Origin of the sequence: Sphingobium sp. B11D3D (assembly GCF_025961755.1) — a bacterium.
In the GTDB taxonomy this organism is placed as follows: domain Bacteria; phylum Pseudomonadota; class Alphaproteobacteria; order Sphingomonadales; family Sphingomonadaceae; genus Sphingobium.
On sequence record NZ_JAOQOG010000001.1, the window covers coordinates 223,566 to 337,066 of the forward strand.

Sequence of the window (113,501 nt, forward strand, 5' to 3'; positions counted from 1 at the left end):
GCAGCTGGGATTTCGACCAGGAAGAAGGCATGCTCGATGCCGCGCGACTGGCGCGCGTTGTCGTCAATCCCGCGCACTCGCTCTCCTACAAGATGGAGCGGGACACCGATTTCCGCGATACGGTGGTGACGCTGCTGATCGACAATAGCGGCTCTATGCGGGGGCGCCCCATCGGCATCGCAGCGATCAGCGCGGATATCATGGCGCGCACGCTGGAGCGCTGCGGCGTGAAGACCGAAGTGCTGGGCTTCACCACCCGGGCGTGGAAAGGCGGGCAGAGTCGCGAACAATGGCTCGCCGCCGGGCGCCCGCCCCGGCCCGGTCGTCTTAATGATCTGCGCCACATCATCTATAAGAAGGCGGATGAGCCCTGGCGCCGTGCCAAGGCCAGCCTCGGCCTGATGATGCGCGAGGGGCTGCTCAAGGAGAATATCGACGGCGAGGCGCTGCTCTGGGCGCACAACCGCCTGCTCGCCCGGTCCGAGGAGCGGCGCATCCTCATGGTGATTTCCGATGGCGCGCCGGTGGACGATTCGACGCTGTCGGTGAACAACGGCACCTATCTGGAGCGGCACCTGCGGCAAGTGATCGGCTGGATCGAAGGGCGCTCACCGGTCGAGCTGATCGCCATCGGCATCGGCCATGACGTCACCCGCTATTACAAGCGCGCCGTGACGATCATGGATGCCGAGCAACTGGGCGGTGCGATGGTTGAGCAGCTCGCGGCGCTGTTCGACAAGGACTAGGCAACATCGGCGAAGCTCGATCCGGGAGCGGGCGTCTTCGAAACCCTCTCCCCTTGAGGGAGAGGGATGCGCAGACTTGGCAGCTTGCTGCCTAGCCGAAGCTGGGAGAGGGGTGTCGATCCGGAGGATCGAGCAGATCAGAGATCCGCACCCCTCATCCAACTGCGCCTAGCCGCCTGATGGCGGCGAGGCTGCGTATCCTTCTCCCTCAAGGGGAGAAGGACGGCTGTCATGTCCTCGTGCTTGGTCAGGCCGCTCATGGTACGAGAACCGTAAGAGCACCCATCGCAACTTCACGTAGCGTAGGTTTCGAGATTGAGGACGGGCGACCGGTCCGGCGCTTGAACACGCAGACCGGCCTTCCGAATCTTACTTCAGCGCGGCGCAGGCTTCCTGGATGCGCGTGCAGGCCTTGCGCAGGATTTCTTCCGAGGTCGCGTAGCTCACGCGGAAGGCCGGGGCGAGGCCGAAGGCGCCGCCGTGGACGGCTGCGACGCCCTTGCTCTCGAGGAAATAGGTGATGAGGTCCTCGTCCGTGGCAATGGTCTTGCCCTCGGGCGTGGTCTTGCCGATGCAGCCGGCGGCGTCGGGATAGACGTAGAAGGCGCCTTCGGGCGTCGGGCAATTGAGGCCCGGCGCGTCGTTCAGCATCGCCACCACCAGATCGCGCCGCTTGCGGAAGGCCTCGTTGCGCTCGATGAGGAAGCTCTGATCGCCATTCAGCGCGGCCGTCGCTGCGGCCTGGCTGATCGAGCAGGGGTTGGAGGTCGACTGCGACTGCAGCTTGGCCATCGCCTTGATGATCCACTGCGGGCCACCGGCATAGCCGATGCGCCAGCCGGTCATCGAATAGGCCTTGGACACGCCGTTCACGGTCAGCGTGCGCTCGTAGAGATCCGGGCAGACCTGTGCGATCGTCTTGAACGGCGTCGGCGCGTACCAGACATGCTCGTACATGTCGTCCGTGAGGATCAGCACATGCGGGTGCTTGCGCAGCACTTCGCCCAGCGTGAGCAGTTCCTCGCCGGAATAGGCGGCGCCCGTCGGGTTGGAGGGCGAGTTGAGCAGCACCCAGCGTGTCTTGGGCGTGATCGCCGCGTCGAGCTGGGCAGGCGTGATCTTATAGAGCTGGTCGGCACCGGCCGCGATGATCACCGGCGTGCCGCCGGCAAAGTTCACGATGTCGGGGTAGCTCACCCAGTAAGGCGCGGGGATGATGACCTCGTCCCCGGCTTCTACCGTCGCGATCAGCGCGTTGAACAGGGTGTGCTTGCCGCCCGAGTTCACGCTGATCTCGCTCGTCTTGTAGGACAGCTCGTTATCGCGCTTGAACTTCGCGGCGATAGCTTCCTTCAGCTCGGCGGTACCGTCGACGTTCGTATACTTCGTCTGGCCGCCGCGAATCGCGGCGATGGCGGCATCCTTGACGAAATCGGGCGTGTCGAAGTCTGGCTCACCGGCGGAAAGGCCGATGATGTCCTTGCCTTCCCGCTTGAGGGCAATGACCTTGTCGGTCATCGCAAGCGTGGCGCTGGGCTGAATACGGCCGAGGGCGGCGGAAGTCCGGGACATGGAAAGCTCCTGACAGTCAGGGATGATGCGCGTGGCGCCCGGGACGTTCCCGGACGGCGCGGTGCATAGTCGCCTCAGCCGTGCGGCGCAACCAGCCTCGCAGCCATCAGCCCACGCGCGGCGTTGCCGATGAGGAAGCCGTCTGCCAGATCCTCGGCCCGCAGGTCGGCCTCTGTGGCCTTGCTCTGGTCGATCAGGCTCTGGCGCAGCACGCCGGGCAGCAGGCCGCGCGCAAGGGGCGGCGTCAGCAGGGTATCGCCCCGCTGGACGAAGAGGTTGGTGAAGCACCCTTCGGTCAGATAGCCCGCTTCGTCGGTCAGCAGCACTTCGAACGTGCCCGATTGCCGCAGGGGCGCCTCATAATGGCGCCGGTCCGTGGTCTTGTGCCGCACGCGGAGGTCGTCTCCGGGGAGCAGGCGCGGCGCGATGCTCACCTCCACCGGGCCGACGGAGGTTGGCGGCATGTCACGCACTTCGATACTCAGCGTGCCGATGCGGCCGAGCAGAATGCGCACGCGCATCGGTTCGACGAAGCCAAAAGTCGCCGCCTGCAACTCATTGCGCAGCTCATGCCGGTCGAGAATGAAGCCGAGTTTGCGGGCGCTGCGTTCGAGTCGCTTTATGTGGAGATCGAGCAGTGGAAGGCCGATCTCGGGATCGAAGGCCATGGTTTCGATGAGGTCGAAATGATGGGCCTTTGCGATCACAGCACCTGTTCTCCCAAGTTCAGGAAACGCCCCTTGTCGAGGCACTCCTGCCATTCCGCCTCTGGCTGGCTGTCCGCAACGATGCCGGATCCTAGCCCGACGATGCCCGCCTGAGCATCTTTTTCCAGCACCAGGGTGCGGATGGCGACATTGAAGCGCGCGGTGCCGTCCGGCGCAAGATGGCCGATGCTGCCCGTGTAGAGTCCGCGCCCGAAGCGCTCGACCTCTCGGATAATCTCCATCGCGCGCAGCTTGGGCGCCCCGGTGATCGATCCGCAGGGGAAGAGCGCACGCAGCACGTCCGCAGGGCCCAGCTGCGATTGTAACCGGCCCTCGACGACGGAAATCATCTGATGGACCGTCGGATAATGTTCCACGTGGAAGAGTGCCGGCACCGCGACCGTCCCGGCTTGCGTGACGCGGGAAATGTCGTTGCGCAGCAGGTCAACGATCATCAGGTTTTCGGCGCGCTGCTTGGGATCGCTGGCGAGATCGCGCGCGGCGGCGGCATCGCGAGCCGGATCGGCATCGCGCCGGGCGGTGCCTTTCATCGGCCGGGTCGTCACCATGCCATCGGCCAGCGTGAAGAAGCTCTCGGGTGAGAAAGACAGGACATGTCGCCCATCATGGCGCAGCAAGGCACCGTGGCCGGCAGCGGCGCGGGGCCGGAGGGCGCGATAGGCAGCGAGAGGGTCGCCATCGATGGTGACGCGCGCGGGGAAGGTCAGGTTCGCCTGATAAATGTCGCCGGCGCGGATATAGTCGAGCACCGTCCCGATCGCGCGACCATAGTCAGCGCGCGAGATCATCGGCTCGATCGGGCCGATTGTAACAGGGGTTTCCGGCAGCAGCGCGTCCACTGCGCTTTCGGCCAAAGGCTGGGGGGCGTCGAACAAGCCGAACCAGAGCAACGGTCCGGCGTCGCCCTCACGCGGGGCATAGCTGTTCAGCCGTGCCTCGAAGGCGTGGCCGGCCGTGTAGGAGAGGTAGCCGGCGGCGTGCAGCCCGGTTTTGACCGCCGCCTCGACCCGCGCCAGCGCCGGCAGCACATCGGCCAGCCGGTCAGCGCGGATGATCTCGACCGGGTCGCGGAACAGCATTGCCGTGCCGGACCCGTCTGCCCGCGCATCATCGAGCAGTACGAAAGGTGCGTCGGACGATATGGGCAGGGCGGGGCGAGTCATGGCGCCCTATTGGCAGCGTGATGGCATCAAGGCCAGCGTTTCAGCACCGTCAGACTCGGTGTAGAAGCTGGACAGGCGGCAGCGTCGAGGAGGCACGTCTCATGCAGGCTTTGATACATCTGGCTTTGGCGATGGGGAGCTTCGTCGGCACGCACCTTCTCCTGTCCCATCCCCTTCGTGCGCCTCTGGTGGCGCGGCTGGGCGAGCGGGGCTTTCTTGGCCTCTATACCCTCACCGCCTTTGCCACGCTGGGCTGGACGATCCTCGCTTTCCGGGCCGCGCCCGCCGCGCCGCTGCTGTGGATGGCGCCCATCGGCCTGTGGCACCTTGGCGGGCTGGTGATGGCGCTCGCTGGCGTCATGCTGGTTGGCTCGCTCATCGGTAATCCGGCGATGGTCGATCCCACCGGGCAGATGACCGCGCCCGAGCGCGCCCGGGGTGTCTATGCCGTGACGCGCCACCCGATGATGTGGAGCTTCATTCTCTGGGCGCTGGTTCACGCCACGCTCTGGCCATCCGGACGGACGCTGATCCTGAGTGGCGGCATCGCCTTGCTCGCCTGTGTGGGTGCGCTGGGGCAGGACCGGAAGAAGGCTCGGCTCCTGGGTGCGCCATGGCGCCAGTGGCAGGCGCGCACGAGCTTTGTGCCATTCGCCGCGCTCCTGTCCGGGAAGGCGGAGTGGCACGCGCTGTGGCCGGGCGTCGTTCCGGTGCTCGGCGGCGTCATCCTCTGGCTCGGTGCCACCTGGGCGCATCCCTTGCTGGGCGGACCGTTCGTGCCGCCTTGGCTGTGGATTGGATGACACAGTCTCTCCCAAAATCGACGCGCCACCCCGGTTTGGGCCGGCCGGCATCGTCAATGTCGTGGATTGTCAGCCGCTGTTCGGCGCATGGGCGAATCCGTGTCATCGGCTATCGCGGGAGCGGAAGGCGTATCATGTTCGGGTTTGGCAGGATCGCAGGCGCAATAGTGGCTCTGCTCGCGGCGCTGGGCCTTGCGCTGTTGCTGCGTTCCGCGCCCGAGGCGGCGCGCTGGTCGCTGATGATCTGCGTGATGGGCTTTGTCGGCGCCACCATGCGTCTGCGCCGACTCGACGCCGGTTTCTGATCTGCGGCCGGAGTCAGCTGCCCCGGCGCCCGATCAGTCGAACAGCGAACTGACCGAGCTTTCGTCCGCGATGCGGCGGATCGCTTCACCGAGCAGCGGCGCAATCGGCAGTTGCCGGATCTTGGTCGAGGCCGCGACGGAGGGCGTGGCGAGAATCGAGTCGGTGATGACCAGCTCGCGCAGGGCCGAGCCTTCCACCCGCGCGACTGCGCCGCCCGAGAGCACGCCATGCGTCACATAAGCCACGACGTCGGTCGCGCCGGCATTCTTCAGCGCGGCGGCTGCGTTGCAGAGCGTGCCCGCCGAATCGACGATGTCGTCGATCAGGATGCAGAAGCGGCCCTTCACGTCGCCGATGATGTTCATCACTTCCGATTCGCCGGCGCGCTCGCGGCGCTTGTCGACGATGGCGAGCGGGGCATTGTCGAGCCGCTTGGCCAGCGCGCGAGCACGGACCACGCCGCCGACGTCCGGCGAGACGACCATCAGATTCTCATTCGGGAAACGGGCCTGAATGTCTGCGGACATCACCGGCGCGCCGAACAGATTGTCGGTCGGGATATCGAAGAAGCCCTGGATCTGTCCGGCATGGAGGTCGACCGAAAGGACGCGATTGGCGCCGGCGGTGGTGATGAGGTTCGCCACCAGCTTGGCCGAGATCGGCGTGCGCGGGCCGGGCTTGCGGTCCTGCCGGGCATAGCCGAAATAGGGAACCACCGCCGTGATGCGCCGCGCCGAGGCGCGCTTGAGCGCATCGATCATGATCAGCAGTTCCATGAGATTGTCGTTCGCCGGATAGCTGGTCGACTGGACGACGAACACATCCTCGCCGCGCACATTCTCGTGGATCTCGACGAAGATTTCCTCGTCCGCAAAACGCCGCACGCTCGCATCGGTGAGCGGGAGCTCCACATAATCGGCAATCGCCTGGGCGAGCGGCATGTTGCCGTTGCCAGAGATGATCTTCATGTCGGGGTCCCCATGGCTGCGGTTGTCGCGGCCCCTCTAGCGAGCAGGTGCGCCGCTGAAAAGGCGCTTGTGACGGTTCGGGGACAAGGGATTGCGGTCAATGGCGCGGCGCGCCCGCATATCCGGCTCGGCGACGCCCTTGCTCCCGCCCCCGCCCGCCCATAAAGCGGCGCTATGACAGCCTCTCTCCGGATCGCCATGGCCCAGCTCAATCAGAGCATGGGCGATATCACGGGTAATGCGGAGGCCATGCTGGCCTGGCGGGACAAGGCGCGCGAGCAGGGCGCAGATCTGATCGTCTATCCCGAATTGCAGCTCATCGGCTATCCGCCCGAGGATCTGGTGCTCAAGCCCGCGCTGGCCGCACGCGCCGAGACCGCGCTGCATCGGCTTGCCGAGGCGACGGCGGATGGCGGCCCGGCGATGCTTGTCGGCACGGTCATCGCCAACAAAGGCCTGCTGTTCAATTGCGCGGCGCTTCTCGATGGCGGCAAGGTTGTCGCGATCCGCCAGAAGCGCGAGCTGCCCAATTACGGCACCTTTGACGAGAAGCGCCTGTTCGCTCCTGGCCCGCTGCCCGACCCAGTCGAGTTTCGCGGCGTGAAGCTGGGTCTGCCGATCTGCGAGGACATCTGGTTCCCCTTCGTCACCGGGCATCTGGCGGAAAAGGGCGCGGAGCTGCTCATCTCGATCAACGGCAGCCCCTATGAGGTGGCCAAGGATGATTTCCGCGTCCGGGGCGTGTGCATGGAGCGCGTCAACGAGACAGGCTTGCCGCTCCTGTATCTCAACCGCGTCGGCGGGCAGGACGAGCTGGTATTTGACGGCGCTTCCTTCGTGCTGAATGCGGATGGCGACATCGCGCATATGCTGCCGGACTGGGAGGAAGCGCTGGTCATCACCCAGTGGGATCGGGGCGACGATGGCCGGTGGTTCTGCAAGCCGGGCGAGGTGCACGCGCTCGATGCGCACCCGGCGGATATTTATCACGCGATGGTCGTGGGGCTACGCGACTATGTGAACCGCAACCGCTTTCCCGGCGTCGTGCTGGGCCTTTCCGGCGGGATCGACAGCGCGCTTTCGGCGGCCGTGGCGGTGGATGCGCTGGGGGCGGATCGCGTCTGGTGCGTGATGATGCCGTCGCGTTTCACCGGCCAGGAAAGCCTGGACGATGCGGCGGAGTGCGCGCGTCTGCTCGGCTGCCGGCTCGATACCATCCCGATTTCCCCCGCTGTCGGCGCGTTCGATGCCATGTTGGCAGAGGCGTTCACCGGGCGGACCGCGGATTTGACCGAGGAAAACATCCAGTCGCGCATTCGCGGCGTGACGCTGATGGCGCTCTCCAACAAGTTCGGCCACATGCTGCTCACCACCGGCAACAAGAGCGAGATGAGCGTGGGCTATGCCACCATTTATGGCGACATGGCGGGCGGCTATTCGGTGCTCAAGGATGCCTATAAGACGACCGTGTTCGATCTCTCGCGGTGGCGCAATGCGGAGAAGCCGGCGCTTGGGCTAGGGCCGGACGGGCCGGTGATGCCGGAACGCGTCATCACCAAGCCGCCCACCGCCGAATTGCGCGAGGACCAGAAGGATTCGGACAGCCTGCCGCCTTATGAGGTGTTGGACCCCATCCTTTACGGCCTGGTCGAGCAGGAAAAGTCGGTCGATCAGCTTGCTGCCATGGGCTTCGATCGCGCGACCGTCGCCCGCGTCGAGCGGCTGCTCTATGTGGCGGAGTACAAGCGTCGCCAGGCGCCGCCGGGGGTGAAGCTGGGCGGCCGCAATTTCGGTCGCGACCGGCGTTATCCCATCACCAATGCTTTCCGGACCGCTTGAACCATGACCGTCATCACCCGTTTCGCGCCGTCGCCGACCGGCCATCTGCATGTCGGCAACATCCGCGCGGCGCTCCACAACTGGCTGTGGGCGCGCAAGATGGGCGGGCAGTGCCTGCTGCGGATTGATGATACCGATACCGCGCGCAGCGAGGAGCGCTTTGTCGAGGGCATCCGGGCCGATCTCGCCTGGCTGGGCCTCGCCATGGACGGCGAAGTGCGCCAGTCCGCGCGGTTCGACCTCTATGAGGAGAAGTTTGCGGCGCTGCGGGCCGCCGGGCGGGTCTATCCCTGCTTTGAGTCGGCGCAGGAGCTGGACTTGCGGCGCAAGATCCTGCTCGGGCGCGGTCTGCCCCCGGTCTATGACCGTGCGGCGCTGGCGCTGAGCGCGGACGAGCTTGCGGCGAAGCAGGCGGCCGGCGAGCAGCCGCACTGGCGGTTCAAGCTGGATCATGATGCGCCGATCGAATGGACCGACCTGATCCGGGGTGACCAGCACTTCGATCCTCGACTGCTCTCCGACCCGGTGATTCGCCGGGCGGACGGCAGCTGGCTCTACATGCTGCCCTCGGTGATCGACGATATCGACATGGGCGTCACCCATGTGCTGCGCGGCGAGGATCATGTCTCCAACACGGCCACGCAGTTGCAGATGTTTGCGGCGCTGGGTGCGCCGCTGCCGCAGTTTGCCCATATGGCCCTGCTCACCGGCGCGGAAGGCAAGCTCTCCAAGCGACTCGGCGCGGTCGGCGTTGGCGATCTGCGGGAAGCGGGGGTCGAGGCGATCACTATCAGCGCGCTGCTTGCGCGGCTCGGCACCAGCGATCCGGTGGAGCCTGTGATCGACATGGCCCCGCTGGTCGAGCGCTTCGATTTCGCGCATTTCGGGCGAGCGCCCGCCCGCTTCTCGGATGAAGAGCTGTTCGGCCTCAACGCCAAGATCGTCCACATGCTGCCCTATGAGGCGGTCGCCGATCGCCTCCCGGCGCACATCGATGCTGCCGCATGGCCGGTCGTGCAGCCCAATCTCGAGACGGTGGCGGGGGCAGCGGATTGGGTTGCGGTGCTCAGCGGCGAGATCGCGCGGCCCGATCTTGATGCCGAAGACCGCGCATTCCTCGCCCAGGCTGCCGAGGTGGCAGCGGATATCGACTTCGCCGCCGATCCCTGGCGGGCGCTGACCAGTGCCCTCAAGCAGGGCAGCGGGCGCAAGGGCAAGGCATTATTCCTGCCGCTGCGTCTCGCCCTCACCGGCGTGGATCACGGCCCGGACATGGCCGCGCTGCTACCGCTGATCGGGCGGGATCGCGCGCTCGCCCGGCTGCGTGCTGCCGCCACCAGCTGAGCGATACTCGGCGCCGGTAACGCCCACCGGCGGCCGACCCATACGCACTCTGACACCCTATAAAAACCGCTTCGCCTGATCTCTATTTAGTGATAGTATAACATCACAAATAAAATCAGGAGAGGTGTCATGTCCCTTGTGTCGTCTCAATCATCCTATGCCCCCCAGAGCGGCTATGCGGCCCGGCGGTCACCGGGCGCGCTGGCAGCGGCCATTGCGTTTAATGGCGGGCTGATCGGGCTGCTGATCGCCTTGCCGGCCACCCATTATTTGAGGCCCTCACCGACCCCTCCCATTGATGTGCGGTTCGTCCCGACCGCTCCGTTGCCGCCGCCCGTCACACCGGAGCCGGAGGCGAAAGTGGAGACTCAGCCGACTCGCCCGCTCGATACGCCACGCGACCCGGTGAGGGTCGATCCGCAGATCAACCTCGGCACCATGACCGATTTGACGACGAAGCCCTACCCCCCTTTGCCTGACCCGGATGCCGGCAAGACCATCGTCACGCCGCCCGCTGCGCCAGTCATCGTGCCCGCTCAGCCGGATGCGCGGTTTGCTGACCGGTTTCGCCCGCCTTATCCGCCCGCCATGCAGCGCGAAGGGCGCGAGGGCAGCGTCACGGTGCGGGTCAGCATCGACGAGCGTGGACGGGTGACCGCGGTCGAGCAGGTCCGCGCGAGCGGTCCGGCCTTCTTCGAGGCGGCCCAGCGCCACGCGCTGCGGGCTTGGCGTTTCCGCCCGGCCACGCGGGATGGCGTACCGGTCGCGTCCGAGCAGGTGCTCACCTTGCGCTTCGAACTGGAGCGTTAAGCGGGGCGTCACGATGACGCGCTGCTTTTCAAGGCCATGGTGCCTCCCTATGTAGGCGCCATGGCCATTTTTCCCCGCCCGGTTTCTCCACGGAGTGCTGCGTCCGATCTGCGCGAGATGTTCGCGCCCGATCGCCCGCACCGCTGGAGCATTCTTGCGCTCTCGGTGACGCTGACTGGCGTTCTGCTCTGGGGGTTCGCGATCGACTCGCGCAAGCCGGGGCAGGAACGGCAGATCATCTACATCGAGAATTGGGAGGCCAACCGGCCGGACAGTGCGATCATCCAGCGCCAGATTGAGGATTTCGCGCGGTATCGGGTGGCGCTTGAGAGCAAGCAGGGCGAGTTTCAGCGCCTCGCCGATAGTCTCGGTATCGACTGGCGCGAAGATGCCGCGCGCACCAAGCGCGAGCGCGAAGAACTGTTCGATGCGAAGGAAAAGGAGTTGCAGCAGAAGCTTGCTGCGGCTCTGGCCAAGGAAGGCGGCGTAGCGGGCAATACCGCGACGGCAACGCCCTGACTCTTCCGGGCGACAGCGCCTGGCTGATGGCAGCCATCGCCTTGTCCCACCGCTCGCGCGGTCGCACCGCGCCCAATCCCAATGTCGGATGCATAATGCTCGATGCCGCAGGCCGCGTCGTCGGGCGGGGCTGGACTCAGCCTGGCGGCCGCCCTCATGCCGAGGCGATGGCGCTGGCCATGGCCGGGGCATCGGCGCGGGGCAGCACGGCCTATGCCAGCCTGGAGCCCTGCGCGCACCAATCCGCGCGCGGCCCTTGCTGTTCGGATCTGCTGGTGGAGGCCGGCGTGCGTCGCGTCGTCGTGGCGGCGGGCGATCCCGATCCACGGACCAACGGTCGCGGCATCGCGCGCTTGCGGGACGCGGGGTTGACCGTTGAGGCACTGCCAGAACTAGCGTCCAGAGCGCGCGAAGCGATGGCTGGCTTCTTCACGCGCCAGCGGGCCGCGCGTCCTCACGTTACACTCAAGCTCGCCACCTCGCTCGACGGCTGCATTGCGCAGGCAGACGGGACGAGCCAGTGGATCACCGGCCCAGCGGCGCGGGCGCACACGCATCTGGAGCGGGCGCGGCATGAGCTGATCCTGGTTGGGCGCGGCACGCTCACGCAGGATCAGCCCCGGCTGGACGTGCGCCTGCCCGGGCTGGAGGCGCGCTCGCCCGTCCGGGTGCTCCTAAGTCACAGCGGTGCGGCGCCAGATGGTTGGCTTGCGATCCAAACTCCGGCTCAAATCGCAGGCCTTCCCGGCGATCATCTGATGGTCGAGGGCGGCGCGCAAACGGCTGGCGCCTTTCTCGCGGCCGATCTGGTGGATCGCCTTCTGCTCTACCGCGCGCCGATCCTCATCGGGCGCGGCAAGGCGGCGCTGGGCGACATTGGGCTCAATCGTCTGGCCGATGCCCACGGCCGCTGGCGGCTGGTCGACGCGCGCAATTTGGCGCCAGACCGGCTGGAGGTTTACGAACGCGTGCGGCCCGCATAGAGCAGCAGGCATGTTTACCGGCATCATCACCGACATCGGCACCATCCAGAGCGCGCAGCAGCGCGGCGACCTGCGTCTGGTCATCGGCTGCCATTATGACATGGAGGGCGTGGATATCGGCGCCTCCATTGCCTGTTCCGGCGTGTGCCTTACAGTGGTGGACAAGGGCGCCAACTGGTTCGCGGTCGACCTGTCCGCCGAGACCGTCTCGCGCACCGCGCAGGGCGCCTGGGCAGAAGGGCGGTTGCTCAATCTGGAGCGCGCGCTCAAGCTCGGGGATGAGCTGGGCGGGCACATCGTCACCGGGCATGTCGATGGCATCGGCGAAGTCGCAGACGTCACAGCCGAAGGTGATTCGCACCGGGTGACCGTGCGGCTTCCGGCCGATCTTGCCCCCTATGTCGCGGCCAAGGGGTCGATCACGGTCGATGGCGTATCGCTGACCGTGAATTCCGTGGAAGACGGTCCGGAGGGGTCGACCTTCGGCCTCAACATCATTCCGCACACTTGGTCGGTGACGACCTTCGGCCAGCTCGCACCGGGCCAGCCGGTCAATCTGGAAATCGACGTGCTGGCCCGATATCTGGCGCGCATGAAGGATCATCAGGCCCGCAACTAAGGCGCAGCTGCCGGGAAACGTTGGCAATCACATTACAATGTGATATCTGCCCGTCATGAGCAGCGAATTGATCGAAAACGTCCGTAAGCTGGTGCGGGATGGCATTCTGTCCCGCTCCGGTCTCGCCCGTGCCGCCGGGCTCCACGCCAACAGCCTGCGCCGGCTGGATGAAGCCGACTGGAATCCCACCGCCGACACACTGGGCAAGCTGGAAAGCTATCTGCTTGCCCGCGCCCATGGCACGGCTTTGGCCAGCGCCGAGGAGATCATCAACGAGGCGCGCAATGGCCGGATGTTCATTCTGGTCGATGACGAGGATCGCGAGAATGAGGGCGATCTGGTCATCCCCGCGCAGATGGCCACCCCGGATGCGATCAACTTCATGGCCACGCACGGCCGCGGCCTCATCTGTCTGGCGCTGACCCGTCAGCGCGTCGAAACGCTGGGCCTCAACCTGATGAGCGCCAGCAACGGCACCCGGCATGAGACGGCTTTCACGGTGTCAATCGAGGCCCGCGAAGGCGTGACCACCGGAATCTCCGCAGCCGACCGCGCACGGACCGTCGCCGTGGCTATCGATGCCTCCAAGGGGCGCGAGGCCATCGTGACCCCGGGCCATGTCTTCCCGCTGATCGCACGCGATGGCGGGGTGCTCGTGCGCACCGGCCATACTGAGGCGGCGGTGGACGTCGCGCGGCTGGCGGGTCTCAATCCCTCCGGCGTGATCTGCGAGATTATGAAGGACGACGGGACCATGGCCCGCCTCGATGATCTCATCCCCTTCGCGCAGAAGCATCGCCTCAAAATCGGCACCATTCGCGATCTCATCGCCTATCGCCGCCGCAACGATCACATGCTGGAGCGGCGCGCAGAAGCCACGTTCACCAGCCGCTGGGGCGGCGAGTGGCGCGCGGTGACCTTCTTCAATCGGGCGACCGAGTCCGAACAGGTTGCGCTCATCAAGGGGCATGTCACGCCCGAGCAGCCGACACTTGTGCGCATGCATCAGGTGTCTGTCTTCACCGATATTTTCGGGGAAGAAGGGCCGCGCGCCAGCCTGCTCTCCCGCGCGATGGAAATGATCGCGGAGGCAGGGGCCGGCGTCATCGTCGTCATCAATCGCCCGAGCGAAGACCGGTTCAGCCGGCAGATGAAAATCCGTACCGGTGAGGCGAGCCCAGCCGGCATGGACGAGCTGCGCGATTATGGCGTCGGCGCGCAAATCCTGGCCGATCTCGGCGTGCATGACATGATCCTGCTCACCAACAGCCACCACAATCTGATCGCGCTGGATGGCTATGATCTGGCGGTTGTCGAGGAGCGGGCGATCACGGGCGTCTGACCATGATCGAAGGGAGCGCTGCGGCGGTCCTAACCGGCCTCCTGCTCGCATTGTTTTCGGCGCTCGCCTCGGCGGCAGCGCATGCGCTGCTCAAATCGGGCGAGAACAAGCTGGCGGTGCTGGCTTGGATTCGCTGCGTCGAATTCGTGCTCGCCCTGCCATTCGTGCTGTGGATCGGCCTGCCGCCGGCAGTGCTCTGGCCCTGGCTGCTCGCGGCCGTCGTGGTTCATGCCATCTATCAATTGGTCCTTTCCTGGTCCTATTCGGTCAGCGATTTCAATGCGGCCTATCCCATCGCTCGCGGCTTCGTGCCGGTGTTCACCGCCTTGCTCGGTATGGCGTTGCTGGGCGACCGGCTGGATGGTTTCGTCCTGACCGGCATCGCGGTCGTGAGCGCCGGCATATTGGTGCTGGCGAGCGGCCGCTCCATTTCGCCGGCCGGCTTTGCCGCCGCCGCCATCGCCGGGCTGCTCACCACCTGTTACACGCTGGTCGATGCCAAGGGCGTGCGCGCCGCGCCGGATTCGCTGACCTTCATCGCCTGGTTCTTCCTGCTCGGGTCATTCCCCATGCCGGCCGCTCTGGTGGTGCGCCACGGTCGCAACGCCTTGTCCCTCATGATCCGCGACCGGGTCGCCGGGCTTCGGGCGGGGGTGATGGCCGTGGTTGCGTTTGCCCCGGCGCTGTTCGCGCTTGGTCTGGCGCCAGTCGGCGCGGTGGCGGCGGTGCGCGAATCGAGCATCGTCTTCGGGCTTGTGCTCGGCGCGTGGATGCTCAAGGAGAGGCTCGGCTGGCGCCGCCTGACGGGCGGTCTGCTGGTGATGGCGGGCACGCTCGCGGTGATTGCCGGCACGGCGTTCAGATAAGCTCACGAACATATGTCTTGAAAGGAACCGACATGGCCAAGTTTCTGATCGTCGAAGCGCGCTTCTATGACCACCTCAACGATATGCTGATCGCCGGCGCGCGGGCGGCGCTGGAGGCGGCAGGTCATCTGGTCGACGTGCTCACCGTGCCCGGCGCGCTGGAGATTCCGGCTGCCGTGTCGCTGGCCGCAGAGAGCGGGCGCTACGAGGGCTTCGTCGCCATCGGCGTCGTGATCCGTGGCGAAACCTATCATTTCGAGATCGTCTCCAACGAAAGCGCGCGTGGACTGATGGCGCTCACCATGGATGGCATCCCGATCGGCAATGGCATTCTGACCGTGGAAAACGAGGCGCAGGCGCTCGAACGTGCCGATCCGGCCCGCAAGAACAAGGGTGGCGAGGCCGCCGTTGCTGCGATCCGCATGCTGGAGATCGCCGAAGAGTATCGCTGAGACGGCCATGGCGATGGCGGCAGCGATTTCCTCGCGCGTGAAAATGCCGTAGAGCAGGGGCCATGACCCTCGCGCCCCCCACCGCCGCGCCGCAGACTGCCGGTCTGCTGGCTGATGAGACACTGGACGACCTGCGACTGCGGCTCGCGCCGTTGATCGCGGCCAATGCCGCCTTCGATGGCTGGTCCGATGCGGCTCTCGCGGTCGCAGCCGACACAGCTGGTGTGGATCGGGACGTGGCGGCGCTGGCTTTCTCCGGCGGCGCTCTGACTATGATCGATGCGTGGTTCGCCAGCGTCGATCAGGCCATGCTCGATGCCCTGCCGGCGGAGCGTCTGGCTGCGATGAAAATTCGCGAGCGGATCACGGCACTGGTCGAAGCCCGGCTTGCCGTGCTGGCGCCCAATCGCGAGGCGCTGCGCCGCGCTCAGGCCGTGCTGGCGATGCCGCTCAACCTGCCGCGCGCGACCCGGCTGGGCTGGCGCGCCGCCGATGCGATGTGGCGCGCCGCCGGGGACCGCGCGGTGGATTATAATCATTATTCCAAGCGTACCACCCTGGCGGGAGTCTATGCCGCGACCCTGCTCGTCTTCGTCAATGACGAGAGCGCGGATTATGCTGACACCCGCGCCTTTCTGGCGCGGCGGATCGAAGGGATCATGCGGTTCGAGAAAGCCAAGGGCCGGCTGACTGGGCAGACCGACCAGCATTTCAGCATGGCGCGTTTCCTGGGCCGGCTGCGCTACCGGGGGCGCTAAACGTCTGGCGTCCTGCCGATAAGCCACGGCCGCGCCAGCATCGCCTTGCTTCTCTCGGGCGATATTGATAGTCGTTCGCAAAACCACCAGAGATCGATATTGCGTTGCGCCTGACCTCCCTAGAACCCAATCGCCCCGCCTATGTCGACAGTGTCGACTGGAACGCCATATCCGAGATGGACGGTCGCCGCTTGCGTGAGCTCGGCCTGCATGAGGGCGCCAGCGTTGAACTGCTCCATCGCGCCGGATTTACCGGTCGCGGCGCGCATGCCTGCCGCATCGGGCGCATGATCGTCGCCATGAGGGCAGCGCATGCCGATGCCATCCATGTCCGTACTGCGGCTGATGCAGGTGGGGCAGCGGCGTGATGGATGATCGCTTCACCATCGCGCTGGTCGGCAACCCCAATGCCGGCAAGAGCGCGCTCTTCAATGCGCTGACCGGCGCGCATCAGAAGGTCGGCAATTATCCGGGCGTCACCGTCGAGCGCAAGCTCGGCAGGCTGGTGCTGCCGGATGGAAGGATGGCCGATCTTGTCGATCTTCCCGGTACCTACAGTCTCGATGCAAAGAGCCCGGACGAGCAGGTGACCCGCAATGTCGTGTTCGGCCATCAGGAAGGTGAACGGCGGCCGGACCTCCTCGTCATCGTCGTCGATGCCGCCAATCTCGACAATCACCTGCGCTTCGCGCTGGAATTGATCGCACTCGGCTCGCCCTGCATTCTGGCGCTGAACATGGTCGACCTGGCGACCCGCGACGGACTGGAACTGGACGCGACACAGCTTGCGACCGACTTGGGCGTGCCGGTCATCCCGACCGTCGCCGTGCGCCGGCGCGGGCTGGATGATCTGAAGGCGGCCATGGTGGCGGCAGTGCCGGCCCATGCTCCCGCGCCCGCCGTCCTCGCAACGCACGCAGCGCGGGATGCCGATGATCTGCGTCGCGAAGCGCGCCGAATCGCCCAGCGTGCCATCGTCGCCGAAACGCCCACCCGCCGGATCACCGCACAGATCGACCGGATCGTGCTCCATCCACTCCTGGGACCGCTCATCCTGCTGGCGCTGCTGTTCGTCATCTTCCAGGCCGTTTTCGCCTGGTCCGAGGCGCCGATCGCCATGATCGAGGCAGCATTCGCCTCTCTTCAGGCGGCGATGGAAGCGATCCTGCCCGAAGGCTTCGTGCGCGATCTCATCGTACAGGGCGTCATCAACGGCGTGGGGTCGGTGGTCGTCTTCCTGCCGCAGATCCTCATTCTCTTCTTCTTCATCCTCATGCTGGAGGCGACGGGCTACATGACCCGCGCCGCCTTCCTGATGGATGGTCTGATGGCGCGGGTGGGCCTGTCCGGTCGCGCATTCATTCCGCTGCTTTCCAGCTTCGCCTGCGCCATTCCCGGCATCATGGCGACGCGGACCATCTCGGACCCCAAGGATCGCCTCACGACCATCCTCATCGCGCCGCTGATGACCTGCTCGGCGCGCCTGCCGGTCTATACGCTGATCATCGCCGCCTTCATTCCCTCGACCACGGTCTGGGGCGGGGTTGGCCTGCAGGGTCTGGTGCTGTTTGCGCTCTATGTCTCCGGCATCATCGGTGCGGTCATCGTTGCGATGCTGCTGCGCATGGGCGTCATCAAGGGGCCGGGCGGCAGCTTCCTGATGGAATTGCCGAAATATCAGATGCCGATGCTGCGCGACGTCATCATCGGCCTGTGGCAGCGTGCTTGGATTTTCCTGCGCCGCGCCGGCACGATCATCTTCGGCACCACCATTGTCCTGTGGCTGCTGCTCTCCTTCCCCAAGCCGCCGGCGGGCAGTTCGGCCAGCCTGGTCGAGTATAGTGCGGCTGGGCGCATCGCGAGTGTGATCGAGCCAGTGCTGCGGCCAGTGGGGTTCAACCATGAAATCGCACTGGCGCTGATCCCGGCCATGGCAGCGCGTGAGGTCGCCGTGTCGGCGCTCGCGACGGCAAATGCCATCGAGGCCAGTGAGGATGAGGATGAGACCGCCCGCACGCTCGGCGAACGCCTGCAGGGGCGCTGGTCGCTGCCGACGGCGCTGGCCTTCCTCGCTTGGTTCGTGTTCGCTCCGCAATGCCTGTCGACCATCGCGGTTGCCCGGCGGGAGACCAATGGCTGGCGCTGGCCGCTCTTCATGACGGCCTATCTGTTCGGGCTGGCCTGGCTGGCCGCGGGCGCGACCTATTGGACGGCGGTCGCCTTCGGCCTTTAATCGACGCAAGGCGGATGCTGAGCGGTATTGCGATCTGGACGAGACGCCGTTCAGCTTTATAAGCAGCCGTTCGATTTCCTATCCTCGTCGCGTTTTTCGGAGAGCTCCATGGCAGGCAGCGTCAACAAGGTCATTCTGGTCGGCAATCTCGGTGCCGATCCTGAAGTGAAGAGCTTCAGCAATGGCGGACGCATCTGCAATCTGCGCATCGCGACGTCGGAAAACTGGACCGATCGCGCCTCCGGCGAGCGCCGTGAGCGGACCGAATGGCACAGCGTCGTGATCCGCTCGGATGGCCTGATCGGCATTGCCGAAAAATATCTGCGCAAGGGCAAGAAGGTCTACCTCGAAGGCTCGCTGCAGACCCGCAAATGGCAGGACCAGAACGGGCAGGACCGCTATTCCACCGAGATCGTGCTCTCCGGCCCCGGCGCTGTGATGACGATGCTCGACGGCGGCCAGGGCGGCGGCGGTGGCGGCGGTCAGGGCGGTGGTGGCGGCAGCCGCAACGATAGCTGGGGCGGCGGCAACGACGACTTCAGCGGTGGCCGCTCCTCGTCTGGCGGCAGTGGCGCGCGCTCGAGCAGCAGCGCGTTCGACGACGGGCTGGATGACGACGAAATTCCGTTCTGACGGTCGCCCGGCGCACAAGGCGCGCGGGTTCCTTGCAGCGATAAAGCTAGCGCCGGCAGTCTGAATGGACGTGCGGAGCGCTTCTGCGCGTGGGTCTGTCCGCGCCTGCGGCGTAAGCAGTTGGCCGCCAGGGGAGCGACCGCGCCGCCGATCACAGTGAGCATGTCAAAATCCCAGGGTCCGCGTCAGTTAAATAGAGTTTAACTATAGTCTTCAGCGCAATACCGCAGAGCAATTGCGACGCGCGATTAGCGATGCCGCGATGCGATAAGACAAATTCCGCTCCTTATCTTGGCGACTGCCCGGATTATTCCGGAATCCACGAAATTTTCACGCGAACGTGGGTCAGCGTGAAATTTCTATTAATCCTTCATCTTTGCAATCGGCTCTCATTAACCTTGACGGGCTCGATTAACTATGCCCATTAACAGACCGATGAGATCGCCTTGATCTCGAAAGGGCAAACCGTCGGTAACGGCGGGACGCAAAGCCTCCGGTCCTGAGCCTTCAGGATAGCGGGGTTGCCGAAAGGTCGAACATGACACCGCGTGATCTTCCGGGCTCCCCCAGGAGCCTTCGAAAGCCGCCATGCTCCGTAGCGGAGATATGCGGGTTTTCCTTCGAATATCTTGAAAAAAGGCGCGTTTTCGCGCGCCGAATGTGGCGCGCGCGATGGCGTAGCCTTGAGCCGCTGACATCGCTGCCACCGCAGAATGAGCGGGCCGGCACGGTGAGGTGGCCCTGCGGAGCCCTGCGATCACGGGCTTTGCAGCAAGAGCAAAAGGCTTGTCGGGCTTCAGCTGGGCCGGGACTTGGCCGCCAGCCTGTCACGGTTACCGGCCGCCGCGCGACAACCGCTCTCGTTAAAGATTTCAGAGCCGCCTGACGGCGCTCGCACACCGCGATGCAGGGGGGCTGCATCGTGGCGCTCAATCACTTTCCGATGGGGAACAAGGGGATCGGAATGACCATGACGACTCGTAGCTTATTGCTGGCCGCCATCGCGCTGGCGGGCACATCCGCGCATGCGCAGCAGACTGTCGATCCCGGAAGGGTCGACGAGCGTCTGCGCGGGCAGCCGGCCATGCCCTCGGTCTCGCCGGTGGAACTCCCGCAGGCGCCCACATCGGAGGCTGCGCCGGAGAGCACGGCGCCGCTCCGCCTCCCCCTCATCCGGTTCGAGGGAGCGACCGCGGTGCCGCTCGACGTTCTGAACGCTCTGGCCCAACCCTATCTCAACCGCGACATCACCTTGGCCGACCTTTTCCGGCTCGCGGAAGCGGTGACGACGGAATATCGGCGCCGGGGTTTCGTGCTGTCCCGCGCGGTGGTCGCGCCGCAGCGTATCGAAAACGGCGTTGCGACGATCAACATCGTCGAGGGCTTCATCGGTGACGTGCGCGTCGAGGGCGATCCCGGCGGCTATCGCCCGCTCCTCGAAGGCTATTTCGCGCCGGTGCGGGCCGAGCGGCCGACCTCGGGCGATGATCTCGCACGTGCGCTGCTGCTCGCGCGCGACCTCAAAGGCGCCAGCGTGCGGGCTGTGCTGACCCCGTCGAGCGACGAAGGTGCCGCCGACCTCTCTCTCCTCGTCGCGCGCCAACCGATCGAGGCCTTTGTCGCGGTGGATAATCGCGGATCGCGCTGGCTCGGGCCGGTGCAACTCTTCGGAGGGCTGGTCTTCAACGATCTCGCGCAGCTGGGCGGACGCCTCGCCCTCACCGCGGTGGCCGCGCCCGACGAAAGCGGTGAACTGGCCTTCGTGTCTGGTGCCTATGATCAGCCGCTCGGCGGTTCCGGGCTGCGGATGAGCGGCTTTGCCAGCTTTGCGCGCACCAAGCCGGGCGACGAGCTGCGAGTGCTGGCCGTGAAGGGCAAGAGCTTCAGCTGGGGCCTTGCTCTCCAATACCCCTTGGTGCGCAGCCGGCAGACCAACGTTCTCGGGCGGTTCTCCTGGCAATCGCGGGAGAGCAGTTCACGCAATCGCCTGATCGATCCGGTTTTCGATGACCGCATTCGGACCGTCACCGCCGAATTGCTGGGCAATCATGCCGACCGGATGGGCGGCCAGACGACGCTGCGCGCCTCCGTGACGCAGGGGCTCGACGTTTTCGATGCGACAAGGCTGGGTGACCCCGCGAAATCACGGGGTACCGCATCGGCGATGTTCACCCGTCTCAATGGCGAAGTGACGCGGGTGCAGCCTCTCTATCGCGGACTGCATCTTCTGCTCGGCGCCACAGGTCAGTGGTCGGCCGAAAGCCTGCTGGCCTCCGAGGAGTTCGGCTTGGGCGGCGCCCAATACGGCCGTGCCTATGATCCCTCCGAAATCACCGGGGACAAGGGCATCGCCGGCAAGGTGGAGCTTTTCTACACCATCGCCGCGCGCGGCATGGGGACGGTCGAACCCTATGTCTATTATGAAGGCGGCCGTGTCTGGCAGAATGATCTGCTGCCGGGCGAGCGCCCGCGCGCCGGATTGCGATCCTATGGCGTCGGCTTGCGGGCCGGCATTGCCGACCGTTTCAGCCTCTCGATGGAATACGCCAAGCCTGTCCGCCGCGCCGTGAGCGCAGAGGGCAACCGGGATGGCCGCATCTTCGTGTCCCTGAGCGCCGCTTACTGAGCCGGCGCGATCCTCGTCGCGCCGATCGTTCCGATTTCGTGGAGACCTGATATGAGCACGTCCACTCTCGCAGCCCAGCCCGCCCTCTCACCCCTTCGGGGCCGCCGTACCGCGCTGCTGCTCTCGGCAGCCATTCTCGCGCTGGCCAGCGCACGCCCCGCTCTCGCGCAGGACGCCAATGCCCTGCCGACCGGCGGCGTGGTGGTCGGCGGCAGCGCCACCATCGGTGCGCCCGTTTCCTCCACCCTGGCCATCACGCAGACCAGCGACCGCGCGCTGATCGAGTGGAACAGCTTCGACATCGGCTCGAATGCGCAGGTCACCATTTCGCAGCCGGGCGCCAGCGCCGTCGCGCTCAACCGTGTCGTTGGAGGCGATGCGCCGTCGCAGATCGCCGGGTCTCTCAATGCCAACGGCATCGTGGCGGTCATCAACAGCAATGGCGTGATGTTTGCCGGCACGGCCGACGTGAATGTCGGCGGCCTGATCGCCAGCAGCGCCAATGTGGTGGATGCCGATTTCATGAACGGCGGTCCGCTGGCCTTCACCGGCATGCAAGGCTCGACGGCCGAGATCGTGGTCAGCGCTGGCGCCAATATCAGCATTGCCGATCAGGGCCTTGCCGCGTTCTTCGCGCCGACCGTGCGCAATCAGGGCGTGATCTCGGCCCGGCTTGGCCGCGTCGTGCTCGCCTCGGGCAGCAGCGCCACACTGGATCTGGACGGCACGGGCTTTCTGGAGATCGGCCTTGGCGCAGACAATGCGCTGGTCGAGAACAGCGGCACGATTGCCGCGCGGGGCGGCCAGATCCTGCTCACCGCCCGGACAGCCGGTGCCCTGATTGATCAGGTGGTCAATAGCGGCACGCTCACGGCATCCGGCATGACCTCCGAACCCGACGGGACGGTCGTGCTGTTCGCCCAGAGTGGCGATCTTGCGATGAGCGGAACCATGGATGCCGGTGCGGACGGTCTGGTCGGCGCCAGAGCGGCGGGCGGGATCGACGTCACCTCGGCCCTGTCCGTGTCTGGCGATATGCTCGTGGAGGGCGCCCGCATCGGCGGGGCCGGGCAGATCAATGTAGGCGACGGGGCGCTGGAAATGTCCCTCAACATCGGCGGTGCCGATGTGAGCGGCAATGGCGATGTGATCGGGGATGCGCTCGGTGTGATCGGCACCGCCGCCGGTGGCACGCTGCTGAACCTGGGTGAGGGCATCTACGCCGCCGGTGCGACCATTTCACGCGACAATGTGACCATCAATGGTGGCGGTCTGGCGACCATCCGGCTTCCGCTGACGGGCGGCGCAATCAACGGGCTGACCGTCAATGCCGATGACGTGACGATTACCGGCATGCGGTTCACTGGCATGCTGCCCGAAGGCGCGACCGCATCGGGTTTTGATTGGGGGAACTCAGTTACGCGTGGCATCGCGCTGCTCAATGGCGCAGATAATGCAACGATCGCCGGCAACAGCATCATTGGCGTGCGCAACGGTATTCTCGTCGATGGACGCAATGTCACCGATCTGCGGATCACCGGCAACCTGATCGACAACACGAAGAGCGGCATTTCCCTCCAGTATGTCGATGGTTCCGCCCCCGGGTTCGTGATCAGCGGCAACAGCGCGGGTGCTTTCGGCAACGAGTGGGGCATGAACCTGCATCTGAACGGGGTGTGGAACGGCACCACGACCACGTCCGGAAACGGCCTGCTCGGTGCCAATATCTCTCTGGAGGAGCAGGCGCGACTGCTAGCGCTGAGCGGTGCCAATGGCGGCATGTCCGTGTTCAACCAGGCCTATACCGCCTCGAACCGGACGCATGTCACGGTCGCAACGAACGGTTCCGGAAGTGCTCAGGGATCAGCGGCGACACCTCTGTTGTCGGTGCAGGATGGCGTGAACGCCGTCGTGTCCGGCGGCATGGTGGAGGTGCGGGACGGCACCTACGATCTTGGCAGTTCGCAACTCGTCATCCGCAAGGCGCTGACCCTGACCGGCCAGTCTGAGAGCGGCGTGATCCTCGATGGGCGCGCGGTCAGCGGCAACGGGCTGGGGACGATCTCGGTCCTTGCCGATAATGTGTCTCTGTCGAATTTCACGCTATATGGCAGCACGCTCGCCGGCGGTAATTACGGCATCAAGGTCCAGCCCAATCCGGCAGGGCATGTCAGCACGCCGGGCGGAACGAGCGAGCGGGTCCATGACTTTGCGATCAGTAATGTGACGGTGCGCGGCTCGCGGCGAGCCGAGCTGGACCTTAATGGTGTGGTCGGCGCCCGCATCACCAACTTCACCGCCGATGGCCGCAGCGTCGCCGACGACGCAATTCTCACGGAAGGGGCCGGTGTGCAGATCACCGATAGTGCCAATGTGGTGCTGGAGGGCGTGCATACCTTTGGCAATGATTGGGGCGGCGTCGCGCTGTATCAGAGCAACAAGAGCAGCGGCTATAATGGGCAGACGACGAACATCACCATCGATGCTGCTCTCAACAGCTTCGAAGAACAGCTGGGTCTGTTCAGCCAGCTTGAATCGACCACGCAGCAGTTCGGCCAGCTCAACCTCACCGGCTTCGATTATGCGGTGCGCAACAGCGATCATCGCAGCGATGATCTCGACGGGCAGTTCATTTTCTATCGCACCGACCTGGCGGATGCGCTCAGTTTCGCGCGGGACGTGGGCAATGCTGCGGCCAGTTCGATCGAGGGATACGGCCCGGGTGGCCTGACCAACATCTTCACCGTGGCCGAAGGTCTGTCGATCAACACCGCGATCGGCGATGCGCGGTCCGGCGCGACCGTGAATGTCGCCGCCGGCACCTATGAAGAGACCGCGGCCGTCACCAAGGCGCTGACCCTGAGTGGCGCGGGCATGAACGAGACGGTCATCACCGGCGGCATGACGATCAGCGGCAGCCCGAGCGGACTGACCCTGCGGAACTTTGCGGTGCGGGGCTCGGCCGGCTCCGCCGTAATCAGCAACAGCGGGACGATCACCGGACTGACCCTGAGCGGCGTGCGGATCGACGGCGAAAATGTCGCGGGTCGCCACGGCTTCATCGGCGGGCAGATCGGTGGCGATATCGCGATCACCGGCTCGGAATTCCTCAATATCCGTGGCTGGGCAGCATTCGATACGCGCAGCGGCGCCGGCGGCGCTAATGACGGCGCACAGATTGGTAGTGTCGTGTTCAGCGGCAATCTGCTCGACCACACGGCAGGGCACATCGCCTTCCGGCAGCAGAGCGGCGACTTCGATTATCCGGATGTGACGATTGCTCAGAATATCGTGCGCAATGGCGGCGATTCGGATCTCTCGTTCGGCGCGATCTTCAAGGCGTTCCGCGCCGGAACCGTCAATTTCGTCGGCAACAGCGTCAGCGATGTCGGCGTGAGCAGTTGGACCCCCAGCGGCGAAGCCACCTACGGCGCCGTGCTGATCATGCGCGGCGTGGAGGCGCTAAACCTTACCGACAACATTTTCACCAACAACAATCAGGTTCTGGCTGTCGAGCCCGGCTTTGGCTTGCCGACGGCGACGACCATCACCGGCAACAGCTTCATCAACAATCGCTATGATTTTTACCTGCCGACCAATGTCGCCGGCGCGGGGACACTCAGCTTCGGCAGCGGCAACAATTTCGTCGCGGGTGACGCCACCGTGCAGCATATTGTGTGGCGCAGCGCGAATGATCTCGATCTGACCGGAGTCAGCTTCAACGGCGTGCTGGCAAGCGCACTGACGCTGGACCAGCTCTTCGCTGTCGAAGATCGGATTACCCATGGCGTCGACGTGGCTGGCGCGGGTCTCGCCCATGTGGTGGCCGGCCAGCTCTTCGTCACCACCGCGTCCGGCCCGGATGCCGTGCGGCGGGCCCTGGGGCTGGGCCAAGATGGCGACAGGCTGAACCTGTCGGCAGGCACCCACAGTCTCGCCGACACGCTGTTTATTACCAAGGATATCGATGTGGTTGGCCAGGGCTCCGGGCTGACCGTGATCGATGCCAGCGGGCACGGCCATTACGGCATAAGGGTGAATGCCGACGATGTCGCCTTGAGCGGCTTTGCGTTGCTCGGCTCACAAGCGAACACCAGCTCCACCTATGGGATCAAGGTTGAAAAGCGCGGCGATGCCGACTCCCGCAACACGGGCTTTGCGATTACTGATGTGGCGATCAGCGGATCGCACAAGACCGGTCTCGATCTGAACGCCGTCGTCGGCGCGACCATCGATGGGGTTTCAGTCAGCGGCGTCGTGGCCGGCAACGGCATTTCGATCACCGACAGCGCCAATGTCGTTGTGCGCAACAGCCAGACGGCCGGCAATGCCTGGGGTGGGCTGGCGCTCTATCAGGCCAACAACATCGACGGTGGTGGCAGCACCCAGCAACTCACCAATATCACGATCGAGGCGAGCAACAGCTTCGGTGAATCGAACGGCCTCTACCTGCAGAATTCTTCCACGATGACGGCGCCCGGTGCGATCAATATCCTGGGCTATGACTATATCGTCCGGAATGCGGAGCACCGGCAGGACGGCGCGCAGTTCACCTTCTTCCAGAAGAGCCGGCAGGACGCCTTCGACTATGCCGTCAACCTTGCAGCGGCGAACGCGAGCCTTGTTCAGGGCTGGTCTGGCACGGCGAGCAGCGGCACCTATTATGTCGGCGAGGGGCAGCTCGATGGCGGGGGGACGGCGATGCTCTCGCTCCAGTCGGCGCTCGACGGCTCCAGCATGGGTGATGCGATCTTCGTCGGTGCCGGCCGCTATAGCGAAGCGGCCAGCCTGTCCGGCTTGCGCGCGCTCATCTTCGAGGGCGCGACTTTGGACGGGATGACACTTGGCGGCGGCGCGGCTGGCAGCAGTGTCAGGGGCTCGGTGACGGTGGGACAGGGCGGCTTCACCGCCGCCGGTCTCCTCACCCTCTCCGGGGATATGGTGATTGGAGCGCCGGCGGGCACGATCAGCCTTGCCTCGGTCGACGGAAACCATGGGCTGAGCCTGAGCGGCAACACTGCCGCCATCGGAAGCGCGGCAATCGGTCGTCTGGACGCCACGGGCACGATGCTCTCGGCCTCCAACATCGCAACGACCGCCACCCAGACCTACACCGGCGCGACCATCCTCTCCGGCACGTTCAGCACAGGCGGAGGCGCCTTCCGCGTGGATGGCGCGACCATGCTCGGTGGCGCAACCACGCTGGTGACGAACGGTGGGGCTGTCCGTCTGGGTGTCGTCAGCGGACCCCAGACGCTGGCCGTGGACGCCGGGCAAGGCGCGATCGAGCTGGGGTCGGTGAACGTCGGCAGCATTACGGCGACCGGGCGTCAGATCATGACCGCGGGCACTGTCACGACGGGAGCGCAGAGCTACACCGGCGCGACGACGCTGGCCGGCACGTACAGCGCAACCAGCTTCTCCGTGAACGGCGCCACGACGCTGGCCGGCGCCACCACGGTCGATGCGCTGGCGGTGGCTAGTTTCCTCGGCATCAACGGGGGTGCAGGCGGTGGCCAGACGTTCACGCTCAATGCGAGCACGGTCGCTCTGGGCAATATCGGCCAGATCACCCGGCTCGGCGCAACGCGTGTAATCGGCAATCAGGTCGTGCTGAACGGCAGCAGCTACACGGCGAGCGGGCTGACGTTCAGCGGAACGGCGACCGGATCAGCGCTGCGCCTGACACAGGCGCTCACCCAATTCGATGCGCGTCCCGGCGGGTCGATCGCGATCAGCCCCAATCTGATCGGTACCGCCAATGCCGCGCAAAGCGTGGCGTTCCTCACCGGCACCGGTCTTGCGGGTGCCACCGGGGATGGTGACGTCAGCCTCGGCAATCTCGGCAGCGAAAGCATAAGGCTGGGCAGTCTGTCCGTCACGGGCGGGAACTTCTCCGCCGCAACCGTCAAGCTGGCGGGCGACTTCACCTCGCAATTGAGTGGCAACCAGCTGTTCAGCGCGAACACGCTGGATACGCTCGGCAATGTCAGCGCGTCGGTGACTGGCAGCGAAAGCGGCCCCATCGTGGCGGGCGGCTCCGTGGCGGTGAGCGCGGGCGGTTCGGGCACGGGCTCGATCATAGCGGGCGGCCCGGTGCAGCTTGCCTATACCAGCAATGTCTCGCGCGACGTCAGTTCGCAAAGCAGCGTCTCGCTCACCTCGAACGGCAGCGTGGGTGGCTCCATCCAGGCGGCCGGGCCGGTGGCGCTGAGCGCGACGGGGCCGGTCAGCTCGTCCGTCACCTCCGGGGGCTCGGCGTCCATCGCCTCGCAATCGGGCATATCGAGCACGGTCAATGCCGGCGGCGGCGTCAGCGTCTCGGCGGGGTCCGGCAATGTCAGCGGATCGATCAAGGCGACCGGGCCGGTCACCGTGCTGGCCAGTGCCGGGTCGATCAGTTCGCAGATCGTCACGGCGGGCAGCGCCTCGGTCACCTCGGGCACGGGCAGTATCTCCAGCGTGATCAACGCCGGTGGCGCCGTGTCGGTGGCGGCGCCGGGTGCGGTGACCAGCACGATCAGCTCGGGCGGCACGATCTCGCTGCAGTCGAACACGCCGCTCAACGTGCAGGTCAATGGCGGCGCGCTCGTCGTCGATGCGCCCGGCGGCACCATCGAGGGTGTGTTCAAGGAGATCAGCAGCAATGGCGACGGGTCGTTCGTGGTCAACGATCAGCCCGTGGTGGCTGGCGGCAAGATCAACCCGAACCAGATTATCACCGACACGTTCATCACGCCCGTCGGTGGCCAGGTGACCGGCACCGGCGAGATCATCCTGCCCGCCAATCTCACGCTGGGCGTAATCGCGCCCGCCACCGCTGCGGTTGGGCCGGCGCGGCCTCCGATCGTCGTCAACACGGTCCAGCGGCTGGGCGAGCTGCTGCGGCAGGGCTACAGGGCGATCATCATCCAGATCGACGAGGGCCAGCAGGAGGTGGAGCGGGAGCTGGAACTAGCCATCGCGCGCTAAGGATCAGCCTCGCCCCCGCTCGCCTAGATTTCCGCGATCTGCGCGCAGATCCGGTCGAGCGAGGCGGCTTCCCGCTCGACTTCCCGCAGGCCGATTTCGAGCGGGCAGTTCTTGATATCCCGGCAGTTCAGGATCTTGCCGGATGCGCCCTGTGCGCCGTCGATGATCAGCTGGCGGAACTGGGCGGTGCGCTGGAGGCTGCCATCGATGGTGGCGATTACCGCCAGCGCATCCTGATCGTGGCGATCGCGCATGGCGACCAGCGCGCGCAGTTCGGCGAGCAGCTTTTGCAGCGTGGGGCGGGTTCGGCCACCCACGGAGCGCACATCGCCGAACGACTCGCGCATGGTGGAAACCTTATCGGCGGTTGTGCGCTCAAGCTGGCCCCAGGCGAGAATCAGGCGACCGACCGCCTGCAGCAGCGCGGCATCGCCATCGGCAGGCGTAGTCGCAGGTCGTGCGCCGGGGAAAAGATCGGGCTGGTCTTCTGAAAGTGGTTCGCCGGTCGGCGTGGGAGAACCGACCGGCGTTCCTTGCTCGACACCGGCATTGTTACCGGGCGAAGCAGAAGTTCGGTGGGAATCGGACATGTTGCTCATCCGTCAGGCAACAGCGCGCATCGGCATGATGGTGGGATCATCACAGCAGACACAATGGCATCTCGCCCCAAGACCAGCGAACCGACTCTTCGTCCCACTCTCTTTGTGGAGTGTTAAGTGTACTATATGACTGATAGCGGCCGATAGTGCATCCGAAAATTGCGTTGAACCAAGGCGAACGCCAAAAAAATGCAACATTGCGTGCAGGGGTCGGCGCTCAGAAATCAACGGCGATGCCCTTGCGCTCCCAATCGCCGAAGCGCGTCGGGTCCAGCCCTTCGTCAGCGGGGCGCGGCTGCGCCCGGGCTTCCTCCGGCTGGGGCACCGGCGGGCTTTTCGAAAGGTAGCTCGGCGGCTTGAGATGATCGGGGCGTTTTCCCACGCTTTAATGCTCCGTTTTCGTGCCGTGGCACGCGGTCCGTGACCTGATGATGCCTTAAGCGGCATTTCCCGGCCACGTATCGACTTTAGCTGTTATAGGGCCAAGCCATGTCCCGCCCAACCGTCAAATCGCAGCACATCCCTCAAAATGCCCAGCCTGCCGGGCTGCCGGCGCGGCGGGCGGCGCTCAGCCTGCTCGATGCCGTGATCCGGCGGGGGCAACCGCTCGAACAGGCGCTGGGGGCGGCGGCCCGCAACATCAGTCATCCGCCCGACCGCGCGCTGGCGCATGGCATCGCGGCTGGCGTGCTGCGTTACATGACGGAGCTGGATGCGCTGATCGACAGCGCAACGCCGCGCCCGCTGCCCGTGGACGCGAAAGCGCGCATGGTGCTGCGGCTGGCGCTGGCGCAGGCGCTGATCCTTGAAACGCCGCCTCACGCCGTGATCGCCACATCCCTGCCGCTGGTCGATGGCGGGCCACGCAAGCTCGTTCATGGCGTTCTGGGCACCTTGTTCCGGCGCCAGCTGGCCCTCCCCGAGGCGCCTCGCCTGCCGGACGAAGTTGAGGCGCGCTGGGGCGAGGCGTGGGGCGAAGAGGTCGTCGGCGCGGCGCGGCAGCTGATCGCGCACCGCCCCCCGCTCGATCTCACATTGCGCGATGCCGGAACGACTGATGAATGGACGGAGCGGCTTGGCGGCGTGTCACTTATGCCCGGTCACGTCCGTTTGCCGGCGGATAGCGAGGTAACAGCCCTGCCCGGCTATGCCGAGGGGCAGTGGTGGGTGCAGGACCTCGCCGCCTCGCTTCCGGCCCGGCTGCTCGGGGCGGGGGGAGGCCGTTCCGTGCTCGATCTGTGCGCGGCGCCTGGCGGCAAGACCATGCAGCTTGCGGCTGCGGGCTGGACTGTCACCGCTGTGGACCAGTCCCAGCGCCGGCTGGAGCGGATGCAGGCCAATCTTGCGCGCACCGGGCTTGAGGCAGCTGTGCTGCGCGCCGACCTCACCAACTGGGCGCCGGACGCGCCGGTGGACGCGATCCTGCTCGATGCGCCCTGTAGCGCGACCGGCATTTTCCGGCGCCACCCGGACGTGCTGCACCGCGTTGGCCCGCGACAGATTGCCGAGATGGCCGAAATCCAGGCGGCGCTTGTTGCGCGTGTGTGCGGCTGGCTGAAGCCCGGTGGCGTGCTGGTCTACGCCACCTGTTCGCTGGAGCCCGAGGAGGGCGAGGCGCAGATGGACACCCTGCGCGCGAACCATCCCGAGATGCTGCCACGGCCGATCGACACGGCCTTGCTGCCCGAGGGGCTCGTGGCAGAAGGGCATGTGCTGCGTCTTCTCCCCGGCGCGTTGATGCCGGCGGGCGGGCTTGACGGCTTCTTCATCGCCAGCCTGTCCCGCTCTGACTCGCTTTAGGGCGCGCGGGCCCCAATCCATCCACAACTTTCGGCCTGTGGCAGTTGCACTGTCCGAATCGCAGGGTTAAGCGAAATTCATGATGCCATCCGTGCGTATTTCCCCGTCGATCCTCTCCGCTGACTTCGCGCGCCTGGGCGAGGAGGTTCGCGCCGTTGATGAGGCAGGTGCCGACTGGATCCATGTCGACGTGATGGACGGGCATTTCGTGCCCAACATCACCATCGGCCCGATGGTCGTGAAGGCGCTGCGGCCGCACACTCAAAAGCCGCTCGACGTGCACCTGATGATCTCGCCGGTGGACAGCTTCCTGGATGCGTTTGCGGAGGCCGGCGCGGATATCCTGACCGTGCATCCCGAGGCCGGGCCGCACATTCACCGCACGGTTCAGCGGATCAAGGCGCTGGGCAAGAAGGCGGGCGTTTCGCTCAATCCCGGCACGCCGGCCAAGATGCTGGACTATCTGCTCGAGGATATCGATCTGGTCCTCATCATGAGCGTGAACCCCGGCTTTGGCGGCCAGAGCTTCATCGACAGCCAGCTTCGCAAGATTGAGGCTGTGCGCAAGGCCATCGACAAGACCGGCAAGGACATCGCGCTGGAAGTCGACGGCGGCGTGGATGCCGTTACCGCGCCGCGCGTCATTGCGGCGGGGGCCGATGTGCTGGTGGCGGGCACCGCGACCTTCCGGGGCGGACCAGCATCCTATGCCGACAACATCCGGATGCTGAGGGGCGGATGAGCGCCCGGCCGCTCCCCACGCCTACGCCGCCCCCGGAACCGCCGGTGGAAGACGGTATTGAGCGGGGCAAGCGGCTGATTCGCGTCTCGGATGATCGCGGTGTGTCGCTGACCGAGCGACTCGCCAATCATTTCTATCGCCTGAGCTGGGCGACGCCATTCCACAATATGCGGCTCAAGGGCAAATATCCGCTCAAGCTGCTCGCCGTGCCGGATGACGGCATTCCGGGCGACGCGCGGGCGGGCAAGGCGCTGCGGGCGGGCTATTTCCTGTTTCGCGGCCTCAAGCAGCCCGTGGCCACGCTGGACTGGCGCCGCATCGAGCAGCCGGCGGAGTTCGTGGATTATCTCCACAGTTTCCGCTGGATGCGCGATCTGGCGGCCGCCACCACGCGGGACAATGCGGTGCCCGTCGCCGAGGCGCAGATGCGGGCCTGGCTGACCGCCCATGCCGAAAAGCCGACGGACCCTGCCTGGCGTGCCGATAATGCCGGCTGGCGCATCCTGTATTGGACGGCCTATTCGCCGCTGATCCTCTCCAGCAACGATCTCGTTTACCGCAGCCTGGTGCTCAACAGCATCGCGCGCACGGCGCGTCATCTCGATCGCGGTGCCGACAAGGCGCCGCTGGGCCTGCCGCGCGTGATCGCCTGGACCGGCATCGTTGCGGCTGGCCTGTTGCTGCCCGGTGGCGATCCGCGAAGGATATTTGGCGAGGCCGGGCTGCGGCGGGCGCTGGAGACGGGCTTTTCGAGCGATGGCGGCATCATTTCCCGCTCGCCGCTGGAGCAGGTCGAGGCGATCACGCTGCTGGCGATGCTGCGCGCCGTCTACGACGTGCGCCGTGCCGACCTGCCGGCCTGGCTGGCTGAAACGATGGAGCGCATCGTCGCTGCCCTGCTCGGCATATTGCATGGCGATGGCGCGCCGGGAAGCTGGCAGGGCGGGGCGCCGCTCGATCCCGCACGGATCACAGCTATCGTCGCGGCCTCCGGGATTCGCGCCCGGCCGCTGCGGCAGGCACGCGACTGGGGTTATCAGCGGCTGAGCGGCGGCACGACTGTCGTTCAGGTCGATGCGGCCCCGCCGCCGGTGGCCCGGCTGGCCTCCAATGGCTGCGCCTCGACGACAGCGCTGGAAGTGTCGGATGGGCCGGTGCGGCTCATCGTCAATTGCGGCGGCGCGGCACTGGCGGGCGCGTCTCTCCCGGCTGATCTGACCCAGGGCCTGCGCACAACGGCGGCGCATTCGACGCTGGTGCTGGACGATACCAATTCCACCGCGATCCTCCCCGATGGCGCGCTCGGCAAGGGCGTGAGCGAAGTCGAGCTGGATCGGCAGGAGCATGAGCAGGGCAGCCGGCTCGAAATTGCGCATGATGGCTATGCGCGGCGCCTTGGCCATTTGCATCGGCGCACGCTGGTTCTCACGCATGAAGGGCGGGAACTGCGCGGTGAGGACGTGCTGCTGCCCGGCAGCCGCCGCCGCAAGCCGGTCAGCTGCCCGCTCGCCATCCGCTTCCATCTTGGCCCCGATATCGAGCCGACGTTGACCGCTGACCGGCAGGGCGCGTTGCTGCGTCTGCCCAGCGGTGCCTTGTGGCAGTTCCGGGTCGGCGCCGGGGAACTCGCAGTGGAAGAAAGCCTCTGGGTGGACGGCGAAGGCAGGCCCCACCCCACGCAGCAACTCGTGGTGAGCGCCACCACGGGGCCGGGCGGAACAAGCATCGGCTGGCTGCTCAAGAAATCGGGATAAGGACAAGACAGATGCAGGATGTGACGATCCGGCGGGCACTCCTTTCGGTGTCCGACAAGACCGGGCTATTCGAGCTGGGTGCCGCGCTGGCGCGCCATGGCGTGGAGCTGGTTTCCACCGGCGGCACGGCCAAGGCGCTGCGCGAGGCGGGGCTCGAGGTGCAGGATATTTCGGACCTCACCGGTTTTCCCGAGATGATGGACGGGCGCGTCAAGACGCTGCACCCCAAGGTGCATGGCGGCCTGCTCGCGGTGCGCGACAATGCCGAACATGTCGCGGCGATGGAGGCGCATGAGATCGGTGCGATCGATCTCGTCGTGGTCAATCTCTATCCCTTCGCCGCCACCGTCGCCAAGGGCGCGGACCGCGACGAGGTGATCGAGAATATCGATATCGGCGGTCCCTCGATGGTCCGCTCTGCGGCCAAGAACCACGCCAGCGTGACGATCCTCACCGATCCGGCCGATTATGCGCGTCTGATGGACGAGATGGACGAGAAGGGCGGCGCGACCAGTTATGATTTCCGGCGCCTCTGCGCCGCCAAGGCCTATGCCGCGACGGCGGAATATGATGCCATGATTGCCAGCTGGTTCGCCACGGTGGATCAGGGCGAGCCGTTCGCGCCCCGCATGGCGGTGCCGCTGCGTCTCGGCCAGTCGCTGCGTTATGGTGAAAACCCGCACCAGCAGGCCGCGCTGTATCTGCCGGCCTTCGCGCCCGAGGGCGGCCTTGCCGATCACCGGCAGGTGCAGGGCAAGGAGCTGAGCTACAATAATCTGGCCGATGCCGATGCGGCGATGGAGCTGGTCAGCGAGTTCCGCGACGGGCCGCCCACGGTGGTCATCATCAAGCACGCCAATCCCTGCGGCGTCGCGACCGGCGAGACGCTGATCGACGCCTATCGCGCCGCCTTCCAGTGCGACACCGTGTCGGCCTTTGGCGGCATCATTGCAGTCAACCGGCCGCTCGACGGGCCGACGGCAGAAGCAATCACCGAGATTTTCACTGAAGTCGTCTGCGCGCCGGATGCCGATGATGCGGCGCGGGCCGTGTTCGCGAAGAAGAAGAATTTGCGGCTCATCCTCACCGGCCCGCTGCCCGATCCGGCGCGCGCGGGCATGACGATGAAGTCCATTGCGGGCGGCATGTTGGTGCAGACGCGCGACAATGGCCGCATCAGCCGCGATGACCTCAAGGTGGTGACCAAGCGGGCGCCGACCGATCAGGAACTGACCGACTGCCTGTTCGCCTGGACCGTCGCCAAGCATGTCCGCTCCAATGCCATCGTCTATGCTAAGAATGGTGTGACGGCGGGCATCGGTGCCGGGCAGATGAACCGGCGCGATTCCTCCCGCATCGCGGCCATCCGCGCGCGCGAGGCGGCCGAGGCTGCGGGCTGGAGCGAGCCGCGCACCGTCGGTAGCGCCGTAGCGTCCGATGCCTTCTTCCCCTTCTCCGACGGCCTGCTCGCAGCGGCCGAGGCTGGCGCACGCGCGGTGATCCAGCCGGGCGGGTCGCTGGGCGACGACGCGGTGATCGCGGCGGCGGATGAGGCCGGGCTGGCGATGGTCTTCACCGGGATGCGTCACTTCCGCCACTAAGCTGTGCCGGCAGACGTAGGCATGCAGCCGGAGCGCGCCTCGGTCCGCCCGGTTCTGCGCGCCGGCGGGTTGATGCCGGGCGCCGCGATGTGACATGGTGCGGCTTCGCCCGCCCTGCCACTGCCCGGATCGATGCTCTTGTTTCTTCAGCCTGTCCCCGTCCTGCGCCTGAACCTCATCTTCCTCGCTCTCTTCACCCTGCTGCTGGTTGCGCTGCCCGGCCCGGTGCTTGCGCAAAGCGCGACGAAGCCGACGCCGGGCTTCATCCGCGTGCGGCTGGAGACGGACATGGGCAACATCGTGCTCGCTTTGAACGCCCGCCGCGCGCCCAAGACAGTCGCCAATTTCATGATCTATGTGGATGATGGCCGGCTGGACGGGACGAGCTTCTACCGCGCCTTCCGCCGCAAGAACGATCCCAAGTCGGGCTTCGTCCAGGGCGGGATCGATACCGAGGCGCGGCGGGTCTACTTCCCCACTGTGGAGCTGGAGCCGACCGATCAGACCGGCCTCAAGCATCTCGATGGCACTATTTCCATGGCGCGCCACAAGGAGCCGAATTCGGGTACCGGCAACTTCTCCATTCAGGTCGGCGCCAACCCCACGCTCGATGCAAGGCCGGGCTATGCGGGCTATGCCGCCTTCGGCCAGGTGGTCGCGGGCATGGATGTGGTCAGGCGCATCATGGCGCGCGACACCTGCTGCGGGCGCGGCGTGATGTTCGGCCAGATGATCAAGGACCGCGTCACGATCAAGCGCGCCGTGCGGCTTGATGGCACGGCCAAGCCGAGCGGCGTGGTGAAGCCCTGGCTGGTGAGCCCGCGCGGCGCGGTTCGCTAGCGGCTGAGCAGCGTTCGGGCCTGTCCGGTCAGTTCTGCGACCATAGCGGCAGAGGGTGCCGGGGCCTGCCGGGCGCGCGCAATGAAGTCCGTGAACTTCTCCACCGCAACCTTGTTCTCCGCGAGCCAGCGATCGAGATGCTCCTCGCTCGTCTTCGCGCCGGCGCGGGCCAGGAAGCCGAGCCGCATCTGCTGCAATTCCCGCGCGCTGCCGGCGACCAGCAAGCGCTCCCACGGGTCGCTCGGCGTCATCTGGGCGGCGAGGGCCTGGAGCCAGTCGATACCGAGCAGGCTGCCCAGCCGCGTGAAGGCGGCGGCAACGCTCAGCGCGTCCTGCGGCCCATTCTGCGCGAGCAGGGCAAGGCCGATGGCGCCATCCATCTTCACCAGCATCACGGTCCGTTCGGCCAGCGCATCCGGCACGCCAAGGCTGGTGAGCATGGCTCTCATGGCTTCGGCGGCCTTGAGCGGCTCGGGCTGCAGCAGACTGTCGACCTTGGTCTTGAGCGTGTCGATGGCGCCATCGAGCATCGCTATGGCTTTGTGCGGCGCGATGCCGGTCGGCAAGGAGCGGTGCGCATCGCCGATATGGCCTGCCATCGCGTTGGCGACGCTGCGGTAGAGGGCGAGCCGCGCCTGCTCGGAGAGATCGGCGCTGTCGATATCGTCCCAGAGCTGCCGCACGCCGAACAGGCGCTCGGCGATCACGAAGGCATGGGCGATTTCATCGAGCGAGCAACTGGCTTCCTCGGTGAGGGCAAAGGGCAGGATCACGCCGAGGCGATTGACGATGCGGTTGGCGATCTTGGTGGCGATGATCTCGTCGCGCAGCTGGTGGGCGGCAATCGCATCCCCCTCGCGTTGCTGCATCAGGGGCGGGAAGGCGCCGATCAGGTCGCTTTCCAGTGCGGGATCGCGGGCGAGGTCGCTCTTCTCGATGGCGTCCTGCAGCGTCAGCTTCGCGGTTGAGAAGAGCACGGCCAGTTCCGGCCTTGTCAGCCCCAACCCTTCGCTGGCGCGGCGCATCAGCTCCTCGTCCGGGGCAAGACCTTCCACCTTGCGGTCGAGATGCCCGCCATCCTCCAGCGTGTGGATCAGGTGGACATAGGAGGCGAGGTCTGCGCTCCCCCCCTGCTCCGCAATGGAGAGGCCGAGTGCCTGCAGGCGGTTATCTTCCAGAACGATGGCGGCGACCTCATCGGTCATGGCCCGCAGCAGGTCATTGCGCGCCTCCTGCGCAAGCCGCCCTTCGGCGACCTCCTTGTTGAGCGCGATCTTGATGTTCACTTCATTATCGGAGCAATCGACGCCCGCGCTATTGTCGATGAAGTCGGTATTGATCCGGCCGCCCTTGAGCGCATAGGCGATGCGCCCGGCCTGGGTGACGCCCAGATTGGCGCCCTCGCCGATTACCTTGGCGCGCACGTCCTCGCCATCCACGCGCAGACGGTCGTTCGCGGTGTCGCCGACCTCGGCGTTGTTCTGGTTGGCGGCCTTGATGTAGGTGCCGATGCCGCCGAACCAGAGCAGATCGGTCTCCGTGCGCAGCAGCGCCGAAATCAGCGCCGCCGGCTCCATGGCCGTCTGGTCGGTGCCGACCAACGCCTGCATCTGCGGGCTGAGCGGGATGCTCTTTTCGCTGCGGGCGAACACGCCGCCGCCTTCGCTGATGAGGCTTTCCTTGTAATCCGCCCAGCTTGAGCGCGGCAGCTTGAACAGGCGCTGGCGCTCCTTCCAACTGGCGGATGCATCGGGGTCGGGATCGATGAAGATATGGCGGTGGTCGAACGCCGCGACCAGGCGGATGCTCTTGCTGAGCAGCATGCCGTTGCCGAACACGTCGCCGGACATGTCGCCCACGCCGATCACCCGCACCGGGTTCTTCTGAAGGTCGACGCCCATTTCCGCGAAATGGCGCTGGACGCTGATCCACGCTCCGCGCGCGGTGATGCCCATCGCCTTGTGGTCATAGCCGTTGGAGCCGCCGCTGGCGAACGCATCGCCTAGCCAGAAATCATGATCGATGGCGATGGCATTGGCGACGTCCGAGAAACTCGCCGTGCCCTTGTCGGCCGCCACCACGAAATAGGGGTCGGCGCCGTCGCGGATGACCATGCCCTTTGGGTGCACGGTCTTGCCCTTGACGATATTGTCGGTGACGGAGAGCAGCGCCCGGATGAACACGCGGTAGCTCTCGGTGCCTTCGGCCAGCCACGCATCGCGGTCGCTTGCCGGGTTGGGCAGCATCTTGGGGTAGAAGCCGCCCTTGGCGCCAGTCGGCACGATCACCGCATTCTTCACCCGCTGGGCTTTCATCAGCCCCAGGATTTCGGTGCGGAAGTCGTCGCGCCGGTCGGACCAGCGCAGCCCGCCGCGGGCGATGCGCCCGGTGCGCAGGTGGATGCCTTCGACGCGCGGCGAATAGACCCAGATCTCGCGCCATGGCAGCGGTTTAGGCAGGCCGGGCACCAGCGCGCTATCCAGCTTGAAGGCCAGCGCCTCCTGCGCGGCCGGGGTGAAGGCATTGGTCCGCAGCGTGGCGTTGACCACCGCACGGTAGAGCCGCAGGATGCGGTCTTCATCGAGGCCCTTGACGCCTTCGAGTGCGGTGTCGATGGCGGCATTGATCGTCGCGGCGTCGTCAGCATCCTTGCCGCGCGCGGGATCGTGCAGCGCGAAGAACAGGTCCACGATCTGGCGGGCGATATGCGCCTCGCGCCGCAGTGTTTCGACGACGGTCAAAAGGCCGTAGGCAAGGCCGGTCTGGCGCAGATAGCGGAAGATGGCGCGCAGGAAGACGATGTCGCGCGGCCCCAGCTGCGCCGTGACGATGAGTTCGGCAAAGCGATCATTCTCCGCCCGGCCCTCCAGCACGGCATCGAGCGCCTCGCTGACAATTGCCGCGCGGTCCAGTACCTCGGCGGCCGGGCCGCCATCCTGCCGCTCGAGGGTGAAGCGCTGGATATGGCCGAGCGACCCCTCCGAGCCCGCGCTGGTGCTGCGCTCCTCCAGCACCCGGAAGCCGAAATTCTCGAACGCCGGCACCGCTTCGGACAGAACGAGCGGTTCAAGCGAATAGATCTTCACGCGCAGCTGGTGGTCGCCATCCTGCGCGATGCGGTAGAAGCGCACGCTGCGATCATCGGGGCCGGTGAGCTGGTGCAGCGCCAGCACGTCCCGGGCGGCTTCGTCCGGCCCGGCGCTTTCCCGGTAGGACATCGGGAAGGTGGGCGCATAACGCTGGGCGAGCACGGCGGCGCGTGAGCTTTCGCCAAGCTCGATCAGGCCCTGTTCCACGGCGGGGGTCCAGCCGCGCAGCAGTTGCGCGATCTGCAGGTCCAGCGCCTCGGCATCGGGCACCTGTCCTTCATCACGCAGGTCGAAGGTGAAGCGCACCAGCGCCAGCCCGCTTTCCTCCAGCGCGATGGACCAGCCGAGCAGGCTGGCGTGCGCCGCCGAGGCGATCAGCGCGGAGATACCTTCGCGGCGGCTGGTCGAGAGGTCGTCGCGCATCATCCAGACGAAGGCGAAGAGATGCCGCCCCAGCACATCGCTCACCAGCTCCAGCTTGGGGCGGGGCCGGTCGGCCAGCGACATGGCGGTGAGCGTGATGCGATCACGGTCCTGCGCGCTGAACGCCAGCATCAGGTCGTGCGGCAGGGCGGTGAGGGCGTGCACCAGCGATTTGCCGGCATGACCGGAGGGATTGTAGCCGAACCGCGCCATCAATCCCGAAAGTGTGTCGCGCAGGATGGGCACATCCTCCGGCGCGGTGGCGAGCGCTGCGCTCGTCCACAGGCCGGCATGGATGGAAATGGCGGTGATCTTGCCCTCTTCCCGCACCGGCACGAGGAACAGGTCGATCAGCACATGGCGATGGACCTTGGCCATCATGTTGGATTTGAGGATCAGTGGCCCGGCATGGCCAGACTCGAACCAGGCCAGGGCGGCAGCGGCGGACTGGTCCGAAAGCACGGGGCTTTCGGCAGCCCGGCAAATGCCCTTGCGCCGGCTTGGCTGGGCATTCGGCGTCCAAAGCTCGTGCCCCAATTGGGTGAGATTGCCCTTGAGCAGCCAGCGCAGAAAGTCGCCGCCTTCGCCGGCGCCCAGGCGATTGGCATCGCCATTGAGCGCGTCGATCATCGCCCGCCAGTCGCTCACCGCCGCGCGGACGTGGCACAGGGTTTCCTCCAGCGCCCGACAAAGCTCCCGCCGACCGCGCGCGTCGATGCGGTCGGTCTCGATATAAATCAGCGATTCGCGGACGGCGCCGTCCTCATCGCCAATGGCCAGCAACCCGCCGTCCTCGTTACGCCGCACCGGGAGAATCGGGTGGGCGAGCACGTGGATCACCAGATCGGCCTGGCTCAGGCAATTGCCGATGCTGTCGACAAGAAAGGGCATGTCGGCGTTGATGATGGCGATGCGCTGCCGCCGGCTCGCGGCGCCGGCACTGCGCTCATCGGTCAGGCTGTCGATGAGGATGGCGCTCTCGCCATCCTTGCGCATTGCGGCGGCTTCCAGCACGAAGCGCGCCGCGTCGCTCCATTGGTCCGGTTGGGGCGATTGCTGCTCGCTTTCGAGCACGCCCTTGGCCAGTGCCTCCGCGATGGCTGCTGTCAGCGCGTCGTCGCGATTGGTCTTGATGGTCATGGACATCCTCTTCCACTTGTGCCGGCCCTTGTCTGCCTAACGCACATCTGTGGAAGCAGTGTCGGGCCTGTGTGGTTAAACCCCGCCGGCAGGGTCCGCAACCGGACCATTGCACGGCCTGCTTATGCTCCGCGCCTGCTCAGGATGCCGGAAGGGCCTTGGCTGCTTTCGTCAGAACCCGTTCGGCCAGCTGGTCGGCGCCGTCGAGCGCTGCGACCATGGCAAGTGAGCCATCGGCCTCTCGCCGCATGATCACCACGGCCAGCCCTTCGCCGTCCATGGCCAATTGATCGGCGGGGAGGGCAGGGGCATGCTTCAGCACCCGGCGGGAGCGCGCGACGGCCTTGTGCGGCTCTTTGGGAGCTTCGTTGCGGCGCGCCGCGCGGACCTGCGCCACCACGCCCTTGAGGCCGCCCACCGTGGCATGAAGATGCGCGATCAGGGCGCCCGGCTGCATCCGCGCGTCGAGCGCGAACTGGATGGCGCAGACGAACTCGGCCAAGCGTGTCTTGTCATAGTGTGTGCCGAAGACCAGCTTTACCAGCGCGGTCAGCGGGCTGCGGGGCTGCACGGCTATGCCGGAGTCGGCGAGCAGCGCGGCATAATCCTCCGTCCGGACGGCGGCGACCTGCGCCAGCGCATGCGCGAGCCCGACCGCCCGGTAGAGCGCGTGGCGTGTCCGCCCCTCCTGGGCATGGGCCGCCATGGCGGCATCGCGCGCCAGGGCCAGCATGTCCGCCAAGGCCGTGTCGTGGTCCGGCAGGGTGATCGTCTCGCCGGTCAGGTCCAGCGCATCGTCGGTCGGCACGTCTTCGGCGAAATCGGTCACGGACGCAGCCGCGATCGTCTGCGCGGAGGGGCCATCGGCCCAGATGGCGGTGGCGTCGGTCGTCCTCACACGCACCGGAGAGGCGGCCTCGGCCTGCGCGATGATGCTTTCGGTCAGCGCATCCGTCGCGACCTCTTTCCAGTTGATCACGCCGTAGACGAAGTCGATCGCGTCGTCGCGGGTCGAGAAGGGCATCATGATGCCGCGATACATGACCTCGGTGCCGCGCTGGTTGGTGAACTCCGCCTCGAACCCGATCGGCGCGGCGTTGGCCACGATCTGCAGATAATGGTCGGTCAGGCGGGAGAGCAATGTGCGCGCCGGCACCTGGCTGGCCCGGCGTACGGAGGTGTCGATATCGCACTGCGCGGCCAGAGCGGGGCCGATGAAGGCAATGGTCGGATCCTCGACGCCCGCCGTGAAGTCCAGCAGCACGCTGTGCGAACCGAAATCCTGAAGTTCCTCGGGATTGAGATCCTCGATGCTCGGCAGCGAACGATCGCGCAGCAGCGAAGACCAGTAATTATAGGCGCGGATGTGCATGCGCCGCTCGTCGAAGCGGACGAGCGGAGGGGCATCCATGGCTTCGTCCAGCGTGGTGACCGCGTCGGCCTGGCTGTGATGTACGTCCATTCGAGGATTCGCCTGTGGTCGCGTGCAAGGGGCGAACCCTGCGCCATGAAGGGTAAAGGCCCGGTAAAGGCACCAAATATCGCCGCCGGCCCGCGCGATACCACAGGCGAAAACGCGATCGGCGCTTGCCATGCCCGGCACACGCTGATAAGCGCCCCGCCTGCATGATCGTGTGCCGCACTGGACACGCATCATGATGATCGCCGGTTTGCCGGCGAGCCGGAGCCGCTTTAGCTCAGCCGGTAGAGCATCGCATTCGTAATGCGAGGGTCAGGTGTTCGAGTCACCTAAGCGGCACCATTTTTCCCAACGGGTGATATCCCCAGCTGATCGCCACGCATCTGGGTCTGGCGACAGTCCGCTTGACTTGCTGGAAAATGTTCCTGAAATGTTCTCATCTCAAGGTGGAGGTGGGGCGAATGATCGAGTTATCGGAGGACGGATGGCGACATGCCCTTTCGGCATGGTTGCCCAAGGGCAAAGTGCCTTCGTTGCGGGAACACGGCGATAGAGTGTAAGTTCAATCCTTGGCATGATCCGGAAGATGGCTGGTTCACTTTTGCCGGATCAGGACATTATTATGGCGGAGAACGGCCTAGGCCAGTGTCTTGTACGCCAAGCGGCTCTTGGCAAAGTTTCCGCGTTACGCCGTCTGCGCGGAACCGTCCCTCGCCCATCTCATGAGCCGCCGCAGATCGGCTGGGTTAAGGAAAACCTCGGTCGCGGAACGCTGGCGAAGCGATATAATGATGCCGCGACGGGCGCGCGGCCCGGTCAGGCGCCCACGTTGATGCGGACGATGCCGGATGGCTCGGGACGCCGGGTCAAGTTTGATGGCGTGCAGGGCGACTATGTGATCGACCGAAAGTTCAGGGTCGTGAACCGTCCCAGGGCGCGTGCCCAGTTGTTGCGACAGTCAGAAGCACTAGCGCATAATCGCGCCATTGGAACTTGGGAAGTGCCCATTGAAGCCGAGCGAATCGCTGCGCTAAAGCTGTTTAAAGAGATGAAGATCACGAACATCAAGGTGAGGGTGGTGAAGCCATGAGTGTGCTAGGGGTGGCGCGGATCATCGCTGATTTCATATTGTTTCTCGATCTCACCGATGATGAGGTTCTTGATCCTGATGCAGCTGTCCTCATGATGGAGGATATGGCAGCGAGGCTTCAAGATTTGGACAAAGCTTTCCTTCGAGAGCTGGTCGACGCATTTCCTACGATCGCCTCAGAATATAGCGGCGAGGCCCAAAAATTGGTGTTCGACATACCCTATAGCTTCTACCTTGAGGAAGCGCTTGCCGCCGGTGATCCGGTGAGGTTGGCCGAACTGGAAGCGCTCCGCGACGCGAGGGATTGAACGTCCGGTTTCAGGGCGGGTTGAGCGTCACCTATGCCGACGGCTTTGTGCTTCATCGCGTGCTGAAGGATGGTTTCCGCAGTTTAGCCTTGCCGGCGAGCGCGACCAACCACGCGAGCGATGTCAGCTTTAGGGGCAGGGTCCCCGATGTGTCGGCAAACCGGGCGATCACCAGCTATTGCGCCAGTCAGAGGCTCTAGCGCATAATCGCTCTATCGGAACCTGGGAAGTTCCAAATGCTCAGGGTATTGCTGCGCTCAAGCTGTTTAAGAAAATGAAAATAACCAACATGAAGGTGAGGGTGGTCAAGCCATGATTGTTGAACAGATCGCGAGAATGATCGCAGATTTTTTTCTGTTCTTGAATATGACTGATGAGGACTTGCTAGATCCTGATGCAGCTGTCCTCATGATGGAGGATATGGCAGCGAGGCTTCAAGATTTGGACAAAGGTTTTCTTCGAGAGCTGGTCGATGCATTTCCTGTGATCGCCTCAGAATATAGCGGCGAGGCCCGCAAATTGGTACTCGACATACCCTATAGCTTCTATCTTGAGGAAACGCTTGCCGCCGGCGATCCGGTGAGGCTGGCCGAACTGGAAGCGCTCCGCGACGCGAGGGATTGAACGTCCGATTTAGGCGGCGGTCGTGTCACCCACCTTTCGAAGCCGCCCTATGACGCGTTATCAATATAAACTTCCCCGTGAATTGAGTGCCCATCTTTGTCGTCTGTGGCACCGTTTTTCCCTAACGGCGGGTGTTGTGCCGTCGCCCCGGTCTGGCGGCTGCTCCGACTTCCTTGTCTTTTGAGCGCTTACCCTCGCCGAAGCGGTACGCCGCTCGCCTGCGCGCTTGCTAAGCGCCTGTCCGGCTGGCAGGTTCGGCACCACTCTATTCGACTGGGTGTTGGGGGAACGCGACGGACATGAGCCTGCATCAATCGCCTGCGCGCTATTCGCTTGCCGCGATTATTCTGCATTGGCTGCTGGCTGCCCTGCTGCTCTTTCAGGTGTCGCTGGGTTGGCGGCTGGAGGATCTGGCGGGCCTGCCGCAGTTCGCGGCCTATCAGCTTCACAAGACGATCGGCATCAGCATCCTGCTGCTCAGCGTGGCGCGTCTGGTGATCCGGCTGCTGGTGCCCCGGCCCCGCCCGCTCAACACGAGCCTGCTGCTTGCCGCCCTCGCCGGCGGTGTCCACGCCCTGTTCTATGTGGTGATGATCCTCGGACCGCTCACGGGCTGGATCATCGTCTCGACCTCGGCGATCAAGGTGCCGACATTGCTGTTCGGCGTCATTCCATGGCCGCATCTGCCTGTGAGCGCTGCCCTGCACGACCCGGCGGAAGCCGTGCACAGCCTGCTTGGCTGGCTCCTGGCTGGGCTGGTGATCCTGCATGTCGCGGGAGCACTGCGGCACCACTTTTTGCGCAAGGATATTCTTGGCCGCATGGTGCCTAGCGCCTTGGGCAGACGAGGCGCGCTCAATATGGTGGCGGGTCTCGCGATCGCGGGCGCGCTGACGGCCTTTGCACTGGCCTGGGTGCTGCCGTTCGGCGGCAAGGCCCCGGCGCAAGCGGATGCCGATCTTTCGGCATCAAACGTGGCGGCCGCGGATAATGCGGGTGACCCTGCTGTCAACGCCAGCAACGCAGCCGAAGACGCGGTGGCGGTCAATCAGGCAGCGGCGCCTGCCGATGAGCCCGCCAAGGCGGAGGCGCAGAAGGCCGTCGCCTGGACGGTGCAGCGCGGCGGCACGCTCAATTTCCACACGGCCTATTCCGGCTCCGACATTGAAGGCGGCTTTTCACGCTGGGATGCCGACATTTTGTTCAGCCCGGATGATCTGCCCGGCTCGCGCATCGCCGTGACGGTCGATCTGGCGTCGGTCGACAGTGCCGACAGCCAGCGCGACGACATGCTACGCGGTGACGAGTTCTTCGGCGTGGCGGCGCATCCGCGCGCGACGTTCCGGGCAACGCGCATCACGCATCGCGACGGCAATCGTTACCGCGCGACGGGCACGCTCTCGCTCAACGGGCAGCAAAAGCCGGTAACGCTCGATTTTACGCTGGATATCGACGGAACGGTTGCGCGCGCCCGCGGCACCACGCGCATCGACCGCACGGCCTTCGGCGTTGGAACCGGAGAATGGTCCGACACCAGCACGATTCCGGATGCCGTGACGATCAGCTTCAATTTTCAGGCAAAGCGGGCGGAGTAAGCGGGAGCAGGGCGCGCTCGGGTCGCGCTTGGCCCTTACTTCTTCTTGCCGAAGTCTACCGTCACCACGTTGGAGCCGTCTTCGGCCTGTGCAACCGGCGTATCGTTCTCCGCCATCTCCATGGTTTCGACGGCCTCGCCGCTCTCCATCACCTGGAATTCCAGCGAGAAGTTGACGGCCGGGTCCACGAAGAAGCGCAGCGCCGCGAACGGGATCACCAGATGCGCGGGCACCTGGTTGAAGGTGAGGCCGACCTCGAAGCTGGTATCGGTAACCTTGAGATCCCAGAATTTGTGCTGCAGCACGATAGTCATCTCGTCCGGGAAGCGCTCCGCCAGCCAGGTGGGGATACTCACCCCCGGCGCCTGCGTCTTGAACGTGATGTAGAAATGATGATTGCCCGGCAGGACGCCCGTCAGCGCAATATCCTGCAAAACGCGCCCCGGAATCGCACGCAGCGCCTCCTGCACGATTTCGTCATAGGGAATCAGGCTGTCTGCTGGCTCTTCCGTCATGGCCACAGTCCTAGCGCGGGGGGCTCGCCGGTCAAGCACAGAGCGTTACAGCCGTTAACGGTCGAGAAGCGCATTGCATGGTCCGCCGCGCGCGTTATAGGCCGCAACCATGCGTAGCGCGGAGATCAGGCGGAAAACCGGCGAGACCGATATCGAGGTGAGCGTCAATCTCGATGGGTCCGGCACTTATTCCATTTCGACCGGCATCGGGTTTCTCGACCATATGCTGGAGCAGCTCTCGCGCCATTCGCTGATCGATCTGAGCGTGAAGGCGGTCGGCGATCTGCATATCGACCAGCACCACACCACTGAGGATACCGGCATCGCGGTCGGCGAGGCGATCGCCAAGGCGCTCGGTGATAAGCGCGGCATTGCCCGTTACGGCGAAGCGCATGCGCCGATGGACGAGACGCTGACCCGCGTCGCGCTCGACATTTCCGGCCGGCCCTGGCTGGTCTGGAAGGTCGAGATCCCCATGCACCGGCTGGGCGAGTGGGACACCGAGCTGATCGAGCACTGGTTCCAGAGCTTCGCGCAGTCGGCGGGGATCACCCTGCATGTCGAGAACCTTTATGGCAGCAACAATCACCACATCGTGGAAAGCTGCTTCAAGGCGCTGGCCCGCGCGCTGCGACAGGCGGTGGAGATCGATCCGCGCAAGAGCGATGCGATTCCCTCCACCAAGGGCACGCTGGGCGGCTGACAGTCCATGACCATCGCGCTCATCGATTATGGCGCGGGGAACCTCCACTCCGTGCACAATGCGCTCCGGGCCGCCGGGGCGCATGGCGTCGTCATTACCGCCGATGCCGAGGTGGTGCGCCGGGCCGACCGCATCGTGCTGCCGGGTGTGGGCGCTTTCCGCGCCTGCATCGAGCCGTTGCGCGCGCTGCCGGGCATGATCGAGGCGATGCACGAGGCGGTGTTCGAGGTCGGGCGGCCGTTCCTCGGCATTTGCGTGGGTATGCAGTTGCTGGCCGATGCCGGCGAGGAGTTTGGGCGGCATGAGGGGCTGGGCTGGATTCCGGGCACGGTGCGGCGCATCGAGCGGGACGATCCCGCGATCAAGATCCCGCATATGGGCTGGAACGATGTTGTCGGCGCGCGCGCCCATCCGCTGGTGGAGCCGGGTGAGGCCTATTTTCTGCACAGCTATCATTTCGAGGCGGCGGAGGCGGCGCATGTCGTCGCGACCACCGACCATGGCGGACCGCTGGTGGCGGCGGTCGGCAAGGACAATATTTTGGGCGTCCAGTTCCATCCGGAAAAGAGCCAGGCCTATGGCCTCGCGACCCTCGCCCGTTTTCTGGAGTGGGCGCCATGAGTGAAATTCCGCCGTTCATCGTTTTTCCCGCCATTGATCTCAAGGGCGGGCAGGTCGTTCGCCTGGCCGAGGGCGATATGGACCGGGCGACCGTCTATGGTGACGATCCCGCCGCGCAGGCCTTGATCTGGGCCGAGCAGGGCTCGGATTTCCTGCATGTGGTGGATCTGGACGGCAGCTTTGCCGGCCATGCCGTCAATGGCGCAGCGATTGCGTCCATCGTTCAGGCCTTCCCCGGCCATGTCCAGCTTGGCGGCGGCATTCGCGATCCGCAGGCGGTGCAGGGCTGGTTCGCGCTCGGCGTGTCGCGCGTCGTCATCGGCACGGCGGCGCTCAAGAATCCGCAGTTCGTCAAGGATATGGCGGCGGACTATCCCGGCGGCATCGTCGTTGCGGTGGACGCGCGCGATGGCATGATCGCGACCGATGGCTGGGCCGAGAAGTCTGACATGCCGGTGGTCGATCTGGCCCGCCGCTTCGAGGACGCGGGCGTCGCCTCGCTGCTGTTCACGGATGTGGGCCGCGACGGCCTGCTCAAGGGCGTGAACATCGATGCGACGGTCGAGCTGGCGCGGGCCGTGGACATTCCCGTGATCGCCAGTGGCGGCGTGGCGGATATCTCGGACATTCGGGTGCTCAGCCTCCATGCTGGCGATGGCATCGAGGGCGTGGTGACCGGCCGGGCGCTTTACGATGGTCGGTTGGACCTGCGGGCCGCGATTGCTGTGGCGAATGCCGCGTGAATGTCACGCAGCTACCTCCCGTTCGTGTCGAGCGAAGTCGAGACACGCGAGGACAGTGGTGGCCGTGTCTCGACTTCGCTCGACACGAACGGATGTGAGGATTTAGTCCAGTGACCGTCCGCACCCGCATCATTCCCTGTCTCGATGTCGCCAATGGCCGCGTGGTCAAGGGCGTGAACTTCGTCGACCTGCGCGATGCCGGCGATCCGGTCGAGCAGGCCAAGGTCTATGATGCGGCCGGGGCGGATGAACTGTGCTTCCTCGACATCACCGCCAGCCATGAGGATCGCGGCACGCTGCTCGATATCGTCGCGCGCACGGCGGAAGTCTGCTTCATGCCGCTCACCGTCGGCGGTGGCGTGCGCAGCGCGGAGGATGCACGCGCGCTCCTGCTTGCCGGCGCGGACAAGGTCGCCGTGAACAGCGCCGCCGTGTCGCGTCCCGAGGTGGTGAGCGAGATTGCAGATCGGTTCGGCAGCCAGTGCATCGTGGCCTCCGTCGATGCCCGGCGGGTCGGTGAGGGCCGCTGGGAAATCTTCACCCATGGCGGCCGTCGCGCCACCGGCATCGACGCGCTTGCTCACGCGGCGCGGCTTGCGGAGCTTGGCGCGGGCGAATTGCTCGTCACCTCCATGGATGGCGATGGCACGAAGCAGGGCTATGACCTTGCGCTGACCCGCGCCATTGCCGATGCGGTCACCGTGCCGGTCATCGCCAGCGGTGGCGTCGGCACGCTCGATCATCTGGTCGAGGGCGTGACGCAGGGCCATGCCAGCGCGGTGCTCGCGGCCTCCATCTTCCATTTCGGCCAGTACAGCGTGCGTGAGGCGCGGGCAGCATTGGCCGCTGCGGGCATTCCCGTCCGCCATCTCTGAGCGCGGCGTCAGCGGGAAAAGCCATTGACGCCCGGCGGCGCAGCGGCAAGGACAAGCGCTATGGACAGCCTCTTCCGCCTCGAACAGACCATCCTCGCCCGGCGCGAGGCCGATCCCGACAGTTCCTATGTCGCCCGCCTGCGCGCCAAGGGGCTGGGCAAGATGACGCAGAAATTCGGCGAGGAAGCGGTCGAAACGGTGATCGCCGCGCTGAGTGAGGACAAGGGGGCCCTGACCGGCGAAGCGGCCGACCTCATGTTCCACCTGCTCGTCCTGCTCGCCGAGCGTGGCGTTACGCTCGGCGATGTCTGCGCCGAGCTGGACCGGCGCGAGGGCGTTTCTGGGCTGGACGAAAAGGCATCGCGCACAAAGGAGTGAGCCATGGCGATCGACCCGACCCTTCCCTATGACGAGAGCAATATCTTCGCGAAGATCCTGCGCGGAGACATCCCCTGCAACAAGGTGTTCGAGGACGATCATGTCCTCGCCTTTCACGACATCGCCCCGCAGGCGCCGACGCACATTCTCGTGATTCCCAAGGGCGCCTATGTGAGCTGGGATGATTTCTCGGCCCGTGCGAGCGAGGGCGAGATCGCGGCATTCGTGCGCGCGGTCGGCGCGATTGCCCGCGAGGCGGGGCTGGTGGAGCCGGGCTATCGCCTGCTCGCCAATGTCGGCGCGCATGGCGGGCAGGAAGTGCCTCATCTGCACGTTCATCTGTTCGGCGGACGCGCGCTGGGGCCGATGCTGGCGCGCTGAGCGCGGTTTGCCTGCCCGCGACGCCTTCCCCTGTCGCAAGCCCCTTGCGCGTCGCCGATAAGCCTATAGGCTTGGCGGTCAGTTCAGGGGGAGCGGCTGCGGCCGCGCTGTATAGAGAGACGCGCATGATCTTTGGCCGCATCAAGCCACTCGACGCCATTCTCGCCACTGCCGAAAAGAAATCACTGCACCGATCGCTCGGGGCCTTCCAACTGACCATGCTGGGTGTGGGCGCCGTGATCGGCACCGGCATTTTCGTGCTGACGGCGGAAGCGGCGCAGAAGGCGGGGCCGGGCATGATGCTCTCCTTCGTCATCGCCGGCTTCGTCTGTGCCGTGGCGGCGCTCTGCTATTCGGAAATGGCCTCGATGGTCCCGGTTTCGGGGTCGGCCTACACCTACAGCTATGCGGTGATGGGCGAACTGATCGCCTGGATGGTCGGCTGGGCCTTGATCCTCGAATATGCCGTGGCGGCGGGGGCGGTCTCGGTCGGCTGGTCCGGCTATGTCGTCGGCCTGCTCGAACATGCGCTGGGCATCGACATTCCCAACATGCTGGTGCGCGGGCCGTTCGATGGCGGCCTTGTCAATCTGCCCGCCATGGGCATCGCCCTGCTGGTCACCTGGCTGCTCGTCATCGGCACGCGTGAGAGCGCGATGGTCAATGCCGTGCTCGTGGTGATCAAGGTCGCGGCGCTCACTCTGTTCATCGTGCTGGCGCTGCCAGTGATGAACATGGACCAGTTTTCGCCGTTCGCGCCTTTGGGCTTCGGCGGCATCGGCGCGGCGGCGGCGTCGATCTTCTTTGCTTATGTGGGCTTCGATGCGGTCTCCACGGCGGCAGAGGAAACCAAGAATCCCCAGCGCAACATGCCGATCGGCCTCATTGGCTCGCTCACCATCTGCACGATTTTCTACCTGTTGGTTGCTGCCGGGGTTGTCGGCACGGTGGGCTCGCAGCCTTTGATGGGCCCGGCCGGGGAAGCGCTGGCGCCGGGCAGCAAGGCGCTGGCCGATCAGTGCGCGGCCATCGGCGATCAGGCAGTGGTCTGCTCGAAAGAAGCGTTGGCCTGGACGATGCGGGAGATCGGCTGGCCGCAGATCGGCAACCTCATCGGTTTGGCTGCTGGTCTTGCCCTGCCGTCGGTCATCCTCATGATGATGTTCGGCCAGACGCGCATCTTCTTCGTCATGAGCCGGGACGGGCTGCTGCCGGCGGTGTTCTCCAAGGTCCACCCCAAGTTCCACACGCCGCATGTCATCACGATCATCACCGGCGTTTTCGTGGCCCTGTTCGCGGCCTTCTTCCCGGTCGGCATTCTCGCCGACATTTCCAATTCCGGCACGCTGTTTGCCTTTGCCGCCGTCTCCATCGCCGTGCTCGTGCTGAGGCGGACGGACCCGACGCGCAAGCGGCCGTTCCGTACACCGGCCATCGCCATCACCGCGCCGGTCGCGATCCTCGGCTGCATCTACCTCTTCTTCAAACTCGGTATCGAGACGAAGCTGATGTTCGTGGCCTGGGCTGTAGTCGGTCTCGTCGTCTATTTCGCCTATAGCCGCTCGCGCAGCCATGTCGGGCGCGGCACCGTCGAGGTGCATGAGGCCGATCCCGACGCGCCGCCGCAGCCCGTGCCGCCCATCGACTGACGGCACCGGTCAGCCGGGCCGCATCGATCATCTCAGGATTTGTTGCGCAGCCCCAGATCGTGCGCGAGAACATCCAGATTGGCGCCGGGGTGGATGATCAGCCATCGGTCCGGCTTGCTGGTGTCGACCACGGTCACCGCGCGCTTGGGGCAGATATCTAGGCAGCCGACCTCGAGAATGCCCGCGCCGGCCTTGCGACCCTTGCCGAGTTGCAGATGCTTGCGCAGGGCCTTGCCGAGGGTCTTGTTCCCCTCCGGCCCAAAACCGCCACCCTTGATCTTCTTCTCGCATTTGCGACAGACCAGCACCGCGTTGGACCAGCGACTGCGAACCTGACGGGCGCTCATGGCGCGGGCTTCCAGCTCTTGCGCTCCTCGGCCACGCGCAGCACGTCATAAGCGGCCTGGATGGCCTGAAAGCGCGTGGCGGCGTCGGCATCGCCTGGGCGCACATCCGGGTGGCATTCCTTGGCGAGTGCGCGCCAGCTTCGCTTCACCGCCTCGAAATCGGCATCGCTCTCCAGCCCCAGCACATCGAGCGCGCGCATCTCGTCGCGCGAGCGGGTGCCATCGCCGGGGCCGGCCCATTGATTATGGGCGCTGGTCCGATAGCCGGAGGCATCGCGTTGCTCATTGTGCATGCGCTCGTTGCGCTCTTCCTCGTCCAATCCCGCGAAATAATCCCAGCCCTTGTTATATTCAGCGGCATGAGCCTGGCAGAAATACCAGCGGTCCGGGCTGTTGGGGGATTTGGGCGCGGGGCAGTTGCCGGGCTGGTCGCAGCCATGCCGGTCACACAGCCGAACGGCCTGCGCTTCCCGCGTGGAGCCATAGCTGCGCCAGCGGGGAAAGCCCCAGTCATTGTTCCGTCCGCTTCTGGCCATCCGATCTCACTTAGTGTGGGTTCGTAGTGAAATCCACCGTAGCGCGGTGAAAATGCGGGTATCGCAGCGGTCGTGCAATTGCCCTGCAGGCGATCAGCAAAATGCCAGGCGGTCTGTAAGCCGGGTTCTGTCCACCGCCGCCGTATCCCGTAAAGGGACGCGCATGCGGATGGGCGACCATTCCTCTAGGGCCATGCTCTCGCAGGGCCTCAAGCAACCAACCCGGGCGATCTCGGCCGAAACAAGCCTAGCAGGCCCGAAGACCTGCGCGCCGCCCCTATTCGGTCTTGCTCCCGGTGGGGTTTACCGTGCCGTCCGCCGTTGCCGGGGACGCGGTGCGCTCTTACCGCACCCTTTCACTGTTCACGCGGCCGAAGCCCAAGCCCGAAGGCGCACGTGACCTGCTCTCTGTTGCACTGTCCCTAACTCCCGCGAGGAGAGCCGCCGGACGTTATCCGGCACCGTTGTTTCGTGGAGCCCGGACTTTCCTCGCCGGACGCAAGCGCCCGCCGCGGCCGCCCGACCGCCTGGCGAACGGGGCTATAGGCGCAGGCGGGCGGAGAGTCACGGGCGGTGTCACGCAGATAGTGCAAGATAGTAACCAGCTCCCCCGAAAGAGGACTTGCACAAGTCAACTTCGCGTTGTTATCTTCCATCAGGTCGCTGCAAAGCGAATGGGGGGATTGCTTGAGACTATTCACTATGTGGCTCGCCTTTGCGGCGGGTCTTTCCGCATCCATTTGTAGCGCGGGCTTTGCGCAGGAGCGTTCGGCCGTGAAGCAGGGCTTCTCGCTGCCGCCAAACAGTCAGAAGAAAATCCTGCTGTTTCGTCCGGCGGTCCGCGTGGGCGCGCAGTCCACTGGCGGGATGTTCGAGCCCAATGCCGAATGGACCGAGAAGGCCAAGGCAAATATCGAGGCGGCGCTGACGCAGTATCAGAGCAGGCTGGGCAATCAGGTCGTCGTGGCGCCCGAAGCCTATGGCGAACAGGACCAGAATCTGCAGGAATATATGTCCCTGTTCTCGGCCGTTTCGCAGGCGGTGATCGAGTATCAGTTCTTCGTCGGCAACCGGCTGCCGACCAAGAAGCGGGACAATAAAGAGCAAGTCTTCGAGTGGTCCCTTGGCGACGGGGTTGCGCGCCTGCCCGGTGCGCAGGATGCCGACTACGGCCTCTTCATCTACAATCGCGATGCTTACGGCTCGACCGGGCGCAAGGTGCTGCAGATCATGGCCTTGATGGGCGGCGTCTCGGTTACGTCCGGCGAGCATATGGGGTTCGCTGGGCTTGTCGATCTCAAGACCGGCGATCTGCTCTGGCTGAACGCGGACGGCCAGATGGGCGGCGATGTGCGTGAGCCGGATGGCTCGGAAAAGCGCGTCGCCCAGCTGTTGGAGGATTTCCCGGGCAGCAGCATCGGCAAGGCTGCGAAGTAATGCGGCGCCTCGCCTGCACCGTCGCGGCGACGCTGGCGGAATTGCTTGCAGCTGGCGCGCACGCCGTGCCGCCGCTTCCGCCGCCTTATGCGGGTGCCTACCAGCCGCAGGGTGTCGATGAAATCGGCATGTGGCGGGAAATGGACGAAGAGGAACGCGTGCTGGCGACATCGCCGCTCGTGATCCGCGACGAGGCCCTGACCGGCTACATCACCAGAGTTTTGTGCAGCACGGTTGGCGACGACCGGTGCAAGGCCACGCGGATTTATGTGATCCGCGAGCCGAGCTTCAACGCCAGCATGGCCCCCAACGGCACGATGCGCGTCTACAGCGGGTTGCTGCTGCGGATGCGCAACGAAGCGGAACTGGCGGCGATACTCGGCCACGAGTTCGGCCATTTCGAGAGCCGGCATTCGCTGCAGCAATTTCGCTCGCGGCGGTCCGGCACCGACCTGCTCGCGTGGACCGCCGTGCTCGCGAGCATGGCCGCACCTTACGGGGGCATGCAGACCTATCGCGACATGCAGTTGCAGGTCTACGGCACCTTGTATCGGTTCGGACGAGATCAGGAGCGGGAGGCAGACCTGCTCGGACTCGCCTATCTGAACCGCAGTGACTACCGCCCGCAGGCTGCAGCCCAGGTGTGGGAAAATTTCATGGGCGAGATGAGTGCCTCCGCCAGCGCGAAGGGGCTGAGCAAGCCCAATTTCAAGAAAATCGCCTTCACGGCCTCGCATCCGCCGGAGGGAGAGCGCGCATCCTATCTGGCCGAGCTGGCAGCACCGGAGGGCGCCGGGCGAGACGATGGGGTGGCGCGATATCGGGCCGCACTGGCGACCTGGACGCCCCGGTTTCTCGAGGACCAGATCAAGCTGAACGATTTCGGCGGCAGCGATTACCTGATCCAGGCGCTGGCGCAGGACGGTTGGACCGCGCAACTCTGGTTCTCCAGAGGGGAGCTGTATCGCAGCCGTGGGCACCCGCGCGATCTGATCCAGGCGGCCGACTTTTACGCAAACGCCATCAAGGCCGACCCGGATTTCGCCGAGGCCTACCGAGGGCTGGGCTTGTCCAAGCTGAAGACAGGCGTGCGCGCCGAGGCGTGGGAGGGGCTGCGCAGCTACCTGCGGTTGAAGCCTGATGCGTCCGACGCAACCATGATTAAAATGATGCTTCCGAAAGAAACGGCCCACCAATGAAACGCACGCATTTCAAGCTTCCGCTCGCTGGCGCCGCAGCGCTCGCGCTGCTGATGGCCACACCGGCTCTTGCGCACAAGCTGCGTCCCGGCGGAGTGGCCGCTCAAGTAGCCGCCTCCTCGTTGACGGTGACGCCCTCCCGCGACTGGAATCAACTCGGCCGGCGGCCGGGCCAGTTTGCGGAAAGCTGGACGGTGGACGGCGCCCAGCTGAACGACGTCACCTTCTACGCCGCCGTGCCTGCGGGCCAGCCCCTGATCAAGGAGCGCAGCAAGAAGCGGGAGCCTCTGCCCAAGTTCACCAGCGAAACGCTGCTGATCGAGATTCCCGAGCTGCTGGAAAGGACGTACCGGACTGCGAAAGATCTCGCCGCCTTTGAACTCATCTCAACGGAGCCCTCGGCATTCGTCGGAGCGGAGGGTGTGCGCTTCCGGTACGCGTTCACCGACAAGGACGGGCTGACGCGACAGGGGGAAGCGCGCGCGGCGATCATCGCCGGTAAGCTGTACATGATGACCTATGATGCTCCGCGGCTGAACTATTTCAGCCGGAACGCGCCGGATTTCGAGGCTCTGGTGGCGAGCGCTCGCCTCAACTGACCTTATTGCAGTGGCCAGGTCCAGATGATGAGCGGGGTGCCGATGAGCACCACCAGTAGCGAAAGGGGTGCGCCCAGGCGGGCATAGTCGCTGAAGCGGTAGCCGCCGGGGCCGAGGACCAGCGTGTTGCACTGATGGCCGATGGGCGTGAGGAAATCGCAGCCCGCGCCGACGGCGGTGGCGATGAGGAAGGCTTCTGGCCGGTAGCCCAAGTCATGCGCGAAGACGCCGGCGATGGGGGCCATCACCAGCACCGTCGCGGCATTGTTGAGGAACGGCGTCACGGCCATGGCCGCGACCAGAATGAGCGCGACGGCGCCCCAGGGGGGCAGGGCGGCGGCGACATGAGCGAGATTGGTGGCGATGACATCAGACGCGCCGGTGCTGCGGATGCTGTCGCTGACCGGGATGAGCGCGGCGAGCATGATGAGGATGGGCCACTCGACCGCATCATAGGCTTCCCGCACCGGCAACGCGCCGCTGATGACGGTGAGCGCGGCGGCGGCGAAGAAAGCGATGGCTACCGGCACATAACCGCTCGCCGTGGCCGTCATGGCGACGGCGAGGATCAGCAGCGGCAGCCAGCCGCGATGTGACTTGCCCAGTTTGACGCCCCGCTCCGCCAGCGGCAGCGCGCCCAGATCGCGCAGCCGCGCCGGCAGCAGGCCGAGGGGCCCCTGCAGCACGATGACATCGCCCGCACGCAGGTTGATCTCGCCCAGCTTGCGCCCGAGCATCTGCCCGGCGCGCGAGACGGCGATGAGATTGACGCCATAACGCTGCTGGAGGAGCAGCCGCTCCGCGCTCTGGCCGACCAGCGGGGACTCGGCCGTCACGACTGCCTCGGTGACGCCGATCTCGTCCCCCTCGCTGCCCTCGGGCAAATCGCGCGTCTCCCCGTCCAGCTCCAGCGCGTCGCGGGCGATGACCCGCTCCAGCGCATCCGGCTCGCCGTAGAGAATCAGCACGTCGCCTTCCTGCAACCGCGCATTGCCCTGCGTCGAGAGCGGACGCCGGCCGCGCAGGCGGCTGGTGATCTGCACCTCATGATCGTGGCGCTTGAGGAAGGCGGCGATGGTCTCGCCATCGGGCGGCGTGTCCTCGCGCACCGTCGCTTCGGTGACATAACCGGAGATGTCCATGGCATCGCCCATAGTCGCCGCGCCGCGCCGATCGCGCGGGAGCAGCCGGTAGCCGAAGCGCAGGAACAGCAGGCCGACGATGAACAGGCCGAAGCCCGTCGGGAAATAATCGAACATGCCGAAGGGCTCGCCGGTCATCTCCGTGCGCACGCGGCTGACGATGATGTTCGGCGAGGTGCCGACCAGCGTCATCAGCCCGCCCAGCAGCGAGGCGAAGGCCATGGGCATGAGGAAGACCGAGGGACTGGCGTTGTTGCGCTTGGCCATCTGGAAGGCGGCGGGCATCAGCATGGCAAGCGCGCCGACATTCTTGACCAGCGCCGAGGCCGTGCCGACCGTGGCGGTAAGCAGCAGCAGTTGCGAGCGGACATGGCGCACGCGGCCCGCGACGAATTTCAGCCCCACCTCGATCGCGCCGGAGCGCTGCACAGCGGCCGAAAGCACCAGCGCCGAGCCGACGATGATGACGATATCGTCCGAGAAGCCGGAGAAGGCGTCGGCCGGATCGACAATCCCGATCAGAACCGCGAAGAGCAGAACGATGACGGCCGTGACGTCATAGCGGAAGCGCCCCCAGAGGAAGAGCACCATCATGCCGGCAAGCGTAGCGATAGAGAGCCATTGCGGCCCGGTCATCCCGTTCTCCCCCCAAGCCCGTCGCGGCGCTGCGCGACCACCCTCGCTGTCATCATCCCCGCCAAACGCCCGAAATGGATTTCAGTGTGCGGGCACTGAAAAATATTCCGGTCCGTCTTGTCCGATCGCGCTCAGTCGTCGCCGCGGGGCCTTGGCAGCAGCAGCGCGAGCAGGATGGCGCGGCATTCCCCGTCGATCACGCCGTCGATCAATTCCGGCCGGAAACGGCGCTGGAACGCCGTCACCGCGGCTTCCGGCTCCGCGATATCATAGCCGAATCGCTCGAGCGCGAGCATGAAGGCGCCGTCGCTCCAGAGTGGGTCCATGAGATTGCGGGTCGGGCGCGGCAGGGCGAGGCGCAGCCGGGCGAGCTTGCTCCAGGGGAACAGCTCGCCGGGGTCCTGCTTGCGTGCGGGCGCCACGTCGCTGTGGCCGACGACATTGCCGCGGGTGATGCGGTGGCGCTGCATGATGTCGTGGACGAGCGGGATCAGCGCATCGATCTGCGCCTGCGGGAAGGGCCGATAGCCCCATTCATGGCCGGGATTGACGATCTCGATGCCGATGCTCGCGGAATTGACGTCGGTGATGCCGCGCCACCAGGCCCGTCCGGCGTGCCAGGCCCGCTTGGTCTCGTCGACCATGCGGACCACCTTGCCCTCCTCTGTGACGACATAATGGGCAGAAACCTTGCTATCCGGATTGGCCATCCAGTTGATCGCGCTCTGGGCATCCGGCATTCCCGTATAGTGCAGGACGAGGATGGAAACCGGGAGCGTTCGGTCGTCAAAATTGGGTGACGGCGTCTCGATCATGCAGAACTGGGCCACTTTCCTTGCGCATGCCGGCATGTTGCCGGACGGTGCGGTCAGCCCTGTCCTAGCTCAATGGCGGATGCGGAGGAAGCGCCGCCTGCAGGCAGCATCATGCGCGGTTGATCGGGCCGGGCTTCACGGGCCTGATACAGGCAGCTGAGGCCCCGGCAGGCCGAAAAGCCGGACTCGGCACAGGCCATTTCGCCCGCCCCGAGCGCGAGATAGCCGCCGGGCCGAACCCGGCCCGACAGCGTTTTCCATGCCCGGCGGCGCCTCTCTTCGGAAAAGTAGAAGAGCACGTTGCGGCACAGAATGAGATCGAATGGGCCTGCGCCATGAGCGGGGTCGAGCAGATTGTCCTGCTGGAAAACGATCATCTGCTGAAGCTCGCCGGCAATCTGCCATTCGTTATCGACAGGATGGAACCAGCGCAGCAATTCGCTGATCGGCAGGCCGCGCTGCATGTCCATCTGCGAAAAGCGACCGCGCTTTGCCTTGGCGATCGCGAGGGCCGACACGTCCGTGGCGTGGATGCTGACCGTGCAATCGGCCAGCGCGGCCGAGCGGTGGACGATCATGGCCAGCGAATAGGCTTCCTGCCCGGTCGAGCACCCGCCGCACCAGATGCGCAGTCGCCGATCCGCGCGCGTCCGGGCGAGTGCGGGCAGGACGCTGTTTTCGATCGCGTGAAAGACACTGACATCCCGGAAGAACGAGCTTTCGTGATTGAGCAGGGCGTCAATCACTTCGGCCTGCAGGAGCCCGTGAGGCGCCCGATCAATCGCGTTCACGAGCTCTTCCAGCGTGCGCAGCCCGTGTGCGCGGAGCAGCGGTCGCAGCGACGTTTCGATACGCCATCGCCGTGCTTCCGAGAGCGTCTGCCCGGTCTCCCGGTGGAGCAATTCGGCGAGGCGACAGGCGGCGTTGGAAACTGGCTGCATGGTCATGCGCCTGCCTGCCATTGCTGCATGATCAGCTCGGCGATCTGAGCGGGCGGCAGAATGGCACTGGCGAGACCTCCCTTCACGACCGAACCGGGCATGCCCCATACCGCGCTCGACTGGTGGTCCTGCGCGATCACCCAGCCGTCCGCGCCGACAATGGCTTGCGCGCCGGCCAGTCCGTCGCGCCCCATGCCGGAAAGGATGACGCCGCAGGCGCCGCGTCCATAATGGCGCGCCAGGGCGGTGAACATCGGGTCGACCGCCGGGAAGCTCTCATGCAGGCAGCGCTGGGTGCTCAATCGCACCAGTATTTGCCCGCGCGCTCCTTTGCCGAGCGAAAGATGGGCAGTGCCGGGTGCCAGATGGATAGTACCCGGCTGCACCGGCATGGCCTGTTCCGCCAGAACCACGGGCAGATGTGTGGCGCGGCGGAGCTGTTCTGCCAGCAGCGGCTGGAAGCTGGCAGGCAGATGCTGGGTGATGAAGATGGGAAAGGCCGGATTGTCCTCAAGGCCCTTGATGACCGAGAGGATCGCGCTGATCCCGCCGGTCGATCCGCCGATGGCCACGGCGCGCACGAGCGTGCCGGGCGGCCGCAGGCGGGCGCTTGCCTCGTCGAACCGCTCCGGGGTGCGGCTTCGTTCGGCCGCCGGCGCCAGATGGGCCAGGCGATCGAGTAGATGTTCCACAAATTGCGGGCTGAAATGGCCAGCGCTGGGCTTGGCCACGACATCACCGGCACCCAAAGCCAACGCCTGCAAGGCGACCTCGCTGCCCTCGCTGCATGAACCGCTGAGCAGCACCACCTGCCGGCGCTGATCGGGGCCAAGCAGGTGAGGAAGCACCTGCAAGCCGTCCAGCTCGGGCATGTCGATATCGAGAAGCACCAGGTCCACCGACTTTCTGGCCACGAAAGCCAGAGCCTGCTTTCCGCTGGCGACCGTGCCAACGACGCGGAAGCGCGGATCTTCGCCGAGCACCCGGCCAAGCACGCGCCGGACGACCAGCGAATCATCGACGATCAGCACATCGATGGGCGAACCATCGGTTCCGGAGCTGGCATCGGACAGGAGGGCAGCGCACGCCATTCCCGGCGCTCCCGAGCCCTTAGAGAACCCCGACGATCTGGAGCTTGCTCTCCAGCGTGTCGCGATCGAAGGGCTTCATGACATATTCGTCGGCACCGGCATCGACGGCGGCGCGGATATGGTCCACGCCATTCTCGGTGGTGCAGAAGATCACCTTGGGCGGCTGTGCGAAATTGCGGCGGGAGAGTTCCTTGAGGAACTCCAGGCCGCTCATCACCGGCATGTTCCAGTCGAGCAGCACCACGTCCGGCACCTGCCCTTCGCACATGTCGAGCGCTTCACGTCCGTCCTGCGCTTCGTGAACGTCGAGATCGAGGGATTCGAGAATGTGGCGCGCCACCTTTCGGATCACCTTGGAGTCATCGACAATGAGGCAGTTCGGCATGAGTCGCGACCCCTGATACTTGCTTGGCTACTAACCTACGGGCAGAGCGTGTCATTTTGGTAAATTCGTTAAATATCTCAGGCGGCCAGCGCGCCAGACGGGGCGTTGGTGAAATCGGCGAGCGTGAGCAGAAGATGGCTGCGGCCATCATAATCGACGAGGCCGGAAACGAACGGCCGCCAGGCAGGATCGATGCGGCCGCGCAATGGCTGCACGCCGCCCTGCGCCTGGCAGATATCGGTCACCGCATCGATGAGGAAACCATAGCTGTGCCCGGCAATGTCCGCGACGATCGCCAGCGGTGCGGTCTGTGCATCCGCCGCCGTGCCAAAGATGCGCGATTGCAGATCGATCACGGTGAGCACCCTGCTGCGCAGCGCCGCCAGCCCACGCACATGCACAGGCGCCAATGGCACGGGTACGATATCCCCCAGCCGCACCACGGCTTCGATGGCACAGGCCCGCACGGTAATCGGGGCGCCCGCGATGGACGCGAACAGGAACAGTGAGTCGGTCATGCGGCCTTCCGTGCGAAGCTGGAGATCGCCGCCATCAGCCCGGCGCGGTCATAGCGGTAAATGGAGGGCGGCGCGTCGGGGTCGGCGGGCAGTTGCGGCTGCTCCCGCAGGGCAAGCACCGGAACGCCCATGGGCGCAGGGGCATGTCCGCTGCCGCACAGTACGACATCGGGCGGCGCGTCGCCTGCGGCGCCCAGAACGACGTCATAGCCGGCCTGAACGAGCAGCGGCGCCAGGATGTTGCGCATCCACGGGTCTTCGACATCGGCGATCATGCAGCGCACGGCCTGCGCGGCGGCGTCAGACGCCGGGCGGGCCGCGGCCTCCTCGAACAGCGTGAACGGATCGACCAGCTCCAGTTGCTGCTCGCCAACCAGCACCAGGCCGGCGATCCGTCCCCGGCCGATCGGCACGTCCAGCCGGGCGGGAATTTCGAGGATGTCCAGCACCTCTTCGATGAGGAAGATAAGCAGATCGCGCCCGTCATGCAGGCGCATGGCCTTGAGCACGCCGGTCTCATCCGGGCGGACATTGAGCGCTGGCAACAGGCGCTCCTCGATCCGCGCGAATGCGCGCCCCTCCGAGCGGCCGATCTGCGCACAGTCCAGTTCCTCGACACGCTCGACGATGGGCAGCGGCATCAGCCGTTCCACGCCATCCCGGTCGCGATAGAAGAGCACCTGCAAGGTATCGATGGCCTCGGTCGGTTCCTGGCTGTGATGATCCCGCCGCGCCTTGTCGGCATCGACCACGGGCAATTGCGCGATCTGGAACAGCCCGGTGGCGTCGAGCAGCAGCATCGGCTGGCCGTTGTCGGGGAGCGTCATGCCCGCAAATGCCCCGGCGGATGCGATCACCGGTGAGGCCGGGCGAATGACCAGCTCCTCATTGCTGTCGACGGTTTCGACACCGAGCACATAATTTTGCCCGGCCGAGGAACGAATGACCATCAAGGTCCGCGGTCCGTTCGCTTCTGCCTGACGAGCAAGGCCGAGCACGTCCTCAAGCGCCACAACCGGGTGCCGCTCGCCGCGAATGGTCGCGATGCGTCCGCCGGCGACCTCCTCGATCGAGACCATGCTGCTGTTTTCGTGGATCAGCTCGACGACATTGCCACGCGGCATGGCGAAGGTCTGGCCGCCACACCGCACGATCAGGCCGGGAATGATGGTCAGTGTCAGCGGTACGCGCATGGTGATCACGGTGCCGTCGCCGGGCGCGGTCGTGATGTCGATCACGCCGCCGATCTGCTCGATATTGGCCCGCACGACATCCATGCCGACTCCACGCCCGGAGATGGAGGTCACCTCCCGCGCCGTGCTGAGGCCGGGCAGGAAGATCAGGTTCAGCTTTTCGGCGTCGCTCATCCCGGCCGCCTCGGCAGCGGTGACAAGCCCGGCCGCGACCGCCCGATCGACCAGGGCCGCCCGGTCCATGCCGCGCCCGTCGTCGGCCACCTCGATGACGATTTGGTTGCCCGATTGACGGGCGACGATGTTCAGGCGCCCGACGTCCGGCTTGCGGGCGGCGATGCGGTCCGCCGGCAGCTCAAGACCGTGATCGAGCGCATTGCGGACGATGTGGGTGAGCGGGTCGGCGACCATCTCGATCATTTCGCGGTCCATCTCGACATCGCCGCCGTCGAGAGTCACGGTGACCTTCTTGCCCAGCTCGCGGCTGAGGTCGCGCACCATGCGCGGGATGGCCGCATACAGGCGGTCGACCCGCTGCATGCGCGTCTTGCTGATCATGTCGCGCAGGTCCGCGACATTGGTCGACATCCGCTCGAAGCTGCTCTCCACATCCGGCGCGACGCCATGGTCGCGCATCCGGCGCGCCAGATCGTTGCGGGCGAGCACCATGTCGGAGATGCCGTTCATCAGCTGATCGATGAGAGCCAGCGGCAGTCGAATCGTGCGCGGCGCTTTGTCGCGCGGTGGGGCGGTTGGTTGCTGCTGGCTGGGCGTCGGGGGAGCGGGTGTCTCTAGCGAGTCCGCGCGCTGCGCGGGCGGTTCGTGGGGCGGGGCCGGCATCGTTGCGGCACGCGCGGCGATCGGGTGAAAGAGCTCGAAGCCGCCGGATCGGAGTGACAGGGCATCCAGCAGCCCGTCATCATCGGCTTCATCCGGGACGGGCTCGCCGCCCAGACCACGCGCCAGCGCGCCGATTCGGTCCATAACCGCCAGCACAGCCGTGACGGTGGCGGGATCGGCCAGCCGTTCGCCGCGCCGGATGGCTGCCAGCACGTCCTCGGCGCCATGCGCCAGCCGCTCGAAACGGGGCAGGTTCAGGAAGCCGCAGCTTCCCTTGACGGTGTGGAAAAACCGGAAAAACGCGTCGAGGCGAGACTTGTCGGTCGGGTCCGCTTCCCACGCGACGACTTCGCCGGAGAGGACCTCCAGCGTTTCAAGAGTTTCCGCAATGAACTCCCCGATGATCTCGTCCATGCCGCCGCCTGTGGTTAACGCGGCGACACCTTTGGGGCCAAGTCGTGAAAGCCCGGTTAAGACCTGCCGGTCGGGCTCTCACACAGGCGGGATCAAGCCGGCAGGCGCGCGCCGAACAGCAGGTGGGGCTCATCAGCGCCCGAGATCATCAGCTCGCCGCCCGCTTCGGTCGCCACCGTGCGGATCATCACGGCTGCGGCCGTGCGGGTGGTCAGATCGCCATGCCCTTCCAGCCCGGCGCGAATGGCGGGGTCGAAGGTGATGCGCGTGCCTTCGCCGCGCACCGCGATCTCGGTCGATCCGCCCTGCTGTTCCGCGCCGATGGCGATCACGCCGCCGCGCGGCAGGGCTTCGCCGGTCAACAGCACCAGATTGAGCAAAAGCTTGGCGGCCGGCTTGGAAAGGCTGTCCCCGGCGATCATCCAGTCGAGCGAGATCTTGCCGCCGGGCGGAAACATGCCTTCCACGGCAGAACGGATCTCGTGCACGGGAATGGCCTCGCCATATCCGCCCCCGGCACCGAAGGCCAAGCGGAAGAATTTGAGCTTGCCCGCCGTCGTCCGGGCGCTGTCCGCCAGCAGCGTGAGGCATTGCTCGCGCATCCGCGGGTCGGTCTCATCGGCAAGCAGCTCGATGCCGTTGTTCAGCGCGCCGACGGGGCTGAGCAGATCATGGCACAGGCGAGAGCAGAGCAGGCTGGCGAAATCGATGGAGTCGGACGCGGTGGATTTGACCAAGACGGGGATATCCTCTCTTCAGGCGATGGCCGTGCCCTCATGGCGCTGCGGGCGCGCGGGTGCAAGCCGCCCATGCGGCGAACCGACCAGTTCGACGGGATCGAAAACGCCATGGATGCGGCCTGACGCAACAACTTGCCAGGCCAGAAGGTCGCCGCGCGCGTCGACGAGCAGCCAGATCTCGCCCGCCGCCCCCGCCATGGCCGCATCGATCGCCGAGGGGACGGCCTCGCCATGGGGATGCGAATGATAATGGCCGACAATGGCCGGCCCGCCCTGGCGCGCCTCGCGATGCGCGGCGATGAGTACGGCCGGATCGACCTCGAAGCGGTGCTCGGGCTGCTCCGCGACATTGGCGGCGGCGCGAAGTTCGGTGATGGCGATGGTAGTCGTTCCGCCTTCCGCGCTGGCGAGGCGCCGCCCCAGCAGCAGGCCGCAGCATTCCAGCGGGGCGGCGGCCTTCGCCTGCGCGCGGATCGCATCGCGCAGCGGTCTTGATATGTGCACGGCCATCCCCAGATATTAGGCCGTGGAAACGGGGGTTACCAGCATTACGGCGCTGATCACGCAGGCCGAGCACGGCATGAGACTGGATCGCGCGCTTGCGAGCGTGCTGCCAGCCCTGTCGCGCGAGCGCGTGAAGGCGTTGATCCTGGCAGGTCAGGTGACCGGGCCGGACGGCCGCCCGGCGGCTGATCCAGCCTACAAGGTGAAGGCCGACATGGCCTTTGCCGTAGAGATTCCGGAGGCGACGCCCGCCGAGGCGCAGCCGCAGGCGATCGATCTGGTGATCGCCCATGAGGATGCGCATCTGATCGTGGTGGACAAGCCGGCGGGCATGGTCGTGCATCCCGCCGCCGGCAACCCGGATGGCACGCTGGTCAATGCCTTGCTCCACCATTGCGCCGGGCAGCTTTCCGGCATTGGCGGGGTAGCGCGGCCCGGCATCGTCCACCGCATCGACAAGGATACCTCCGGTCTGCTCGTCGTCGCCAAGACCGATCAGGCACATGAGGGATTGGCCCGCCAGTTCAAGGATCACAGCATCGACCGGCGCTATCTCGCCATTGTGCAGGGGCGGCCCGCGCCGCCCTCTGGCACGGTCAATCAATGGATCGGCCGCTCGGATGCGGATCGCAAGAAGATGGCAGTGCAGCGCGAGGGGCGCGGCAAGCACGCCATCACTCATTATCGCACGCTCGAGCGACTGGATCGGGCGGCGCTGATCGAGTGCCGGCTGGAGACGGGACGGACCCATCAGGTGCGCGTGCATATGGCCCATCTCGGCCACCCGCTGCTGGGCGATCCGGTCTATGCCCGCGGCGGCATCCACAAGGCGATGCTGGCTGACCTTGGCTTTCGTCGTCAGGCGCTTCATGCGGCCCGGCTGGGCTTCATCCACCCGGTCACAAGCCAGCCTCTCAGCTTTGAAAGCCCGATTACGGATGACATGCAGCAACTGTTCAGCCATCTTTGCGTATAAGGATGAGCGCGATGCCCCTTCTTGTTTGCGCGCTCCAGAAGGATGAAGTTTCGTGAGTAACGGCAGTAATCTCCCTGCAACGATCCCTGCGCTTGGCGGCGATGCAAGCTTGAACCGCTATCTGTCGGAGATTCGCAAGTTCCCGCTCCTCAAGCCCGAGGAGGAGTATATGCTCGCCAAGCGCTATCAGGAGCATGGCGATCCGGAAGCGGCGGCGCGGCTGGTGACGAGCCATCTGCGACTCGTGGCGAAGATCGCCATGGGCTATCGCGGCTATGGTCTGCCCGTCTCCGAGCTGATCTCAGAGGGCAATATCGGCCTGATGCAGGGCGTGAAGAAGTTCGAGCCGGACCGGGGCTTCCGCCTCGCGACCTATGCGATGTGGTGGATTCGCGCGTCGATCCAGGAATTCATCCTGCGCTCGTGGAGCCTCGTGAAGATCGGCACCACGGCGGCGCAGAAGAAGCTGTTCTTCAACCTGCGGCGGATGAAGAACCAGATCGAAGCCTTCGAGGATGGCGATCTGCGCCCCGAGGATGTGACGAAGATCGCGACCGATCTCGGCGTCTCGGAAGATGACGTCATTTCCATGAACCGCCGCATGGCCATGGGCGGCGACACATCCCTCAACGTCTCGATGAACGATGACGGCGAAGGGCAGTGGCAGGACTGGCTGGCGGACGAGGGGCCGTTGCAGGATGAGCGGATTGCCGACGCGCAGGAAAGCGACGTGCGGCACGACATGCTGCTCGATGCAATGGACGACCTCAATGACCGCGAACGGCATATCTTGCAGGAGCGGCGCCTCGCGGAGGAGCCCAAGACGCTCGAGGAGCTGAGCCAGGTCTATGGCGTCAGCCGCGAGCGCGTGCGCCAGATCGAAGTTCGGGCGTTCGAGAAACTGCAGCGCGCCATGTTGCGGATCGCCGGTGAAAAGCGCCTGATGACGGTAGCCGGCTGACGAGTTTGCGGATTGCGCTCGTCGCCTAGGCGAAGGGGCAGTCGTAACGAATAGGGGACGCGATGCAGCGCAAGCGTGCCTCTGGCTCGTGGATGGGATTGGCAGGCCGTAGCCCGCGGCAGCAGGTCTGGCGTGTTCTGGCGATCCTCTTCGTCCTGTTCGTCCTGCCGGTGCTCATCGGCGCGGTGCTGTTCACCAGCGGGGCGCCCCTTGCCGACGCCCGCCCCACGCCAACGCCTCTGCAGGTCGGTGCCGGTCGGGCCGCAATCGAGCAGTTGCAGGCCAGCAGGCAGCGGCCCGGCGGTGTCAGCATGCTCACGCTCGCGCCCACCCATCTCGATGGCTTGAGCGCGCTCGCAACTCATGGTTTCCGCCCTGACCGGCTCGATCTCTATCTCCACGATGAGCGGCTTCATATCGCCGCGAGCCATGCCCTGCCGCTCGGGCGCTGGCTGAATGTCGGTCTGGTCGTAAGCGGCCCAAGTAACGGATTTCCCGAAGTAGAGGCGCGCATCGGCGCGGTCTCGTTGCCGGCATATCCGACCCGGCTGCTGCTGGAGGGGTTGCGTCAGCTGCTGCGTCTGCGCGGCGCCGTGATCCCGCCGCTCGACACGGTCGTGCAGCGCTTCTCCATCCGCAATGGCGCGGTGATGGCGGCGGTGCAGTTGCCGCCCAAGACCGGCCTGCTCGATCAGTTTACTGGCGGTGACGCGGTCGACGGCGCGCAGGTGCTCGATCGCTATTGCGCGCTGGTCGCGCTGCAGGCGCGCGATCCGCAAAGCGACTTTGCCATACAGGTCCGCCGTGCGTTCCCGCCGAGCCAAACCGCAACGTCGGAAACGAATCGGGCGGGCTTTGTCGCGCTTGCGATGCTAGTGGTCGATCCGCGCGCCGGGCAACTGGCCGGGCTGGCGCTGAGCGCCACGCGCCGCTGTCCGCCGCCTGCGACAGCAATCACGCTCCATGGCCGGGACGACCTCCCCAAGCATTGGGCGCTGTCCGCCGCGCTGGCTGCGCAGACCGGTGTGCAGTTCTCATCCGCAATGGGCGAATGGAAGGAACTGGCGGACAGCCTGTCTGCCGCGTCGGCGTTCCAGACCGGCACCGCCTCTGGCTTCTCCTTCGTCGATCTGGCGGCGGACCGCTCCGGCTCCCAGATCGCGCAGGCCGCTGGCGATCCGCGCCGGGCGCAGGACGTGGCGCGACGCCTGGCGACCGCGACGCAGGAACGCCTGCTGCCGCCTGCTCTGCTTCAGAACGACGAGGGGCTGAGCGATGCCGCCTTCGCCGCGCGCTACGGCAGCGTCGAAGACCCGCGCTACGCAAGGCTCGTTGCCGAGGTCGACCGGACAGTGGTGCGGGATGGATTGCTGGCACAACCTGACTGAGCAAGCCCCGGCGCGGCCTCGCAGCGAACGCCCATTTGCCTGTTGCGCAAAAGCGGCTAGGGCGTGGACCATGCTCAATACAGTTCTCGTGATGATCGGCGGCGCCATCGGCGCGGCCCTGCGCTACCAGTTGGGACGCGCGAGCCTGCGCATCATGGGGCCGGGCTACCCCTGGGGTACGCTCGCCGCCAACGTGCTGGGCGGGCTGGCCATGGGCCTTGTCGCGGGCTGGCTGGCCGCGCGCTATCAGGGCCAGCAGGGCGAGCAGATCCGGCTCCTGGTCGCCGTGGGCGTACTCGGCGGCTTCACCACCTTTTCCGCCTTCAGCCTGGAGACGATGCTGATGATCGAGCGCGGCGAAGCGCTGAATGCGCTCAGTTATGTGCTGCTCTCCGTCGCCGCCTCCATCGGCGCGCTTGCGCTGGGGCTCACCCTCATGCGGAGTGCCACGGCATGAGCAAGACCGATCTCGCTGGCGTCCGCCAGTTCACCGTGCGCGCCGAGGACGATGGCATCCGCCTCGACCGCTGGTTCAAGCGCCACATGCCGGAAGTGAGCTTCGCCATCGTCTCGCGCTGGGCGCGGACGGGGCAATTGCGGGTCGATGGTGCTCGCGCGACACCGGGCGACCGCATTGCCGAGGGGCAGACCTTGCGCGTGCCCCCGCTCGATGTCGCTGCGGCAAAGGAAGCCGGCAAGGCACCACGCCCGCGACCCATCCTGACCGAGGATCAGATCAACTTTGCCGAGGGTTTGGTCATCCACCGCGACGCGCAGGCCATCGTCATCAACAAACCGCCGGGCCTTGCCACGCAGGGCGGCACCAAAACGCACGAGCATGTCGACGGACTGCTCGATGCTTTGATGTTCGAGCGCGACGACCGGCCGCGCCTCGTCCACCGGCTGGACAAGGACACCAGCGGTGCGCTGCTGCTCGCTCGCACCTCGCGCAGCGCGGCGCATTTCGCCAAGAGCTTCTCGTCCCGCACGGCGCGCAAGGTCTATTGGGCCATCGTGATGGGCGTGCCTTCCGTCTCGGACGGCTTCATCGACCTGCCGCTCGCCAAGCAGCCGGGCACCGGTGGCGAGAAGATGCATGTCGATGAGAAGGATGGAATGCCCGCGCGCACGCGCTACCGGGTCATCGAGCGCGCCGGCAACCGCGCCGCCTGGGTGGAGCTGCAGCCGCACACCGGCCGCACCCATCAGCTGCGCGTCCATATGGCCGAAATCGGCCACCCGATCGTGGGCGACGGCAAATATGGCGGCAAGGAGGCGTTCCTCAGCGGATCGATCAGCCGCAAGATGCACCTGCACGCCCGGCGCATCCGCATCGACCATCCCGATGGCTCCCCGCTCGATGTGAAGGCCGAGCCGCCCTTCCATTTCGCCGAAACGCTGGCGAGCCTGGGCTTCGACGTGAATGAGGGCGATCTGCCGCTGGAGATCGACATCCAGCCGACCGCCTCCGACCGCAAGGCCGCCGACAAGCGTGCGTCCACCGCCCACGCCAAGGACATGCGCAAGGCTCGCCGTGGGGAACGCCGCTCCCGCAGCGCCCCGGACAAGCCCGAGCGCTTCAAGGGCCCGCCGAAGCCGCGCGGCAAGGGGGCCAAGCCGGCCGGGCCAGCCGCGCGCCCGGGTGCCAAGCGGCCCACCGGCGGCGCACGGCCGCGAAAGCCGGAGCGGGATTAAAGACAAAAGGCGCCGCGGAATGACACCGCCTGCTCCCCTCCTCTTCAGAGGAGGGGCCTGCGTATCCTTTTGAAGCGAGGTGTTCTCGTTCGATTTTGCGCTGCAGGCAGGGCCAATGCGCACGTCCGACAGCATCACCCCGCTTGATTTCGCAGGCGCACAATGACAAGGGCCTCTGCCATTGGAAAGGCGCAGGCCTTCCATTATATTCTTCATTCGACCGATCGAAAGGTCCGCCATGCGCACTCGCCTTTATCCGCTCAGCGAGCTGGAAGACATTCCCGGCACGACCGTGTTCAACGCCCGTCGCTCGCGCGAGGCTTATCACCTGCACAAATTCTGCATGTCGCTGATGGACGCGGGCAACCGCGCCGAGTTCAAGGACCATGAGCGCGCCTATCTCGACAAGTTCAAGATGAGCGAAGAGCAGAAGCGCGCCGTGCAGGATCGCGATTTCAGCAAGCTCATCGATCTGGGCGGTAACATCTACTTCCTCGTCAAGCTCTCCAATACCGACGGCTGGAGCACGCAGCGCGCGGTGAGCTCGATGACCAACATGACGCCCGACGAATATGCCGCGATGATGCGGTCCGGCGGTCGCTCGCCGACTGGCCAGCGCTCCAAGCGGGAGGGCAACTGACATGGCACGGATCACTGCCGGCATTGCCACCAGCCACGTCCCCGCCATCGGCGCCGCCTTCGACACGGGGCGCTCGACGGACGATTACTGGAAGCCGATCTTCGATGGCTATGAGTGGGTGAAGACCTTCGAGCAGGAGGAAAAGCCCGACGTCGTCATCCTGTGCTACAACGATCATGCCTCCGCGATGATGCTGGACGTGGTGCCGACCTTCGCGCTCGGCATGGCCGAGGAATTCGAGCCGGCCGACGAAGGCTGGGGCAAGCGCGAGGTTCCGGTTGTCGAGGGACATATCGAGCTGGCCGCGCACATGGCCGAACAACTCGTCATCGACGAGTTCGACATGACCCTGATGAACAATATGGATGTCGACCATGGCTGCACGGTTCCGCTCAGCCTGATGTTCGGCAAGGTCGACAAATGGCCGTGCAAGGTCATTCCGCTTGCGGTGAACGTGACGCAGTTCCCCACGCCCTCGGGCGCGCGCTGCTGGGCGCTGGGCGAGGCGATCCGCTATGCGGTGGAGACCTATCCCGAAGATCTCAACGTGCAGATCTGGGGCACTGGCGGCATGAGCCATCAGTTGCAGGGGCCGCGCGCCGGGCTGATCAATCCCGAGTTCGACAATGCCTTTCTGGACAAGCTCGTCGGCGAGACCGATGAGCTGCGTGCCATCACGCGGCTGGAATATCTGCGCGAGGCGGGCACTGAGGGCATTGAGCTCATCATGTGGCTCATCATGCGCGCCGCGCTCGGCACCGAGGTGGAGGCGTTGCATCGTTTCTATCATGTTCCGGCCTCCAACACCGCCGTCGGCCACATCGTGCTGCGGCCCAAGGAGATCGCGGAAGCGCCTGCGAAGGCGCGCGCCTGAGCGGCTTTGCCTTCTTCACAGCATCCATGAAAGCCCGGCCTTTGCGCCGGGCTTTTTCATTTGTCGGCCCATCGCGTCAGTCTATCACATAAAGCTTCCTATATATAAAGAATCCTTTATATGAGGATTCGTACGGCGTGTGTTGCGCCGGTTGGAGCTGGAGACTGCCATGACGTCCAAACCCCCTTTCCGCGCCGACCATGTCGGCAGCTTCCTGCGCCCGCAGGCGCTTATCGAGGCCCGACACGATCATGCCGCCGGCAAGATCGACGCTGCCGCTCTGCGCGCGATCGAGGACAAGGCCATTGCCGATGTCGTGGCGTTCCAGGAGAGCGTCGGCGTCAAGGCGGTGACGGACGGCGAGTTCCGCCGCAAATTCTTCCACACCGACTTCCTGCTGCAGCTCGACGGCATCGAGGAGCACGGCGGCATGGAAGTGCAGTTCCAGAATGCGATCGGCAAGGACGTGCATTTCGCGCCGCCCAAAATGGTGGTGACCGGCAAGATCGCCCACGCCAAGCCGATCCAGCGCGCGGATTATGAATATCTCGCCAGCGTGGTGAGCGAGACGCCCAAGGTGACCATTCCCTCGCCGACCATGCTGCATTTCCGCGCCGGGCGCGAAGGCATCAGCGAGGCGGTCTATCCCGACATGGCCGATTTCTTCGCGGACGTGGCCTCGGCCTATCAGGAGGAAGTCGCCGATCTCGCCGAGGCCGGCTGCCGCTATCTGCAGCTCGACGATACCAATCTCGCCTATCTGTGCGACGACAAGCAGCGCGAAAATGCCCGCAAGCGCGGCCTCGATCCCGATGATCTGCCGCGCCATTATGCCAAGATGATCAACGATGCGCTGGCCACCGCGCCGGATGACATGTTCACGGCGATGCACCTGTGCCGGGGCAACTTCCGCTCCAGCTGGGCCGCCGAGGGTGGCTATGAGCCGGTCGCCGAGATCATGTTCAACGAGGTCGATATCGACTCCTTCCTCCTCGAATATGACGATGCGCGCTCGGGCGACTTCGCGCCGCTGCGCTTCCTGCCCAAGGGTAAGATCGTCGTGCTCGGCCTGATCACCACCAAGCTGGGTGAACTGGAGACCAAGGACGAGGTGAAGCGCCGGATTGACGACGCGACGAAATATGCCTCGCTCGACCAGCTTGCCCTGTCGCCGCAATGCGGCTTCGCCTCGACCGTCCACGGCAATGACATCGCCTTCGACCAGCAGAAGGCGAAGATGGAGCTGGTCGCCGAGGTGGCCCAGGAGGTCTGGGGTTGACGAGGACTAGACGCGCTCCTTCCCACCGCGCCGCGCGGGGGGAGGGAGCGTTGCTCTTAAAGCGCCCGATCTGGCGGTAGCACCGCCGGGCCAGGCTCGCGCAGATGCGGGTCCGGGTTCATGTGCAGGCGCGGTCCTTCGTCATCCCAGATGAAGCGCAGGTTGCGCACGCGGATCAGATAACTGAGGCCAATCGCTGCGGAGAGAAAGCCGGCCGCGCCGCCAACGCCCATCGCCGCCCGCGCGCCATAGGTGTCGGCGACCCAGCCGATCAGCGGCGCACCGAGCGGCAGGCCGCCCAAGGTGATCGCGACATAGATGGCCATTACCCGCCCGCGCATCGCCCGGTCCGTCGCTAACTGGACGAAGCCGTTGGATGAGGTGAGCGAGGTCTGAGCCGCGAGGCCCACGCCGATCAGCACCAGTCCGAAGAGGATATAGCTCGGCGAGAGCGCGGCGGCGGTCATGAAACAGCCAAACAGGAAGGTGCCGATAACGGCATGATGCATCCGCGGCCGGTCGCGCCGGGCGGTCAGTAAGGCGCCGGTGACCGAGCCGATCGCCATGATGGAGGTCAGCAGGCCATATTCGCTGGCGCCCTGCTGATAGACGGTCGCCGCCATCACGCTGATGAAAATCCCGAAGTTCATGCCCAGCGTGCCGAAGAAGAACAGCATCAGGAACACGGTGCGAATGTCCGGTCGCCCGGCCACATAGCGAAAGCCGTCGAGCAGCCGGCTCACCCCGCGCGGCTGCGCCGCCGCATGGGCATGCCGTGTCACCCGCACGTTGAGCAGGCCGGTGGTGACGATCAGGTAGGACAGGCCATTGATCACGAACACCCAGCCCGTGCCGACCAGCGCGATGCACAGGCCCGCCAGTGCCGGGCCGATCATGCGGGCGGTCTGGAAGGCCGTGCTGTTCATGGCTACGGCGTTGCCGATGATCTCGTCCCCCACCAGATCGGAGACGAAGCTGTGCCGCGCGGGCGCCTCGAATGCCATGCAGCAACCGAGCGCAAAGCCGAAGATGTAGACGTGCCAGAGCTCCGCCAGCCCGGAAATGATCAGGGCGCCAAGGCTGAGCGCCAACAGGGTCTGGAAGCACTGGATCGTGATGAGCAGCTTGCGCCGGTCGACATGGTCGGCGACCGATCCGGTCACCGCCACAAGCAGCACCTGCGGCAGGAACTGCAGCGCGGTGAGAATGCCGACCGCGCCGGCGCTATGATCGGTTAGTTCGGTGAGCACCAACCATGTCTGGGCCGTGCCCTGCATCCAGGTGCCGATGTTGGAAAAGAGATTGGTGCTGACCCACAGCCGGAAGTTGCGGTTGGAGAGGGAGCGAAACATGCCATTGCCGCCTGACCTCATGCCGCCTCCTCTATCCTGTTCCGGCACAACGCCCGACGCGGCGTCTGGTCGCATGTCCATGCGGGTGAGCGACGCTGCTTGCCCGCGCAGTGGCAGGCCAGATCGCGCTAGTCCCCTTGTGCGGTCCGGGTCAACCGCACAACCGCCTTTAGGGCGCCTGCCGGCCCTTGAACCCCTGCGCGACGACGAACCACTCCACCGATCCCTTCCGGCTGGACGGCGGCTTGGCGTGCTTGACGGTGCGAAAGGCCGCCTTGAGCTGGCGCAGCAGGCCATCATCGGTCCCGCCGGCAAAAACCTTTGCGACGAAGGCGCCGCCGGGCCGCAGGGTCTGCATCGCGAAGTCCGCGGCGGCCTCGACCAGGCCCATGGTGCGCAGATGGTCCGTCTGCTGGTGGCCGACCGTGTTGGCCGCCATGTCCGACAGGACCAGATCCGGCGCGGCGCCCAGCTCCGCGATCAGTTGATCGGGCGCTTCGTCTGCCATGAAGTCCATCTGGAGCAGCGTCACATCGGGCAGCGGCTCGACGGGCAAGAGGTCGATGCCCACGACCTTCGCTTTGGGCAGTAGCTTCCGCACCACCTGCGTCCAGCCGCCGGGCGCTGCGCCCAGATCGACGACATGGCGGACATCCTTGAGCAGGCCGAACTTCTCGTCCAGCTCCAGCAACTTGTAGGCGGCGCGGCTGCGATAGCCCTCCGCCTTGGCCCGCTTCACATAGGGGTCGTTCAACTGGCGCTGCAGCCAGCGCGTCGATTGGGCCGTGCGCCCGCGTGCCGTGCGCACGCGCGTGCCGACAGATTTGTCACCTCTGGCCATTATCCCAGGTCCCGGCTTGAGGCGCTGTCCGTCAGCGCACGGAGAATCCCTTCGCGAATACCGCGATCGGCGACGCCCAGCCGGTCTGCCGGCCAGATGTCGAGAATGCTTTCCAAGATGGCGCAGCCCGCCACCACCAGATCGGCGCGCTCGTCGCCGATGCAGGGCTGGGCGATGCGCTCCGCTATGCTCATGGTGGAGAGGCGGCCGGCGATTTCCCGCATGGCATCGGCCGGCACGGTCAGCCCGTCGATCGCCTTGCGATCATAGCGGGGCAGGCCCAGATGGACGCTGGCGAGCGTGGTGACAGTGCCGGACGTGCCGAGCAGGCGCACCGGCCCGGTCTTGGGCAGTCGCTCGGCAAAGGCGGCAAAAGCTTCGCGCATCCGCCGGAGCATTTCGGCATAGGCCGCAGCGCGCTCGCTGGCGGTGTCGCCATAGCCCGCCACGGCTTCCGCCAGCGACACGACGCCGTGCGGCGCGCTGTGCCAGTCGACGATGCGCAACTGGTCGCCATCGCCATCGAGCAGCACCAGCTCGGTCGAGCCCCCGCCGATGTCGAAGATGAGCGCCGGGCCTTCGCCACGTTCCAGCAGCGCCTTACAGCCGAGGACCGCAAGCCGCGCTTCCTCGCGGGGCGAAATGATGTCGAGCATGATGCCGGTTTCGCGCTGCACCCGGTCGACAAAGGCGCGCCCGTTTTCTGCCTGCCGGCAGGCTTCGGTCGCAACAGAGCGCGCCAGGACCACGCGGCGGCGGCGCAGCTTCTCGGCGCAGACGGAGAGGGCGGACAAGGTGCGGTCGATCGCGGCGTCCGACAGGCGCCCGGTGGCGGAAAGGCCTTCGCCAAGGCGCACGATACGGGAAAAGGCGTCCACGATCACGAAGCGGTCGCCATCCGGCCGCGCAATGAGCAGGCGGCAATTGTTGGTGCCGAGGTCGAGCGCAGCGAGATTGCCGCGCGGCAGCGGACGATTGAAGGATCGCGCCTTCTGTTTCGCGCTCCCGGCGGACACTAGTGTGCCGGGCTCCTGCCCCATGCGCGGCGCGGGCGTCGCCTTATGCGCCATGACTTCTTGACCTTCTCTTCCGGCGGGACTTCCGCCGGGACTTGCTACCACGCTAGACGTGCGTGGCGGGCGACGCAAGGTGGCTGCCATGCTCTGAACGATGAGGGTGGAAAATCGCCTTGACCGCAGGCAGTCCGCGCCCTATCTGCGCCCGCTCTTGCCCCGTCGTCTAAAGGTAAGACTACGGACTCTGACTCCGTCAATCGAGGTTCGAATCCTCGCGGGGCATCCAGCTTTTCAGATCATCGCGACCGCGTCCGCCCCTTTCGGGGTGGCGCGGCCGGTCGCCGGTTTCGCGGCCGGATCAGCGCGGGCCGCGGGTTCCGCGCGGGTCGCGCCAGCGGAAGGCCGAATCGGCAATGGGCGCGCCATATTTCAGGTTGCTCAGGCGGATGTTGGTGCGGTTGCCCTGCGCATCCAGCGCCACCCAGCCATAGAGCGAGAGCCCGCCCGGCACGCCTACCTTGCGGGTGAAGATGAGCGTGATCACGCCATATTCGGGATGCTGGGGATCGCGCACTTCCACCGAGACGACGCGCGGATCGCCCGTGTCGACGATCTTGCCATAGCGGGTGATGTCGCGCTTGGGGTCGAGCAAGGCGCCCAGCGGCGAATTGCGGATCGGCCAGCGCTGCACCTGCGCGACCTGATAGTCGATCATGTAGAGCGAGCTGCCGTCGGCAACGATGAGCAGATCGCCGGCGCCATAATCGAAGCGGATCTTGCCCGGCTGCTTCCAAAGGAGCTTGCCGTTCTGCACCTGCCCGTTGCGGTCGGTTTGGGTGAAGTCGCCGCTCAGCGTGGTGATGCCGCGAACCGCCGTGCTGACGCTCGCCAGATCGCTCGACCGCGCGGCTTGCGCAGCAACCGGGCTCGCCGGCACCAAGGCCGGTGCCGCGAGCGCGCTGAGCATCAGAGAGAGCATGGCGGAACGCCGGGTGAATTTGGGAAGTCTGATCATCGCGCCCGGATAGGTCCCTGCCGTTGAATATCCACTGAATGCCGCGCGCCGCAGCGCGTTCCCGCGCCCGGGGGCGGGGCAACGGACCGCTCTTATTTGGGATTGCCCATTTCGTCGCGCAGCACTTCACGACGGCCGACATGGTTGGGCGCGCCGACCATGCCTTCATTTTCCATCCGCTCGATCAGGCGCGCCGCGCTGTTATAGCCGATGCGCATCTGGCGCTGGAGCCAGCTGGTCGAGGCCTTCTGGTTCTCGAAGACGAGCTGGCAGGCCTTGCGGAACAGCTTGGCATCGGCGCTGTCATCGCCGAGATCGACGCCATCGAGCGCGAAGCTGCCATCTTCTGGCTCCTCGGTGACGGCGGAGATGTAATCCGGCTGGCCCTTGGAGCGCCAATGGTCGGCGACGCCGCGCACCTCGTCATCGCTCACGAACGGCCCGTGGACGCGCATCAGGCCCTTGCCGCTCGCCATGTAGAGCATGTCGCCCTTGCCCAGCAGCTGCTCGGCGCCCTGCTCGCCCAGGATGGTGCGGCTGTCGATCTTCGAGGTGACGAAGAAGCTGATGCGGGTCGGCAGGTTCGCCTTGATGACGCCAGTGATGACGTCGACCGAGGGGCGCTGGGTCGCGAGGATGAGGTGGATGCCGGCGGCGCGCGCCTTCTGCGCGAGGCGCTGGATCAGGAATTCGACTTCCTTGCCGGCCGTCATCATCAGGTCGGCCAGCTCGTCGACCACCACCACGATCTGCGGCAGGGGCTGATAATCCAGCTCCTCCTCCTCGTAGATCGGCTGGCGGGTCTGTTCATCGAAACCGATCTGCACGCGGCGGCCCAGCGACTTGCCCTTGGCACGGGCGCCGCGGACTTTCTCATTATAGCCGGCGAGGTTGCGCACGCCGATGGAGGCCATCATGCGATAGCGATCCTCCATCTGCTCGACCGCCCATTTGAGCGCGCGGATGGCCTTGGCCGGCTCGGTGACGACCGGGGAGAGCAGATGCGGAATGTTGTCGTAGATGCTCAGTTCCAGCATCTTCGGGTCGATCATGATCAGGCGCAGATCGTCCGGCGTCATCCGGTAGAGCAGCGAGAGCAGCATGGTGTTGAGGCCGACCGACTTGCCCGAGCCGGTCGTACCCGCGACGAGCAGATGCGGCATGCCGGCGAGGTCGGCGATCACCGGCTCACCGAAGATGTTCTTGCCGAGGATGATGGGCAGGCCGCCCTTCTGCTCGGCGAACTGCTGGCTGGTGATGAGCTGGTGCAGCACCACGGATTCGCGGTCCGCATTGGGCAGCTCGATGCCGATCACCGTCCGCCCCGGAATGGTGGCGACGCGCGCCGAGAGCGCGGACATGTTGCGGGCGATGTCGTCGGCGAGCTGGATGACGCGGCTGGCCTTGATGCCGGGGGCTGGCTCAAGCTCATACATGGTGACGACGGGGCCGGGGCGCACCTCGGTGATCGCGCCCTTGACGTGGAAGTCATCGAGCACGCTTTCCAGCAGCCGCGCATTGCGCTCGAGGCCGGGCCGGTCGATCTTGCTGACCGCGCTGGCGGGCGCGGGCGACAGCAGGTCAGGGGATGGCAGCGCGCCATTGCCGAACAGGTCTTCCTGTCCCGAGACGGGGCCGAACGCCTTGGGAATGGCGGCGCTGCTCGGCGACTGGATGGTGATCGGCTGGCGGGGTGTGGTGTCCACCGGGCGGCGTGGTTCCGCCTCGCGCTCGGGATGCGGGTCGCGTTCGGGCTCGGCGACATCCAGGCTGCCAGCTTTCGCCGTGCGTAAGGAGCCAAGGCTGGAGAGCAGCGGCAGGGCAGGGCGGGCAAGATGCCAGAGCGGCTTTTCGAGCGCGAGGCTGCGGACCCACAGCCACAGCCCGCTGGCGATAAAGGCCGCAAGCAGCAGCCATTGCAGAATGAGGTCGGCGGTTTCGCCAAGGCGCGCCGTCAGGGCCGTGAGGCCGTGGGCGAACAGGAAGCCGATGACGCCGCCCCAGCGGGCCGGCAGCCCGACCAGCGGTTCGGGCTGGGCAATCCACAGGCCGGTGCCGATGAGCAGCAGGCCGCCGATGCATTTGGCGATCTGCCCCTGCCAGCCGCTCATGTCTGCATCGGCCCACAGGCGCCGCGCGAAGACGAGGATGAAGGGCAGCAGCAGCAAGGCGGGCAGGCCGGCGAAGGTGAAGAGAATGTCCGCCGCCCAGGCACCGGCGGCGCCCATCAGATTGCGGGTCTCCGGCCCGGCCGCGGTGTTCAGCGCCTGATCGCTCACCTTGTAGCTGAGCAGCGCGAGCAGGAGGAACAGCGCCAGCGCGTACAGCCCGACCGAGCCAGCAAAGGTGCCGATGCGGATCAGGCTCCGGCGCAGCATCGCCTGCCATTCGGGGGTCCGATTCATCGGTGCCCGACTTGCCATTGCCACTCACTCCTTCGTCCGGCGCGGCGGGGTCACGCATGCGCCGTGCCCGAAATGTTCCGCGCGGCGACAATCCTCTTTCACGGACTCGGCGTCAAGAGTCCCCGGTTTTTCGGCATGCAGGGCGCGCTACGGCAGGCGCCGGCGCTGCGAGCCTCACCGGCGAGGCGTTTCCCCGGTGCGAATGGCGTTCCCGATTTCCAGCGTGTCGATCCGCAGCCGGCTGATGCGGGCCTGTCCGATGCGCAGCCGCCCGATGGCGAGCGCGCCGATGGCAATCGCGCCCATGGCGAGGGCACCCAATGCGAAGGCGCCGACCGCAATTGCGCCGGTCGCGGAGGCCCCCGTCGCCGTCGCACCGGTCGCCACTGCACCCGTGGCGCTGGCGCCCGTGACGCGTGACGCAGCCTGTGTCTGCGGCGCGCGCAGACCACGGCTCGGCGCGGACGGAGCCATGTCGGGCCGGTTGGTCATTCGGCCGCTACGGCGCTGGCGTTGGCAGCATCGCTCATCTCGGCCTCCAGCTTTGCGGCTTCGATCTCGGCCGCCTTGGCTTCCACCAGCGCGACGATGTGGTCGATCATCTGGGCATCGTTGATGTGGTGATCGGTCACGCCGGAGAGATAGACCATATGCTTGCCATTGCCGCCGCCGGTGAGGCCGATGTCCGTCTCCCGCGCTTCGCCGGGGCCATTGACCACGCAGCCCAGCACGGAAAGCGAGATCGGCGTGTTGATGTGCTGCAGGCGGCTTTCCAGCGCCTCGACCGTGCGGATCACATCGAAGCCCTGCCTTGCGCAGCTTGGACAGGAGACGACGCGGACGCCGCGCGTGCGGATGCCGAGCGACTTGAGGATCTCATAGCCGACGCGCACTTCCTCTTCCGGCTCGGCGGAGAGCGAGACGCGGATTGTGTCCCCGATGCCCGCCCAGAGCAGGTTGCCGATGCCGATGGCGCTCTTCACCGTGCCGCCGATCAGCCCGCCGGCTTCGGTGATGCCAAGGTGCAGCGGGCAGTCCACCGCGTCGGCAAGCTGCATGTAGGCCGCGACAGCAAGGAACACGTCGCTCGCCTTCACCGCCACCTTATAGTCGTGGAAGTCCTGGTCCTGCAGCAGCTTGATATGGTCGAGCGCGCTTTCCACCAGCGCCTCGGGGCAGGGCTCGCCATATTTCTCCAGCAGGTCCTTTTCGAGGCTGCCGGCATTCACGCCGATGCGGATCGCACAGCCATTGGCCTTGGCGGCATCCACCACTTCCTTCACGCGGGCGGCAGAGCCGATATTGCCGGGGTTGATGCGCAGGCAGGCCGCGCCCGCATCGGCGGCTTCCAGCGCGCGTTTATAGTGGAAATGAATGTCCGCGATGATCGGCACCTTGGCCGCGCGGACGATCTGCTTCATTGCCGCCGTGCTCTCCACGTCCGGGCAGGAAACCCGGATGAGATCGACCCCGGCTTCCTCGCAGCGGCGAATCTGGTCGATCGTCGCCTTCGCGTCGGAGGTGGGCGTGTTGGTCATGGTCTGCACGGTCACGGGGGCGCCGCCGCCGACCGGCACGTTGCCGACCATGATCTGGCGGCATTCGCGCCGCGCAATGTCGCGCCACGGGCGCAGGCCGGGATTATGCTCTGACATGATTGTCCTTGGAGAAGGGGCGTGTCCGGGGGTCGGTCATCATCCCGGCGCTTATAGCCCCGCTCTAGGGCAGAGGCGAGGGGGGATTGCGCGGATGGACCCGTTGTCGGGAGCACGGGTCGCAGCCGTCGCAAGTCGCCATCAGGCGCGCGTGGCAAATCGTCCCGACAAGAGACAGGATGCGCCGAGCCGTTGGCACAGGCAGGAACCCGCGAACGCGCGGGACGTTTTCATCGCCGGAAGGATCGTGACATGGCGCATTCACCTGTGCAGGCTTTGAGCTCTGCCGTTCGTCACCCGGGCATTCACGTCAAACCATTCGATGGCACGGCCATTGGCGCGCGTTACGAGCCAGGCAAGCTCAATCATTGTCCCGATTGCGCCAGCACCCAATGGTATGTCGGACGGCTCAGCGCCCAGTGCGCCGTATGCGAAACGGCGCTGCCGCTCGCACAGGCCTGCTACCCGACCAGCCCACCAGTGTTCGTGACCCGCTTCGCCAAGCGAGCCAGCAAAGCCTAAGCTTAGCCGCCAAAGGGCGCCTCGGGCAGACCCGGCACATCGACGGGGAAGCTGAAAATCGCGCCCGCATGCGGCTCGCGCCCCAACGCCGCCTCGTCCAGCCCAGCCCGCGCCGTGGTGACATAAGCGGTGCGCCGATCCTCACCCCCAAATGCGATCATGGTCGGCCGGCTGACCGGCAGCGTGACCGTCTGGAGCAACTCGCCTTCGGGCGAGAGCCGCACCACCCGGCCACCCTCGAACAGGGCGCTCCAGTAACAACCCTCCGCATCGAACGATCCGCCATCGGGGCGCCCGGTTCCATGCTCGAACTGGTGGAGGATGCGGCGGTTGGAGAGCGTGCCACGCTGCACATCGGCATCATAGGCGCGCAGGGCGTGGCTGGGGGTGTCCGCGTGGCAGAAGGTCGTCCCCGACGCATTGAAGGCGGCGGCGTTGCAGGTGAGCATGCCGCCCTCGATCAGGTCGATCGTCCCGTCCGTGCCGACGCGATAGAGCGCGGCGTCATGCGCACTCTTGGCCATGTTGACGCTGCCCACCCAGAACCGCCCGGCCGAATCCGTCCGCCCATCATTGAAGCGCAGGTCCGGCTTGCCCGCGAGGATCTGATCGCCAAAGGGCTGCGGCTCGGAGCCCCAGTCGGCCAGAATGGCGAGGCCGTCCTTCATCGCCAGCAGCAAGCCACCGGCCGCGCGGAAGGCGAAGCAGCCGACCGGCTGGGCGAAGGCGCGCATCTCGTCCGCGCCCGTTTCGGGGTCGAAGCGGTGCAGTTCGTTGCGCAGGATGTCCACCCAATAGAGCTGGCGCTCGGCTGCGTGCCAGCGTGGCCCTTCGCCAAGCGCGGCGCGGGCATCGAGCGCGACCGATACGGCGGGCGAAGCTGCGGGGGCGGAGGGATGTGACGTCATGAACGATCTCCTGGGCCGGGATTCCCGGCGCTGACGGCGGAAAGGCCTATCAATCCTCGGCCGGGACGAGCCAGACGGTCAGCCCCGGCAGTTCGGGCGGGGCTTCTTCCGCGCTGAGCGGCAGGCGTTCCGCGTCGGCGCGGGCGCGGGCGAGAATGGCGGGCGGGGTGTCGGGGGCGAACAGGATGCGATCGGCCTGGCCCAGCGTGCGGGCTTCCCGAACCGTCAGGTCATCCGGGTCGTCCGAGCGCAAGGCGATGACATGCACGGCGCGGGAGGCAGGCGCGATGCGCGCTTCCAGCCACGGGTCCACCGCAGGCGTGCCGAAAGGGTCGAGCATGCCGCCCGGCGCCAGCGCCTCGCCAAGCGCGCGGCGGCGGTCGCGGGCATCGGGCCAGGCCTCCCGCATTGCGACCTTGGCGGCATTGAGCGCGCTGGCGAGGGCGCCGAGCCGGGCCGGGAGGATCGTCTCCAGCCGCTGACGCAAGGCTGCGGCCAGCCCTGAGGAGGCGCCGCCCGTGGAAACGGCGATCAATACCGGATCGCGGTCGACAATGGCGGGGGTCGTGAAATCGCACAGCGCCGGCCGGTCGACGACATTGACCAGCAGTCCGCGCGCCTTGAGCCGGTCTGCGGCGGCTTGGGCGGCTGTTTCATCCTCCAGCGCCACGAAGGCGATGCGGGCAGTGGCATTCTCGTCCGCAACCGGCACGCCGCCGGCCCGCTCGATCAGCCGGCGCTTGGCGTCCGCGGCCTCCCCAGTGCCAAGCAGGATGACCGGCTGGCCCGACAGGATGACGAAGAGCGGAAGGCTGTGCATGGCGCTCTCCTAGCCGGTCCTGGCCCGTCCGTCTGCCCCTTGCGGCCGATGCTCAGTCCTTAAGAAAATCCGGCAGGCGCTCGGCGGCGATGATCGCCTCGGGCATGATGCGGTCGGCAACGACGGCGAACTGGTCGCCATCCACCATCACTTCGGGCACCAGCGCGCGCGAATTGTAGGTGCTGGCCATCGTTGCGCCGTAGGCCCCGGCGGTGCGGAAGATGCCGAGATCGCCGGTCTTCACCACGTCGATATCGCGGGCCATGGCGAAGGTGTCGCCGCTCTCGCAGACCGGGCCAGCAATGTTGGCCACGATCCGCTCGCCGGTCGGCGCGACAGCCTCGAAATCGTGGAAGGCATCGTACATGGCCGGCCGGGCGAGGTCGTTCATGGCCGCATCGACGATCACATAGGGGCGGATGACGCCGGGCTTCACCCAGATGACGCGGGTGAGCAGCACGCCGGCATTGCCGACGATCACGCGGCCCGGCTCGAAATAGAGCGTGACGTCCCAGCCCTTGGTCGCCCGCTCCACCATTGCGCCATAATCGGCCGGCGTCGGCGGCACCTTCGTACGCTCATAGGGCACGCCCAGGCCGCCGCCCAGATCGATACGGTCGATGGTGTGGCCGGCCTCGCGGAGTTCGCCCATCAGCGCGCCGATCTTGCCATAGGCGGCTTCAAGGGGGGCGAGGTCGAACAACTGGCTGCCGATATGCGTGGCGATGCCGCGCAGGTTGAGGCCGGGCAGGGCGCAGAGCCGCTCGAAGATGCCGCCCGCCTGATCGATGGCGACGCCGAACTTGTTTTCCTTCATGCCGGTGGAAATCTTGGCGTGCGTGCCGGCATCGACATCCGGGTTGACGCGCAGCACGGCATCGGCGGTCTTACCCATCGCGGCGGCGATCTCGGCGAGGACGGCGCCCTCCTCCTCCAGCTCGATGTTGAACTGGCCGATCCCGGCTTCCAGCGCCGCGCTCAGCTCGGCGCGGGTCTTGCCGACGCCGGAGAAGACGATGTCCTTGGCCGGCATCCCGGCCGCCAGCGCGCGCTGCATCTCGCCGCCCGAGACGATATCCGCGCCATAACCCTCGCGCGCCAGTACGCGCAGCACGGAGAGATTGGGGTTGGCCTTGATGGCAAAGGCGATGTGCTTGCGGGGCAGGCCGGCCAGCGCCTTGCGGAACACGCGGGCATGGCGCTCCAGCGTGGTGCGCGAATAGATGTAGACCGGTGTCCCGACGGCCTCGGCAATCGCCGCCATCGGCACGTCTTCGGCGTGCAGCACGCCATCCTTGTAAGCGAAATGATCCATGATCTGCGCCCCTAGAGGCTGGTGCGGCGGATGGAAACCGGCTTTTGCGTCTGGCGGGAGGGGTTATTGCCCCTTCGGCCATGGGCATGTTCATTGCACATGCAGCCAAGGGCAGGCATTGTTCCGGCTCTGGGGGCAGGAGAGTCTTGCCATGCTGATCCGTCAATCTGCCGACCTGACCGAAAACGACGTCACCGATGAAGCGCTGTATCTGCGCCGGCGCGAGTTCATTGCCGGTGTGGCCGGCATCGGCGCCGCCGGACTGATCGCGCCGGCGGCGATGGCGGCGGATGCGCCCGCGACGGTAAAGTTCTCGCCCAACAAGATGAAGATCGACGAGACGCCGACGCCCTTTGCGGACGTCTCAACCTACAATAATTTCTACGAGTTCGGCACCGACAAGAGCGACCCGGCCGCCAATGCCAGCAGCCTGCGAATTGCGCCATGGACCGTCGCCGTGGATGGCCTGTGCCAGAAGCCGCGTAAGTTCGATATTTCGGACATCGTGCGCCGCTTTCCACTGGAAGAGCGCATCTACCGGATGCGCTGCGTCGAGGCCTGGTCGATGGTCATTCCATGGATCGGCTTTCCGCTCTCCGCGCTGCTGCGCGAGGTGGAGCCGCTCGGCAGCGCTAAATATGTGGCTTTCCAGACCCTCAATGATCCCAAGCAGATGCCCGGCCAGCGCCGGAACGTGATCGACTGGCCCTATCGTGAAGGCTTGCGGCTGGATGAGGCGATGAATCCTCTCACGCTGCTTTCGGTGGGCCTCTACGGCCGCCTGCTGCCCCGCCAGAACGGCGCGCCCATTCGCCTGGTCGTGCCGTGGAAATATGGCTTCAAGGGCATCAAGTCGATCGTGCGGATCACGCTAACCGACCGCCAGCCGCGCACGAGCTGGCAGATGCTCGCGCCCGACGAATATGGCTTTTACGGCAATGTGAACCCGGATGTGGATCATCCTCGCTGGTCGCAGGCGCGTGAGCGGCGCATCGGCGAGCTGCTGCGCCGCAAGACGCTGCCGTTCAATGGCTATGGCGATCAGGTTGCGAGTCTCTATCGCGGCATGAACCCCAAGAAGCTTTACTGACGGCATGACCAGGAAGACGCGCGATCGCCTGATCTCGGCGCTGGTCTGGCTGCTGTGCGTGGCGCCGCTGCTGCTGTTCGTCTGGCAGGGCCTGACCGGTGGACTCACGGCCAATCCCATCGAATATGTGTTGCGCGAGCTGGGTCTGTGGGGCCTGCGCTTCCTGTGCATCACGCTGGCGATCAGTCCACTGGCCAAGCTACTCAAAATGCCGGCGCTGTTGCGCTATCGCCGCCGCATTGGCCTGTGGGCCTTTGCCTATGTGGCGCTGCATCTGATCATGTATGTGGCGGTGGACCAGCAGTTCGGCTGGTCGTTCATCGTCGCGGATATCGTTAAGCGGCCCTACATCACCATCGGCATGGCGGCCTTCGTGCTGCTGGTCCCGCTGGCGATCACCTCCGCCAATCGCATCCGGCGCAAAATGCGCGTGCGCGCATGGCGGCGCTTGCACCAGCTTGTCTACCTCATCGCGATCATGGGCGTCGTGCACTATTTCCTGCTGGTGAAGGCCGATACACGCTCGCCGCTGATCTACGGGGGGATCGTGGCGGCGCTGCTCGGCTGGCGAGCGGTCATGCGGCTGCGCGCAGGGCGTGCGCGGCCGGCTTCCGCCGCATCCCAGCTGGACCAGCCTGCCCCGAGTCTTTAGCGTCAGGCCCGTCACGAGGGGGGTGGGCGCGACATGCCGTTTCGGTTCAGATCGTCCGATACATCCGTGGAGGAGGGTTTCCGCCGGATCGCCTGCGAGCGGCTGGATGAGGCGCTCGCTCTCCTTCGCGGCGCTGAGGAGCCGCCCGCGCGAATCGTTCATCAGCTGCGGCGGACCTGCAAGGCGATGCGCGGCCTGCTGCGGCTCGTCCGCCCCGCCTTTCCAGCCTATCAAGCCGAAAATGCCGCCTTCCGGGATATCGCAGCAATGCTTTCCGGCGCGCGGGACAGCGCGGTGCTGATCGAGACGCTGGATAGCCTGATCGATGCGGACGAGGCGCGCCAGGACTGGGCGATGCTGCGGTCACATTGGGCAGCGCCGGGGCATGGTGCTGCCGGGGCTATGGCCGAGCAGATCGAGTCATGTCGGGCGCCGTTGCTCGCCGCCCGCGTCCGCGCGCCGACATGGGCGCTCACCGCGCGGGGCGAGGACGCGATCTTGCCGGGCTTGCGCAAGACGTATCGGCAGGCCCGGCAAGCGATGCGCGCGCTCGAGGCCGTCAGCGGAACGCCCGCTGCTGCGCAAGCCAGTCATGCATGGCGCAAGCACGTCAAATATCACGGCCAGCATATCCGCCTTCTGAGCCGGTTGAACCCGGACCTCGCGAAGCGGCGCCTCGCCAGGACCGATCGTCTCGGCGACCTACTGGGCGACCGGCACGATCTCGACATGCTGATCGCGCGCCTGCGTCAGGATGGTGGATTGCTGTCCGACCCCGCTGCGGCGGCGCACCTCGCTGCTCTGGCGCACAAACGCGCCGAGGCTCTTGCCCGCAAGGCGACCCGGCTGGGCGAGGCGTTGTTCGCGGAGAAACCCTCAGACTTTGCCGCGCACTGGGCGATCCCGCCGCACCGGCGCTGAACCGCTCAGCTGTCGCCGCGGATGTCCGAGAGCTTGCGCTCCCATGCCAGCGCGTGATCGACAATGGTGTTGAGATCCGCATAAGCGGGTTGCCAGGGCAGGGTGGCCTTGATGCGGCTGTTGTCGGAGATGAGCGCCGGCGGATCGCCAGCGCGCCGGCCTTCGATGCGGCGCTCCACCTTGCGGTTCGTCACCCGGTCCACCGCGTCGAGTACGTCCAGCACCGAGAAGCCACGGCCATAGCCGCAGTTCATCGTCAGATTGCGCTCCGGCTCCGCCATCAGGGCTTCCAGCGCCAGCACATGCGCGGCAGCCAGATCGCTCACATGGATATAATCGCGCACGCCCGTGCCATCCGGCGTGTCGAAATCCGTGCCGAAGACCGCGACGCTCTCGCGCTTGCCCAGCGCCGCTTCCACCGCGACCTTGATGAGGTGCGTCGCCCCCGCCGTCGACTGGCCGGACCGCCCTTGCGGGTCCGCGCCGGCGACGTTGAAATAGCGCAGCGCGCAGAAATTGAGCGGATGGGCCGCGGCGACGTCCGCCAGCATGATCTCGGTCATCAGCTTAGACATGCCGTAAGGGTTGATCGGCTGCTTGGGGCTGTCTTCGCGCACCGGGCTTTCCTTCGGAATACCGTAGGTGGCGGCGGTGGAGGAAAAGATGAAGTGCGGCACGCCGGCCTGCACCGCGGCCTCGATGAGGGCGCGGCTGTTGGCGGTGTTGTTGCGATAATATTTGAGCGGATTCTCGACGGATTCGGGGACGATGATGGAGCCGGCGAAGTGCATGATGCCCTTGACGCCGTGCTGCCGCAGCACCCCTTCCATGAAAGCCGTGTCGCCAATGTCGCCTTCCACGAACGCGGCATTCTCATGCACGGCCCAGCGGAAGCCGGTGGTGAGATTGTCCACCACGACGACCGGCCATCCGCCATCAACCAGCGCCAGCACGGCATGGCTGCCGATATAGCCGGCGCCGCCGGTAACGAGGATGGTGGGCTTGTCGGTCATCGGGTTTCCTTGCTGCGTGGGGCTGCCTTGCCACGAGCCTGTTGCGCTTGGAAGTGCCCTCGGCGGTCGCGCGACTAGACGAACTGCGCGACGACCGGCAGGACGATCATCAAGGCCAGAACGATCAGCAGTGCCCGCAGCCAGTGCGGGCGGGTGCGATTCATCACCGCTCCGGCCGCTCGTTCAGCGCCGCGACGGCCTTGCGGACCTCCTGAGAGCGCCCGCGCGGCAGGATGACGATCTCGTCGCCCGACGCGATGACGATCAGGTCGTGCGCGCCGACCACAGTCACAGCCGGGCCATCGCTGCGGATCAGGCAGCCCTTGGCATCGATGGCATAGGCGGCGCCCTGCAGGGCATTGTCCGCCTCATCCTTGTCGGCGAGGTCATAGAGCGCATCCCAGCTCCCCACGTCCGACCAGCCCATGCTGACCGGGACGCAGGCGACCTTGTCCGCCCGTTCCATCACCGCATAATCGATCGAGTCGGACGGGCATTGCGCGAAGGCTGCGGCATCCGGCAGAATCGCGGCGCCCTGGCGGGTGGCTGCCGCCATCGCCGCGCGCGCAGCGGCCAGCATCGCGGGCTGGTGCGTCGCCAGTGCGGCCAGAAAGTCGCGGGCGCCAAACAGGAAGATGCCGGCGTTCCATACGTGCCCGCCCTGTGCGAGCATCTGTGCGGCGCGGGTTGCGTCAGGTTTTTCGACAAAGCGGCTGACGGTGTTGACGCCCGCAGCCAGTTCGTCCCCGAGCGCGATATAGCCAAAACCAGTTTCCGGTGCGGTCGGCTCGATACCGAAGGTCACGAGCCAGCCATCGGCGACCAGCGGCCGGGCGCGCTCGATGGCGGCATGGAAAGCCGGGACGTCAGCGATCACATGATCGCTCGGCATCACCAGCATAGCGCTGTCGCTCTCTTCCAGAGCCAACGCGGCCAGCGCGATGGCGGGCGCCGTGTTGCGGGCGCTCGGCTCGAGTATCAGCGTCAGCTCGGGCCCCGCCTGCTTGCGGATGATCTCGGCATGGGCCGCGTTCGCAACAACCAGGGGCGTCGCGCCGCCTTCGAGACCGGCTACCCGGCCCAGCGTCAGCTCGAACATGGTTTCCGGCGCCGTGAGAGCGATGAATTGCTTGGGATGCTCGCTGCGGCTGACCGGCCAGAGCCGCGTGCCCGATCCTCCCGAGAGGATGACCGGCGTGATGATCTGAGCGGGCAATGACGGTCTCCTGATAGTCCGTGCCAAATGGCGATTCTGGCCCTAGTGGCGCAGGGACGGCCTGACCGCAAGGCGGCCCGCGATGTAACCTGAGGTTACAGCAACGCTTTCTTGATGGAGCAGGCCGCCGGGCCGAGGATGACGACGAACAGCGTCGGCAGGATGAACAGGATCAGCGGGATGGTCATGATCGCCGGCAGGCGCGCCGCTTTTTCCTCGGCGCGCATCATGCGCTCATGACGGAATTCGGCGGAGAGGATGCGCAGCGCAGAGGCCAGCGGCGTGCCGTATTTCTCGGTCTGGATCATCGTGGTGACGACACCTTTGAGCGCCTCGACATCCACCCGCTCGGCCAGATTCTCGAAGGCCATGCGCCGCTCGGTGAGGAAGGAGAGCTCGATGGAGGTGAGTTGAAATTCCTCGCCCAGTTCGGGATAGGCCGAGCCCAGTTCGCGGGCGACGCGCGCGAAGGCGGCGTCTACGGTCAGGCCGGCCTCGGCGCAGATCACCAGCAGATCGAGCGCATCGGGAATACCCTTGCGGATCGCATCGGAGCGCTTGGTGACCTTGTTGCCGACATAGAGGTCCGGCGCCTTGTAGCTGAGCAGCAGGGCCCCGGCGAAGGCGCCGAACTTCTTGAGCGGCCCCCAGTGCGGCCAGAGGTCAAGACCGTAGATCAGCAGAGCCGCCGAGCCGCCCACGGCGATCGGCAGCACCAGCCGCGCGAAGATGACCGCGATAGCATATTCCTTGGAGCGGATGCCGGCTTGGGCGAGCTTCTTCTGCGCATCCCGCAACTGATCGTCCTGCAGCACCTTGAGCGAGGACAGGAAGCGCTGCATCCAGTCCGTCGTGTCGCTCTGGTGGACGATCTTGGTCCGCCGCTTGGACGGGGCAACGATGATGCCGGCCTTGAGCTGCTCGCGGCGATCGTTCAGCGCCCGCAGTCGCCGACCCATCGGGTTGCGCACGGTCGTAGCGGCGTAGAGCGCGACCAGCACGGCGAAGGTCGCCATGGCGGCAAGCAAGGTGCCGAGATCGGCTGCGGTGAGGCCAAAGAGCGTAGCGCCGGTGGATTGCATGATCGCGCGCTCCCCTCAGATCTCGAAGCTGATCATCTTGGCCATGATGAACACACCGATGCTCATCCACATCATCGCGCCGATGGCGATGACCTGCATCAGGCTGAGGCCGAACACGCCATTGGGATCGCCGATGAAAAAGGCCGACATATATTTGAAGTTGATCCAGCTGATCAGCCCGAAGACGATGAAGGGCAGAGCGCCGATGATGTAGGCCGATGCCTTGGATTCGGACGACATGGCGCGAATCTTCAGCTTCATCTGCGCGCGCTGGCGCAGAACGTTGCTGAGGTTGGCGAGCGTTTCGGCCAGATTGCCGCCCGTCTCGCGCTGGATGTTGATGGTGATGCAGAAGAACTTGAATTCCGCCGTGCCGAGGCGGGCGGCGGTTTCCTGCAGCGCCTGGTCCATCGACTGGCCGATCTTGATCCGCTCGGTGATGAGCTTGAATTCCTCACCCACCGGCCCGGGGATTTCCTGGCTGACGACCATCATTGTCTCGCCCACCGGCAAGCCAGAACGCAGGCCGCGCACGAGCAGGTCGAGCGCGTCAGGGAAATTGGTAGTGAACTTGTTGACCCGCCGCGCAATCAGCCGACCGACGACGAAATGCGGGATCCCGAAGCCGATCGCGGTCGCGACGAGCACCGATAGAAGAAACGAATAATCGCGCAGCACCATGATGGCGAGCACGGCAATCGCCAGCGCGACGGACGTCGTGACATATTGGCTGAGCGTCCATTTCTTGCCCGTCATGCGCAGGCGGGTGGCGAGCAATTCCGGGTTCGGGATCAGCGATGTGAACAGATGCCCCTGATCGAGCCCACGGGCGGCAATCGCCTTGCGCATCCGCGCTTCGATCTGGTTGCTCTCGCTACTTGCATGGCGCCCACGAATGGCGGCGATCCGACGGCTCCCGACGCGGTCTGCGGACGGCCCGGAGAGGGCCATGACCAGCAAGGCAATGGCCATCGCCGCGAGCAGGATCAGCAGAAGAAGCTGGCTATTCATCAAGGTCTCATCCAGTTACGTCTTGCTCGCAGGCGCTGGCATCGCGTCAGTCGTTGCCCGGCACGGAATCGGCATCCATCTTCTTCTTCGCCTTGCCCGGAATCTTCACCTCCAGCAGCCGGCCGATCAGCGATCCGCCGCTCTTGCCTTTGGCGCCCGTCTCGGCGAGGTCTGCCGAGTTCAGTCGGTTGCTCAGATCGAGCAAGGCCTGGCCCAGCTTGCTGGAGCGGCCGCTTTCCGCTGCCGTCTTGCCCAGCTTGGCCGCCTGGGCGGTGACCTTGGCGTCATAGGGCAGCACCACGTCGATGGCCCGCTCGATGCTCTGCTCGAAGTCCTTGCGGGTGATCTCCGCCACGCCGACCTGCACCTTGTTGGCGGCTACGATCACCTGCGATTGCGGGGCGTTCGTCTTGAGCCAGGAGAGGATGCGGATGGTGTCGCGGGCCGCCGCGAGCGTGAAGTCGGTGATCAGCACGATGGCGCTGGATTCATGGATCAAATGCGGGTGCTGGACCAACATGCCACGCGGCATATCCACGAACGTCCATTCGAAAGCAGACCGCAGCTCTTCCTCCAGCTGGAAGTAAGCCGATCCGTCCGTCAGCAATGGCTGGCTGATCGGCGCTTCGGCCGAGAGCACGGCCAGCGTTTCGCTGGCGCGGACCATGGCGCGCTCGATGAAGAGCCCGTCGATGCGGCTGGGATTTTCCACCGCATCAGTGAGGCCGCGCCCCGGTTCGAGATCGAGCGCGAGGGCGCCGGTGCCGAAATGCACGTCGAGATCGAGCAGGGCAGTCGAGCGCTTGCCCCGCGCGCTGGTGAGATAAGCGAGTGACGTGGCGACAGTGGAGGCGCCGACGCCCCCGCGCGCGCCAACGACAGAGACCATCATGTGCGCCCGCTCACTCGCCACCTCGGCCTTGGGCGTCAGGAAGACCGCCTGAGCGCCGGTGAGAATGTCGCGCATGGTGTCGACGGCGAGCGGTTTGAGCAGATAATCCTGCAGCCCGCTGGCGACGAGATCGCGGTACAGGCGCACGTCGTTCACCTGCCCCGAGGCAATCACCACCGTGCCCGGCTCGCACACTTCCGCCAGACTGTTGATGTCGGTGAGCGGGTCAGCCGATTCGGAGAGGTCGACGAAGAGAATGTTGGGGCTTGCAGACATCGAGAGCGACTGCACGGCATTGCGCAGCCCGCCCTTGTAGAGCTTTTCGGTGGGCCAACCCATCTCCTGCACCGCCGTCCGCAGTACCTCAAGGCTATGATCGTCGCAGACATAGGCGTGAAACGCATCGCGGCCATGCGGTCCGCCGGCTTTCCAGGGTGCGTTCATCTCACTTGCCTCCCACCGACATGCCCTGCAGGCCGCCGGCGCCCGTCGGGGCCGTCTCCTGATAGGTCTTGATGGCTTTGCTGTTCACGACGTTGGTGACGTCCAGACCGCCCTCGCGTCCTTCGACCAGGTCGCGTGGATCGGCGACCATGGCTGCGAGGTTGGTGGCCATGGCACAACCATAATTGTCGCTCAGGCCGCCACTCAAATTGGCTTCCGCCTTGTCCCGCCATGTCGGACAGCCCGGCACGCTGGCGACCGAGCGGCTGACCACGACGCGCAGGCCGCCGATGGGCGGTGCGCCTGCCGTCAGTGGCGCCTCGCCATCCACGAGCAGGCCGTAGCGCCCCACGACCTGCGTCACGCCATCGCGCAGCGCCAGAGAACCGCTGGTATCGCCGGCGAGCGTCACATGGTCGCCATAGCCAAGGCCGAGGGCGTTGAACCAGACGGTCAACCGGCGCTCGTCCATGCGGCTGAGCGTGCCTGCGCCGTCCGGGCTCAGGTCGAAGACGAAATCGGTGCGCTCGACGACCGGCTGATGCACTGGCTCGACCCCGCGATTGACCTCGCGGGAGCGGGCATTGGCGGACTGACCGATGAGGGCCAGTGCCATCAGGGTTGTGGTGCCGGCTGTGCGGAAGAAGCTTGTCTTGGTCATCTCTCGTCCTTCCACCTCAGAAGCTGAAGCCGGGTGCGGCATTGCCCGAGCGCGCGGCGACGCTGCCCTGCTCGACCGTCTTGGGGGGCAGGGCTTGCGGCGTGGGCCGGGCGTCGCCGGATCTGCCGTCCTGGATCTGCCCGCCCAGAATGCGTTGCGCGTCATCGGCATTGCGATAACCGTCAGTCGGCAGCGCGATCTGGCGCGCGTCGACCGGGCGCACGAGATAGGGCGTGACGATGATCACCAGCTCGGTTTCCTGACGCCGGTAGCTCTGCGACTTGAACAGATTGCCAAGAATGGGGATGTCGCCCAGGAACGGCGTCTTCTCGATCGTGTTGCCGCTCGCCGTGGAGAGCAGGCCGCCGATCATGAAGCTCTGGCCCGAGCCCAGTTCCACGGTCGTCTCCGCGCGGCGGGTCTGGATGCCGGGAATGTCGAACCCACTCACGCGCACCGCCGAGCTGCTGTCGAGCTGCGAGACCTCGGGCCGCACGCGCATCGAGATGCGGCCATTGGCAAGCACCGTGGGAGTGAATGCCAGACTGACGCCATATTGCTTATATTCGACGCTGACCTGCTGCTGGGTCGCGATGGGGATCGGCACCTCGCCACCCGCGAGAAAACTCGCCGTTTCGCCGGAGAGGGCCGTCAGGTTCGGATTGGCCAGCGTGACCGCCAGGCCCTGATTCTCTGCGAGATCAAGCGTGCTGAGCACGTTGAGGCCGAGCAGATTGCCCGCGAAGGCCATGGACGTGCCATTCTCGATGACGTTGAACTGGCCCGTCGCCAGCGAGCCGGGGTTGCCCCGGCCAATGCCGAACTGGAAGCCGCCCGTCGTATCCTGCGTAAGGATGTTAAAGCCGAGCGATTTCGTGAAGTTCTTGTTCACTTCCGCAATGCGGACCTGCAGGTTGACCTGCAGCGGCGTCGCGGTGCGCAGCCGGCTGACGACGTTGGTGTCGGCGCCCGAGAAGGCCTGGACGAGCCGCTGGACCTCCGCTGCGTCTTCCGGCGCTGCGACGGTGCCGGTGAGCAGCACCATGCCGTTCATGGTGTTCACCTGCACGTCCGATTCGGGCATGGCGAGGCGGAGCATCTGGTCGATGCTGGTGATGTTGTTCCCGACCCGCACGGCATTGGCATAGAGCATCTTGCCGTCGCGCGCGGTGATGAACACGTTGGTTTCGCCCGATGCCTTGGCGATCAGATAGACCTGCCGCTGCGAGCGGACATGCACATCGACCACATTGGGGTTGGCGATCACCACGTCGGTGAGATTGGCCGGCAGGTTGATCACCCGGCTTTCGCCAACGGCCAGCAGCAGCGTGCCGTCGGTCTTGGGCGCCATGGTCGCCTGGGCATGAAGGGCCGGCGCCACGGTAGCGCTGACGGTCAGGGCGAGCGCGGTGGCGAGAACGCCGGTCGCGGTGCGCGCCATACGGAGCCTGGACGGGCTGTTCATCTCACTTGCTCCCCAGCTCGACATTGGTGACGGCCGTCCCCCGCGCCACGCGCACCATCGGACCATTGCCGGACGGCGCGCCCGAGGGGTCAATGGGTTTGGCGGGAACGGTGCTGCGCTGATAGCGCGACACGTCGGCACCGGTGGAATAGGTGGAGCGGCCATCGACCGGCCGCGCGGCGGTGATCAGCGTGTTGCCGCCATTCTCGGCATCCACCGCATCGATGTCGCCGGAGGCCAGCGCGGCTTCCAGCTCCTGCGTGTTGTCCGCCAGCGAGCGCAGAGCCAGCGACAGAGCGCCAACGGTCTGCGCGACGCTGATCTTTTCGGCCATGCGCGGCGTGACTTCCATGGTCACGTTGGAGAACGTCCGCACCACCGGATTGCCCGATTCGTCGAGCGCGTTGGTGCGCTGATCGGTCGCCAGCACGCGCAGGTTGCGCAGGATGGTCTCAGAGACCTTGAGGGGCGGGCCGTCGCCGCCGCCGGGCACGCTCTGCGTGAGCACCAGGTCGACGCGGTCACCGGGGAACACGAAACCGGCAACGCTGCTCTGCACGGAGACAGGCACCGTCACGGCGCGCATGCCGGGACTGAGCGCTGCGGCGAGGAAGCCGCGATCGCCCGGCTTGATCAGCGATCCCTGCGTGACCGGCTGGCCCGCCGCGATGGCGGTGCGCACGACCGCGCCCACCATCTGGGCCTCGTCGGCTTTCCCCTGAATATAATAGGCGTCCTCGACCAGTTCCTTCGGCCAGGGCTGGAAGCGATAGGCATCCGGCCCGACGATCGTGCCGACCGGCAGCGGCTTGGTGGCCACGAGCACATGCGGCATCTGCGCGGTATCGGGCATGGCCGATGCCGTTGCCTGTGGCGATCCCCCGCCGCTGGTGAACATGGATCGGGCGAGAAACGCCGCCGCCACCGCTATGATCAACGCGCCAGCAAGCAGCGCGATCTTCTTCGGTTCCATTTCGAAACTCGCCTCCAGTCGGCGGAGCCACCCCCGGCCCCAATCCGCGTGATCATTAAGTCAAATGGTTAAGATAGCGTTCGCCGAGAACCCAAAGGCCCGCGAGCGCGATGGCGACGCCGTAGGGGATCTCCGGCTGGCCGATTCGGCGCGTCGTCCGGTGGTGGACGACGGTCACGATGGTGACCAGGCCGCCGATCAGCGCCATGACGATGATGAGGGTCGACATTGCCGCCAGCGGAAGCCACAAGGCCAGCGCGCCAAGCATCTTGACGTCGCCCCCGCCCATCATGCCGAGCGCGAACAAGCCCGTGAACAGCAGGAAAACTGCGGCGGCAAGGCCGACTTGCAGCAGAACGTCAGGATAGAAGGACAGGCCATTGGCCCACCACCAGCAGGGCGCGAGCAGCGCGATGGACAGATTGAGGCGGTTGGATATGATTCGGCTGCGCAAGTCCGTCGTCGCTCCCCATATGAGGAGCAAAGCCAGCACGGCGCTGAGCGCTGTCGATATCCAGACACCCGACATGATGGGGCACGACTAGAGTGTACGCCTTACCAAAGCGTAACCACTATCTGGCGCGCATTCCCTGGCTTTGCCGGGCTGCCGCCGATTCGGAGCGGCGCCGATGACCTCGGTCGATATCCTTATCGTCGGCGGCGGTATCGCCGGGTTCAGTCTGGCCGCAGGCATAGCCGGCAGCGCTCGGGTCATTCTCATCGAGCAGGAAGATCAGCCCGGCTATCACGCGTCCGGGCGGTCGGTGGCGTTCTGGGAAGAGACCTATGGTGGTCCCGGCGTACAGCCGTTGACCAGTGCGAGCGGGCCGATGCTGGCGCGGCCGGAACCGTCATTTTCCGAGCATGGCTTTCTCTCGCCGCGCGGCGCCATCCACCTTGGCCGCCATGATCAGCAGGGGCTTGCCGACCGCTTGATCGCCGATTTCGCGAGCAGCGATGTCCAGTTCACGCGACTCGGGCGTGAGGCGGTTGCCGAGGCCGTGCCGGGCATCCGTGACGAATGGACGATCGGTGTCGCGGCCCCCTCCTGTGCGGACATCGATACCGGCGGGCTTCTCGCTGCCTATCGGCGGGCCGCACGACGCGGCGGCGTGGAAGAGCGGCTGACGAATCGGCTGCTTTCAGCGCGCCGCGAGGGCGCTGGCTGGGCTGTGGAGACCAGCGACGGGCCGCTGTCGTGCGGCATCATCGTCGATGCAGCCGGCGCCTGGGCCGATGATGTCGCCCGGCGTTGCGGCGTCGTGCCGCTGGGCATCACGCCCCTGCGCCGGACGGTCGTGCAACTGCGCTGCCCAACGGCGCCCGCGCATGTCCCGCTGGTCATCGCGCTCGATGGAAGCTTCTACTTCAAGTCGGAAGGGCAGGGGCGCTTGTGGGTGACCCCGCATGACGAAACGCCGGACGATGCACGCGACGTGGTGCCGGAAGAGCTGGATGTCGCGCGCGCGGTCGATCGGTTCATGCAGGTCACCGACTGGCCGGTCGCGGCCGTGGAGCATAAATGGGCAGGACTCCGTAGCTTCGCGCCCGACCGGCTGCCGGTCTATGGCTATGATGCGGCTGTGCCCGGCTTTTTCTGGTTCGCGGGACAGGGCGGTTTCGGCATGCAAACGGCGCCGGCCGCAGCACAGATCGGCGCGGCCACGTTGCTCGACGAGGCGCTGCCGACGGCGGTCCGGCACATCGATGCATCCATCTACGCGCCGGATCGGTTCGGGTCGTCCCGCTGAAGCCGGACCTTATTGGCTCGGCTTCAGCCTGGCGGCTTATTTGAGGGTCTGAAGGTAGGCGATGACGTCGGCGCGCTTGGCATCGTCGGCAATGCCCGCGAACGCCATCTTCGTGCCCGGCATCGCCTTCATCGGCGAGCGCAGATAGGTGTTCAGCGCAGATGCCGACCAGGTAATGCCGCTGCCCTTGACGGCCGGCGAGTAATTGAACCCGGCGAGCGTGCCGGCCTTGCGGCCGACCACGCCGTGGAGCGACGGGCCAAGACCATTTTTGTCAGGCTCGACAGAGTGGCACACGCGGCATTGTGCGAACAGCTTGGCACCATTGGCGGCATCGCCCTCCGGCGCGGCAGCCGGAGCACTGGCGGGTGCCGAGGTTGCGACCTTCGCGGGGGCCGGTGCGGCCGCTGCGGTTTCCTTGGGTGCTGCGGTTTCGGCGGCAGGCTTTGTCGCTGCAGCCTCTGTCGCCCCGGCAGCCGGCGCGGGTGTCGCCGCCGCCTGATTGCTGGCTTCATTTGTGACAGGCACCGCCGCCGCGTTCACGGCGTTTTCCTGCATATCGTCAGGTTCGGAAACATTGTTCTGGGCCGGTTCGGCACTGCCGCCACAGGCCGAAAGCACGGCAAGGCAAGGCAGGATCAGGGCAGCGTGAGCGCGAGTCGACAGCGCGCGAAGGGTGGACATTGCAGCAACTCCCAACAATCTTTTCTGTCGTCCTCTCCAACCCTCACGGGCTTGTGCCCAAGCATCTGGCGTGGCGGACGGGCAGCGTCAACACTCAATTGTGCATTGCGATACGCCGGCCGGCTGGGCGGCAATCCGGCCGGGCTTCAGCTCTCGGGTTGACAGGGGGCAAATGATCGGGCCTTTGGAACGACTTGCAATCAGGCACGCCGGCCACGTGGGGGTTACTATTGGCTGAGAATTCTGAGGAACCGGCAGCCATCGTCCTGCCGACGATCACCGGTGGGAGCCGGCTGGATCGCGAATATGGGTTCACCTATCGCATGATCCTCGTTGCGCGCCGCTATCGCGCGATGCTGGACGAGCGCCTGCGTCCACTGGGCTATGGTTCGGCCCGCATGGAAGCGCTCTCGACGATCGCCCGGTCACCGGAACCGAGCGCCCAGATTGCCATCGCCAAGCGGATCGGCATTGAAGGGCCGACCCTGACGCGGATGCTCGATACACTGGAGGCCGATGGCCTGGTGGTGCGGTTGCAGGACCCCAGCGACCGGCGCACCAAGCTGATCCAGCTCACGCCGGCCGGGCAGGAAGCGCTGGATGAAATCATGGCGGTTGCCCACGCCTTCCGTGCGTCCGTACTGGAAGGGCTGAGCGACAAGGAGATCGATCAGGTCAATGTCGTCACCGACAAGCTCATGAGATTACTGTACGAATCGCCGATGGGCTGATTGCCCGTCGGGTCCGGCGCATCAGGCGCTGGACTTGGCCTGCCGCGCTAGATAGTTGCATTGCGAACGATCTAGGGAGAGCGATCCGCATGGCAACGGGCACGAACGAGCAGGCAGCGCACGGCGCGCCGCGCATTGTGCATCTCGACAAGATAACGATGGGCGGGTTCGAGATTCCCCGGCCCGATATCGCGCATGAGTGGATCGAGCATGATTTCACCGAGCCGCAGGATGTGGCTGCCCGCCTCGCCGGCGCGCAGGTGGCGATCATCAACAAGGTGCGGCTGGACGCGGCCATGCTTGCCGCGCTGCCGGACCTCAAGCTCATTGCCGTGACGGCGACCGGGATGGACGTGGTCGACAGCGTCGCGGCCAAGGCCCGGGGCATCGAAGTGCGCAATGTGGTGGGTTACGCCGGCACATCCGTCGCCGAGCATGTGATGATGCTGATCCTCGCGCTCGCTCGCGGGCTGGTGCCGTTTCGCAATTCGGTGGTTGATGGCCAATGGGAGAACGGCCGGGCCTTCTGCGTCTTCGCTGCACCCGTGCGGGATCTTGCCGGGCAGCGGCTCGGTCTGTTCGGCAGCGGCGCGATTGCGCAGGCTGTCGCCAGTCGCGCGCAGGCGATGGGCATGGATGTTGTGTTTGCCGGGCGCCAGGGGCAGCCGGCCGGTGAGGGGCGGCTGGCCTTCGAGGAGGTGCTGGCGACCAGCGACATCATCAGCCTGCATTGCCCGCTGACGGACGACACGCGGCACATGCTCAACGCGCAGACGCTGGCCGGCATGAAGGCCGGTGCCGTCATCATCAACACCGCGCGCGGCGCCCTGATCGATCTCGATGCGCTGGAGGACGCGCTGGCGTCAGGCCATATCGGCGGCGCCGGAATCGATGTGGCGCCGGTCGAGCCGCCACCACCGGGCAGCCCCATTCTGCGCCTTGCTCAACGCGACAATGTGATCGTCACGCCGCACTCGGCATGGCTGAGCGCACAGGCGGTGACGGAAGTGGCGCGGCGCACCGGCGAGAATGTCGCAACCTTCCTGGCGGCCCGCTAAATGGCGATGAACCGGCGCGCTTTGCTGGAGGAGGCTTTTGCCGTCGCTGTGGCGGCGTGCAAGCGGGCCGAGACGATCATTGCGGCCCTGCCGCCCCGGCCCGAGGGGCGCGTGCTCGTCATCGCCGCAGGCAAGGGCGCCGTGCCGATGGCGCAGGCGGTGGAGCAGCACTGGCCGGATGCCACCGGCCTCGCCGTGACCCGCACTGGCTATGGCGGCCCGCTCACCCGCATCGAGCTGGTCGAAGCCAGCCATCCCGTGCCGGATGCTGCAGGTCTTGCGGCGGCAGAGCGATGCCTCGCCCTGGCTGAGAGCGCCGAGGAAGGCGATCTGCTGCTGGTGCTCCTTTCGGGTGGAGCCTCGGCCCTGCTCGCAGCGCCATCCCCGCCACTCGATCTCGCGGCCAAGCAGGCGGTGACCCGCGCGCTGGTGCGCTCCGGCGCGTCGATCGGCGAGATCAACATGGTGCGGCGCCACCTGTCGCGCATCAAGGGCGGACGCCTCGCGGCGGCTGCCTGGCCAGCGCAGGTGGTCACCCTTGCCGTCTCGGATGTGGTCGGAGATGTGCCGCAGGACATCGGCTCTGGCCCGACCGTGGGCGATGAAAGCACGGTGGCACAGGCGCAAGCGGTGCTGGCGCGCTATGGCATTGCCGATCCGGGCGGCTGGAGCGAATCGATCAAGCCGGATGATCCCCGCCTGGCGGAGAGCCGGTTTGAGGTGGTCGTCCGCCCCGATGACGCGCTGGATGCCGCCGCCGCATTTTTGCAGGCGCAGGGTTATGAACCGGTCATTCTCGATCGGGAGGCCCATGGCGATGCGCGCGAGGTCGCGCGCCGTCATGCCCGGGCCGCGATCCTGGCGCATAATCGTGCCCAACGCTGCGCGCTGCTCTCGGGCGGCGAATTGACGGTGACGGTCACCGGCCATGGGGTCGGTGGCCCCAATCAGGAATATGCGCTGGAGCTGGCCGGGCAGATCGCCGACCATCCCGGCGTCGCCGCGCTGGCCGCCGATACGGACGGGGTGGACGGCAACCGGGATGTCGCGGGCGCCTATGTCGATGGCGAAACCGGCTTTGCGCTAGACGAGGCCGGGATCGATGTCGAGGCGGTGCAGGCCGCCAACGATGCCGGGGGCGCGCTGGGTCAAGTGGGTGCGTTGTTTACGCCGGGGCCGACGCTCACCAACGTCAACGACTTGCGGATCATCCTGGTCGATCCTTGACGGCTCGGCATCGCAAGCATTGAATTTGCAAATCATTTGAATCGGAATTAATAGAAGCTGCACAAACATGTGAGACAGGAGAGGTGCGATGGACGTCAGGAGGCTGCATCCGATTTTTGGCGCCGAATTGTCCGGCCCCGACCTGTCGCAAGTCCCAGACCAAGCGCTGATCGATCTCGTCGAACGCCTGATGGAAGAGCATGTCGTGCTGTGCATCCGCGGCCAGGGGCATATCACGGATGAGGAGCATCTGCGCTTTGCCCGTGCCTTCGGCCCGCTCGAACTGCCTGGCATGTATCGCCCGGATGAGCCGCGCCGGATGGCTTATGGCCTCTACGATGCCTCCAATCTCGACGTGAACGGCGAGATCGTGGACCGCGAATCGCTGCGGGCCAAGTTCGCCAAGGGCAATGAGATTTTCCACGCGGACAGCAGCTTCAACGACATGCCGAGCAAATGGTCGATGCTGCGCGGTGTGATCGTCCCGCCGGAGCGCGGCGACACCGAGTTCGTGGATCTGCGCCATGTCTACGATGAACTTCCGCAGGCGATGAAGAATCGCATCGAGACTCTCGTTGCCGAGCACAGCTTTGCGGCCAGCCGGATCAAGGGCGGCGCCAGCCCGGAGGAAGCGGCCCGTATCCGCGAGATCATGCCGGGCGCGATGCAGCCTATGGTGCGAATCAGTCCCTCGGGTCGCAAGAGCCTGTTCGTGGGCAGCCATGCGTTCCGCGTCGAGGGGCTGAGCGATGCCGAGGGCACGGCCCTGATCGACGAATTGATCGCCTTCGCCAGTCAGGAGAAGTTTATCTACGCACACAAATGGCGCCAGGGCGACCTGCTGATCTGGGACAATCGCTATGCGCTGCACCGCGGGACTGCGTTCGATTATGTGCGTTACAAGCGCGATTTGCGCCGCGCCAACGTCAATGAATATGGCGAGGAGCGCAGCGCGATCACCGCGCCGTTGCGCGCTATTTCCAATTGAGGAGCGCCGGCCGGGTTGAACCGAAGGGCAAGGCGACGGAAATGCTTGCATTGCTCCATGAAAAGCTGCAAGATAGTTAGGTAGCTAATTACATTGCTGAGGACCGAAGGCTGTCGGCACAAAGCCGTCCTCGTTTCATTCGGTCTTCAGGCGAGAGGAGCAGGCCCATGGATTATCCGCTGATCAGTTGTGACGATCACCTCGATCTCAATCAACTTCCTACCGATCTCTGGACGAGCCGGCTGCCCGACCATCTGAAGGATCGCGGCCCCAAGGTCGAGATGGTCGATGGCCGCGCCACCTGGATGAGCGACGGTAAAAGCCTGGGCGGCTGGTCGGGTGCGCCGAGCACGATGACCGGTCCCAAGCCGATCTTCACCGCCCTGGATCGCGGCGGCATTGTCGATCAGACCGAGCGTCGCCCTGCGGTCGCCGAACTGCGACTGGCCGACATGGATCGGGATGGCGTGTACGCGCATGTCATCTTCGGCCCGGTCACCTCGCTCGATTTCGACGACAAGGAACTGCGCGACGCCTGCTACGGCGCCTATAATGAATGGCTCAAGGAGTTCTGCTCCGCGGCTCCCGACCGGCTGATCGGCGTGCCGATGCTGCCGCCCGAGCCGGAGGCGGCCGTCGCGATGCTGCAGAAGATCGTCGATCTGGGCGGTTTCAAGCAGGCCAATCTGCAGATCGCCATGGCCCAGCCGCGCCTTGAGGACGAGCGCTGGGAGCCGCTGTGGACCATGCTGGAGGAGAATAATATCATTCTCTCCTTCCACGTGACCGTGTTCCCGAGCGTCAGCCGCGCGTTCGACAAGTATAAGGGCAGCCCCGGCGCCACCTTCCTGCACGTGAAGATGTTCATCGAGCAGTTCATGGATCCGTTTGTGGACCTGTTTGCCTGGGGCATTCTCGAGCGTCACCCCGGCCTCAAGATCGTCATCGCGGAGAGCGGCATCGGTTGGCTGCCATGGGTGATCGAGGAGCTGGATTATCGCCACTGGCGCCTTTGGGAAGCCGAGGAATTCTGGAACGCGCGCGGCGGCATTCCGCACAAGATGAAGCCGTCCGAGCTGTTCAAGCGGCAGGTCTACGGCACGTTCCAGCAGAGCCCGACGGCGATCGCGCTGCACAAGTTCTACGGTGAGGACAAGCTGCTGTGGGCGACGGACTATCCGCACCCGGACAGCATCTGGCCGAACAGCCGCAAGGTGCTGGCCGAGTTCACCGAGGGCGCCGATCCGGCGCTGGTGCGCAAGATTGCCTATGAGAATGCCGCCAAGCTCTATGGGCTGGACATTCCGGCCCGCGTCGACGCGATTGCCGCTGAGTAAGCGCACACTTCGCGGTGAGATAGAAAAAGGGAGGGCGCGCGCTCTCCCTTTTTTCATGACCAGCCTGCGGCTGCGCTAGGTCTGCCGCGGCATCACGCGCCCGATGAACCGCGCAACCTCGCGCTCGATTTCCCTGTTCTCCGGTACCTTGCCCCAGCCGAACCCGGCGTGCGGCATCGCTTCCCACACGTGCAATTCGGCATCGACGCCCGCCTCTCGCAACTTGCGGTGGAAGAGCACGGAATTGGACAGGAAGAGATCGCGCGTTCCAGTCTGCACCAGTGTCGGCGGAAAGCCCCGGGTGAAGTCGCCGAAGAGCGGGGAAAGATAAGGCTGCGTGAGGTCATGGCCGTTGGCGTAGAGCGCGTTGCACTCCGGCAGCCCGCGCTTGAGCACCACATCCAGCCCTTCATTGGTGAGGAAGCTGTCGCCCGACTCGGTCAGATCGACTTCGGGCGTCAGCAACACGAGACCGGCGGGGAGCGGCAGGCCCTGATCGCGAATCATCAGCGTCACAACCGCGGCGAGATTGCCGCCGGCCGAACTGCCGCCAATCACGATGCGGCGCGGATCGGTCCCGGCCAGCAACGCCCGGTATACCGCAAAGCAATCCTCCGGCGCAGCCGGGTAAGGGTGGTCGGGCGGCATACGATAATCCACCGAGACGACCCGGCAGCCCAGCGCCGCTGCCTGCCGGGCACCGGTCGCCTTGGCGAATGCGCCACCGCCGAAAACAAACGCGCCGCCATGAATGAAGAGATAGACCGGACCATCATCAGCTGTTCCGGCGTGCGGCACGCAATCATGGCAGGCCACGCCCGCGATCTGCACGGTGTCGATGGTCACTGGTAGCGTGGCGAGCATGGCTTGCGCCATCGGCTCCCACATGGCGTTGCTGGCCGCCAGCCGTTCCCGCCAGCCTGCCAGATCGGTCGCGGCAGGCCAGTTCGTCGCCGGCGTGGCGGCGCCCTCGATCAGTGCTTGCCGGGCTTGCGGGCTGATCGTCCGTGGCGGCGGGATGTCCCGCGCCGGGAGCTTCACGCTGGTCTGGCCGCCCTCTTCGTTCGTCATATTCTCTGCCCCCTAGTGACGCCTGCCGTCGGGTTCAGACGGTCACAACGATCTTCCCGATTTGCTGGTTCGATTCTAGATAGCGATTGGCTTCCACGATCTCGCTGAACGGGAAGGTGCGCGCGATCACCGGTTTGAGCTTGCCCAGCTTCAATCCCAGCAGGATGTGCTCCTGCGCGCGCTTGTACCGCTCGGGGTGGTTCCAGATTTCCGAGGCGACCCAGCCGCGCATCGACAGGCCTTTGAACGCCATATTCCAGTGCGGATAGGGGGTCGGCTGTTCGGACAGGCCGCCATAGATGAACAGGATGCCGCGCTCGGCCATCGCGCTGGTGAGCGTCTGCACATAGGGTCCCTGCACCGGGTCGAACACAAGCCGCGCACCCTTGCCGTCGGTGATCTGCATCACGGCCTCAACCAGATCCGTCTCCCCGGTCGCGATGACATGGGCGGCCCCGTGCGCCTTGAGCGCCTCGGCCTTGTCGCTGGTGCGCGTGGCCGCAATCGAGACGGCGCCGGCCCAGTTGGCGAGCTGGATCGCGGCGAGACCGACGCTGCTGGAGGCGGCGGGAATGATGACATAATCGCCGATGCCGGCCTTGCCGACCTCGATGATCGCATAGGCCGTCATATACTGCATCCACACCGCCGCAGCCTGCGCGGCGCTGAGCCCGGGTGGTGCGTGCAGGAGGCAGCGGGCCGGCACGATTGCCTGCTCGGCCCAGACGCCATATTGGCCGAGCGGATACATGGGCAGAGCACAGACCCGATCACCGACGGCGAAGCCGGACACGCCATCGCCCAGAGCTTCGATGATGCCGCAGGCCTCATAGCCGATCAGCGTCGGCAATGTCGGCTTGGTGGGATAGCGCCCTGCCCGAAACATCGCTTCGGAGCGGTTGAGGCCAATGGCTTCGACCCTGATCCGCACTTCACCAGGGTCTGGCGCGCCGACCGCGATCTCATCGAAACGGAGCACGTCAGGCGGCCCCAGTTCATGCACGCGGACGACCTTTGCCATCTGTTCTCTCCTGTGTGGTCAGCTCCGCCGTCTCAAAGCGGTTCGTCGAGCGGCTGCTGCTCGTCGTAGATCGGGTTGTACATGAGCGTTCCGAACTGGGCGACGAGATTGGCGCGGACCTCGTTCGGTGCTTCAACCGGAATGGCACGGACCAGCGCGTTGCTGCGCGCTTCGATCCCGCGCTGGAACTCCGGGTGGGTCATGATGAACAGGTCGCGGCGGCGGATGCCGCGCAGCACGCGCTCACCCACTTCCTCGCTGGACATGAACAGGTTTGGGTCGAAGCCGGGTGCCGGCCGCGCATCCTTCTTCGCGCCGACGGCCTCGGGGGCCGGGGGCGGCGCATCATTGCGCAGATGCTCGGGGCGGGTGGCGTTGGTCGTGCTGCCGAGCTGGGTCTGCACCGGGCCGGGGAAGAAGACCGAGGCGCCAAGCGCGGTGCCGCGCAGATCGGTGGCGAGGCTTTCGAACATGCCGGCCACGCAGAACTTGGCGGCGCAATAGAGCCCGGCATTGCCCACTGCGGAAAAGCCGCCGGTCGAGGATGTGACGACGATCTGCCCTTCCTCGCCATGCTTGAGCATCCGCGGCAGCATGGTGACGAGCCCGTTGACGACGCCGCCGACATTGACGGACATGTTGAAGTCCCAGTCCTTGTAGGTCGCCGTCAGCATCGAGCCGGTCACGCCCACGCCGGCATTGAGCGCCAGCACATGGATATTGCCGAACTGCGCCTCGGCTTCATCGGCGGCGCGTGCCCAGCCATCGCGGTCTGCGACATCCAGCTTGATGGCGTGAACGGCCAGATTGGTCTTGGCAAAGCCTTCCATCGCCTGATCGAGCGCGTCCTGGCGGATGTCGGCGATGATGACCCGCATCCCCGCTTCGCCGAAGGCCTTTGCCATGCCCCAGCCCATGCCGCTCGCGCCGCCGGTGATGAAGGCCGTCTTGCCACTCACGTTCAACATCAGATCACCTCTCCTCAATCCGCCTGCTCATGCGGGACGGCAAGGCCCTATCGAGATCAGAATGACTAAGTCCACAAAAAAGCGGTGGCGCGTGCGTGGCGTGACTGCGGTGCGCGACAGTCGATTAGGCGATAAGTCAGAGCAGAGGCGGGTCCGACCCTGCTCGCAGCAAGCCAGCGGTTTGTTGATTAGGTCTTTCCGCCGGAAGCCGCGCGCGATCAGCGCACGCGGTTCACGCGCACAGCCGCCTGCCGCCCGACTTGCATCAGATAGCTGCCGAGCGCACCCTTCCGGATGGTGACCGAGTCCTGGGGGGCAGGCGGCTGGAAGGCAGTCATCCGCTCCGCCATCCGCCAGACCGCGCCATCCCCGAGCGTGACCTGCCAGAGCCCCGGGCCGATCTCGCGCACGCTTGCCACGGTGGCGCTTGTTTCCTTGTCCTCCTGCGATGCGCGGGGCTGGCGCGTGGCGCGCTCCACCTGCTCGGCGCCAAAGCCGGTCGTCGCCGCCGGGGCGGACGAGGCAGCCGGTGCGGGCGTAGGCGTGGGTGTGCGGCTCGCACTGCCGGAGCCCGCGGCGCCCGGCACAGGCGCGGGAGAAGAGGCGCCGCCTTGCGGCTGATTATGCTGCGCCACCGAATCGTAGCAGGCGAGGCGGGCTTCCGTGGACCCAATTCTCGCGCAGGTCGCCAACTGGTCGTTCAGGCTGCCCTGTGCTTGGGCCACGCCGCTCAGTCCGGCTGCGACGATGATGAAGGCGCTGACTGCCGCCACGGATTTGCTGATCACCGGTCCTCTCGCTCCCACATATCTTGTCTTCTCGTGACGCGGTCGTCCGCGTGGCGAAAATCTTACTACGCCATCTATTGCGGGTCTAACGATTTTACGGATCGCTCGGGGATGACCATTATGTCTGATTATTTTGCATAAACATTGACCGCTGCTCGAAAATGCGATGAATCTGGCCGAATCACGCGAAAGGTGGGTCTTTGGGGATCGGTCATCATGAATAAGGGGCGCGCGGCGCTCGGTTCGGTCCGGGCGCGCATCGGCAGGGCTTCGATTATCAGCGCCGGGCTGGCCCTGTTGGGCCGGTCGGGCCTGGACGGCTGCACTCTGCAGGCAGTCGCTGCCGACCTTGAAGCCGATCCGGCCGAAATCGAAGAGCATTTCGCGAGCGACGATCAACTTCTGACGGCGTTGGCGCAGGATATGGTGCGTGCTGCCGAGGGCGGCGCGGCAGGCCCGGGCTGGCGCGGTCGCCTTGCCTTGCGCGCGCAGACCAGCCGGGTCGCTATGCTCTCCAGTCGCGATGGCGCCAGGCTGTTCGCGCATGTCGCCTCGCGCTTTCCTCTCGCGGTGGGGACGCCGGACGCGGTCGCACCCTTGTGCGAGGTCGGCCTCGCACTCGATGAAGCCCGCGTGATCGCGCAGGCGCTCGAGCATTTCGTGATCGGGTGGACGCTGGTCGAGCAGGCCCGTGCCGAACCATCGGGACCGGACAGTTCCTTCGATCGCCAGCTGGATGTCCTGCTCGACGGCATCGACGTCGACGCCCCGTCGCCGGCGCCCGGCCCGCGGGACGAGCGTCAGGCCCGGTTCCAGTCCAAGCTCTGGGTCTTTCTGCGCAATGCCCGCGAGAGCGCGAATATCTCCTTCGCCCGCACCGCGCATATCAACGAGCTGGACCGCCGGATCCTGCTGCTCCTTCATGTCCAGGGCGGCATGACCCTCGCGCAGATTTCCCTGGCCTGCGGTGTCGACAAGGCGCAGATCAGCCGTGCGATCAAGCGCATGGGCGAGGTCGCCCTGCTGCTGCGCAGCGGCATCCGCAGCCCCATCCGGCTTAGCCCGAGCGGCAAGCAGCTGGCGGATCGACTGCAGCGCCATGCCGAGCTGCGCAATCGGGAGCTGACCTTCGGCATCAGCGACGAGGAGCTTCAGACGCTCTCCGGCGTGCTGGACCTGCTGCTGACCCGCGCGATCGCCCTGTTCGAGCAGGAGCGCAAGCAGGCGGCGAGCAACCAGCGGCTCGAAACCGTGGCATTTCAGGATCTCGTCGATGAGGGCCTGCCGGACGAAAACGGTGTGGCGGCGGACCGCTCACGCGTGTTGCCGCCCTTCGTCACTCTGTGCTCCTACATGCTGCGCGGCGGTGCCCTAGCCCATAAGCGCCAGACGAGCCTTTCGAATTTCGAGACCTGGGTCATGGCGGAAATCTGCCGCAATCCCCCGATCAGCTGGCCTCAGCTGGTGTTGGCATTGGCGCGCGACCAGAGCCAGGCGGGCCGCACGGTCAATCATCTCATCGAGATCGGCCTGATCGAGCGCACCGGGCGACCAGGGCGCCGCCACGGCTTCTTCGGTCCGACCGAGAAGGGACGCGCGGTGAGCCAGATCATCGAGGAGACAGCGGTTCGGCGCAGCGAGTTCCTGTTTCAGGGCATCCCTGCCGACCAGCTCGACAGCTTCATGACGACATTCGATGCGCTGACGCACAATGCCGAAGTCCAGCTCGATCGGGAGCGGGCGATCCAGGAAATGGATCGGGATTGAAGGCCTCCGCCCGGCCTGAGATTGCGAGAGCCTAGTCGGGCAGCGGAATGAACTCGCGCTCGCCGGGCACGGTGTCGAACCGGCCCTGCCGCCAGTCGTCCTTGGCCTGCTCGATGCGATCGCGGGAGCTGGAAACGAAGTTCCAGTAAATGTGCCGTGGCCCATCCAATGGCTCGCCGCCGACCAGCATGATGCGGGTCGGGCCATTGGCGCGCAGGACGATCTCGCTATCCGGCTTGAAGATCACCAGTTCGCCGGCGTTGAAACCGCCGCTCTGGCCTTCCACCGCCAGTCCGCCCGAGATGACATAGACCGCGCGTTCGATATGGTCGGTGCCCAGCCGGTAGCGCGCGCCGTCCTGGAGCGTGACGTCGGCGTAGAGCATGTCCGAGAAGGCCTGCACCGGCGAGGTCAGCCCGTCGCTGCTCCCAGCGACGACGCGGATGCGCACGCCCTCTGCCTCCGTTTCGGGAATCGTGTCGGCGGGGTGATGGAAGAAAGCCGGATCGACCTCTTCCTTCGCTTGCGGCAGCGCGACCCAGGTCTGAAGGCCGAACAACGGCCCGCCTGCGGCGCGGGTATCATCGGCGCTGCGCTCGGAATGGACGATGCCGCGCCCTGCCGTCATCCAGTTGACGGCGCCGGGGCGCACCGGCTGGACCTTGCCCAGCGAATCGCGGTGGAGGATTTCGCCCTCCAGCACATAGGTCACCGTGGCGAGGCCGATGTGCGGATGGGGGCGGACGTCCAGGCCCTCGCCGGCCGAGAAGGTCGTCGGGCCGAACTGATCGAAGAACACGAAGGGGCCGACCATCCGGCGATGGGCCGATGGCAGCGCGCGCCGGACCTGAAAGCCGTCGCCCAAATCGCGCACGGGCGGCAGGATGATCATGTCGACACTGTCGATGAAGGTCTGGCGCAAGGTCATCGGGTCTGCTCCTTCAGATAGACTTGTTCATATCCTTATGCAGAATGACCCGCTCCGTTCCCGGCCGTCTGCCGGCCCGTTCAGGCCAACCCGCTTAGGCCAGGCGGGTCATCCAGCCATGCTGGTCCAGCTTCTGGCCGAGCTGCACGCCGACCAGCGCCTCGCGCAGCGCGCGGGCCACCTCGCCGCCATCGCCATTGCCAATGATGAAATCGCCCTGGGTCGAGCGCACCTCGCCGATGGGCGTGATGACGGCAGCGGTTCCGCAGGCGAACGCTTCCTTCAGCCTGCCGCTCTTGGCATCGGCCATCCACTGCTCGAAGCTGTAGGGTTCCTCCTTCACCGTGTAGCCGGCGTCCTCGGCGACGAGCCGCAACGAATCGCGGGTGACGCCGGGCAGGATCGAGCCGTTGAGCGGCGGGGTGATGATCGTGCCGTCATTGAACACGAACATGATGTTCATGCCGCCCAGTTCCTCGATCCATTTGCGCTCGACCGCGTCGAGGAACAGCACCTGGTCGCAGCCATGCTCGATGCCGACGGATTGTGGCTGCAGGCTCGCGGCATAATTGCCGCCGCACTTGGCAGCACCGGTGCCCCCGGGGACCGCGCGGACATAATCATGGCTGACCCACAGCGTCACGGCCGACTTGCCGCTCTTGAAATAGCCGCCGACCGGGGACGCGATCACGCAATAGACATATTCGCGCGCCGGGCGGACGCCGAGAAACGCTTCGCTCGCGAACATGAAGGGGCGCAGGTACAGGCTGCCCTTGTCGGCATCCGGCACCCAGTCGATGTCTGCCGCGACCAGCTTGCGGATGCTCTCGACGAACAGATCCTCGGGCAGATGCGGCATGGCGAGGCGTGTGGCGCTCTGGTTGAAGCGGGCGGCGTTGGCCTCCGGGCGGAAGCTTGCGACGGACCCGTCCGGTAGGCGATAGGCCTTGAGCCCCTCGAAAATCTCCTGCGCATAATGGAGCACGGCGGCGGCCGGATCGAGCGGGATGGGCTGGCGCGGACCCAGTACGGCATCATGCCAACCCTGTCCCTCGGTATAGCGGATCGTCACCATATGGTCGGTGAAGAGCGTGCCGAAGCCGAGCGTCGCCATGGCGGCAACACGGTCCTCGGGCGAGGTGGAGGTGGCGAGCGGCTGGGTCGTGAAGTCCAACATGCGAAATCTGTCCATTGAGGGTGGATGGGTTCAGGTGGGGCAGGCGGTATCAGGATAAACGCAGGCTGTCATGCCCCCCGCGCGTCCGCTTGTGGCATCGGTGCCGCGCCGTTGCAGGCGCGCCGCGGTCAGCCCAGCCAGAACAGGGCAGCGCCCGCCAGCGAGGCGAGCAGGGACGCAAAGAGCGGAGCGGATGCGATGATGCCATTGCGTCCCCCGGCCAGTACAAGCGCCATCACGCCTTTGACGGCGGTATTGGCGAAGACCGGCGCGGCGAGGATGAAACCCGCCGTGGCGTTGTCGAGCGTTTGTGCGGGCAGGCCGGCAAGGGTGAGCACCGCCGCGTCCACATCCATAAAGCCGGTGAGGCCTATGACGACGGCGATGCCTTCGTCGCCCCAGACATCCAGCGCCCAGCGCGCGAGCAGCGAGAAGACCGCGACGAAGCCGGCGAGCATCAGCGCCGGGCCGAAATCGAAAGGATTGCCGAGCTTGACCGGTGGCCCATCCGGCGAATCGTCACGGCGCCAGGCGAGCAGGGCCATGATCGCCGAGACGACCAGCGCTGGGGTCAGCACCAGCGCAAGCGTGGGCAGGGCGCGGGGCACGAGGATGGCAGTCAACACCTGCACGCGCACGAACATGACGATGGTGGCGATGGCGATGCCGGCGGTCAGCACGCCGCGTAATTCCGGCTCGGTGCGCAGGCGGCGGGCGTACCAGGCCGTCACCGCCGTGGACGAGACGATGGAGCCGGTCAGCGCCATCATCAATACGCCCCGGCTGCTGCCGAACCGGCGCGCGACGACATAGCCAGCAAAGGAGAGCCCGGCGACCAGCACCACCACCATCCAGATCTGGCGGGGGTTCCAGGCATCATAGGGGCCATAAGTGGCATCGGGCAGCAGCGGGAGGACGACGAGGGCGACCAGCGCAAAGCGGGCGACGCCCTCAATCTCGCCTTCCGTCAGCCCGCGCAGCAGGGCGTGCATCGAGTGGCGGGCGCTCAGCAGCACAAAGGCCGCGCCCGCTGCTGCCAGAGCGATGGCAGGTGAGAGCGCCACTGCGGCATAGCCGATGGCGAAGGTCAGGAGCGCCGCCACAATCGTGGTGGCCGAAAGCTGGTCGTCGCGAATCGCCTGGCCGAAACCAATGAGCAGCGCGCCGACCACGCCCAGCGCCATGATCGCGGCGATCATCTCCGGCAGGAGCGCCGACAGGCCCCCGGCAAAGCCGATCAGGCCGAAGGTGCGGAACCCCGCCACCCGTTGCCCGGCCTGCTTGTCGCGCTGAGTCCAGCCTCGTTCGAGGCCGATCAGAAGGCCGGCGGCGAGAGCAGCGAGAAGCCCGAGCAGCGATGGAGACAGAGCGAGGCTCATGGTCAGAGCGTCAGCAGGCGGATGTCCGGCCCAGCCGCTGCGAGAAAGGCAATGGGGCCAGTCATCTCGATACGGGAGTCGAGGCCGTCCGCCGCCACGCCTGCCATGGCAACGCCGCTCTGGCAGAGGCTGATCGTCACGCCTTCATCCAGCGCATCATCCAGCAATTGCGCGAGCGTCGGCTCCCCGGCTGCAGCCCAGGCGGCGTCCTGCGGGGCGCGGATCGGGGTGCGCAACAGGGCAGCCGCCTCGCCTTGCAGGAAGATGCGGGCCGCACTTCCCAGAGCGACCTCCGCCCGCGCGAGCGACAGGGCCGCGCGCAATCGGGCCGGCTCGGCGCTGACGACGACGAGAGCGAGAGGCGGCCGCGCGCTCATGCGCAGGCCAGCGCGGCCTTGCAGGCCGGGTCCGGCGGAATAGCCATGGTCCGCAGGCGACGGGCGAGCAGATCGAAGACGATCAACTTGCCGGTGGTCGGTTCACCGAAGGGCACGAGCGCGCGGATGACCTCCAGCGCCGCCATGGAGCCGATGATGCCGGTCAGCGCCCCGACAATGCCTTCCTCGGCGCAAGTGCGGGCGGGGTCGGTGCGGGTGTCGCCGACCAGGCAGCGATAGCAGGGTTGGCCATCCTCCCAGCCCCGCCAGACCCCGATCTGCCCCTCGAACTGGCCGACGGCGGCGCTCACCAGCGGAATGCGCAGCCGGGTCGCGGCGTCGGAAACGGCGAGGCGCGTCTCGAAATTGTCGCAGCCATCCAGAATGATGTCGGCATCGCGCAGCAGCGTCGCGGCATTGTCGGCATCCAGCGCTGTGTTGATCGGAATAGCATGACAATCCGGGTTGAGTCGGCGCACGGCATCCCGCGCGGCTTCCGCCTTCGGGCGACCGATGTCGTCGCTGGCGAACAGGATCTGCCGCTGTAGGTTGGAGAGGCTCACCCTATCATGATCGATGATCCGCAGAGTGCCGATGCCGGCTGCCGCCAGATAGGCAATCGCCGGACACCCGATGCCGCCCGCTCCGATGATCGCAA

105 protein-coding genes, 2 tRNA genes, 1 other RNA gene and 1 riboswitch (2 of these 109 cut by a window edge) are annotated in these 113,501 nt (G+C 65.8%); of the genes, 58 read left to right on the top strand and 50 right to left on the bottom strand.

Annotated elements, in window-relative coordinates; all coding sequences use genetic code 11:
* Positions 1-746: the 3' end of a cobaltochelatase subunit CobT gene (cobT, locus tag M2334_RS01120; RefSeq protein ID WP_264604589.1), read on the top strand. 1,081 nt of this gene lie to the left of the window's left edge; only the last 746 of its 1,827 coding nucleotides appear in the window; the start codon falls outside the window, past its left edge; it ends in the stop codon at positions 744-746.
* A 369-nt stretch (positions 747-1,115) separates the two neighbouring features.
* Here cobT and M2334_RS01125 read toward each other — a convergent pair whose 3' ends face one another.
* The 3 genes from M2334_RS01125 to M2334_RS01135 form a co-directional block, all read right to left on the bottom strand.
* Complete coding sequence (locus M2334_RS01125) at positions 1,116-2,318, bottom strand: pyridoxal phosphate-dependent aminotransferase (protein WP_264604590.1); 1,203 nt, start codon at positions 2,316-2,318, stop codon at positions 1,116-1,118.
* A 74-nt stretch (positions 2,319-2,392) separates the two neighbouring features.
* Positions 2,393-2,986, bottom strand: coding sequence for an aminotransferase class IV (locus M2334_RS01130; RefSeq protein WP_264606018.1), 594 nt, complete (start codon positions 2,984-2,986; stop codon positions 2,393-2,395).
* Positions 2,987-3,021: 35 nt separating this feature from the next.
* Positions 3,022-4,209 carry an aminodeoxychorismate synthase component I gene (locus tag M2334_RS01135; RefSeq protein ID WP_264604591.1) on the bottom strand — a complete coding sequence of 396 codons (1,188 nt, stop codon included), beginning with the start codon at positions 4,207-4,209 and terminating at the stop codon, positions 3,022-3,024.
* 101 nt (positions 4,210-4,310) lie between these two features.
* Between M2334_RS01135 and M2334_RS01140 the strand changes: the two genes are divergently transcribed.
* Together M2334_RS01140 and M2334_RS01145 are read left to right on the top strand one after the other, a co-directional pair.
* On the top strand, positions 4,311-5,012 hold the full coding sequence (locus M2334_RS01140) for an NnrU family protein (protein WP_264604592.1): 702 nt from the start codon (positions 4,311-4,313) through the stop codon (positions 5,010-5,012).
* 167 nt (positions 5,013-5,179) lie between these two features.
* The gene (locus tag M2334_RS01145) at positions 5,180-5,317 is read left to right on the top strand and encodes a hypothetical protein (protein WP_264604593.1); all 138 of its coding nucleotides are present in this window, start codon (positions 5,180-5,182) and stop codon (positions 5,315-5,317) included.
* Positions 5,318-5,350: 33 nt separating this feature from the next.
* On the opposite strand, the gene M2334_RS01150 is transcribed toward M2334_RS01145, so the two are convergent.
* A complete protein-coding gene (locus M2334_RS01150) occupies positions 5,351-6,286 on the bottom strand; it encodes a ribose-phosphate pyrophosphokinase (protein ID WP_181561149.1) in 936 nt (311 codons plus the stop codon).
* Positions 6,287-6,460: 174 nt separating this feature from the next.
* Here M2334_RS01150 and M2334_RS01155 point away from each other — a divergent pair, with 174 nt between their 5' ends.
* The 15 genes from M2334_RS01155 (at position 6,461) to M2334_RS01225 (ending at position 28,282) form a co-directional block, all read left to right on the top strand.
* Positions 6,461-8,125 (top strand): NAD+ synthase, encoded by a 1,665-nt coding sequence (locus M2334_RS01155; protein ID WP_264604594.1) that lies wholly within the window; start codon positions 6,461-6,463, stop codon positions 8,123-8,125.
* Between the two features lie 3 nt (positions 8,126-8,128).
* Positions 8,129-9,469 (top strand): glutamate--tRNA ligase, encoded by a 1,341-nt coding sequence (gene gltX / locus M2334_RS01160; RefSeq protein ID WP_264604595.1) that lies wholly within the window; start codon positions 8,129-8,131, stop codon positions 9,467-9,469.
* Between the two features lie 129 nt (positions 9,470-9,598).
* Positions 9,599-10,279, top strand: coding sequence for an energy transducer TonB (locus tag M2334_RS01165; protein ID WP_264593582.1), 681 nt, complete (start codon positions 9,599-9,601; stop codon positions 10,277-10,279).
* A 60-nt stretch (positions 10,280-10,339) separates the two neighbouring features.
* Positions 10,340-10,798 carry an OmpH family outer membrane protein gene (locus M2334_RS01170; protein ID WP_264593583.1) on the top strand — a complete coding sequence of 153 codons (459 nt, stop codon included), beginning with the start codon at positions 10,340-10,342 and terminating at the stop codon, positions 10,796-10,798.
* 26 nt (positions 10,799-10,824) lie between these two features.
* Positions 10,825-11,781, top strand: a complete 957-nt coding sequence (gene ribD / locus M2334_RS01175) for a bifunctional diaminohydroxyphosphoribosylaminopyrimidine deaminase/5-amino-6-(5-phosphoribosylamino)uracil reductase RibD (protein ID WP_264593584.1) — start codon at positions 10,825-10,827, stop codon at positions 11,779-11,781.
* Positions 11,782-11,791: 10 nt separating this feature from the next.
* Positions 11,792-12,400, top strand: coding sequence for a riboflavin synthase (locus tag M2334_RS01180; RefSeq protein ID WP_264593585.1), 609 nt, complete (start codon positions 11,792-11,794; stop codon positions 12,398-12,400).
* Positions 12,401-12,455: 55 nt separating this feature from the next.
* Positions 12,456-13,742, top strand: a complete 1,287-nt coding sequence (ribB, locus tag M2334_RS01185; protein WP_264571710.1) for a 3,4-dihydroxy-2-butanone-4-phosphate synthase — start codon at positions 12,456-12,458, stop codon at positions 13,740-13,742.
* Positions 13,743-13,744: 2 nt separating this feature from the next.
* Positions 13,745-14,608: a DMT family transporter gene (locus M2334_RS01190; RefSeq protein WP_264573942.1), complete on the top strand. Its 864-nt coding sequence runs from the start codon at positions 13,745-13,747 to the stop codon at positions 14,606-14,608.
* A gap of 32 nt (positions 14,609-14,640) precedes the next feature.
* Entirely contained in the window at positions 14,641-15,060 is a 420-nt protein-coding gene (gene ribH, locus M2334_RS01195; protein WP_181561158.1) for a 6,7-dimethyl-8-ribityllumazine synthase, read from the top strand.
* Positions 15,061-15,122: 62 nt separating this feature from the next.
* The gene (locus tag M2334_RS01200) at positions 15,123-15,818 is read left to right on the top strand and encodes a COQ9 family protein (protein ID WP_264577669.1); all 696 of its coding nucleotides are present in this window, start codon (positions 15,123-15,125) and stop codon (positions 15,816-15,818) included.
* Between the two features lie 104 nt (positions 15,819-15,922).
* Positions 15,923-16,186: a FeoA family protein gene (locus M2334_RS01205; protein WP_264573940.1), complete on the top strand. Its 264-nt coding sequence runs from the start codon at positions 15,923-15,925 to the stop codon at positions 16,184-16,186.
* Positions 16,186-18,051: a ferrous iron transporter B gene (gene feoB, locus M2334_RS01210; protein WP_264593586.1), complete on the top strand. Its 1,866-nt coding sequence runs from the start codon at positions 16,186-16,188 to the stop codon at positions 18,049-18,051. The genes M2334_RS01205 and feoB overlap by 1 nt, the downstream gene beginning before the upstream one ends.
* A gap of 108 nt (positions 18,052-18,159) precedes the next feature.
* On the top strand, positions 18,160-18,684 hold the full coding sequence (ssb, locus tag M2334_RS01215) for a single-stranded DNA-binding protein (RefSeq protein WP_264577668.1): 525 nt from the start codon (positions 18,160-18,162) through the stop codon (positions 18,682-18,684).
* Positions 18,685-19,133: 449 nt separating this feature from the next.
* A riboswitch (cyclic di-GMP riboswitch) is annotated at positions 19,134-19,213 on the top strand.
* Between the two features lie 435 nt (positions 19,214-19,648).
* Positions 19,649-21,310: a ShlB/FhaC/HecB family hemolysin secretion/activation protein gene (locus M2334_RS01220; RefSeq protein WP_264593587.1), complete on the top strand. Its 1,662-nt coding sequence runs from the start codon at positions 19,649-19,651 to the stop codon at positions 21,308-21,310.
* 51 nt (positions 21,311-21,361) lie between these two features.
* Positions 21,362-28,282, top strand: coding sequence for a beta strand repeat-containing protein (locus M2334_RS01225; protein ID WP_264604596.1), 6,921 nt, complete (start codon positions 21,362-21,364; stop codon positions 28,280-28,282).
* Between the two features lie 23 nt (positions 28,283-28,305).
* Here the strand turns inward: M2334_RS01225 and M2334_RS01230 are convergent, their stop codons facing one another.
* Together M2334_RS01230 and M2334_RS01235 are read right to left on the bottom strand one after the other, a co-directional pair.
* Positions 28,306-28,872 carry a hypothetical protein gene (locus M2334_RS01230; protein WP_264593589.1) on the bottom strand — a complete coding sequence of 189 codons (567 nt, stop codon included), beginning with the start codon at positions 28,870-28,872 and terminating at the stop codon, positions 28,306-28,308.
* 226 nt (positions 28,873-29,098) lie between these two features.
* Complete coding sequence (locus M2334_RS01235) at positions 29,099-29,263, bottom strand: DUF1674 domain-containing protein (protein ID WP_264593590.1); 165 nt, start codon at positions 29,261-29,263, stop codon at positions 29,099-29,101.
* A gap of 107 nt (positions 29,264-29,370) precedes the next feature.
* On the opposite strand from M2334_RS01235, the gene M2334_RS01240 reads away from it, so the two are divergent.
* From M2334_RS01240 to M2334_RS01260, 5 genes are all read left to right on the top strand, one after another.
* Positions 29,371-30,681: an RsmB/NOP family class I SAM-dependent RNA methyltransferase gene (locus M2334_RS01240; RefSeq protein ID WP_264593591.1), complete on the top strand. Its 1,311-nt coding sequence runs from the start codon at positions 29,371-29,373 to the stop codon at positions 30,679-30,681.
* A gap of 79 nt (positions 30,682-30,760) precedes the next feature.
* Positions 30,761-31,423, top strand: a complete 663-nt coding sequence (gene rpe, locus M2334_RS01245; protein WP_264604597.1) for a ribulose-phosphate 3-epimerase — start codon at positions 30,761-30,763, stop codon at positions 31,421-31,423.
* The gene (locus tag M2334_RS01250; RefSeq protein ID WP_181561169.1) at positions 31,420-33,177 is read left to right on the top strand and encodes a heparinase II/III family protein; all 1,758 of its coding nucleotides are present in this window, start codon (positions 31,420-31,422) and stop codon (positions 33,175-33,177) included. The genes rpe and M2334_RS01250 overlap by 4 nt, the downstream gene beginning before the upstream one ends.
* Positions 33,178-33,188: 11 nt before the next feature.
* A complete protein-coding gene (gene purH / locus M2334_RS01255; RefSeq protein ID WP_264573931.1) occupies positions 33,189-34,778 on the top strand; it encodes a bifunctional phosphoribosylaminoimidazolecarboxamide formyltransferase/IMP cyclohydrolase in 1,590 nt (529 codons plus the stop codon).
* 132 nt (positions 34,779-34,910) lie between these two features.
* Positions 34,911-35,618, top strand: a complete 708-nt coding sequence (locus M2334_RS01260; protein ID WP_264573930.1) for a peptidylprolyl isomerase — start codon at positions 34,911-34,913, stop codon at positions 35,616-35,618.
* Here the strand turns inward: M2334_RS01260 and M2334_RS01265 are convergent.
* Positions 35,615-40,270 carry an NAD-glutamate dehydrogenase gene (locus M2334_RS01265; RefSeq protein WP_413716424.1) on the bottom strand — a complete coding sequence of 1,552 codons (4,656 nt, stop codon included), beginning with the start codon at positions 40,268-40,270 and terminating at the stop codon, positions 35,615-35,617. The two genes, M2334_RS01260 and M2334_RS01265, sit on opposite strands and share 4 nt — an antisense overlap.
* A 139-nt stretch (positions 40,271-40,409) precedes the next feature.
* On the bottom strand, positions 40,410-41,732 hold the full coding sequence (locus M2334_RS01270) for a hypothetical protein (RefSeq protein ID WP_264604599.1): 1,323 nt from the start codon (positions 41,730-41,732) through the stop codon (positions 40,410-40,412).
* Between the two features lie 224 nt (positions 41,733-41,956).
* Between M2334_RS01270 and M2334_RS01275 the strand changes: the two genes are divergently transcribed.
* The 5 genes from M2334_RS01275 to M2334_RS01295 all read left to right on the top strand — a co-directional run bounded on the left by M2334_RS01275 (position 41,957) and on the right by M2334_RS01295 (position 45,307).
* Positions 41,957-42,032, top strand: a tRNA-Thr gene (locus M2334_RS01275).
* Between the two features lie 244 nt (positions 42,033-42,276).
* Positions 42,277-42,780: a hypothetical protein gene (locus M2334_RS01280; RefSeq protein WP_264593594.1), complete on the top strand. Its 504-nt coding sequence runs from the start codon at positions 42,277-42,279 to the stop codon at positions 42,778-42,780.
* 11 nt (positions 42,781-42,791) lie between these two features.
* A complete protein-coding gene (locus tag M2334_RS01285; protein WP_264604600.1) occupies positions 42,792-43,088 on the top strand; it encodes a hypothetical protein in 297 nt (98 codons plus the stop codon).
* Between the two features lie 312 nt (positions 43,089-43,400).
* Positions 43,401-43,712: a hypothetical protein gene (locus M2334_RS01290; protein WP_264604601.1), complete on the top strand. Its 312-nt coding sequence runs from the start codon at positions 43,401-43,403 to the stop codon at positions 43,710-43,712.
* A 299-nt stretch (positions 43,713-44,011) separates the two neighbouring features.
* Positions 44,012-45,307: a YceI family protein gene (locus M2334_RS01295; RefSeq protein WP_264604602.1), complete on the top strand. Its 1,296-nt coding sequence runs from the start codon at positions 44,012-44,014 to the stop codon at positions 45,305-45,307.
* 35 nt (positions 45,308-45,342) lie between these two features.
* Here M2334_RS01295 and M2334_RS01300 read toward each other — a convergent pair whose 3' ends face one another.
* Positions 45,343-45,822, bottom strand: a complete 480-nt coding sequence (locus tag M2334_RS01300; protein ID WP_181561177.1) for an SspB family protein — start codon at positions 45,820-45,822, stop codon at positions 45,343-45,345.
* Positions 45,823-45,931: 109 nt separating this feature from the next.
* Here M2334_RS01300 and hisB point away from each other — a divergent pair, with 109 nt between their 5' ends.
* The 7 genes from hisB to M2334_RS01335 all read left to right on the top strand — a co-directional run bounded on the left by hisB (position 45,932) and on the right by M2334_RS01335 (position 51,172).
* Positions 45,932-46,525 carry an imidazoleglycerol-phosphate dehydratase HisB gene (gene hisB / locus M2334_RS01305; RefSeq protein ID WP_264577112.1) on the top strand — a complete coding sequence of 198 codons (594 nt, stop codon included), beginning with the start codon at positions 45,932-45,934 and terminating at the stop codon, positions 46,523-46,525.
* 6 nt (positions 46,526-46,531) lie between these two features.
* On the top strand, positions 46,532-47,146 hold the full coding sequence (hisH, locus tag M2334_RS01310) for an imidazole glycerol phosphate synthase subunit HisH (protein ID WP_264577657.1): 615 nt from the start codon (positions 46,532-46,534) through the stop codon (positions 47,144-47,146).
* Positions 47,143-47,889 (top strand): 1-(5-phosphoribosyl)-5-[(5-phosphoribosylamino)methylideneamino]imidazole-4-carboxamide isomerase, encoded by a 747-nt coding sequence (gene hisA / locus M2334_RS01315; protein WP_264577114.1) that lies wholly within the window; start codon positions 47,143-47,145, stop codon positions 47,887-47,889. Before hisH ends, hisA begins: the two co-directional genes overlap by 4 nt.
* Before the next feature lie 110 nt (positions 47,890-47,999).
* A complete protein-coding gene (hisF, locus tag M2334_RS01320) occupies positions 48,000-48,764 on the top strand; it encodes an imidazole glycerol phosphate synthase subunit HisF (RefSeq protein ID WP_264604603.1) in 765 nt (254 codons plus the stop codon).
* A gap of 60 nt (positions 48,765-48,824) precedes the next feature.
* Positions 48,825-49,142, top strand: coding sequence for a phosphoribosyl-ATP diphosphatase (locus tag M2334_RS01325; RefSeq protein ID WP_264604604.1), 318 nt, complete (start codon positions 48,825-48,827; stop codon positions 49,140-49,142).
* Positions 49,143-49,145: 3 nt separating this feature from the next.
* Complete coding sequence (locus M2334_RS01330; protein ID WP_264604605.1) at positions 49,146-49,523, top strand: histidine triad nucleotide-binding protein; 378 nt, start codon at positions 49,146-49,148, stop codon at positions 49,521-49,523.
* Positions 49,524-49,648: 125 nt separating this feature from the next.
* Positions 49,649-51,172 carry an amino acid permease gene (locus tag M2334_RS01335; protein WP_264604606.1) on the top strand — a complete coding sequence of 508 codons (1,524 nt, stop codon included), beginning with the start codon at positions 49,649-49,651 and terminating at the stop codon, positions 51,170-51,172.
* Positions 51,173-51,204: 32 nt separating this feature from the next.
* Here M2334_RS01335 and M2334_RS01340 read toward each other — a convergent pair whose 3' ends face one another.
* The 3 genes from M2334_RS01340 to rnpB all read right to left on the bottom strand — a co-directional run bounded on the left by M2334_RS01340 (position 51,205) and on the right by rnpB (position 52,586).
* Positions 51,205-51,519 carry a (2Fe-2S) ferredoxin domain-containing protein gene (locus tag M2334_RS01340; RefSeq protein WP_181561185.1) on the bottom strand — a complete coding sequence of 105 codons (315 nt, stop codon included), beginning with the start codon at positions 51,517-51,519 and terminating at the stop codon, positions 51,205-51,207.
* The gene (locus tag M2334_RS01345; RefSeq protein ID WP_264577119.1) at positions 51,516-52,055 is read right to left on the bottom strand and encodes a J domain-containing protein; all 540 of its coding nucleotides are present in this window, start codon (positions 52,053-52,055) and stop codon (positions 51,516-51,518) included. Before M2334_RS01345 ends, M2334_RS01340 begins: the two co-directional genes overlap by 4 nt.
* Positions 52,056-52,155: 100 nt before the next feature.
* An RNA gene (gene rnpB / locus M2334_RS01350) (RNase P RNA component class A) lies at positions 52,156-52,586 on the bottom strand.
* 171 nt (positions 52,587-52,757) lie between these two features.
* Here rnpB and M2334_RS01355 point away from each other — a divergent pair.
* Genes M2334_RS01355 through M2334_RS01365 form a run of 3 tightly spaced genes read left to right on the top strand, consistent with a single transcriptional unit; the run spans position 52,758 to position 55,290 of the window.
* On the top strand, positions 52,758-53,492 hold the full coding sequence (locus M2334_RS01355) for a hypothetical protein (protein ID WP_264579945.1): 735 nt from the start codon (positions 52,758-52,760) through the stop codon (positions 53,490-53,492).
* A complete protein-coding gene (locus M2334_RS01360; protein ID WP_264593601.1) occupies positions 53,492-54,691 on the top strand; it encodes a M48 family metallopeptidase in 1,200 nt (399 codons plus the stop codon). Before M2334_RS01355 ends, M2334_RS01360 begins: the two co-directional genes overlap by 1 nt.
* Positions 54,688-55,290 carry a hypothetical protein gene (locus M2334_RS01365; protein ID WP_264604607.1) on the top strand — a complete coding sequence of 201 codons (603 nt, stop codon included), beginning with the start codon at positions 54,688-54,690 and terminating at the stop codon, positions 55,288-55,290. The genes M2334_RS01360 and M2334_RS01365 overlap by 4 nt, the downstream gene beginning before the upstream one ends.
* A 2-nt stretch (positions 55,291-55,292) precedes the next feature.
* Here M2334_RS01365 and M2334_RS01370 read toward each other — a convergent pair whose 3' ends face one another.
* The 9 genes from M2334_RS01370 to M2334_RS01410 form a co-directional block, all read right to left on the bottom strand.
* Entirely contained in the window at positions 55,293-57,068 is a 1,776-nt protein-coding gene (locus M2334_RS01370) for an SLC13 family permease (RefSeq protein WP_264593603.1), read from the bottom strand.
* Between the two features lie 131 nt (positions 57,069-57,199).
* On the bottom strand, positions 57,200-57,883 hold the full coding sequence (locus tag M2334_RS01375; RefSeq protein WP_264572348.1) for an N-acetylmuramoyl-L-alanine amidase: 684 nt from the start codon (positions 57,881-57,883) through the stop codon (positions 57,200-57,202).
* A gap of 53 nt (positions 57,884-57,936) precedes the next feature.
* On the bottom strand, positions 57,937-58,830 hold the full coding sequence (locus M2334_RS01380) for a CheR family methyltransferase (RefSeq protein ID WP_264604608.1): 894 nt from the start codon (positions 58,828-58,830) through the stop codon (positions 57,937-57,939).
* The gene (locus tag M2334_RS01385) at positions 58,827-59,915 is read right to left on the bottom strand and encodes a chemotaxis protein CheB (RefSeq protein ID WP_264604609.1); all 1,089 of its coding nucleotides are present in this window, start codon (positions 59,913-59,915) and stop codon (positions 58,827-58,829) included. Before M2334_RS01385 ends, M2334_RS01380 begins: the two co-directional genes overlap by 4 nt.
* 19 nt (positions 59,916-59,934) lie before the next feature.
* Positions 59,935-60,300, bottom strand: coding sequence for a response regulator (locus tag M2334_RS01390; RefSeq protein WP_264577124.1), 366 nt, complete (start codon positions 60,298-60,300; stop codon positions 59,935-59,937).
* A gap of 77 nt (positions 60,301-60,377) precedes the next feature.
* Positions 60,378-60,818, bottom strand: coding sequence for a chemotaxis protein CheW (locus tag M2334_RS01395; RefSeq protein ID WP_264583762.1), 441 nt, complete (start codon positions 60,816-60,818; stop codon positions 60,378-60,380).
* A complete protein-coding gene (locus M2334_RS01400) occupies positions 60,815-63,265 on the bottom strand; it encodes a chemotaxis protein CheA (protein ID WP_264604610.1) in 2,451 nt (816 codons plus the stop codon). Before M2334_RS01400 ends, M2334_RS01395 begins: the two co-directional genes overlap by 4 nt.
* A 92-nt stretch (positions 63,266-63,357) precedes the next feature.
* Positions 63,358-64,011: a histidine phosphotransferase family protein gene (locus tag M2334_RS01405; protein ID WP_181561590.1), complete on the bottom strand. Its 654-nt coding sequence runs from the start codon at positions 64,009-64,011 to the stop codon at positions 63,358-63,360.
* 9 nt (positions 64,012-64,020) lie between these two features.
* Positions 64,021-64,515, bottom strand: coding sequence for a M67 family metallopeptidase (locus M2334_RS01410; RefSeq protein ID WP_264593609.1), 495 nt, complete (start codon positions 64,513-64,515; stop codon positions 64,021-64,023).
* A 70-nt stretch (positions 64,516-64,585) separates the two neighbouring features.
* On the opposite strand from M2334_RS01410, the gene M2334_RS01415 reads away from it, so the two are divergent.
* The 8 genes from M2334_RS01415 to M2334_RS01450 all read left to right on the top strand — a co-directional run bounded on the left by M2334_RS01415 (position 64,586) and on the right by M2334_RS01450 (position 72,322).
* Complete coding sequence (locus M2334_RS01415; RefSeq protein ID WP_413716131.1) at positions 64,586-65,485, top strand: RluA family pseudouridine synthase; 900 nt, start codon at positions 64,586-64,588, stop codon at positions 65,483-65,485.
* Between the two features lie 52 nt (positions 65,486-65,537).
* Entirely contained in the window at positions 65,538-66,446 is a 909-nt protein-coding gene (gene rpoH / locus M2334_RS01420) for an RNA polymerase sigma factor RpoH (protein ID WP_181561196.1), read from the top strand.
* A 62-nt stretch (positions 66,447-66,508) separates the two neighbouring features.
* On the top strand, positions 66,509-67,834 hold the full coding sequence (locus M2334_RS01425) for a hypothetical protein (protein ID WP_264604611.1): 1,326 nt from the start codon (positions 66,509-66,511) through the stop codon (positions 67,832-67,834).
* 70 nt (positions 67,835-67,904) lie between these two features.
* Complete coding sequence (gene crcB, locus M2334_RS01430) at positions 67,905-68,291, top strand: fluoride efflux transporter CrcB (RefSeq protein ID WP_264593612.1); 387 nt, start codon at positions 67,905-67,907, stop codon at positions 68,289-68,291.
* Positions 68,288-69,529 carry an RluA family pseudouridine synthase gene (locus tag M2334_RS01435; RefSeq protein ID WP_264604612.1) on the top strand — a complete coding sequence of 414 codons (1,242 nt, stop codon included), beginning with the start codon at positions 68,288-68,290 and terminating at the stop codon, positions 69,527-69,529. Before crcB ends, M2334_RS01435 begins: the two co-directional genes overlap by 4 nt.
* Before the next feature lie 238 nt (positions 69,530-69,767).
* Complete coding sequence (ligA, locus tag M2334_RS01440) at positions 69,768-70,169, top strand: protocatechuate 4,5-dioxygenase subunit alpha (RefSeq protein ID WP_264571743.1); 402 nt, start codon at positions 69,768-69,770, stop codon at positions 70,167-70,169.
* Between the two features lies 1 nt (position 70,170).
* Entirely contained in the window at positions 70,171-71,043 is an 873-nt protein-coding gene (locus tag M2334_RS01445; RefSeq protein WP_181561201.1) for a class III extradiol dioxygenase subunit beta, read from the top strand.
* Between the two features lie 169 nt (positions 71,044-71,212).
* The gene (locus tag M2334_RS01450; protein ID WP_264577638.1) at positions 71,213-72,322 is read left to right on the top strand and encodes a 5-methyltetrahydropteroyltriglutamate--homocysteine S-methyltransferase; all 1,110 of its coding nucleotides are present in this window, start codon (positions 71,213-71,215) and stop codon (positions 72,320-72,322) included.
* 56 nt (positions 72,323-72,378) lie between these two features.
* On the opposite strand, the gene M2334_RS01455 is transcribed toward M2334_RS01450, so the two are convergent.
* The 3 genes from M2334_RS01455 to M2334_RS01465 all read right to left on the bottom strand — a co-directional run bounded on the left by M2334_RS01455 (position 72,379) and on the right by M2334_RS01465 (position 75,585).
* Complete coding sequence (locus M2334_RS01455; protein WP_181561203.1) at positions 72,379-73,695, bottom strand: MFS transporter; 1,317 nt, start codon at positions 73,693-73,695, stop codon at positions 72,379-72,381.
* A gap of 148 nt (positions 73,696-73,843) precedes the next feature.
* The gene (locus tag M2334_RS01460) at positions 73,844-74,515 is read right to left on the bottom strand and encodes an RlmE family RNA methyltransferase (protein ID WP_264593614.1); all 672 of its coding nucleotides are present in this window, start codon (positions 74,513-74,515) and stop codon (positions 73,844-73,846) included.
* On the bottom strand, positions 74,515-75,585 hold the full coding sequence (locus tag M2334_RS01465) for a Ppx/GppA phosphatase family protein (protein WP_264593615.1): 1,071 nt from the start codon (positions 75,583-75,585) through the stop codon (positions 74,515-74,517). Before M2334_RS01465 ends, M2334_RS01460 begins: the two co-directional genes overlap by 1 nt.
* Before the next feature lie 158 nt (positions 75,586-75,743).
* On the opposite strand from M2334_RS01465, the gene M2334_RS01470 reads away from it, so the two are divergent.
* A tRNA-Gln gene (locus M2334_RS01470) sits at positions 75,744-75,817 on the top strand.
* 72 nt (positions 75,818-75,889) lie between these two features.
* On the opposite strand, the gene M2334_RS01475 is transcribed toward M2334_RS01470, so the two are convergent.
* The 4 genes from M2334_RS01475 to ispG form a co-directional block, all read right to left on the bottom strand.
* Positions 75,890-76,510, bottom strand: coding sequence for a LolA family protein (locus M2334_RS01475; protein WP_264604613.1), 621 nt, complete (start codon positions 76,508-76,510; stop codon positions 75,890-75,892).
* Positions 76,511-76,638: 128 nt separating this feature from the next.
* A complete protein-coding gene (locus M2334_RS01480; protein ID WP_264604614.1) occupies positions 76,639-78,969 on the bottom strand; it encodes a DNA translocase FtsK in 2,331 nt (776 codons plus the stop codon).
* A 156-nt stretch (positions 78,970-79,125) separates the two neighbouring features.
* Positions 79,126-79,425, bottom strand: a complete 300-nt coding sequence (locus tag M2334_RS01485) for a hypothetical protein (protein WP_264604615.1) — start codon at positions 79,423-79,425, stop codon at positions 79,126-79,128.
* A gap of 14 nt (positions 79,426-79,439) precedes the next feature.
* Complete coding sequence (ispG, locus tag M2334_RS01490) at positions 79,440-80,606, bottom strand: flavodoxin-dependent (E)-4-hydroxy-3-methylbut-2-enyl-diphosphate synthase (RefSeq protein WP_264604616.1); 1,167 nt, start codon at positions 80,604-80,606, stop codon at positions 79,440-79,442.
* Positions 80,607-80,858: 252 nt separating this feature from the next.
* Here ispG and M2334_RS01495 point away from each other — a divergent pair, with 252 nt between their 5' ends.
* The gene (locus tag M2334_RS01495; RefSeq protein WP_264585944.1) at positions 80,859-81,128 is read left to right on the top strand and encodes a hypothetical protein; all 270 of its coding nucleotides are present in this window, start codon (positions 80,859-80,861) and stop codon (positions 81,126-81,128) included.
* Positions 81,129-81,130: 2 nt separating this feature from the next.
* Here M2334_RS01495 and M2334_RS01500 read toward each other — a convergent pair whose 3' ends face one another.
* Genes M2334_RS01500 through lysA form a run of 3 tightly spaced genes read right to left on the bottom strand, consistent with a single transcriptional unit; the run spans position 81,131 to position 84,171 of the window.
* Positions 81,131-82,036, bottom strand: a complete 906-nt coding sequence (locus M2334_RS01500) for an SMP-30/gluconolactonase/LRE family protein (protein ID WP_264585943.1) — start codon at positions 82,034-82,036, stop codon at positions 81,131-81,133.
* A 49-nt stretch (positions 82,037-82,085) separates the two neighbouring features.
* Positions 82,086-82,856 carry a siroheme synthase gene (locus tag M2334_RS01505; protein WP_264571755.1) on the bottom strand — a complete coding sequence of 257 codons (771 nt, stop codon included), beginning with the start codon at positions 82,854-82,856 and terminating at the stop codon, positions 82,086-82,088.
* A 52-nt stretch (positions 82,857-82,908) separates the two neighbouring features.
* Complete coding sequence (lysA, locus tag M2334_RS01510) at positions 82,909-84,171, bottom strand: diaminopimelate decarboxylase (protein WP_264585941.1); 1,263 nt, start codon at positions 84,169-84,171, stop codon at positions 82,909-82,911.
* Between the two features lie 151 nt (positions 84,172-84,322).
* On the opposite strand from lysA, the gene msrP reads away from it, so the two are divergent.
* The 3 genes from msrP to M2334_RS01525 all read left to right on the top strand — a co-directional run bounded on the left by msrP (position 84,323) and on the right by M2334_RS01525 (position 86,834).
* On the top strand, positions 84,323-85,261 hold the full coding sequence (gene msrP, locus M2334_RS01515) for a protein-methionine-sulfoxide reductase catalytic subunit MsrP (RefSeq protein ID WP_264585940.1): 939 nt from the start codon (positions 84,323-84,325) through the stop codon (positions 85,259-85,261).
* A 4-nt stretch (positions 85,262-85,265) separates the two neighbouring features.
* Positions 85,266-85,913, top strand: a complete 648-nt coding sequence (locus M2334_RS01520; protein ID WP_264577627.1) for a sulfite oxidase heme-binding subunit YedZ — start codon at positions 85,266-85,268, stop codon at positions 85,911-85,913.
* A gap of 66 nt (positions 85,914-85,979) precedes the next feature.
* The gene (locus M2334_RS01525; RefSeq protein ID WP_264588441.1) at positions 85,980-86,834 is read left to right on the top strand and encodes a CHAD domain-containing protein; all 855 of its coding nucleotides are present in this window, start codon (positions 85,980-85,982) and stop codon (positions 86,832-86,834) included.
* Positions 86,835-86,839: 5 nt separating this feature from the next.
* On the opposite strand, the gene galE is transcribed toward M2334_RS01525, so the two are convergent.
* From galE to M2334_RS01570, 9 genes are all read right to left on the bottom strand, one after another.
* Entirely contained in the window at positions 86,840-87,847 is a 1,008-nt protein-coding gene (gene galE, locus M2334_RS01530) for a UDP-glucose 4-epimerase GalE (RefSeq protein WP_264604617.1), read from the bottom strand.
* A gap of 163 nt (positions 87,848-88,010) precedes the next feature.
* Positions 88,011-89,063, bottom strand: coding sequence for a mannose-1-phosphate guanylyltransferase/mannose-6-phosphate isomerase (locus M2334_RS01535; protein WP_264593626.1), 1,053 nt, complete (start codon positions 89,061-89,063; stop codon positions 88,011-88,013).
* A gap of 95 nt (positions 89,064-89,158) precedes the next feature.
* On the bottom strand, positions 89,159-90,145 hold the full coding sequence (locus M2334_RS01540; protein ID WP_181561218.1) for a type II secretion system F family protein: 987 nt from the start codon (positions 90,143-90,145) through the stop codon (positions 89,159-89,161).
* A 15-nt stretch (positions 90,146-90,160) separates the two neighbouring features.
* Entirely contained in the window at positions 90,161-91,156 is a 996-nt protein-coding gene (locus M2334_RS01545; RefSeq protein ID WP_264604618.1) for a type II secretion system F family protein, read from the bottom strand.
* 46 nt (positions 91,157-91,202) lie between these two features.
* Positions 91,203-92,492: an AAA family ATPase gene (locus M2334_RS01550; protein ID WP_264604619.1), complete on the bottom strand. Its 1,290-nt coding sequence runs from the start codon at positions 92,490-92,492 to the stop codon at positions 91,203-91,205.
* A gap of 1 nt (position 92,493) precedes the next feature.
* Positions 92,494-93,153 (bottom strand): CpaD family pilus assembly protein, encoded by a 660-nt coding sequence (locus M2334_RS01555; protein ID WP_264571764.1) that lies wholly within the window; start codon positions 93,151-93,153, stop codon positions 92,494-92,496.
* A 16-nt stretch (positions 93,154-93,169) separates the two neighbouring features.
* Positions 93,170-94,618, bottom strand: a complete 1,449-nt coding sequence (locus M2334_RS01560; protein WP_264604620.1) for a type II and III secretion system protein family protein — start codon at positions 94,616-94,618, stop codon at positions 93,170-93,172.
* A gap of 1 nt (position 94,619) precedes the next feature.
* Positions 94,620-95,591, bottom strand: coding sequence for a Flp pilus assembly protein CpaB (cpaB, locus tag M2334_RS01565; RefSeq protein WP_181561222.1), 972 nt, complete (start codon positions 95,589-95,591; stop codon positions 94,620-94,622).
* A 55-nt stretch (positions 95,592-95,646) separates the two neighbouring features.
* The gene (locus M2334_RS01570; protein WP_264588052.1) at positions 95,647-96,120 is read right to left on the bottom strand and encodes a prepilin peptidase; all 474 of its coding nucleotides are present in this window, start codon (positions 96,118-96,120) and stop codon (positions 95,647-95,649) included.
* A 100-nt stretch (positions 96,121-96,220) separates the two neighbouring features.
* On the opposite strand from M2334_RS01570, the gene M2334_RS01575 reads away from it, so the two are divergent.
* Positions 96,221-97,342, top strand: coding sequence for an NAD(P)/FAD-dependent oxidoreductase (locus M2334_RS01575; RefSeq protein ID WP_264604621.1), 1,122 nt, complete (start codon positions 96,221-96,223; stop codon positions 97,340-97,342).
* Between the two features lie 36 nt (positions 97,343-97,378).
* On the opposite strand, the gene M2334_RS01580 is transcribed toward M2334_RS01575, so the two are convergent.
* Positions 97,379-98,026: a c-type cytochrome gene (locus M2334_RS01580; RefSeq protein ID WP_264604622.1), complete on the bottom strand. Its 648-nt coding sequence runs from the start codon at positions 98,024-98,026 to the stop codon at positions 97,379-97,381.
* A gap of 230 nt (positions 98,027-98,256) precedes the next feature.
* Between M2334_RS01580 and M2334_RS01585 the strand changes: the two genes are divergently transcribed.
* The 5 genes from M2334_RS01585 (at position 98,257) to M2334_RS01605 (ending at position 103,367) form a co-directional block, all read left to right on the top strand.
* A complete protein-coding gene (locus M2334_RS01585) occupies positions 98,257-98,757 on the top strand; it encodes a MarR family winged helix-turn-helix transcriptional regulator (protein WP_181561226.1) in 501 nt (166 codons plus the stop codon).
* An 89-nt stretch (positions 98,758-98,846) separates the two neighbouring features.
* Positions 98,847-99,815, top strand: coding sequence for an NAD(P)-dependent oxidoreductase (locus M2334_RS01590; RefSeq protein ID WP_264604623.1), 969 nt, complete (start codon positions 98,847-98,849; stop codon positions 99,813-99,815).
* A 6-nt stretch (positions 99,816-99,821) separates the two neighbouring features.
* The gene (locus M2334_RS01595) at positions 99,822-101,042 is read left to right on the top strand and encodes a glycerate kinase (protein ID WP_264604624.1); all 1,221 of its coding nucleotides are present in this window, start codon (positions 99,822-99,824) and stop codon (positions 101,040-101,042) included.
* Between the two features lie 88 nt (positions 101,043-101,130).
* Complete coding sequence (locus M2334_RS01600; protein ID WP_264604625.1) at positions 101,131-102,030, top strand: TauD/TfdA dioxygenase family protein; 900 nt, start codon at positions 101,131-101,133, stop codon at positions 102,028-102,030.
* Between the two features lie 167 nt (positions 102,031-102,197).
* Positions 102,198-103,367, top strand: a complete 1,170-nt coding sequence (locus tag M2334_RS01605) for an amidohydrolase family protein (protein ID WP_264571772.1) — start codon at positions 102,198-102,200, stop codon at positions 103,365-103,367.
* Positions 103,368-103,442: 75 nt separating this feature from the next.
* Here M2334_RS01605 and M2334_RS01610 read toward each other — a convergent pair whose 3' ends face one another.
* The 4 genes from M2334_RS01610 to M2334_RS01625 all read right to left on the bottom strand — a co-directional run bounded on the left by M2334_RS01610 (position 103,443) and on the right by M2334_RS01625 (position 107,215).
* On the bottom strand, positions 103,443-104,438 hold the full coding sequence (locus M2334_RS01610; RefSeq protein WP_264604626.1) for an alpha/beta hydrolase: 996 nt from the start codon (positions 104,436-104,438) through the stop codon (positions 103,443-103,445).
* 34 nt (positions 104,439-104,472) lie between these two features.
* Positions 104,473-105,459: a zinc-dependent alcohol dehydrogenase family protein gene (locus M2334_RS01615; protein WP_264604627.1), complete on the bottom strand. Its 987-nt coding sequence runs from the start codon at positions 105,457-105,459 to the stop codon at positions 104,473-104,475.
* A gap of 32 nt (positions 105,460-105,491) precedes the next feature.
* Entirely contained in the window at positions 105,492-106,427 is a 936-nt protein-coding gene (locus M2334_RS01620; RefSeq protein ID WP_264604628.1) for an SDR family NAD(P)-dependent oxidoreductase, read from the bottom strand.
* Positions 106,428-106,645: 218 nt separating this feature from the next.
* Positions 106,646-107,215: a hypothetical protein gene (locus tag M2334_RS01625; protein ID WP_264604629.1), complete on the bottom strand. Its 570-nt coding sequence runs from the start codon at positions 107,213-107,215 to the stop codon at positions 106,646-106,648.
* A 216-nt stretch (positions 107,216-107,431) separates the two neighbouring features.
* On the opposite strand from M2334_RS01625, the gene M2334_RS01630 reads away from it, so the two are divergent.
* Positions 107,432-108,982: a winged helix-turn-helix transcriptional regulator gene (locus tag M2334_RS01630; RefSeq protein WP_264604630.1), complete on the top strand. Its 1,551-nt coding sequence runs from the start codon at positions 107,432-107,434 to the stop codon at positions 108,980-108,982.
* A gap of 31 nt (positions 108,983-109,013) precedes the next feature.
* Here the strand turns inward: M2334_RS01630 and M2334_RS01635 are convergent, their stop codons facing one another.
* The 5 genes from M2334_RS01635 to M2334_RS01655 all read right to left on the bottom strand — a co-directional run.
* The gene (locus M2334_RS01635) at positions 109,014-109,910 is read right to left on the bottom strand and encodes a pirin family protein (RefSeq protein WP_264604631.1); all 897 of its coding nucleotides are present in this window, start codon (positions 109,908-109,910) and stop codon (positions 109,014-109,016) included.
* A 94-nt stretch (positions 109,911-110,004) separates the two neighbouring features.
* The gene (locus M2334_RS01640; RefSeq protein WP_413716425.1) at positions 110,005-111,102 is read right to left on the bottom strand and encodes a branched-chain amino acid aminotransferase; all 1,098 of its coding nucleotides are present in this window, start codon (positions 111,100-111,102) and stop codon (positions 110,005-110,007) included.
* 113 nt (positions 111,103-111,215) lie between these two features.
* On the bottom strand, positions 111,216-112,466 hold the full coding sequence (locus tag M2334_RS01645) for an MgtC/SapB family protein (RefSeq protein WP_264604633.1): 1,251 nt from the start codon (positions 112,464-112,466) through the stop codon (positions 111,216-111,218).
* A gap of 2 nt (positions 112,467-112,468) precedes the next feature.
* On the bottom strand, positions 112,469-112,843 hold the full coding sequence (locus M2334_RS01650; protein WP_264604634.1) for a DsrE family protein: 375 nt from the start codon (positions 112,841-112,843) through the stop codon (positions 112,469-112,471).
* Positions 112,840-113,501 carry the 3' portion of a HesA/MoeB/ThiF family protein gene (locus tag M2334_RS01655; protein WP_264604635.1) on the bottom strand. The gene runs 97 nt beyond the window's last position, so 662 of the gene's 759 nt are visible here — the last part of the coding sequence; its start codon lies off the right edge, out of view; its stop codon occupies positions 112,840-112,842. The genes M2334_RS01650 and M2334_RS01655 overlap by 4 nt, the downstream gene beginning before the upstream one ends.

Coding starts and splice junctions, on each gene's coding strand:
- M2334_RS01125 (WP_264604590.1), bottom strand. CDS start 2,318: ATGTCCCGGACTTCCGCCGCCCTCGGCCGTATTCAGCCCAGCGCCACG.
- M2334_RS01130 (WP_264606018.1), bottom strand. CDS start 2,986: ATGGCCTTCGATCCCGAGATCGGCCTTCCACTGCTCGATCTCCACATA.
- M2334_RS01135 (WP_264604591.1), bottom strand. CDS start 4,209: ATGACTCGCCCCGCCCTGCCCATATCGTCCGACGCACCTTTCGTACTG.
- M2334_RS01140 (WP_264604592.1), top strand. CDS start 4,311: ATGCAGGCTTTGATACATCTGGCTTTGGCGATGGGGAGCTTCGTCGGC.
- M2334_RS01150 (WP_181561149.1), bottom strand. CDS start 6,286: ATGAAGATCATCTCTGGCAACGGCAACATGCCGCTCGCCCAGGCGATT.
- M2334_RS01155 (WP_264604594.1), top strand. CDS start 6,461: ATGACAGCCTCTCTCCGGATCGCCATGGCCCAGCTCAATCAGAGCATG.
- gltX (WP_264604595.1), top strand. CDS start 8,129: ATGACCGTCATCACCCGTTTCGCGCCGTCGCCGACCGGCCATCTGCAT.
- M2334_RS01165 (WP_264593582.1), top strand. CDS start 9,599: ATGTCCCTTGTGTCGTCTCAATCATCCTATGCCCCCCAGAGCGGCTAT.
- M2334_RS01170 (WP_264593583.1), top strand. CDS start 10,340: ATGGCCATTTTTCCCCGCCCGGTTTCTCCACGGAGTGCTGCGTCCGAT.
- ribD (WP_264593584.1), top strand. CDS start 10,825: ATGGCAGCCATCGCCTTGTCCCACCGCTCGCGCGGTCGCACCGCGCCC.
- M2334_RS01180 (WP_264593585.1), top strand. CDS start 11,792: ATGTTTACCGGCATCATCACCGACATCGGCACCATCCAGAGCGCGCAG.
- ribB (WP_264571710.1), top strand. CDS start 12,456: ATGAGCAGCGAATTGATCGAAAACGTCCGTAAGCTGGTGCGGGATGGC.
- M2334_RS01190 (WP_264573942.1), top strand. CDS start 13,745: ATGATCGAAGGGAGCGCTGCGGCGGTCCTAACCGGCCTCCTGCTCGCA.
- ribH (WP_181561158.1), top strand. CDS start 14,641: ATGGCCAAGTTTCTGATCGTCGAAGCGCGCTTCTATGACCACCTCAAC.
- M2334_RS01200 (WP_264577669.1), top strand. CDS start 15,123: ATGACCCTCGCGCCCCCCACCGCCGCGCCGCAGACTGCCGGTCTGCTG.
- feoB (WP_264593586.1), top strand. CDS start 16,186: ATGGATGATCGCTTCACCATCGCGCTGGTCGGCAACCCCAATGCCGGC.
- ssb (WP_264577668.1), top strand. CDS start 18,160: ATGGCAGGCAGCGTCAACAAGGTCATTCTGGTCGGCAATCTCGGTGCC.
- M2334_RS01220 (WP_264593587.1), top strand. CDS start 19,649: ATGACCATGACGACTCGTAGCTTATTGCTGGCCGCCATCGCGCTGGCG.
- M2334_RS01225 (WP_264604596.1), top strand. CDS start 21,362: ATGAGCACGTCCACTCTCGCAGCCCAGCCCGCCCTCTCACCCCTTCGG.
- M2334_RS01230 (WP_264593589.1), bottom strand. CDS start 28,872: ATGTCCGATTCCCACCGAACTTCTGCTTCGCCCGGTAACAATGCCGGT.
- M2334_RS01240 (WP_264593591.1), top strand. CDS start 29,371: ATGTCCCGCCCAACCGTCAAATCGCAGCACATCCCTCAAAATGCCCAG.
- rpe (WP_264604597.1), top strand. CDS start 30,761: ATGATGCCATCCGTGCGTATTTCCCCGTCGATCCTCTCCGCTGACTTC.
- M2334_RS01250 (WP_181561169.1), top strand. CDS start 31,420: ATGAGCGCCCGGCCGCTCCCCACGCCTACGCCGCCCCCGGAACCGCCG.
- purH (WP_264573931.1), top strand. CDS start 33,189: ATGCAGGATGTGACGATCCGGCGGGCACTCCTTTCGGTGTCCGACAAG.
- M2334_RS01260 (WP_264573930.1), top strand. CDS start 34,911: ATGCTCTTGTTTCTTCAGCCTGTCCCCGTCCTGCGCCTGAACCTCATC.
- M2334_RS01265 (WP_413716424.1), bottom strand. CDS start 40,270: ATGACCATCAAGACCAATCGCGACGACGCGCTGACAGCAGCCATCGCG.
- M2334_RS01270 (WP_264604599.1), bottom strand. CDS start 41,732: ATGGACGTACATCACAGCCAGGCCGACGCGGTCACCACGCTGGACGAA.
- M2334_RS01280 (WP_264593594.1), top strand. CDS start 42,277: ATGGCTGGTTCACTTTTGCCGGATCAGGACATTATTATGGCGGAGAAC.
- M2334_RS01290 (WP_264604601.1), top strand. CDS start 43,401: ATGATTGTTGAACAGATCGCGAGAATGATCGCAGATTTTTTTCTGTTC.
- M2334_RS01295 (WP_264604602.1), top strand. CDS start 44,012: ATGAGCCTGCATCAATCGCCTGCGCGCTATTCGCTTGCCGCGATTATT.
- M2334_RS01300 (WP_181561177.1), bottom strand. CDS start 45,822: ATGACGGAAGAGCCAGCAGACAGCCTGATTCCCTATGACGAAATCGTG.
- hisB (WP_264577112.1), top strand. CDS start 45,932: ATGCGTAGCGCGGAGATCAGGCGGAAAACCGGCGAGACCGATATCGAG.
- hisH (WP_264577657.1), top strand. CDS start 46,532: ATGACCATCGCGCTCATCGATTATGGCGCGGGGAACCTCCACTCCGTG.
- hisA (WP_264577114.1), top strand. CDS start 47,143: ATGAGTGAAATTCCGCCGTTCATCGTTTTTCCCGCCATTGATCTCAAG.
- M2334_RS01325 (WP_264604604.1), top strand. CDS start 48,825: ATGGACAGCCTCTTCCGCCTCGAACAGACCATCCTCGCCCGGCGCGAG.
- M2334_RS01330 (WP_264604605.1), top strand. CDS start 49,146: ATGGCGATCGACCCGACCCTTCCCTATGACGAGAGCAATATCTTCGCG.
- M2334_RS01335 (WP_264604606.1), top strand. CDS start 49,649: ATGATCTTTGGCCGCATCAAGCCACTCGACGCCATTCTCGCCACTGCC.
- M2334_RS01340 (WP_181561185.1), bottom strand. CDS start 51,519: ATGAGCGCCCGTCAGGTTCGCAGTCGCTGGTCCAACGCGGTGCTGGTC.
- M2334_RS01345 (WP_264577119.1), bottom strand. CDS start 52,055: ATGGCCAGAAGCGGACGGAACAATGACTGGGGCTTTCCCCGCTGGCGC.
- M2334_RS01355 (WP_264579945.1), top strand. CDS start 52,758: ATGTGGCTCGCCTTTGCGGCGGGTCTTTCCGCATCCATTTGTAGCGCG.
- M2334_RS01360 (WP_264593601.1), top strand. CDS start 53,492: ATGCGGCGCCTCGCCTGCACCGTCGCGGCGACGCTGGCGGAATTGCTT.
- M2334_RS01365 (WP_264604607.1), top strand. CDS start 54,688: ATGAAACGCACGCATTTCAAGCTTCCGCTCGCTGGCGCCGCAGCGCTC.
- M2334_RS01370 (WP_264593603.1), bottom strand. CDS start 57,068: ATGACCGGGCCGCAATGGCTCTCTATCGCTACGCTTGCCGGCATGATG.
- M2334_RS01375 (WP_264572348.1), bottom strand. CDS start 57,883: ATGATCGAGACGCCGTCACCCAATTTTGACGACCGAACGCTCCCGGTT.
- M2334_RS01380 (WP_264604608.1), bottom strand. CDS start 58,830: ATGACCATGCAGCCAGTTTCCAACGCCGCCTGTCGCCTCGCCGAATTG.
- M2334_RS01385 (WP_264604609.1), bottom strand. CDS start 59,915: ATGGCGTGCGCTGCCCTCCTGTCCGATGCCAGCTCCGGAACCGATGGT.
- M2334_RS01390 (WP_264577124.1), bottom strand. CDS start 60,300: ATGCCGAACTGCCTCATTGTCGATGACTCCAAGGTGATCCGAAAGGTG.
- M2334_RS01395 (WP_264583762.1), bottom strand. CDS start 60,818: ATGACCGACTCACTGTTCCTGTTCGCGTCCATCGCGGGCGCCCCGATT.
- M2334_RS01400 (WP_264604610.1), bottom strand. CDS start 63,265: ATGGACGAGATCATCGGGGAGTTCATTGCGGAAACTCTTGAAACGCTG.
- M2334_RS01410 (WP_264593609.1), bottom strand. CDS start 64,515: ATGGCCGTGCACATATCAAGACCGCTGCGCGATGCGATCCGCGCGCAG.
- M2334_RS01415 (WP_413716131.1), top strand. CDS start 64,586: ATGAGACTGGATCGCGCGCTTGCGAGCGTGCTGCCAGCCCTGTCGCGC.
- M2334_RS01425 (WP_264604611.1), top strand. CDS start 66,509: ATGCAGCGCAAGCGTGCCTCTGGCTCGTGGATGGGATTGGCAGGCCGT.
- crcB (WP_264593612.1), top strand. CDS start 67,905: ATGCTCAATACAGTTCTCGTGATGATCGGCGGCGCCATCGGCGCGGCC.
- M2334_RS01435 (WP_264604612.1), top strand. CDS start 68,288: ATGAGCAAGACCGATCTCGCTGGCGTCCGCCAGTTCACCGTGCGCGCC.
- ligA (WP_264571743.1), top strand. CDS start 69,768: ATGCGCACTCGCCTTTATCCGCTCAGCGAGCTGGAAGACATTCCCGGC.
- M2334_RS01445 (WP_181561201.1), top strand. CDS start 70,171: ATGGCACGGATCACTGCCGGCATTGCCACCAGCCACGTCCCCGCCATC.
- M2334_RS01450 (WP_264577638.1), top strand. CDS start 71,213: ATGACGTCCAAACCCCCTTTCCGCGCCGACCATGTCGGCAGCTTCCTG.
- M2334_RS01455 (WP_181561203.1), bottom strand. CDS start 73,695: ATGAGGTCAGGCGGCAATGGCATGTTTCGCTCCCTCTCCAACCGCAAC.
- M2334_RS01460 (WP_264593614.1), bottom strand. CDS start 74,515: ATGGCCAGAGGTGACAAATCTGTCGGCACGCGCGTGCGCACGGCACGC.
- M2334_RS01465 (WP_264593615.1), bottom strand. CDS start 75,585: ATGGCGCATAAGGCGACGCCCGCGCCGCGCATGGGGCAGGAGCCCGGC.
- M2334_RS01475 (WP_264604613.1), bottom strand. CDS start 76,510: ATGCTCTCTCTGATGCTCAGCGCGCTCGCGGCACCGGCCTTGGTGCCG.
- M2334_RS01480 (WP_264604614.1), bottom strand. CDS start 78,969: ATGGCAAGTCGGGCACCGATGAATCGGACCCCCGAATGGCAGGCGATG.
- M2334_RS01485 (WP_264604615.1), bottom strand. CDS start 79,425: ATGGCTCCGTCCGCGCCGAGCCGTGGTCTGCGCGCGCCGCAGACACAG.
- ispG (WP_264604616.1), bottom strand. CDS start 80,606: ATGTCAGAGCATAATCCCGGCCTGCGCCCGTGGCGCGACATTGCGCGG.
- M2334_RS01495 (WP_264585944.1), top strand. CDS start 80,859: ATGGCGCATTCACCTGTGCAGGCTTTGAGCTCTGCCGTTCGTCACCCG.
- M2334_RS01500 (WP_264585943.1), bottom strand. CDS start 82,036: ATGACGTCACATCCCTCCGCCCCCGCAGCTTCGCCCGCCGTATCGGTC.
- M2334_RS01505 (WP_264571755.1), bottom strand. CDS start 82,856: ATGCACAGCCTTCCGCTCTTCGTCATCCTGTCGGGCCAGCCGGTCATC.
- lysA (WP_264585941.1), bottom strand. CDS start 84,171: ATGGATCATTTCGCTTACAAGGATGGCGTGCTGCACGCCGAAGACGTG.
- msrP (WP_264585940.1), top strand. CDS start 84,323: ATGCTGATCCGTCAATCTGCCGACCTGACCGAAAACGACGTCACCGAT.
- M2334_RS01520 (WP_264577627.1), top strand. CDS start 85,266: ATGACCAGGAAGACGCGCGATCGCCTGATCTCGGCGCTGGTCTGGCTG.
- galE (WP_264604617.1), bottom strand. CDS start 87,847: ATGACCGACAAGCCCACCATCCTCGTTACCGGCGGCGCCGGCTATATC.
- M2334_RS01540 (WP_181561218.1), bottom strand. CDS start 90,145: ATGCAATCCACCGGCGCTACGCTCTTTGGCCTCACCGCAGCCGATCTC.
- M2334_RS01545 (WP_264604618.1), bottom strand. CDS start 91,156: ATGAATAGCCAGCTTCTTCTGCTGATCCTGCTCGCGGCGATGGCCATT.
- M2334_RS01550 (WP_264604619.1), bottom strand. CDS start 92,492: ATGAACGCACCCTGGAAAGCCGGCGGACCGCATGGCCGCGATGCGTTT.
- M2334_RS01555 (WP_264571764.1), bottom strand. CDS start 93,153: ATGACCAAGACAAGCTTCTTCCGCACAGCCGGCACCACAACCCTGATG.
- M2334_RS01560 (WP_264604620.1), bottom strand. CDS start 94,618: ATGAACAGCCCGTCCAGGCTCCGTATGGCGCGCACCGCGACCGGCGTT.
- cpaB (WP_181561222.1), bottom strand. CDS start 95,591: ATGGAACCGAAGAAGATCGCGCTGCTTGCTGGCGCGTTGATCATAGCG.
- M2334_RS01570 (WP_264588052.1), bottom strand. CDS start 96,120: ATGTCGGGTGTCTGGATATCGACAGCGCTCAGCGCCGTGCTGGCTTTG.
- M2334_RS01575 (WP_264604621.1), top strand. CDS start 96,221: ATGACCTCGGTCGATATCCTTATCGTCGGCGGCGGTATCGCCGGGTTC.
- M2334_RS01580 (WP_264604622.1), bottom strand. CDS start 98,026: ATGTCCACCCTTCGCGCGCTGTCGACTCGCGCTCACGCTGCCCTGATC.
- M2334_RS01590 (WP_264604623.1), top strand. CDS start 98,847: ATGGCAACGGGCACGAACGAGCAGGCAGCGCACGGCGCGCCGCGCATT.
- M2334_RS01595 (WP_264604624.1), top strand. CDS start 99,822: ATGAACCGGCGCGCTTTGCTGGAGGAGGCTTTTGCCGTCGCTGTGGCG.
- M2334_RS01600 (WP_264604625.1), top strand. CDS start 101,131: ATGGACGTCAGGAGGCTGCATCCGATTTTTGGCGCCGAATTGTCCGGC.
- M2334_RS01605 (WP_264571772.1), top strand. CDS start 102,198: ATGGATTATCCGCTGATCAGTTGTGACGATCACCTCGATCTCAATCAA.
- M2334_RS01610 (WP_264604626.1), bottom strand. CDS start 104,438: ATGACGAACGAAGAGGGCGGCCAGACCAGCGTGAAGCTCCCGGCGCGG.
- M2334_RS01615 (WP_264604627.1), bottom strand. CDS start 105,459: ATGGCAAAGGTCGTCCGCGTGCATGAACTGGGGCCGCCTGACGTGCTC.
- M2334_RS01620 (WP_264604628.1), bottom strand. CDS start 106,427: ATGTTGAACGTGAGTGGCAAGACGGCCTTCATCACCGGCGGCGCGAGC.
- M2334_RS01630 (WP_264604630.1), top strand. CDS start 107,432: ATGAATAAGGGGCGCGCGGCGCTCGGTTCGGTCCGGGCGCGCATCGGC.
- M2334_RS01635 (WP_264604631.1), bottom strand. CDS start 109,910: ATGACCTTGCGCCAGACCTTCATCGACAGTGTCGACATGATCATCCTG.
- M2334_RS01640 (WP_413716425.1), bottom strand. CDS start 111,102: ATGGACAGATTTCGCATGTTGGACTTCACGACCCAGCCGCTCGCCACC.
- M2334_RS01645 (WP_264604633.1), bottom strand. CDS start 112,466: ATGAGCCTCGCTCTGTCTCCATCGCTGCTCGGGCTTCTCGCTGCTCTC.
- M2334_RS01650 (WP_264604634.1), bottom strand. CDS start 112,843: ATGAGCGCGCGGCCGCCTCTCGCTCTCGTCGTCGTCAGCGCCGAGCCG.